The following is a 92,384-nucleotide window of genomic DNA, read 5'->3' as shown; positions in this document are numbered from 1 at the left end:
GCATCCGCGTCGGCATCAGCGTCAGCATCGGCATCCGCGTCAGCGTCAGCATCCGCGTCGGCATCCGCGTCGGCATCGGCGTCGGCATCCGTATCCTCCATAGATGGCAACGCCGTAAACGCTGAATTACTAGCCAACAAATCGATATCCAATAGACTATCCCCAACACGAGCATAGAAATCTAAATCATTATCACCTATACCCCCTGGTAACTGAGTTAATCCCAAAGCAGCTAAGTCAATCGTCAATGTAAATGTTGTTGTCCCAAGAATAGATAAGCGTAAAAGTTGTGAAACATCCGCACCAATCGCTTTTTTCGCAGTATCAACTTTCAGAGCACTTCCAGTAATGAACCCTTCATCATACTTCGTTTGCAAACCAGAGAGATACGGAATCTTATAACTAAGAGTCGTATTCGCTTTTAAGGCTGGATTTGTTAAAAGATAAGTTAGCTCATCTGGTAATTTAAAATATGGATAGTAATGATTGATAACACTAAGATTCGCTAACTGCTTCCCTGTGAGTGTTAGCACCAGTTTCCCATTTACATAACTAGCATTTAATTGCGTTGAACCTAGTAAGCTAACAGAAGCCGCATCTACACGTGATCCACCAATTTCAAATCCCCGCTCAGCATTACTATACTGAATTGTCACTGGTGAAGCCACAATCGTTGCCGCTGCAAAAAGCGTTGTTATAACCTTCGCCTTTTGATTATATTTCCAATTCATTCTACGCTTATAATCCACCTGTTGTTTTCCCATTATTATTTTCCCCCTCAAGCATCGGTTAGACCGAGCTGAAATTAATATCCAACAAGTTTACCCTTCCTTTTCAATTGACGACTAACGATACATCCCTTCAAAATTCCAAATATTCTTAAATTCTGTTTTTTACATCACCTTCCTTCATAAAAAAAGAATATAATGACAATTATACACCTAAACAAAAACTTTTTTCTATATCATTAAATAAAATACGATATAGCAATTAGTCGTAAGTATACCTAAAATATACGTCATTAGGCGCACGAATCTACTATACCCAATACCGCAATCAATTATCCAAAAAAGATAAAAGCAAATACATTTGAATATAATTCCAAGAAAAATTGATAAAATAGCTAAAATAGGCCTAAAAAGGTTCATTTAATGACATAACATCAACATATAGATGCCATGTTATTATTTTATGTATATAAATCACAGCTTATATCAACGACTTTCTTGTTTATTAATTTACAAACCTCTTTTTTATAAAAAGGTAATATATAACTAATTGAGAAAAAATACACAATAAAAACCGATAAAAAAGCATGGCACATACCACGCATTTTTATCGGTTTTATTTATATATTTTATTAGAATGGCAGTTTGAAATTACCAAATCCGCCACCACGTTTTTTCTTACCTTTTCCAGTTCCACCCATTCCAGACATTTGCTTCATCATTTTCTTCATTTCGTTAAACTGTTTTAATAAACGGTTTACTTCTTGAATAGGGCGTCCAGAGCCACGAGCAATACGCTTACGGCGATTGGCGTTAATAATATCAGGATGGTCTTTCTCAGCTTTGGTCATCGATTTGATGATAGCCTCGATATGCGTTAGCTGCTTCTCGTCAACTTGCATGCTGTCTAATCCCTTCATTTTGTTAGCGCCAGGCATCATTTTAAGCAGTTCATCAAGTGGTCCCATTTGGCGAACTTGTTGTAGTTGCTCTAGGAAATCATCCAGCGTCATCGACATATCTTTTACTTTTTGTTCTAGCTCGCGCGCTTTGTCTTCATCAACGGTCACTTGTGCTTTCTCGATAAGTGATAATACATCGCCCATTCCAAGAATACGAGAAGCCATGCGATCTGGGTGGAAGCTTTCTAGCGCCTCCATTTTCTCTCCCATACCGACGAACTTAATTGGTTTTTCCGTAACGGAACGGATGGAAAGTGCTGCACCACCACGTGTATCGCCATCTAATTTCGTTAGGACAACACCCGTAATATCGAGTTGATTATTGAAGCTTTCTGCCACATTGACAGCATCTTGCCCCGTCATCGAATCGACAACGAGCAGAATTTCAGATGGACTAGAGATTTCTTTCACAGCAACCAATTCGTCCATTAGCTCTGTATCAATATGCAAACGGCCTGCTGTATCAATTAAAACATAGTCCAGATGGTCTTCCCTTGCTTTTGCGATTGCTTGTTTGGCAATTTCCACTGGGCTTACTTGATCTCCCAATGAAAAAACTGGCATGTCCAGTTGCTTACCTAGTGTTTCTAACTGCTTGATTGCGGCAGGACGATAAATATCCGCAGCAACAAGAAGTGGTTTACGATTGTACTTCTTGCGTAGTAAATTGGCTAGTTTTCCGGTTGTGGTTGTTTTACCAGCACCTTGGAGACCTACCATCATGACAACAGTTGGTGGTTTGTCGGCTACAGCGATCTTACTTTCTTCGCCACCCATCAATGTTGTTAGTTCTTCTTGCACGATTTTAATGACTTGTTGACCTGGTGTTAGGCTCTTCATAACCTCACTGCCAACCGCACGCTCGCTCACCGTTTTAATAAATTGTTTGACTACTTTAAAGTTAACATCGGCTTCTAATAATGCAAGCCGTACTTCACGCATCATTTCTTTAACATCGGCTTCATTGACTTTCCCTTTACCACGAATCTTGTTCATCGTTTCTTGTAAGCGGCCGGCTAATCCTTCAAATGCCATATGCGTCGCCTCCTAATCCATATTTTTAAGTTGTTGAAGTAGTGCTGCTACTCCATCATCTAATTGTTTATGTTGCGTTAAATGCTGTTCGATTTGTTCAATCAATTGCTCGCGTTCTTGGTATTTCTGCAAAACACCCAGCTTCGTCTCGTAATTCTCTAAGACTGCTTCTGTGCGCTTAATGTTGTCATATACCGCCTGTCTGCTCACTTCGAACTCCTCGGCAATCTCGCCAAGCGACAAATCCTCCAAATAATAAAGCGAAACATAGGACTTCTGTTTCTCTGTTAAGAGCGATTCATAAATATCAATCAAAAAATTCATCCGCGTCGTCTTCTCAAACACCGCACATCACCCTTTCCTACAAGTTCGCTGTTACCTTCAAGGATACGCATATTAACAAGGCTTGTCAAGCGCTTTAAGACTGAAAAATCATGTGTAAAAGGAAGGCCAAACACTCCGGCTCAGCCTTCCCATTCGCTATTTAAGCTTTCGCCTCATCAATCACATCAGCGAACAGCCCGTAAACATATTCATTCGCGTCAAACGCCTGCAAATCATCCATTTTCTCACCTAGACCGACAAATTTAACCGGAATATGCAGTTCATTACGAATCGCAATCACAATACCGCCTTTTGCCGTTCCATCTAGTTTTGTTAAGACAATACCACTCACATCTGTTGCTTCTTTGAATTGTTTTGCTTGAACAAAAGCATTCTGCCCTGTTGTAGCGTCTAAAACAAGCAATACTTCGTGCGGTGCATTTGGAACTTCGCGGGTAATAACACGTTTTACTTTTTCTAACTCATTCATGAGGTTGACTTTATTTTGTAAACGTCCAGCTGTATCGCACAGCAGTACATCGACACCGCGGGCCTTCGCAGCTTGAACCGCATCAAACATCACTGCAGCAGGATCACTTCCTTCTGCTTGTTTAATTACGTCCACGCCAACACGCTCACCCCACACGTCTAATTGGTCGATAGCACCTGCTCGAAACGTATCACCTGCAGCAAGTAAAACACTCTTGCCTTCTGATTTAAGATGATGTGCTAATTTACCAATGGTTGTTGTTTTCCCAACACCGTTAACACCAACGAACAAAATAACAGTTAGGCCTTCTGATTGCATATTTAACTCTGGAAGTTCCTCGTCTTCGCCTTGATAAATCGCTACCAGTTTCTCGACAATGACTTCTTGCACTTCTTTCGGGTCTTGGATATTGCGCAATTTCACTTCCTCACGAAGCTGCTCAACAAGTTCCATCACCGTTTCAAAACCAACATCCGCTTGAATCAGAATCTCTTCCAACTCTTCAAAAAACTCTTCGTCGACCTTGCGATAACGCGCCACAAGCTCATTCATTTTCCCTGAAAAATTGTCACGCGTTTTGGATAAGCCGTCTTTGAATTTCTCTGTCACAGCATCCGTTTGTTGGGTTAACTTATCTTTAATCTTTTTAAAAAATGTCATCGGATTTGCACTCCTTATTTGATTAGTTCTGCAGTTTCTTCTAAACGCACGGAAACGAGTTTGGAAACACCTGATTCCTGCATGGTTACACCGTATAAGACGTCTGCTTCTTCCATCGTGCCTTTCCGGTGAGTAATAACGATAAATTGAATATTGGTTTCAAACTTTTTCAAATAACGACTAAAGCGTGTCACGTTGGCTTCATCAAGCGCTGCCTCCACTTCGTCCAAAATACAAAACGGCATCGGGCGAACACGAATAATCGCAAATAGCAAGGCGATGGCTGTTAGCGCCCGTTCTCCGCCGGAAAGTAAACTTAAGTTTTGCAGTTTCTTGCCTGGTGGTTGTGCTTCAATATCAACACCGGTCGTTAAAACTTCTTCGGGATTATGAAGGATAAGTCGCGCTTGTCCACCGCCAAATAGTTCTGGGAACACAATCGCGAACTCCGTTTGAATTGCCGTGAAAGATTCCTCAAACCGTTTCTTCATTTCCTCGTCCATTTCATCCATGACTTGGAATAAGGTGGACTTAGCCTCTAATAAGTCCTCTTGTTGGCCGTTTAAGAATTCGAAACGTTCTTTAATCCGCTCAAATTCGTCGATGGCACCGAGGTTAACAACACCCAGTTCATCGATAGAGCGTTTTAGTAGGCGAACTTTAGAGCGTGCCTGGTCGATATCCATTTCATTGATGGCACGTTCTTTAGCCGCTTCAAAAGTTAAAACGTACGCTTCTGATAAGCGGTCCAAACGATTTTCCACATCTGCGCCTAGGCGACTCATGCTGACTTCTGCCGCAGTTTTTTGCTCCATATAAAAGCTTGCTTGGTTATGTTTTTGTTGTAAAACTTCTTCTTGAACAGTTAAGCTTTCTTGTAATTCCACACGTTTTTCGCGAAGTTGATCGCGGTTTGTCGTCGTTGTTTCTTTTTCTTCGCGAGCATTGTTGATGGTTGTCGCCAGTTCTTCCGTGCTAGAATGTACCGTCTCGATGTTAGTTTTTAGCATGGAGAGCTTCGATGTGATGGCTTCTTTTTCGACATAGTATTCGCTAATATCGGCTTCGACGCTTGCCAGTGCTTGTTCTGCGGTTTGCAGTTGTTCACGACTGACAGCCACGCGTGATTTCAGTGTCGAGTAGCTTTCTTGATCGCTTGCTCGGTTATTTTCTTGTTCTTTGCTTTGCTCCGTCATTTGCTGAATAAGTGCGTCTTTATCGGTAATTTCAATGGCCAGTGTCGCTAGTTCTTGTTGCAACTTCGCTTTTCGTTCTGTTAAAAGTTCGACTTCGGACTTGCCTTCTTCTTTTTCCATATCGTAAATTTGCAACTGCTTGTTTGCTGTCGTTAAACGTTCTTCTGCGCGTTCTTTTTTACCAAGTAGTTCTGTTTCTTGAAGGCGCAATGTTTCACCAACAGAACGTGCTTCTTCTAGCTGCTCGCGTTTTTGCTGCACTTCTGCTTTTAATTTAGCAAATTGTTTCTCTGTTTGCTCTACGTCTCGTGTCATCTGGACAATCGTTTTGCTTAAGTTCTCTAGTTCATGTTTTCGCGTCATTATGGACGACTTGCCTTGCGCTGTTGCCCCACCGGTCATCGAACCGCCAGCATTTACAACATCACCTTCTAATGTCACAACACGGTAGCGAAAATTGACAAGTTTCGCCAGCATATTCGCGCCCTTTAAATCTTTTGCCAGAATCGTCGTACCTAACGCGTTTAAAATAACGTTCTCCACTTGGGCATCATACGATAGCACATCACTCGCTAGTGCCACGAAGGCCGGCTGTTGTTCCAATGCGTTTTTAGTTGCAACTGGAATTTGACGAGGTTGAATCGTCGACAATGGCAAAAATGTCGCCCGTCCCGCTCTTGTTTGTTTCAAATAACTAATCGCATCGCGCGCCGCTTGGTCATCACGTACGACAATGTGCTGCGCATTCGCACCGAGCGCTATCTCAAGCGCCTTCTGATAATGTTCTGGAATGTCCACCAGCTCAACAAACGCGCCTAGAATCCCGTTTAGCTTCTTCTTCGCCTTTAGGACCTCACGCACACCTTGGAAAAATCCAGCGTAATCGTCCGCCAGTTCCGCGAGCGTTTCCTTCCGTGACTTCGCTTGCTGAATCGCTTCATACTGCCGATACATATCCCGTTCCTGCTTCGTGAAAATCGCCTCATGTTTCGCCAATTCCTGCTGAATCGTCTGGTAATGCGCTACTTGCTCCGCCAACTTCTCCTGCATCTGCGTCGCGTGTTCCGTCAAATACTCCACCATCGCAATAATCTCATTGCGCTCCGAAATATGTTGCTGATTCTCATGATCCAACTTATCCGAGCGTCCCTGCATCTGCGCCAACTGCCGCTCCAAATACCCAATATCATTACGCATCGTCGTCTGCGTGTGGCGTAGCTCAATATAATCGCTCTTCATGCTCTCGATTTTTTCTTCCGAAAGATTATCATACTCGGCTAGTTTCGCCTCGAGAGCTTTCTTTTCCTTCATGAAAACTTCAAGCGCTGTCTCTTTTTCTAGCTTTTCTTGAAGCAATGTCTGTTTCTGCGCTTCTAGTGTTTCCATTCGCAATTCGATCTGCTGTAGGTTTTCAAGTAAGGCTTGCTCGTTCTCATTGCTGTGCTTCTTGCGTTCTAGCGCCACATTGCGTTGCCCTTCCAGTTGCTCTAAGCGTTCCGTGACTTCAAGCAAAGCGGCCTGCGTAACTTCCATTTCGTGGTCCATCGTTGCCAGCGCTTGTTTTTGCGTATAGATTTGCGTTTCTTCTTGCTTAATTTCTGCTTGCAATCCCGCCAAAATTTCTTCATTCTTCGCGAAATCGGCTTTTTGCACTGCCATTTTTTTCTTTTTGCGGCGTCAATTTCTGCGACAAGTAGCGATACTTCGAATTTCTCTAGCTCCTCTTGTTGAAACAAATAATCCTTCGCCACACTCGCTTGCATTTCTAATGGCTCTAGCTGGCCTTCTAGCTCATACAAAATATCCTGCACGCGGTTCAAGTTCTCCTCGGTTTCGAAAAGCTTGTTTTCCGCCTGCTTCTTGCGATGTTTATATTTCAACACGCCCGCCGCTTCTTCAAAAATCGACCGCCGTTCTTCAGGTTTACTATTTAGAATTTCATCAATTTTTCCTTGCTAATAATCGAAAATGATTCGCGCCCAAGTCCTGAATCCATAAACAAATCCACAATGTCTTTCAGTCGACACGATTGTTTATTAATTAAAAACTCACTATCCCCATTTCGAAAAATCCGCCGCGTTACCGACACTTCACTATAATCTAGCGGCAAAAACCGATCTTCATTCTCAAAAATCAAGGAAACTTCCGCAAAATTAATCGGTTTTCGCGTATCACTTCCCGCAAAAATAACATCACCCATCCGACCGCCTCGCAGGCTTTTCGCTGATTGTTCACCAAGTACCCAGCGAATCGCCTCGGTAATATTACTTTTTCCACTTCCATTTGGCCCTACAATCGCAGTAGTGCCCGGCACAAAATCAATTACCATCTTATCAGCAAATGATTTAAAGCCATTCATTTCTAGCTTCTTTAATAACATGTCCGGACTCCTTTACCGCTTAGTTTTTACGAATTGCTTGGATAGCATTTTTTGCTGCATTTTGTTCTGCTTGCTTCTTCGTTTTGCCACTTCCAGCACCACGTTTCTCGTTATTGATTGCCACGACTGCTTCGAACGCTTTGCTGTGCGCTGGCCCTTTTTCATCGAGAATCGTATACGTAATAACAACATCGCGATCTTTTTGCACAATTTCTTGCAATTGTGTTTTGTAGTCCACGGTTTGCTCAAAATACCCGGCATCAATTTTTGGAAAAACGATGCGCTCTAGGAAACGCACCACTTTGTCTATTCCTTGATCAAGAAACAATGCGCCAATGAAAGATTCGAATACATCAGCAAGTAGTGCTGGACGAGTTCTTCCGCCTGCTCGCTCTTCACCACGACCAAGTCGGACATAGCGCGAAAAATTAACTACCTCAGCAAATTCGACAAGCGAAGGTTCGCATACGATAGCTGCCCGCATTTTTGTCATCTGCCCTTCTGCCATATTAGGAAATTTATTGAATAAATAATGTGAAACTGTTACTTCTAGCACTGCGTCCCCCAGAAACTCCAGACGTTCATTGTCCTCAATCTTTTCTTTGCGATGCTCATTGACATACGACGAGTGTGTAAAAGCTGTTTTTAATAGCGTAATGTCCGAAAAAGTAAAGCCGACACTCTCTTGTAATTCTTCCCAAAGATTCATAACGTAAAGCCTCCATTTCTTTTTAGAAACACACCATAGCTTTATTTTCTAAACACCTAAAAAAGACTGCTTAGAAAATAAACTTTAATGTGGAAAAAGAGGATGCCTAGGAGGGCGCAGAATTTTTAACCGGATAACCCGTCTAAAACAGTCTGTGCTACCTAGACACCCTCGTTCATTTGATTAAAACAAGTCGGATTTATGCGTTACTTTCTATGTACTTCACTGCATCCCCAACTGTTCCGATGTGTTCTGCATCTTCATCAGAAATTTCTACACCAAACTCGTCTTCAAGTTCCATAACCAATTCAACAACATCTAGTGAATCTGCACCTAGATCGTCTTTGAAGGAAGCTTCTAAAGTAACCTTAGATTCTTCAACGCCTAAACGGTCAACGATAATCTTAGTCACTTTCTCTAATACTTCTGCCATTGTTTACTTCACCTCCCTCCAAGTATTATATAGGATTTCTTCGCATTCGTAAACTATTAATTAAAAAAACCTAAGAAACCCAACCCCACCAACAAAAATCCAAGCACAAAAATCATGTTTTAACGTAGCTCCAGTTCCGTGTCACCATACCAGCGCGAGTGAGAACAGCTTAGATCCTAGGCAAAGCCGAGCACCGGAGCGCAGGCTTTAACGACGAAGATGAGTTGTTCTCGCTCGCGCTACCTACATTGTCATGCCGCCGTCAACCGCAACAGTCTGCCCTGTCATATACGACGAAACATCGCTAGCCAAGAATAACACAGCGTTTGCCACGTCTTCCACGCTACCGTATTTGCCTAGCGGGATTTGTGCTAGCATCGCTTCTTTTGTTGCTTCATCTAGTTCGTCAGTCATTTCCGTTGCGATAAAACCTGGAGCAACGGCATTAACATTGATGCCACGCGTTGCTAATTCACGAGCAGTTGTTTTTGTTAATCCAATCACACCAGCTTTACTTGCGACATAGTTAGCTTGCCCTGCATTTCCAGTAATCCCAACTACCGATGTAATATTGATAATTTTCCCGTAGCGTTGTTTCATCATCGTGCGTGAAACAGCTTTTGTGCATAGGAAAACGCCTTTTAAGTTCGTGTCAATTACAGCATCCCATTCGTCAACTTTCATGCGCATTAAAAGATTGTCGCGCGTGATTCCAGCATTGTTTACCAAAATATCAATACGACCGTATTTGTCTACTGCCTCTTTAAATAGTGCTTGTACGTCCTCTTCTACAGCTACATTTGCCTTCATTGCGGAAGCTTCCCCGCCAGCTGCTACAATCTCACTTACGATTGCTTCAGCGGCTTCTTGAGAACCATTGTAGTTAAAAAATACTTTGGCGCCTTGTTTGGCAAGTGTCATAACGATTTCGCGCCCGATACCGCGTGATCCACCTGTGACAACGGCTACTCTATCTGTTAACGTCATTATTTTGCCTCCTTTAATTGTTCGGCTACTTCTTGAACAGAAGCAACGTCACCTGCCGCTAGAATTGTTACGTCACGATTAATTTTTTTAATAAGCCCGGAAAGCACTTTGCCTGATCCGATTTCTACAAATGTGTCTACCCCTTGTTCGATAAGGTTGGAAACAATGTCCTCCCATAGAACCGGCGAATAGATTTGTTGTACTAGTTTTTCTGGAATCGCTGTTTTATCTGTTGTTGCTTGGGCATCGACGTTTTGTACGACTGGAATCGCGCCGTCTTGGAATGTGACTTGTGCTAGCTCTGCACGAAAATCTTCGGCTGCTGGAACCATTAGTTTGGAGTGGAATGGACCGCTGACTGCAAGAGGCATGACACGTTTTGCGCCTGTTTCTTTTGCTTGTTCGCCAGCTTTTTCAACGCCTGCTACTGTTCCTGAAATAACGATTTGACCTGGACAGTTTAGGTTAGCAAGTTGCACGTCATCACCTGCTGCTGTAACGCTTTCTGTGATGGCGCCTAATACTTCGCGGTCCAGTCCTAAAACGGCTGCCATGGCACCTTGGCCATTTGGTACGGCAGCTTCCATTAGCTTACCGCGACGATGCACTAAATGAATAGCGTCTTCGGCCGTCAAGTAGCCACCTGCAACTAACGCACTATATTCGCCTAAGCTATGCCCTGCGACAAAATCTGCTTTGACACCAAATGTTTCTAAAGCGCGCAAAATAGCGACACTCGTAGATACAAGTGCGGGTTGCGCGTTTTCGGATTTCGTTAATAATTCGATGGGACCATCCTTAATAATGTCTGTGATGGCATAACCTAATTTAGCGTCTGCTGCTGTGTAAACGGCTTGCGCTTCTTTGTATTCTGCTGCTACATCTTGCCCCATGCCTACTTTTTGCGAACCTTGACCTGGGAAAACGAATGCAATTTTACTCATTGTTTGTTCCTCCTTGATTTGCTTCTTCTGCTTCTGCGCGTAAATGACCGCTTGCCACTTCGCTCTTAATTGTTTCTACGACTTGTTTTTCAACCATGTCACGTGCTTGGCGAATTGTTGTAAAAATACCGTTGGCGTTGGATGAGCCATGGGCTTTGATGACTGGGGCTTGGACGCCGAAAAGACAAGCTCCGCCGTATTCGCTATAATCCATTTTCGCTTTTAGTTCCATCAAGTCTTTTTTTAGGAAGGAGGCAGCGATTTTATTTTTGAAGCCGTTTAAAAGACTCATTTTCATGAGACTAAAGAAAGCTCCCGCTGTTCCTTCGATAGATTTGAGTACCATATTTCCGGTGAAACCGTCTGTAACAATGACATCTGCTACGTCCATCATTAAGTCGCGTGCTTCGACATTACCGACAAAATGATATGCTTTCTGATTTTTCATTAGTTCAAAAGCACGTTTTGTCAGGTCGTTTCCTTTGGCTTCTTCGGTTCCAATGTTTAGTAGGGCTACGCGGGGTTTCTCGATTTTACGCACGTTTTCTGCATAAACCGAACCCATCAAGCCAAATTGGAGTAGATGCTCCGGCTTTGCATCCGAATTAGCGCCTAAATCAAGCATAACAAAGCCTTTTCCTGTTACGGTTGGTAGTGTTGGCGCTAGGGCTGGGCGGTCAATACCTTTGATACGACCAACAACGAAAAGTCCTGTAGCCATTAGTGCCCCTGTATTCCCAGCTGAAATACATGCGTCTGCTTCGCCATCTTTGACGGCTTGTGCTGCCAAAACCATGGATGCTCTTTTTTTGCGTTTTACGGCACGTACTGGCTCATCGTCACTTTCGATTTTTTCGTCAGTATGTACGACTGTGATACGGGTTTTGTCAGCCAAGTATTCATTGATTTTTACTTGATCGCCAAAAAGCAGGAATTCTACATCTTTGTATTGTGCTGCAGCTTTCATGACACCTAATACGATTTCTTTTGGTGCGTTGTCGCCGCCCATTGCATCTATTGCAATTTTCATTTCACTTCAGTCCTTTTACTTTTTTCCGTCGTGTGGTACATTTCGAACTTACCTTTTAATACCACTTCATCGCCGACGTAGCTGTTTACATCTACTATGGTAATCGATCTACTATCTCGCTGATCGCGCACTTTGGCTTTGGCAATGACACGTTCGCCTTCTTTAACAGAATGAATGAATCGTACGGTAGCTTGTGTAGTCAGTGCCAAATCGTTTGGAATAATCGCGGTGGCCAGTGAGTTCGCTTGGGCAAACAAATGATGTCCACGGGCAATTTTATTCCGTTGAAAAACGTGTTCTGGTCCAACTTCAAAAATCGAAATTGCGCCTTTGTTTAATTCAATATCAATGATTTCTCCGATAACTTCTTCGATTGGAAGAGAGCGAACTGCATCGGCATAGTTTTCAGAGGCAACGTGTTTGATTCGTTCACGTAGTTCGGGAATTGCTAATGCAACGCGGTCTAGTCGCACCGTTTGGACACTAACTTGAAACTTTTCAGCCAATTGTTCGTCGGTTATAAACGGGTTCTCTTCAATCGCTTGAACTAATCGTGCCTGCCTTTCTTTTTTAGGGTACTTCTTCATCCGAATTCCTCTCGCTTCCATTCTTTGTTTTAATACCAGATACTAAGAGTAATATATAAAAAATGCTCGCAATATGCAAGTTATACGGCTGTGGCTAGTCTAATTTCTGTTCGTCAAAAACGCCATTCGCCTCTAAAAAAGCGCGTAATGAAGCGTATTCCTCTGTATCTAGGAAGCCATCGTGGTATATGATATCGACAGCGTCTTGCCTTGCGATTTCTAGCACGCGGTAATCGTGCACCATGTCGGCCACTTTGAATTCCGGGATACCGCTTTGTTTTTTACCAAAGAAGTCCCCTGGACCACGCAATTCTAAATCGCGCTCGCTAACAACGAAGCCGTCATTGGTTTCGGTCATGATAGTCATGCGTTCTTTGCCGACTTCTGTTTTCGGGTCGGCAATGAGGATGCAGTAAGATTGTTCCGCGCCACGCCCGACACGACCGCGCAGTTGATGCAGTTGTGCCAAACCGAATCGATCTGCGTCGTAGATAACCATCATAGTAGCATTTGGTACATTAACGCCGACTTCTACGACGGTCGTAGAGACAAGACAATCAATTTTGTGGTCATTGAAATCCCGCATAATTTGATCTTTATCCGCGGGTAGCAATTTACCGTGCATGAGGCCAGCGGAGTGTTTACCATTCCATTTATTGTTTAGAATATTGTAGACATCGATCGCATTTTGGACATCTAGTTTTTCTGATTCTTCGATGAGTGGACAAATAACATAGGCTTGGCGTCCTTTTAGGATTTCTTGTTCAATGAAACCGATAACCCGGTCCAGCATTTGGTGTTTCACCCAGTACGTCTCGATTTGTTTACGCCCAGCTGGCAATTCGTCAATGATAGACACGTCCATTTCGCCAAAAGCAGTAATGGCAAGAGTCCGTGGGATGGGCGTGGCAGTCATGAAAAGAACGTCCGGATAGGTGCCCTTTTCTCGTAAAACGCGACGTTGTTGAACGCCAAATCGGTGTTGTTCGTCAGTGATGACGAGCCCCAGATTTTGAAACGTGACTTCTTCTTGGATGAGGGCGTGTGTGCCGACGAGAACATCGATTTGTCCTTCTGCAAGAAGGGCTAGCATTTCACGACGGCGTTTTCCTTTGACACTACTGGTGAGTAATCCGACGGTGACATCGAATGATTGGAGTAAGTCGACAAGCGAGTTGGCGTGTTGCTCGGCTAGAATTTCAGTCGGGACCATTAAAGCGCCTTGGAAGCCACTTTTGGCTGCTGCGTAAAGTGCGATGGATGCCACGACGGTTTTTCCTGATCCAACGTCACCTTGTAGCAGCCGATTCATATGGAAATGCGATTTCATGTCACCACATATTTCGTTGACTACGCGTTTTTGTGCATCGGTTAGTGGAAATGGCAAGCTTTCGATGTAATGACGCAAATCGTTCACGTCGTAGTCGATGGAGATGCCTCCTGAGCGCTCGCGTTCAATTTTTCGGAATAGCTGCATCTTGAGTTGGAATAACAGGAACTCTTCGTACACCATGCGACGCCGTGCTTGTTTCAGGTCTTCTGGGCTTTTTGGAAAATGTAAAAACTGGACGGCTTCTTTGCGCGAAATCAGTTGGTATTTTTGCAACCATTTTTCTGGCAAAATTTCAACGATGTCATCGCCGTATGTATCGAATGCCGCGACGGTGAATTTAAGAAGTGTTTTATTGCGGATGGTGCCTTTGAGACGGTATACTCCTTCTAGTGCTTCTTCTGCGGTCTGATGGCCTTTTTTGTATTTGCTAGCTGTAATTTGGGCGCGGCCTTTATCCCATTTTCCAGAAATAGTTACTTCGTCGCCAACCTCCAATTTTCCTTTTATGTATGGTTGGTTAAAAAAATCGACTTTGACGACTTGATGACCGGAGGCAACGCGAAAAGACAGCTTGGATTTCTTTCTTCCGTAATAGGCTAAAGTGGGCTCGGTCAGGACTTCTCCTTGCACCGTCACCCGTTCTTCATGCGCTACTTCGGACAAATCCCGCAAGCGATAATCTTCATATCGATACGGGAAATTAAAAAGTAAATCGGCAACTGTCTCTATATCTAATTCTTTTAATGCTTTCGCGGTTTCCGCACCGACGCCTTTGACATCAGTGACTGGAATTTCATTCAGATTCTTCACGTTCTTCTTGCGGCGACAAACCAAAGATCTTTCTTTGTACTGCCCTACCAGTAGGTGTTGCCGCTAGACCTCCTTCACCTGTTTCACGCAATGAACTGGGCATTTGTAACCCAACGCGGTACATCGCCTCTATTACTTCATCACATGGAATTCTACTTTTTATGCCTGCTAATGCCATATCTGCTGAAATCATCGCCTGTGAAGCTCCTAGCGCGTTACGTTTGACGCAAGGGACTTCTACGAGACCAGCAACTGGATCGCAAACAAGACCTAACATATTTTTCATCGTCATCGCCATCGCTTCGGCTGATTGTTCTGGTGTGCCTCCCGCAGCTTCTACAATGGCCGCCGATGCCATCGCACTAGCGGAACCAATTTCTGCTTGGCAACCACCTGCTGCGCCTGAAATAAACGCTTTATTAGCCACAACAAAACCGAATGCACCTGCCGTGAATAAGAAACGCAACATCGCTTCACGAGACATCTCTAGCCGATCTTTCACTGCATATAAAACACCAGGAACAACACCTGCACTACCAGCAGTAGGCGTCGCACAAATGACACCCATCGCTGCATTTACTTCGTTTGTAGCAATTGCTTTCGCTACAGCATCCAGAATCACTTCACCAGAAAGCATATTTCCTTTTGCGATATATTCACGCATTAAAACAGCATCCCCACCAGTAAGACCAGTCGTTGATTCTACGCCATCTTCTCCGCGACTAATCGCCGCCTCCATAACGGTTAAATTACGATCCATTACTTCCAAAATAGTTTCTCGCGAATTTCCTGTAACATGCATTTCGCGCTCAATCATGATTTCTGAAATCGGCTTATTTTTACGATTCGCGATATCTATTAATTCAGCAACTGTGTGGAACATTTTATTACCTCCTATTTCTCATTACGTACGAGAAAAATGGAGCATAATTGCACCACTTTTCTACAAAATAAAACTCGCCACTTGATAAATATCTGGCAACTGCTTAATTTCATCCAAAACCGATTGCTCGACACGCTGATCGACTTCAAGAACCATTAGAGCTTCGTCACCTTTTACTTTGCGAGACACTTTCATTTGACCAATGTTAATTTCATGCTTCGCAAAAATTCCAGATACAGAAGCAATCGCGCCAAATCGATCTTTATGCAAAACTAAAACAGCGGGTGACGTTCCGGTAAATTCTAATTCGAATTCATTAAGGCGCACAATTTCAATTTTACCGCCACCAATTGATGCGCCAACTAATGTGGTTTGTTGCATACCATTTTTTAGCACTAGCTTTACTGTATTGGGGTGAGGTGCTTCTTCCATTTCCTCGATGAAATTAATATGCATTCCCCATTTTTCAGCAAGCTTCATCGCATCTGGCATCCGCTCGTCGTCCGTTTCAAAACCAAGTAAGCCGCCTATTAAAGCAACATCTGTGCCATGACCTTTATACGTTTTTGCAAAAGAACCATACAAATGAATGTCCACTTGCATCGGCATTTCATTGAATACGCTACGCGCAACAGCTCCAATCCGACAAGCTCCAGCTGTATGCGAACTTGAAGGCCCAATCATCACTGGTCCAATAATATCAAATACACTATTAAATTTCATCATGCCTCGCCCCTTCATGATTTCATAAAATGCTATTTATTGCTATGTCTATAATAACTAAAAATTAAATTTACAGTGCAGTGGACATTATCTTACCGCACCGAAATGCATTATTCTACGGAAAAGATATACGGATAAACGGGTTGTCCACCAGAATGAATTTCGAATTCAATATCTGGGAATTGGTTGGATACTTCTTCGGCTATTTTTTCTGCATCAGCTTCTGTAACATCAGCTCCGTAAAGCAATGTAACGATTTCGCTGTAGTCATCTACCATTTTTGTTAGTGTGGCTATCGTTGCTGCTTCTAGGCTTGGATTACTAATTTTAATATCGCCTTCTACGATACCAATATAGTCGTCTTTATTAATTGTTACACCTTCAACAGTTGTATCACGTACGGCGGTTGTTACTTGACCACTTGATACGTCTTGGATAGCAGCAATCATTTCATTGGCATTATTTTCAAATGATTCTTCTGCTTGGAAAACAAGTAATGCCGCCAAACCTTGAGGAATCGTTTTTGTTGGAATGATTTTCACTTTGTCATCACCCAGAATTAGTGCCGCTTGATCCGCTGCCATTTGGATGTTTTTGTTGTTCGGTAAAACAAAAACTTGTTCGGCATTTGCGGACTCGATTGCCTTTACAATGTCTTCTGTACTTGGATTCATCGTTTGTCCACCTGAAAGTACTACTGTTGCGCCAACGCTTTCGAATAAACGTTTGATGCCATCTCCGACTGAAACCGTCACAATGCCATATGGCGCTTTTTTAGAGTCTTCTGCTGGTTTATCTTTGACGACTTCGCGATGTTGTTCGCGCATGTTTTCGATTTTTAGTTTAATCAGGCTCCCATATTGTTGGCCGTAGTTCAAGACATTTCCTGGATACTCGGTATGCACGTGTACTTTAGCTACTTCGTCATCAGCAACAACAAGTAAAGAGTCACCCATTTCGGCAAGGTCATCGCGGAACTGTTCTTCGTTAAATTTCTTTTGACCTGTTTTATTTTCGTCAATTTGCACCATGATTTCTGTACAATAGCCGTAAATAATGTCTTCTGTTGACATGAAATCTTGGACGTGGCGATGGTGTTCCGCGTTAATAAGTTCACCCATGGATGCTGTGTAGTTCGTCATGCCTTCTTCTTTTCCAGTTAACGCTGCGTAGAATCCTTCGTAAATAATGATTAAACCTTGCCCACCGCTATCGACAACGCCAACTTCTTTTAGGACTGGTAGCATTTCTTGCGTTTTTGCAAGGACAATTTTACCTTTTTCTAAAATTTGTTGCATCACAAACTCGATGTCTTCGGATTCATTTGCCGCGATAGCTCCTGCTTTGGCTGCTTCACGTGCAACGGTCAGAATGGTACCTTCGACTGGTTTCATAACCGCTTTATAAGCCGTTTCAACACCCGCTGTGAATGCTGCGGCGAATTCTTTAGTATTTAGTTCCGTTTTACCTTCAATGGCTTTTGAAAAACCGCGAAACAGTTGGGATAAAATAACGCCTGAGTTACCGCGTGCCCCCATAAGTAAGCCTTTAGCTAGACTTGCTCCAACCGTGCCGACCGTTGTTAAACTATTCCGTCCAACTTCTTGGGCACCGCTTGTCATTGATAAATTCATATTTGTTCCCGTATCGCCATCTGGCACCGGAAATACATTTAATGAATCAACAAAGTCAGCATTTTTTGCTAAGTTTTCTGCTCCTGCCGCGATCATTGCCGCTAATTTCTCTCCATTTAACTGATACATCCCCACGATTACGTATCCTCCTTATGCTTCGTTCGTCACACGGACACCCTGGACATAGATATTCACAGAATCTACTGTGATGCCCAACGTTTTTTCTAATGTATACTTCACGCGTTCTTGTACGTTATGCGCAACTTCTGATATTTTAGTTCCGAAACCGACGATTATATACATATCAATATTCAAACCATCGTCTTCTTGACGAACAATAACACCTTTCGTGTAGTTCTCGCGGCGCAAAATATCGGTCAAGCCATCGCGGATTTGATGCTGACTCGCCATACCTACAATACCGAAATTTTCCTCCGCAGCCCCGCCTGCGAGTGTGGCGATTACATCTGTCGTAATGTCAATTTTTCCAAGTTTTGTTTCCATTTCAATTGTCATCTTTCTAGTTCCTCCTTAATTAAGTAAGGTTGGTAAAAGTGCTTCGCGAAACACGAGCGCTTTAGTTAGCTATTAAAAATTATACTTACATTGCTGTACTTCTCTATTCTACTATATTAACGAGGGGTTGGGAAGGAGTTTGTTGTTGTGACTCTTTTGAAGCGTAGTTTGCTGAATTAGAGTCTCAATATGCATAGGAGCTAGAGCGAGTATGTAATCCTTTAGTTGGTAGGTGACGGTAAACTTAAACTAGCGGGAAATGGAATGGGTATTTTTTCTAACGTTTACGTTCGCTATGCCTGACTGAGTTAGAGCTGCAATATGCATGTGAGCGAAGTGAGGATGTAATCCTTTGGGTTGAGGTGACGGGTATTTTGGATAAATGGAGGATTGGACGGAGAGCTTTTTTAGCGGGGACGCATGCTTGTTTGCTGGGTTTGGATTTTCTGAAGACAAGGCTACCGTCATGTTTTTACTTGTGACTAGTTTTCCATCTTGGGTAGCCCGTCTGATTTGGTGTCTAGCCTCACGGGCTAGCTCCTCGAAAACTTCACAGCCTCCAATAAAAAGCAAGAGCGGCTTTTTACTGCGCCTGCTCCAGTTTTTGTCGGAGCTGGGTGAGCCCGTTCGGTTTTTCGGGCTTGTCCAGCCTCACATGCCAACTCCTCGAAAACTTCGCGCCCTCCGCAAAAATCAAAAGAGGATTTTTACTGCGGCCGCTCCAGTTTTTGTCGGAGCTAACGGGCGTGTTCGGCTTTTCGGGCTGTCAAGTAAAAATTCTTTGCAGGTTTTTCGCTTAAGAGGTTGCAATTGGGGTTTGTTTATGATAAATTATTGTAGTGTATGAAAAACAAAAAGCTATTTTTTATGCGATAGATGATAAGCAGCTTTTTTGAAGTAGCTCTGTAAGGAGGGAAATAACGATGGCAAAAGAATGTGTAATTACAGGCCGTAAGTCTCGTTCTGGTAACAAACGTTCCCATGCGATGAATGCGAGTAAACGTACTTGGAAAGCAAACTTGCAAAAGGTTCGTATTTTAGTAAATGGCAAACCTAAAAAAGTTTGGGTTTCTGCTCGTGCGCTTAAATCTGGTAAAGTTGAACGCGTTTAATAAGAAAATGGATGCAGTGTCTTCGGGCAACTGCATTTTTTCTTGCTACCATAAACAAGCAGGCAATCACATCTCCTCCGCAAAAAGGGATGTGATTGCCTGCTTATTTGTGTACATTGACCGGTTAACACTGTCAAATCTATAACCGCATAAATGTTGCTCCACGGTTGAAAATACGTATTTGGTCACCTGTTCCCTTGCCAATTTTATTGAATATTTCTTTTTCTGTTAGACCTGTACCTTTTGTTTTCCAAGGGTTTAGTGCGGTTAGCTTCCAGTTGCTGTCTATTTTTTGGAGGGTTAGTTCTAATTTTTCTGGCGTCTCTTTGTCGATAAATGTGAAAAGATAGTGAATCTTGTCTTTTTGATAGTAGGCGCCATACAGGTAGTCTTTTCCATCAATTATCTCTTGATAAGTGCTATGATATTTCGGTGGGCTAGCCCCTTTTAATGCAAGTTCTTTTTTTGGCAAAAATATCTTGGATGATGCTTGTTGCAAGTTCGTCAGCTTGTTTGTCTGGACTTTTACTTTTGTTGTCATTGAGGCCATTTGGTGCCGTCGAGCAGGCGCCTAACAGAAAAATAAGACACAGTGAAAAAGTGATAAGTATTTTCTTAGCCATTTAGCGTTCGCCCTTTTCAAGCTTATCTACATTAGAAGCAATGACACCGCCTACTAAAATGGCGATTCCAGGAAATGGATTAACAAAAATAGCACAGGCGATTCCGGTGATTGTCAGAGTCAACCCCGCTTTGTAGTAGCTTTTGCGAATAAGGTATATAAGGCCAATGATTGCGATTAGCATGAAAAAAATCCCGATATACGTCATACTCAGCATAGCGCCATGGATTGGGTTATCTACATTTTTTCCAAGATTAATGAATGTCTGGATTTGGACTAGGACACCTAAAGCAAGTCCGATGATGATGAGAATTAAAGCTATTTTGGATCGCTTTGTAATTAAAACACTGTTATCTTTCATTGGGATCTCCTTCTAGTCGTTACTTTGGATAAATAAAATTAAACCTGTTTGGAATGAAAAAGTGCCTGTTTCTGCGATGAATTCATTGCTCGAAAGGCTGCGCCAAATGGGTATTTTGCATTGGTTAAAGGATATTTGAATCCAGTTAAAGTTAAGCCTTCAACATTTGCCATCGTTGTGAATGCAACGTATTTCTTGTCTGGTAAACGTGAAACGGTGTATTTTCCTGGTGTGTACATTTTGATGTAGTTATAGCGATCAATGAGTTCAATTTTCGCGATATCTGATAAAAAACGAGGTTGCATAAGCATCATTAAATTGGCAAGCAGATGGTCCAGTCGTCCTCCCGTGGCGCCAAAAATGCGGATGGTTTCTGGGTTTTGTTTGAGCGCCCACTGAAGACCTATTTCCGTGTCGGTCTCGTTTTTTTCGGCTGGAAACTCGGTAACAGTTGTAATGGTTTTCAGGTGTTCGAGTTCCGTCCTAGATAACGAATCAAAGTCTCCCATCGCACTGATTGGTGTGATTCCGCGTTCGATGAGACGAATAGCACCGCGGTCTACGCCAATCCAAGGAATAGTTTTGTCATAGATTGTAATATTTGGAAGTTCAGATTCAGGCCCCCCGACCATGATATGTATCGTTTTCATTGGGTGGCTCCTTTCTTTGAGTGTGTGAATAAGCAGTTAGGCGTCTTAAAATCTACAACGACCACCCTTTGGGGCGCAAAGGGCTACTAGCCGTTCTAATTTTTCTTTCGACTAGTCTCCAACAACCTCTCTTAACTTATCCATCGCCTTCTCACGGTTTTTACTCCCATAAATATACGAACCTGCAACGAAAACATTGGCACCTGCTGCGACGCACAGTGGAGCTGTTTTATCGTCTACTCCGCCATCTACTTCAATCTCGATATGCAGATTTTTTTCATCAATTAAAGCTTTTGTCGCTTCGATTTTTGGCAGGACTTCTTTGATGAAGCTCTGGCCGCCAAATCCTGGGTTTACAGTCATAAATAAAATTAGGTCAACTTCTTCTAATACATGTTTAATCATTTCAATCGGAGTCGCTGGATTTAAAACAACGCCTGCTTTGACATCAAATGAACGAATAAGTTGTAATGTGCGATGCAAATGTGGACATGCTTCTACGTGTACAGAAATGTAGTCGGCACCTGCTTTTGCAAAGTCTGGAATATAGCGGTCTGGATTTTCAATCATTAGATGAACGTCCAATGGTAATTTCGTGACTGGCCGAATAGCTTTGACAACGCTCGGTCCGAATGTAATGTTCGGTACGAAATGGCCATCCATAACGTCTACATGAATGTAGTCCGCGCCGTAGCTTTCTACTTCTTTAATGTCTGCTGCAAGGTTTGCAAAATCTGCGCTAAGTATTGATGGAGCAATTTTTCCCATAATTAATACCTCTCTTTTTTGTTTTTTACTTCTGTTAATATTTGCAAGTAATGCTTATAGCGAAATGCGGCGATATCTCCTGCTTCGACAGCGTCTTTTACCGCGCATTTCGGTTCATTTTCATGACTGCAACCGCGGAATTTGCATTCGCCACGGCGACGGTCGATTTCTGGAAAGCAAAATTGAAGGTTTTCCGTTGTTAATTCGTCCATTTCAATGGAGCTAAAGCCTGGTGTATCTGCAATAAAGCCATCACCTATCGTCATTAATTCCACATGACGCGTTGTATGTTTGCCTCGTCCTAACACCATCGAAATCACGCCCGTTTCAATATCTAACTGCGGATTCAAAGCGTTTAACAATGTAGATTTACCAACGCCTGACTGACCTGCGATAACTGCAATTTTCCCAGCGATAACGTCAAAAATGGCATTTTTGTCGAGTTCCGTATTAGTCAATAACACGCGGTAACCAGCTTCTTCATAAATCGCCTTGTATTCTTGGATTTCTGCTTTTCTGGCTTCATCTGCCAAATCCATTTTGCTAATACAAATGACTGGTTCGACGTCCTCTAATTCGATTGCCACTAAAAATCGGTCTGCTAAATTCGTTGAAAAATCGGGTTCGACCGCAGAAAATACAAGCAACGCTAGGTCCACATTGGCAATTGGCGGGCGTACTAAAGCATTTTTACGGGGCAGAAGTTCTAGCACATAGCCTTCTTTTAAATTCTCCGCCTGAAATTCGACATGATCACCAACAAGCGGGGTCAATCCACGCTTCCTAAAATTTCCTCGCGCGCGGCATTGATAGGTTTTGCCATCTGAATATACGTAATAAAAACCGCTTAACGCCTTCATAATTTGTCCTTCCAGAAAAGTCACCTTCATTTCTTAAGAGTTTGGATAGTCAATGGTTTCTTCTAAAATTACTGTGTTATCGCGTACGACTTTATAACCGCCTTGGGTGCCTTCTTCAATATCAAAGCTTAGCGTTTCTGTCGTATCTTTTGTAATATCCATTTCTTTATATGCTGTTGTCATGCTATTATTCTTGTCTTGGATATAGATTTGAATGTGCTGAGGTACTAGTGGGTCTGCGTTTGGATCTTCTGGTTCATACGGGATGTTTACCGTCCGTTTCACCGTCTTCACTTCTTTTTCTTTCGGTCCCTTACTCATAACAACCTCTACCTTATCACCTTTGTTAAGCGAAGCACCCGCTTTTGGATTTTGCGAGATGACTTGACCTGCACCAACAGTATCTGAGTATTCTTCTTTGCTAACTGTAATATCAATACCATTTGAGCTAGCATAATCGTCTAATCCAACTTGATTGAAACCTGACAAATCTTTTAATGTCGTCGGTTGCGGACCTTTGCTTACTGTAAAGTTTATTTCAGTGTCAGCTGCGACTACTTCGCTTCCAGCTGTTGGATCTTGAGAAATAATTGTCCCTGAGTCCACGCTATCGCTGTATTCTTCCGTGTAGCCAACTTTTTTGTAGCCTTGCTGCCCTAATACTTGCTTTACGCTGTCGTAGGATTTTCCAGTATAGTCTTCTACCGTAATTTTCTTTGCGCCAATACTGATGTATAAATTGACCGTAGAACCTTTTTCTTCCGATGCACCAATTTCTGGATCGGTTTCAATGATGTTTCCTTCGTCAATCTTATCGCTATTTTTCTCGAATGTTTCTCCGATGACAAATCCTGCATCTTGTAATTTCTGAACGGCAGTTTCTTTCGTGTCATTCTCGACATTAGGAATCTTCACGGTTGCTGGTGGTCTGCCTATCAGCCATAATGCGACGATAATAATAGCAAAAAGGAAAATGACGGCTGAGATAATCCAAATTTTCTTCTTGTTACTCTTTTTTCTTTTTTGACAGTTTTTTCTTCAGTGTCCGAATTTTCTTCAATGACCTCTGCTACGACGGTTTCATCTAAATTCTGCATCGCATTTTTCGTTGCGATGATTGGAATAGTTTTTGTATCGCCATCTTCCATTGGAAAAATATATTTTGCTTCATTTTGCCGTTCAGGATTTAGCGCCGTCTTTATATCAGCTTCCATTTCTTCTGCGGTTTGATAGCGTAAAAATGGATCTTTAGCTGTCGCACGAATCACGATGTTTTCCAGACTTTGTGGAATCTGTGGGTTTTGATCGCGAATCGATGGAATAGTAGCTTGTAGATGCTTGATGGCAATAGAAACGGCAGATTCACCGTCATGTGGGACTTTTCCAGTGAGCAGTTCATAGAGGACAATACCGAGGGAATAGATGTCTGATTTTTGTGTAGCCATTCCGCCCCGTGCTTGTTCTGGTGATAAATAATGCACAGAGCCTAATAATGAGTTTGTTTGCGTAATAGATGTTTCGGAAAGTGCCATCGCGATACCAAAATCAGTAATTTTGACTACGCCATCATGATCAATTAAGATATTTTGCGGTTTTAAATCGCGATGAACGATATGTGCACTGTGTGCTACGGATACTGCTGATACAATTTGTAGCATGATAGCCACAGCTTTTTCGAATGGGATTGGGTGGTTTTCATTGATGTATTGTTTTAAATCCATTCCTTCTACGTATTCCATTACGATGTAGTGCAAGTCGTTTTCCTCGCCTACATCGTAAATGCTAACAATGTTCGGATGCACTAGGCTCGTTGCCGACTGTGCTTCGCGTTGAAAGCGACGTATCAAGTTGCTTTCGTCCGCTAAATCAATGCGCAAGACTTTTACCGCTACATTGCGATCAAGAATCATGTCATGTGCAAGAAAAACATTGGCCATTCCGCCGCCACCGATTGCGCTGACTACTTTGTAACGGTCATTTATTCGCTTGCCAATCATCATGATACATCCCTACCCTTCTCCCCTAAATTTCTCTCTAAGAGCAAGACCGTAATATTGTCTTCTCCGCCGTTCGCATTAGCTTTGGAGATGAAAATATCAGCCTTTTCTGCCAAGGTTCGCTTGCTTGTCAAAATAGCTTCGATTTCTTGTTCGGTTAGCATGTTGGAAAGCCCATCCGAACAAAGCAATAGTTGGTCTTTGGGATGAAATGGCAAAATAAAGACATCGGTTTCGACATTACCTTCAATGCCTAGCGCACGAAGCAAAATGTTTTTACGTGGATGATTTTGCGCGGCTTCTTTAGAAATTTCGCCTTTTCGGACAAGTTCGTTAACAAGCGAGTGATCTTCGGTTAACTGTTCTAATATACCATTTTTCATTAAATAACCCCGACTATCGCCAACGTTTGCAATGATGATTTGACTGTTTGAAAAAATGGCAGCAACAAGCGTAGTTCCCATTCCCTGTAATGTAGCGTCTTGTTTTGCGTGAGCTACGATTTCAGCATTAACTGTTTGAATTGCTTCGCGAAACCATGCTTCAATTTGAGCCGCTGTTTGCATTTCGGACACTGCTTGCCACATTTCACTAAGCAATCGCACAGCCATTTCACTTGCAACATCACCAGCGCGATGTCCTCCCATACCATCGGCAACAATAACAAGCGGATTTCCTAATTTATTTTCAAAAATACCACCGTTGTCTTCGTTATGATTTCTTATCTTTCCTCTGTCTGTTCTAAATTCTGCATGCATCTGCATTACACCTCACAAAATACCAGAATTGGCATGGAAATAGCCATTCTATAGCTTATTTAATTAGTTTTTTACGAAACGATGCGATGAAAAAGCCATCACTTCCAATATCGGTTGGCACTAGTTCCAGGTAATCTGCTTTCACATAAGCTTGCATTTTCTCTGGAAGTTGTACGCGTTCTAGCTGGAATTCAGGATGTGTTTGTAAGAAAGCTTCGACGACACCACGATTTTCCTGCTGATCAATCGTACACGTGCTATATACTAATATACCATTTTCTTTGAGCAAAGTGCTAACCTCGGCTAAAATTGCTTTTTGAATTTGTGCTAAATTAACGATATCTGCTTCAGTTTTGCTATATTTAATGTCCGGTTTACGGCGTAAAACACCAAAGCCTGTACATGGTGCATCTACTAAAATACGGTCAAAACTTGTAGCTTCGAATTGTTCGGTCGCTTTTCTTGCATCAAGCTCCTTGGTCGTGATATTTGTTAAGTCGAGACGTTTTGCAGCTTTATCCACGAGTTTCGTTTTGTGCGGATGAATATCTAGCGCGATAATTTCGCCAGTGTTATGCATTTTTTCACCGATATGCGTTGTTTTACCGCCAGGTGCAGAACATGCATCTAGCACGCGTAAGCCATCTTCGAGTTGCAAAGCGTGGGCAACAAGCATCGAACTTTCATCCTGAATCGTGCAACGCCCATTATGATACGCCTGAGTTTCAGTGATGGAGCCTTTTTCCATCATGAGTGCTTCTGGAATGTATGGATTTCGCTCAGTTTCAATACCTTGTGCGGAAAGTTCTGCTTGAAGCTCGGCGACGGTCACTTTGTTTTCGTTGACACGTAAGCTTTGTGATGGTGCTTCCATGAAAGAAAGCCCGATTTCGCGTGTTTTTTCAGAGCCAAATTGTGTAATCCAACGTTTGGTTAACCATGTTGGCAAACTCGTTTCGACAGCGATGCGTGTTGTTTCATCAGTAATATCCTCGATTTTTGGTACACCTTTGCGAATAACATTACGCAGAACACCGTTAACAAACTTAGTCACGCCTTCATGTCCGCGATTTCGCGCAATTTCTCCTGCTTCATGCAAAATGGCATGCTCTGGTACTTTATCTAAAAAGGTTAGTTGATACACGGAAAGGCGTAGTAAATTAAGCACCCAGTTTTCTGGTGTTTTTTTTTAAGAAAGGCGCTAAGTAGAAATCAAGCGTGATGCGGCGTTGTGTTGTGCCGTAAACAAGCTCGGTTAATAATGCGCGGTCCATTGGATTTAAGTCGCTTTTTTTCAAAGCATCATTGATTAGTAGATGACTAAATGATTGATTGTTCTCGATTTTTTCAATTAAGTCTAGCGCCATTTCGCGCACTGTTTCTGGTTTTTTCATACGTCACCGAACCTTGTTTCTGTATTTAACTGCTGCCCAGCTCCCGCCATATAGTCAGCTACAGCCATTTTTTGTTTTCCTGCTAGTTGAACGATTTCTGGAACAATCACGGTTTTATCACCTGTTGCAATAGCAAAATCGTGTTTTGTCGTCCGCGCCACTTGTCCTGCTGGTAAAACGGTATCCGTTTCTTCCAAATGCGCCTGCCAAATTTTAAAATTATTTCCGGCAAGCGTCGTATAAGCCACCGGCCATGGTGAAAGGCCACGAATATGGTTGAAAATCGCGCGTCCCTCCCGTGTCCAGTCGATTTTTTCTTGTTCACGTTTAATATTCGGCGCAAACGTCACGTTTTCTGGATTTTGCGGTTCCGGTGTAATTTTCCCAGCTAGAAGATCTGGCAATGTGTCCATCAAAAGCGACGCACCAACCTCGCTCAGCTTCTCAAACATCGTTCCCACATTGTCCTCATCTGTAATCGGAATGCAACGTCGCGCTAACATATCGCCTGCGTCCAGCTTCTCCACCATGTACATAATCGTCACGCCCGTCTCCGTTTTCCCGTCTAAAATCGCATAATGCACTGGTGCACCACCACGATATTCTGGCAAAAGCGATGCATGGACGTTAATACAGCCATGTTTGGGCGCTTCTAACAATACATTCGGCAAAATCTGTCCATAAGCCGCTGTCACAATCAAATCTGCGCCAAGGTCAATCAGTAATGCAAGCTCCTCTGAGTCCCGCAACTTCTCCGGTTGGTACACAGGAAGCCCTCGCGCTACAGCAGCTTCCTTCACTGGCGGTGGCGTCAACACACGCTTACGCCCCACCGCACGATCCGGCTGCGTCACAACCGCAATCACCTCATATTGATCCGCCACTGCCTCTAAAACAGGCACCGAAAAAGTCGGTGTTCCCATAAAAATTATTTTTGTCATGCTCATTTCTCCTTTACATCATCACAAACGGTTGCACATCCATCGTGATCGTCAGTCCTTTGACTTGCTCTTTTTGATAGTGTTGCAAAATATTTTTAAGTTCCACTTTTAGTTGCGGTTCGACTTTATACTTAATCATACATTGATAGCGATATTTATTCTTGATTCGCGCAATCGAACTCGGAACAGGACCTAAAATAATCGCATCAGGTCCCAACTTTCCTTGCAAAAATTGCGTGATTTCCTGAATCGTCCGCACGGCTTTCATCTCATTTTCGTCACTCACATTAATCAGCGTCAAATAATAAAACGGCGGATACGATCCCATTTTGCGAACACGCATTTCATGATGGTAAAACCCTAAATAATCATGCATTTTCGCGTATTGAATACTGTAATGTTCAGGATTATAACTCTGGACAACCACTTCCCCAGTCAACAGATGCCGTCCAGCGCGACCGCTTACTTGCGTCAACAACTGAAACGTTTTCTCCGAAGCTCGAAAATCTGGCAAATGTAGCATCGTGTCCGCATTTAACACACCAACCAGCGTAATATCTGGAAAATCAAGTCCTTTAGCAATCATTTGCGTCCCGAGTAGCACATCGGCTTCTTTATCACGAAACTGATTCAACAGTTTTTCATGCGAACCTTTTTTCGCCGTCGTATCTACATCCATCCGGATTACGCGTGCCTCTGGAATTAGTTTAGCGAGACTTTCTTGTACTTTTTGCGTCCCTGTTCCGAAATAGCGAATTTGCTCACTTTCGCAACTCGGACAATGGTGTGGCACCGCTTCTTGATAGCCACAATAATGGCATTTCATCTGATTGTGCGCTTGGTGATACGTCAGCGAAATACTGCAATTCGGACATTCCACCACGTAACCACAATCGCGACACATCACAAACGACGAGTACCCACGCCGATTCAGCAGTAATACAACTTGTTCTTTCTTCGCCAGACGATCCTTTATTTTCTCCAACAACAACGTGGAAAACTCCGTCCGATTCTCGTTTCGCAATTCCTCACTCATATTCACCACCGTGACTTCCGGAAGCGCAGAATCATTCACACGCGTCGGCAATTCCAGCAATGTGTACCGCTTTTTCCCAGCTCGCGCAAAAGATTCCAGAGATGGTGTCGCACTGCCAAGCACAACCGGGCAGCCATGTCGCTTTGCCCGCTCAATCGCCACATCACGCGCATGATACCGGGGATTATCTTCTTGTTTATAGCTTGTTTCATGCTCTTCATCAATAATAATAATACCTAAATTCAAAAACGGAGCAAACACCGCAGAACGCGCACCAACAACGACTTTGGCTTTTCCTTGCTCAATTTTGCGCCATTCATCGTACTTCTCGCCCGCCGAAAGCGCACTATGAAGGACTGCAACCTGTTTACCAAAACGGCTCTTAAATCGCTCCACCATCTGTGGCGTCAGCGAAATCTCAGGCACGAGCACAATTGCTTCTTTCCCTTCCGCCAAAACAGCTTCAATCGACTGCAAATAAATCTCTGTTTTCCCGCTTCCTGTCACACCGTACAAAAGAAACGTCTCTTGATTCCTCGTTTGCGTAGCATGCACAATCGCATCCCGAGCTGCCTGCTGATCCGGCAACAACGACAAAGGTTTACTCGCTTCAAAATTATGATTCTCGTAAGGATCTCGCGACACATGCTGATCAAAAATTTCAATCAAGCCAAGTGAAGCTACCTTCTGAATCGTGGCATCTGTTGTCTGTACACGTTCCCGCAATTCTTTCATCGTAATAAAATCCCCATCAAACACTTGGAAGAACTGCAAAATCTTAATCTGCGCTTTGGCCGATTTCGAAAGTCCCGCGATGGCATCCTCTAATTGTTGCACCGAACAAAGCGAGCGCACAGCGCGCATCGTCTTTTTCGTCACTTTCGTTTTCACTTGATACACAAGATCTACCGTGCCATTTTTGAGCCATTTTTGTAAAGTTGGTAAAGCGCCAAACTGTTCTGCTTTTTTCCAATCCATCGTTTCGTAGCCCTCAAAAAGCCGTTCTGCCTCATCGTTCGCCATATCCAACAAGACAAAATACTTCTCGTATTTTGCCCTCAACGCCGCAGGTAACATCGCCTGATACGCCGTAATGCGGTAAGCTAGCGTTTCTTCGGCAATCCAATCTCCAAGCGACAACAATTCCTCATTAATCACCGGCGCCAAATCCATCATTTCCCGAATCTCTTTTAATTTCGAGAACTCGCTCGAATCAGACGTCCCAACGACAAACCCTTGCAACACCCGATTTCCAAAAGGAACCGATACCCGCATACCAGGACAAACAATATCGCGCCAAGCTTCGGGAATCAAGTAATCAAATGGGCGGTCAACTTGCATCGCTGGCACATCCACAATAACTTGGGCTATTTTTTGCATATTACTTTTCCTCCAAAAAACGCGCAGCTTGTTCTATAATTTCGCGCGCTACCTCTTGTTTTGACAATAACGGGAAAACCGTTTCGGCATCATCATGTCCGTAAAAAGTTACCTGATTCGTATCCACACCAAAACCAGCACCTATTTGCGCCACATTATTCGCTACAATCATATCTGCGTTTTTGCTATGCAGTTTTTTCAGCGCATTCTCTTTTACATTTTGCGTTTCTGCAGCAAAGCCAATCACGACTTGCGTGTCACGCTTCTTCTGCCCGATTTCCGCCAAAATATCTTTCGTACGCACCATCTCAATCGCAAAATCGCCCGGTTGCTTCTTAATTTTGTGTTCATGGATTACTTTTGGCGTATAATCTGCCACTGCGGCACTCATCACAAAAATGTCCGCCGAATCTTGATGTTTCATCACCTCATCGTACATTTCCTGTGCCGTCTCGATATAGTGCACCGCGACACCGTGTGGCACCGGCAACTTCGTCGATGACGTCACCAATACGACCTCCGCACCATACCGGGCCGCTATTTCCGCAACCGCAAAGCCCATTTTGCCCGTCGAATGATTCGTAAAATAACGCACGGGATCAAGCTTCTCAATCGTCGCTCCCGCCGTAATAACGACCTTCCGTCCGGCAAGCGTCGTATTCTGCCCCGTAAAATAAGCCGTCAAATGCCCAACAATTCGTTCAGGCTCTTCCAAACGCCCACGTCCAATGTATCCGCAAGCCAAATAGCCTTCGCTTGGCTCAATAAAACGAACCCCGTCTGCGTACAGCTGATTAATATTCCGAACCACCGCCGGATGCGCTATCATATGTACATTCATCGCTGGCGCAATCCAAATCGGCGCTTCCGTTGCAAGCAGCGTCGTCGTCACCATATCATCCGCTATGCCGTTTGCCATTTTACCAATCACATTTGCCGTCGCTGGTGCCACAATCACTAAATCCGCCCAGTCCGCCAAATCGATGTGTGCCACAACACCCGAATCTTTCTCATCGAACGTATCCGTATACACATCATTTCGCGACAATACTTGAAACGACAGCGGTGGCACAAACTCCTGCGCACTTTTCGTCATCATCACTTTTACGTTCGCGCCAGCCTGCGTCAATTTACTCGTAAGTGCGACAGCTTTATAAACAGCGATTCCACCCGAAACCGCGAGTAAGATATTTTTTCCACTCAACATCTAGGTCACCTCTTTCACCTTCCCGTTAATTATACCGTTTTAATGCCTGAAAAAACAGTGTTGTGAGTTAGAAAGGTGAAGAAAAAGCTAGGAATCAGTTTTTTCTTCACCGATTCCTAGCTTTACTATATAATATCCACTACATTTATACCATAACCGCAGTCTGTATCATTTCAATATCATCCATTTCCCAAGACTTATCGAAATACTGCTCTGTTGGTCCGTACAAACGCAAATACGTAAACCAGTGGGCATTTCTGTTTGTTTGTACCCAATTGGATTCGTGACCCACAGGCGCTTCTGGCCCAAAATAAATATCGACAGAGCCATCTGCATTAACCTCAATCGCTTTACGTGATGAAATATCTGCATTCTTTTGTTCATTTTGTATTAAACAGCGCGTTGCAGAATCATATACCGTAATCGACCAGAAGTTAACTGCTGGAGGATTAGCTGGAATGCGCAATATATAGTTTTTGCTACCATCAAGCCAGTTCTCTTCACTATCCGTATACGCTCCCAAATACGCTTGACCAACATTTGGAGTTTTTGAAATCATCGCTTTGGAGTATGTTACTGCCTCATAAAAATAAGAAGTTCGCTCAAAGAAATAGTCAAAGTCCTCACCTCTTTGCGAAGATGCAGGGATAATCATGACATAATCCCAATGTTTGTCTTCCCAATGACGCGTTCCAGCAATGCGTTTTGCAAAAGAATTCGACTGTGCCATCAACTCACCCTTTTCTACAGCCGCTGTCAAAACATCCACTTGATGCGGTGTCGGATTAAAAGCATTTTTGCGAACTCCTAAGTTGTCCAACCATTGCGCAAAAATGCGATCGCGATCTTCTACAGATTCCCTTGCAATCATGCTTTGAAGCCGCTCCCAATATAATATTCCTTTTGGAGGACCAGCAAAATACTTCTTACCAGCTGGCGTTAAAATACGTGTCGGCGGGATTGCATCTTTTTTCGCGTACGGATATATTTTCACTTTTTCTACCAAAGCTTTGCAAACATTCGGATCAGGATCAAGTGTCCGTAAGCCAAAGAAAGCATTCATCATCTTACTATGAATTTGATGGTATCCTTGTGCAGCATACACCTCACTATCACCCATCCCTGGAGGAAGCAAGATATACTTACCGCCTTGTCCTTTATCAGGTCCCATTTCTCCGACTGCAGCAACTTCACGCTGCCAAAAATCAGAAAAACCGCCAGCAATATGTCCTTTTGGTATTTCAATTACCATTGGTCCCGTTTTTGCTAGATCAATAAATCCCATGGTGTAGGGTGTCGTTGCGTTCGCCGTAATAATTCCCGCCAAATCCTCATACCCAACATAAGTAACTAAGTCTCCACTCGTTGCCCCAAATTCTTCTTCATGGATTCGTTGCCATTCCGCAAATGTCACAAGTGGCAATCCCCACAAATAAAGCTGCGTTGCTTGATAAAAATCCATTTCCGCAAACAATGTGGCGATAGAATTCCTAGTTGGAAGTTCCCCAATTGTTTGAATGCCTTGTAATGTATCAAATTTTGACTGTTCCATCTTGTTTCCTCCTGTTGATTCATTTTTTGTTATTCACTTTTAAAAATGCTCATCAAGCCGCCGATAATTAATAAAATACCCGATACGACCCAAGCTGTACCGATAAAGAAAAACATCAAAACACCAATCGCTAAAAGAAGAAGTCCCCAAGCCATTGGGCGTTTTGGAATAGAAAGCCCAGCTACTAGCGCCAATGCTGAAAAACCTACGGTAATCCAACCTAACGCTTCCAATTGATTGCCTACTACCCCACTTAAATACGTAAATGTTTGGATATAATCATGCCAATTATCTCCTGAAACAACAAGCCAAATCCCCACAATCAAACCAATTATGGCTCCTGCACAACTAGTGATAACTGCTCCTTTTTTTGCCATATTACTCTCCCCTGACCTATTGAAAATGTTCTATACTTTCTTGATTGCTGGGAAGTGATATTCCCGAGCTATTACACTCTTATCTGGTTGGTACATTCGCATAACAGGACGGAAATCACCTGCTGGCGTCGGCAACCAATTCGCTCGTTTTTTTGGATCTTTGGGCTCTTCTACCGACATATAAATCGTTAATGAACCATCTTCTTCATATTGGATACCTGGTGTTCTATCACCAATAGAGTAACGTTGAATTGGGTTATCTACTAAATAGAAATCAGGTGCATCATACATCGTGATGGACCAAAAAGCATCAACTGGCGGCACTGGATTTAGTGTTAATGTGTAATCATTGGCACCATTTAATGTTTTTTCATCCGCATCCGTCCACGTAGCAACATACGCCGCTTCATATCCATGATTTCCCCATAAACCACCCATTGCAGCAATCGCTCGCTCTACAATGGCTACTTTACGATCAGCTATAATCCACTCAGGACTATTGATTGTTCCAACTTCGAAAAAATCTGCGTTGTAGTCAAAAGAATGGAATGTAAGCCGCCAACCGTTTTCACTGTCTGCAACACCCGATAATAATGTTTTCTTAATCGTCGCAAGTCCCATCACCTGGCCATTTTTCAATGCGTTATATACATCTTTTTCTAGGTGCAGTAACGGTGATTTCTCTCCTTCCGCAAGGCCTAGTGGTAAAAACGTATGCTGTAATTTAACATCTTGCTGTGAAGGTACTAAATCATGCATAGCGACACGTAATTTCTCATAAAATTGAATTTCTTCTGGAATAGTTTCGATAACTTCTGGGAACCCTAGTGGCGCTACATCCGCATTAACCACAGTCAACGTTGTCAAATCTTGAAGTGCAGAGACATTCGGAATATCCGCTTCACCATCGCATACCCAACGCCCAACAATCGATGCAAGGCGCGTTGGCACTTTGATTTGTTTCATATTCTCAGGCACCGTTCCACTCCAACCAGGAGGGGTGAGATAAAAGTCTCCCGCCTTTGTTCCAGTTCCTCTTTTTCCAACATAAGCAAAATTATTCGTCCATGCATCTACAAATTGTAAAACATAGTAACGATCACCGACATCAGGAACATGAAGCACAATCGGGCCCACACTTAAATCAAGTTGCGCCATTGAATAAATCGTATCATTATTAATCGTAACAAATGTATCATCCGGTGTGGCTAGCGTCTTAGCATGACTAAAATGATTAAAAGGTGCTGCTAAATTCGCGCCAATTCCTTCTTCTACATAACGTTTCATCTGTTCCAAATTAAATAGTAACGGAAAACCATAAATATAGGCATCAATGGCAAGTTTTTCAGTCGTGTTTAATTGTTTTTGTATCATAAGTAAAGCCTCCAGTTGTTTATAATGTATTTTGATAACTTTGAAGCGCATCCTGTATTGTTTTCTTCGTTTTACCATCCTCCATCAGAAAATCTAATTTATGCTTTTTTAAAATTGGCTTTCAAATTCCCAGTTACATTGGCAAAATAATATATCACTTTCTGACTGTCTAACCATTCGAGTACTTCTTTTAAGGTTGCAGAAGCAGTCATGTCAATCGTTACAATTGCGCTAGCATCAATAATAACCACTTTTGTATCGCTCTTAATGAATTGTTTAAGTTCACTTGTAAATACATCGATATTACCAAAGAAAAGCGATCCACTATATCTGTAAATGACAGTTTCAGGAATCCGGTGGACAGAAGCCCCTCGCTTCAAATCAAAGTAGCCATCACGCCCATCTATAACTCCTAGTTCCGCAGCTGGCGCCGCCATAGAGCGTAAAATCACATTTACAAAGGATAAGATAAGCCCAAGCAATACCCCCCAGATAACACCAAGGAAAAGCGTCGCAACAGCTGAAATAAGCCAAACGTAAGCTTCCCGGCGCGCACCACCAAACAAATGGCGCAAAATAGAAATATCTACAATACCAATCAGTGCAGCAAATACAATTCCCGAAAGTACTGGTTGTGGCATGTAGTAAAGCAATCCACTAAAAAATGCCACAACCAGCGCAATAATCGTTGCAGCTACAATAGACACAAGCTGCGTCTTCCCATGAAATTGTTCATTTGCTGCGGTCCGAGAAACACTGGCACTCGTAGGTGAACATCCAGATAAGGAAGCCACAAAATTCGACACACCGTACGCAAACAACTCACGATTTCCATTAATCTTATACTTATTTCGCATCGCAAAACTTTCACTCGGAAGTAACGAGCCTGCAAAACAAGCAATGGCTGAAACAAGTCCACCAATTATGCTAATCCCCCATGTCGTAGCAGAAAAGTCCGGTAAATGAAGCGATGGAAAGCCTGACGGAACACTTCCAACAATATCTACGTCATACTGATTCAGCGCCATGAAGTATGATAACATCGTTCCCAAAATAAGCACGATAAGCGCTGTAGGCCATTTAGGTAACGCTTTTTTCCCAAAGATGATGAGTATTATCGCTACAGTCCCAAGCACCAGTGAGACGAGATTGACGTTAGGTAGATGTGTCACAATGTTTGTCACGTCAGAAACGACACTATCGCCACTTGACTTAATACCAATTATTTTTGGAATTTGGCTAATCATAATAGAGACACTTAGACCCGAAATAAAGCCACTTAGCACAGGCTCCGAAATATATTTTGCGAACCTTCCAAGCTTAAGTACAGAAAACAATACTAGAAACAATGCACAGAAAAAAGCAAGAATCGGTGCCAAAGTTATTGCTTCTTTTGAACCAGCTGTTAGTCCGACCGTTCCAATAATAATCGAACCAGTAATCGCACTTGCTGTAGCATCGATACCATAAATCAATTGCGGGGAACTGGCAAAAATAACATAGGCAAGGACCGGTAAAAATGAGGCATACAATCCATAAATCGCTGGAAGACCGGCAACTTGCGCGTACCCCATCGCAACAGGTATGCTAAGTGCCGCCACACCAATGCCCGAGATAATATCATTTCGTAAATAGGATGCTTTATAACCTCCTAACGATAATAAAATATATTTGAACATATCCAATCCCCTTTTTTAGTAGTATTCTTTCGCTATGATTTTTTAGTCAATACAACTTTTTCACCGGTCACATGTTTCAAAATAAGCGCCACTGGGATACAAGCAATCATCATTACAATCGCATACGTCATCATCGCGGGTATAATATCGTAAGAAGCAAATGCTGCTGTTGCAACAGAAAGCGCTACGCCGAAATTTTTAGACATAGATAACAAGGACACTGTTTTTTTATCTTGAATCGTTCCCACCGTACAAAAATAGGTGATAAAGAAATTCGCTAAGACAATAATCCCAAAAATGGATAAAGCATAAAATCCTGTATCAAAAACGCTTTGTAAGTTGGGGAGCATGAAGCATACCAAAACTAAAATCATACTGATTGATGATATTTCGTTCACGCTTTTCAAAGCTTTTTTCGCGATATTTGGTTTCACAGAATTAAGTGTCAAACCGATACCGAGTGGAACAACCACTAAAATAATCAATGTCCAGACGATTTTAGCGACAGGAATTGTCACATTCCCTGGTAAAAACAATGGCGCTGTTAATGGTGTGAAAATAACAACAGCAATAGAAAGCAAGGTCAACATAGCTACCGCACTTGCTCCATCACCACCGCCTAGCTGTACGTTTTTCATACCAGCAGGCGCACCAGCAAACAAATTGATAAGCACCGCAGCAATTATAATCGTCGTTGCCTGTGACTTACTTCCAAAGGACGTCGCCAATCCATTCGTCACTAGCGAAGCAATTAATGGCGCCACAATAATATTAAAAAGAAGACACAAAATCAGCGGTAACGGCCGCTTAAAAGATATAATTAATTGTTTTATCGTAATTGTAAAGCCAATTGCAATCATTGTTGCATACACAAAAATCAACAGAACATAAGGTTGAACTGCCACTAAGATTTGATTTACTTGCTCCATTATCGCCCTCTTTTCTACATGTCAGTCATGTTCGTAAAATAATCCATAGACGGCCTATCTATTTTCGATTTTTTTAATTGTTGAGCTCTTCAAATTAATAAATGTTAGCAGAAACAATAACAAAGTAATATTAATCACTATTATAAAGTTGCAACTATTTAAAAAATATACTATCTAGTAAAAAACATCACATAAACAGCTATATACCAACACTCATAATAAATAAAACTCTGCGCACCAATTACTTTAAACTATATTATAAGCTTATTTTTTTGTCAAATGTAACTTTTAAAACGTTAATTTTTATAACTATGCAACTTTACTTGGAGAAACCATTTTTTATTCGATAGCTATTAAAAATATGCCGTGCATAGCGATTTTGTTTCATTAGTCTATTTGAAAGGATATAAAGAAATTTATTATTTTTAGTGATATATTTTACTTGCCTTTTTTTTATAATCACGCTTCATAAAATAAATTTACAAAAAACCATTTTTCGGAATTAATAGGTCCATTATGTTCATTAAATCCATATAAATAGCCTGATTCCCACCAATCTCGAGAACCAGACTATATCTGTTACCTATCTTTACTTCCAAAAAACCGTATCTTCCGTACTCAAGCGATACGAACCATATCCAGTATCTTTTGCTTTCCCAATCGATACAATCATCACTGGTACATAACGTTCTGTATCCATATCAAAAGCCTCTGCTACTTCTTTTCGCTCAAATCCACCGATTGGATTCGTGTCATAGCCGTATGCACGCGCCACTAGCATCAACTGCATGGCAACAAGGCTTCCGTCAATAATACTCACACGTTCCAATTCCTCGCGTGGTGAGTTCGCATAATACGGTGTTAAAGCCGCCATTTGCTTATCCTTAACGTCTTGTGGCATCAACCCTTGTTCCACTGCGCTACTGAAAATCTTCTCACCATTTTCAAAACTATTCGTATCCCCGAAAATCACAATCATCGCAGCAGACGTGTCATTTTGTTGGGTATTAAAACGAACTAGTGGACGCAATTTTTCTTTACCTTCTGGGCTTTCAACAACGACGAATCGCCATGGTTGCATGTTCACAGAAGACGGAGCGCGCATCGCGTCTGTTAAAATAGCTTCCATTTCTTCTTTGCTAATTTTTACGTCCGCATCATATGTACGAATGGAACGACGGTTTTTGATAATATCTTCAAAATCATTATTTTTAAACATGGTATTACTTCCCTTCTAATGTGCTTAATACTTGAATACGTGGCGCACTTGCGAGCATTGTTCTCACGCTTGCTTGAAAGTCTTGAAAATGCTTGCTTTTATTATGTGTGTCAATGGCTGCTAGGTCTTCCCATTCTTCTAACATGTAATATTCTGTCGTATTTTCTACTGAACAAGTAAGATTGTAACTTATATTGCCTGATTCTGCACGTGATGCTTCAATTAACGGCTGGACCGCTTCGAGAAACGCCGCGATTTGACCTTCTTGCACTTCTAATTTCGCCTGAATGACTAACATCTCGTTTGCCCTTCTTTCTCTTTTTACTAGTTCGATTTTTTTCGAACTACAACACTGTAACATAATCCATTTTGATAGGCAAATAATAATCCTTATGCTATGATATTTTTATGGAAAAAAAGAATCTAACAACCGACCAATTATTGTTATTATTTCAAGCACTTGGCGACCCGATTCGTCTCGATATTTTTCTTTGCTTATTGCAAAAAGGCGAGCGACGCGTCGTCTGTGATAGTTATGATATTTCTAAATCGACCATGTCCCACCATATTAAATTGTTACGCGAAGCTGATTTAATTACCGTCCGGAAAGAAGGTACATCGCATATTTATTCGGTGAATCATGTGTTGTTGGAGAAATATCCTGCGTTTTTTTCTGTTTTCAAAACGGAATAGCAAAAAGGAGCTGGCTATGTATACGCTGCTCCTTTTTTGTATAGCTTATCTCACCAATTCCCAAACAATCGAAGCATCCGGACGTTCGCCGCGAATCCACCATTTAGCTTGGTAGGTTTTTCCGTTATATATGACTTTATCGCCACCATTGTAGGCTTTTGTGCTGTTCCAGTCGGCAATGCCTCCGCCGATTTGTTCCCATGCGTCGCTTTCGCTTGGTTTGTTGCCAAGTGTCCACCATTTCGCGCGGTATTGTTTGTTATCGTAAGTCACCATATCGCCAGCCACATAAATATGTGTGGATGACCATGTGCCTGTTGGGATGACTTCTGCTGGTTTTGTTTTAGCTGTTAGTAAATTACTTGCGGCAGAGCGATTGCCGGATGTGTCTACAGCATAAACAAGATAGTTATATGTTGTATCGCTCTTTAGGCTGATATCTTGGAACATAACGCCTGTTTGTGTTTTGATTTTGACGCCATCTCGGTAAATTTCGTAATAGGCTACGCCGATATTATCCGATGCGGCTTGCCAGCAAAGGTCAATCGTATTAGATGATTGAGCGTGAGTCATTAGCATTTTTGGTGCGGTTGGCTTTTCTGTGTCTGTTGCTGGTTTGACTGCTGTTTTTGCTTGCACGCTGTTACTCCATTCCGAGCGGTTACCTGCAAAATCCTTGGCACGAACGGTATAGGTGTATGTTGTATTTTCTGCTAGGTTTGTGTCTTGGTAGGTCGGTGTTGTTGATTCGCCGATGAATTTGCCATCTCGGTAGATTTCGTAAGATGATACGCCTTTATTGTCTGTTGATGCTTGCCATTTAAGGGATATAGCATTAAATGTTTGTGCGGTTGTTACTAGTTGTGCTGGTTTTGTTGGTGCTTCTGTATCGGGAACGGAACTTCCGCCACTGATATTAGCATCGATTACTTGATAAAATGCGTTGCCTGTATCGGCAATTTCCCAAACACCTAAAATGACATGGTAGCCTGTGTGGTCAGCTGGAATGGTGATTTCTTGAGATGTTTTTGCAGCCGGTGCTGTTCCGTCTGCTTGAATTTTAGTAATAAGTTGCAGTTGATCACGTGTTAGTGGTTTATTAGGATTCCAACCGTTTTTCGTGATGTAGTAGCTCCAACTGCTTGTTTTATGTGGTGCTGTTAGTGTCCATTCGATAGTTGTTTTACCACTTTGAATGTCGACTTTTGACCAGCGATTTTGTGTTTGTTCGTCTAGTAGACTGTATTTACCTCCACCAGCGATTTGACCGTCAAGTGGTCCTTTTTCTGGGAAACCTTTTGGTGCTTCAATGCTTTGTGGTTCCCATTGTGCTGATCCTACGTTTGTGTTAATGCCTTGGCTTGCTAGATAGACACGGCTTGCTGGCTTTGAGATATAGCCGTGTGCGGATGCTTGACCTTGAAAAACAAGCATCGAAATGGCTACTGTTGACGCAAACCCTGCGACTTTGATCCAATTTTTCATATATGTTACCTCCATTATTTTTTCTCCCCATGGCTCTATTGTACTGGAAATTAGCCCATTTGAATAGCTGGATGATGAAGGAAAAACACGGAGAACAAGTCGTATCAAGGCTTTTTAACAACATATATTATTTTGTTCACAGAGTTGTATAGAAAAGCCTGAGTAAGCGTTATCATTTGCTGTTTAGGTGCAAAAAAAGAAGCTGCGCGAGGCAACTCCTTATTTATCTTTCCCCATTACTAAGTTACCAGCGTAGATCTCTTCTAAGGCTTTCCCAACTTCTTTATGTGATTGGAAGTCTTCTAGCGTGCCTGGATCGTGGTCTTTTTGCATTTGGCGAGCACGACGAGCGGCTACCGTTACTAATGAGTATTTTGAATCAATAACTAACAACAGATTATCAATAGATGGATATAACATTTATTCCAACTCCTCTAACATTTTTTCATACTTGTGAACAACGCGTTCGACTTTTAGGTGTTCTGTTTGGACGATTCCCTTAATTTTTTGAACGGCATTATCTACTATATCATTAACGACGGCATAATCATAGGAGTTCATCATTTCAATTTCTTTACGGGCCTCGGTCATACGCTCTTCGACAACGTCCATCGACTCCGTACCACGTCCAATAATGCGGTTTTTTAGCTCGCCTAAGTCTGGTGGGGTTAGGAAAATAAAGATTCCGTCTGGCATTGCTTGACGCACTTGCAACGCGCCTTGAACTTCAATCTCTAAGAAGACATCTTTTCCGTCGGCCAAAATTTCTTCGACGTAATCTAATGGGGTTCCGTAATAGTTACCGACATATTGTGCGTATTCTAGCATTTTCCCATCTTGAATCGCTTGCTCGAATTGTTCTTTCGTGCGGAAATAATAGTCCACACCGTCCACTTCGCCTTCGCGGGGCTTTCTTGTTGTCATCGAAATGGAATATTCAAAAGAAGTGGTCGGGTCGTCAAATACGGCTTTGCGCACGGTCCCCTTACCAACTCCAGAAGGACCAGATAAAACAATGAGAAGTCCTCGATCTGTCATGATAGCTTTCCTCTTTTCTAAATTAGCATACTGCTTGAAAAATCACTCTACGTTTTGAATTTGTTCGCGCAATTTTTTCAAGTGTCGTCTTTAATTCTACCACACGATTCGTAATTTCCAAATGGCTAGCCTTGGAACCAATCGTATTTACTTCGCGATTCATCTCTTGAATCAGAAAATCGAGCTTCCGACCAATTGGCTCACTTCGTAAAATAATGTGTGAAAACTGCTTTATGTGGCTTCCTAAACGTTCAATTTCTTCGTTAATATCGGATTTCTCTAACATAATCGCGATTTCTGATAACACAAGTGCCTTATCAAAGTCTTCGCCGACATAACTTAGTAAGCGGTTCTCCAGTTTATCGCGATAGGTACTCTCCATTTCTGGTATGTAGGTCTGGATGGCTTCTAACAGCTCAGCTACGGTGTCTAAATGATGTTTGAAGTGCAGGGCTAGTTCATTCCCCTCTGCTTCGCGCATTTCGTCCAGTCGCCTCGCTGCTGCGAATGTTGCTTCCAGTAGCAAATGTTCGAGCTCAGAATCTAGCTCGCTACTTTCTACAATTTCTAAGAAGCGTGGATCAAGGAGTAGTTCTTGGATATTTAACGCGTCTTCCATTTGGTAACGCTGTGTTGCTTGACGCATAAAGCGAATATATTCATCGGCTAAATCCCAATTGATAACAAGCTTTTCTTTCGTTGCTTTGTTGCCTTCAATTGTAATCGCACATTCGATACGTCCTCGTTTTATTTGTTCGGCAATGCTTTTTTTCAGTTTACTTTCTAAATACGCGAATACTCGCGGCATCCGGAAAAGTGTCTCCAAATAGCGGTGATTTACAGCCTTTAGTTCTACGGTTACTTTGAAATTCTCTGATTGCTTCCCTGCTCGCCCGAATCCAGTCATACTTTTTACCATCTCAACCAGCCTCTCGCATTACAATTTCACTTTTCCATTATATCAAAAAGTCGCAAAGAATACAGCTAAAATGAGGAATATAGCGCAAGTTTTATACTTCTTGTGGTACAATGAAAGAAAAAAGAGGAGAATTTAGTATATGAAGCGAAATGGAATGATTTTTGGGATCGCTTTTGTGGCTATTTTTGCGTTTGGCTTTCTTGTTGCGATTTGTCGTGTCAACGCCAACAGAGGACTTCATGATTTCGGTCGATAATTATAGCGGGGATAAGTCTTCGGAGATTACGGTGAGCAATGCTGGGACAACGCTTGCAACAATTCCTGCGATTGCAAATGGGGAGTCTAAAGAAATCAACAAAAAGCCAGTGAACTTGAAGCCTGGTGGATTAACCATCAGCTATGTGGATAAGAATGGAAAGAAACATGCGAGCAATGTGGATTTACCTGATATCGATTCTACGCTAAACAGCACGTTATATATTAGTTTTGAAAGTATTAAAAAAGATGGCACGATGAATATAGCTATTACGTATTCGCACGGCAATCTTTCTGTGAGTAGCCAAGAGTAAACTATTTTTTAAAGGACTGAAACAAGTAAATGGCATTTGATACAATGTTTTTAAGAGCAATGACAGAAGAATTAACAGAGCAATGTGAGACGGGACGGATTATGAAAATTCATCAGCCGTTTGCGCATGAATTAGTATTGCATGTTCGTAAAAATCGAGAGAATCAGCGGATTTTGATTTCGGCTCATCCGAGTTATGCGCGCATTCAGCTTACAAAAGAAACGATGGAAAATCCTGCGCAACCACCAATGTTTTGTATGTTATTACGTAAGTACATGGAAGGTGCGATTATTGAATCGATTCGCCAAGTCAAAAATGACCGGATTTTGATTTTTGGGATTCGCGGGAAAGACGAGATTGGTGAGACGCGTTTTTGTGATTTGTATGTGGAAATTATGGGACGGCACAGTAATGTCGTGTTGGTAGATCGTGAGAAAGAGACGATTGTGGATTGTATTAAGCACGTGTCGCCTGCTTTTAACAGTTACCGGACGCTGTTACCTGGTGCGCCTTATGTTGTACCGCCTTCTTCGGAGAAACTAGACCCGTGGACGGTAACAGAAGATGCGTTGCTAGCGAAATTAGATTTTAATGCTGGTAAGATGTCGAAGCAAGTCGTTGGCGCTGTGGCCGGTTTTAGCCCATTATTAGCGAATGAAGTGATGGCGCGAGCTGGTATGGTAAATCGCGACACATTACCAAAAGCGTTTTTTAGTGTGATGGCGGATTGTGCGAAACCTGCCGTACCGAACCTTTTTGTGAAAAATGCGAAGGAAGATTTCTATTTTATGCGATTGACAAATACGGAAATAACGACAGAGTTGCCTTCGCTTAGCGCTTTGCTTGACCGGTTTTATAGTGGAAAGGCGACGCGGGATCGTGTGCATCAGATTGCGCATGATTTGGAACGGTTGCTAGCCAATGAATTGGACCGAGATCGTTTGAAAATGGAGAAGTTGGAGCAGACGCTTGTCGATACGGAGCGCGCCGACGAGTTTCGCATTTTTGGCGAGCTGCTAACAGCGAATTTGCATCTCGTTTCGCGTGGTATGACGGAGATTGCGGTGCAGAATTTTTACGATGAGGATATGGGAATGGTAACGATTCCGCTTGATATTCGTAAGTCCCCTGCTCAGAACGCGCAGTTTTTGTTTAATAAATATCAGAAGTTGAAGAAAGCGGTTCGTTTTGTGGAAGAGCAAATGCGATTGACAAAAGAGGAAATGGGTTATTTGGAAACGGTGCAACAGCAATTGGAAGATGCCTCACCGGAGGATGTTGAGGAAATTCGTGTGGAGCTTGCCGAACAAGGATACATCAAGTATAAACAGAAAAAAGGAAGCCGAAAACCGAATCAAAATCCGACATTGGAGAAATATATATCAAGCACTGGATTGCCAATTCTAGTTGGTAAAAATAATAAGCAAAATGATTATTTGACGAATAAGTTCGCGCGAAATTCGGATCTTTGGTTCCATGTAAAAGACTTGCCTGGGTCGCATGTGGTGATTCAAGACGCGAATCCAGATGAGGCTTCGATTTTGGAGGCGGCGATGATTGCAGCGTTTTATTCGAAAGCGCGATTGTCTGGTTCGGTTCCAGTGGATGCGACGCTCATCAAGCATGTGAAAAAACCGAGCGGTTCCAAACCTGGTTATGTGACGTATGATAATCAGACGACGTATTTTGTGACGCCGGATGAAGCGACCGTAAAAAAATTAAGAAATTAGAAATACGCCACCAGAGCTGTAATGCTTTGATGGCGTTTTTTTAGTTTAGCTGGGCTAAAATATGTTCTTCTAATGCCTTTCGTTTTGCGATGGCTGCTGTATTTGTTTCGCCTATGCAACTAAAATAGATTTTGCATTTTGGTTCGGTGCCAGATGGACGGATGCAAAACCATGAGCCGTCTGCTAAGTAGAATTTTAAAACGTCTGATTTTGGTAAGACTAATTCGATGCCTTCTCCCGTTTTGTAGTCTTCTTTTCGCACAACTTCGGGATGAACACATTCTGCCAGTCGCATTTGTTGCATCATTTCTTGGATTCGCACCACGCCTTGTTCGCCTTTTGCGGTGATGGTGTGGAGTGATTCCGCGAAATAGCCGAATGTTTCGTAGATTTCTTGCAAGCCTTCGTATAGTGTCTTGCCCTGTTTTTTCAACGCTAGTGCTACTTCTGCTGTTAAAAGCGCGGCTTGAATCGCATCTTTATCGCGGACGAAAGGTTTGACAAGATATCCATAACTTTCTTCATAGCCAAATAAAAAATGGCCAGCTTGCATTTTTTCCAACTCTGCAATTTTTTCACCAATGAATTTGAAACCAGTCAATGTGTTGTAAGTTTTCACACCATATTTCGTGGCTATTTTCTCACCTAAATCGCTTGTTACGATTGTTTTTATGAGCGCACTATTTAGTGGAATTTCTGGTTGGGTCACTAAATAATGAAGTAGCAAGGCGCCTAATTGATTTCCTGTTAAAACTTGATATTCACCGTTTTCGTTTTTCACAGCGACACCAATTCGGTCTGCGTCAGGATCTGTTGCCATCAAAATATCCGCACCATTACTTGCTTTTATTGCCATTTCGAATGCTTCATGATCTTCGGGATTTGGCGAGGCTACCGTTGGAAAAGCACCGTCTGGAATAGCTTGCTCCGCCACAACATGTACATTTGTAAAACCTGCTTGCTTCAAACTTCCTAAAACAAGACGTTCACCCGTCCCGTGAAGTGGTGTGTAGACAATTTGCAGTTCGTCACCGTTTTGTTGCGTCAATGCCTTATTTTGCGTCACTGTTTGCACTTGTTCCAAATAGGCTGTATCCGCTTCTGTTCCAATGTATTCAAGTAAGCCGTTTTGGACTAGTGTCTGCTCCTCTCCAACTGGAATTGCAAATAAATCCGTCACCATTTCCAAGTAGTTCGTGATTTTGGCCGCAACATCTAGTGTTATTTGGCAACCGTCCGCACCGTATACTTTGAAACCATTATATTCCGCAGGGTTATGACTTGCTGTAATCACAATTCCCGTTGCCGCTTGCCATTTCCGTACGATAAACGATAGCTCTGGCGTTGGTCGCAGTGTATCTGATAAATAAACCTTAATCCCCGCAGCACCAAGTGTTTTCGCTGCTTCAAGCGCAAATTCCGCCGAAAAATGACGCGAATCATAGGCAATAGCTACGCCTTCTTTTTGACGCCCCTGTTCTAAAATATATGCTGCCACACCACTTGTCACCCAACGAATCATGTATTTATTCATCCGATTCGTCCCGCAACCTAGCTCACCACGCATACCCCCAGTCCCAAATTCCAAATAGCGATAAAAATTTTCGCGTCTTAATTCGTCGTTTGATAATTCCGTCATTTCCTCCCGAAGCGCCGTATCATCTGCCGACGCTACGCTCCATTTTTGCCAATTTTCCTGCCAAGTCATCGGCTTTCATCCTCTAATTGTTGCAAAATTTCCGTCATACTAAGCTCGCAACAAGCCATCGACGTATCCGCAACCCCGTAATACATTTTAATCACATCACCTTCCACGATTGTGCCACAACCAAATACAACATCACCGAAGAAGCCATTTTTCTCATAATCTGCCTCTGGTTCTAAAATCGGTGTTGCCGTTCTTGCCAGCACTTTCATTGGATCATTCAAATCTAGCAAAACCGCACCCATACAATAACGATGATCTTTCGTTGCGCCGTGGTATAACTCCAACCAACCTTTTTCTGTCTTAATTGGCACAGCACCACCACCAATACGCCCGCTATCCCAAGCACCTTCACGAATGCCTAGCAAATGGCGATGATCGCCCCAGCTATGTAAATCAGGCGAAGATGCAATCCAAATATCTAAGTTCCCAATACTTTTCAAGCTCGGACGGTGCAATGCATAATACTTCCCGTTCACCTTCTCTGGAAAAATCAAAACATCTTTATTCTCCGGTGCAAAAATATTTCCCTCATACTTATAGTTCACAAAATCCGTCGTCGAAATCATCGCATCAGTGACACCCATCTCAGAAACGGCACTAAAATTCACATAGTACACATCTCCAATTTGCGTCACGCGCGCGTCTTCAATTCCAAATGTCTGATACTCGTTAAACGGATACAAAAACGGCTTTTCATCCATTGTGAAATGATGTCCATCCTTGCTTCGCGCAATTCGAATATACGAAAGCGATGTCAAATAAGCGAATCCTTCCAATTTATCCTTTTTCCGAATCATTCTTGGATCTTCGAAATCATACATCGGATCATCCAAACGAAACTCTAAAATATCTAATTCTTTCGTCTCCATATTGAAAACAGGCGCTTTCACAATGTTCGGATCCTCACTGACTGGCTTTTCCGCCACACGCAAAAGTAGCAACGTCTCCTCTTTATATTTCGCCACGCCTGCATTAAAAGCACCTATCACCTCAAAATCTGGACGATGCGGTACCACATCAGCCGGTGTAATTAATGGATTTTCCTCATAACGATACACATTTAACATTTTCCTATCTCCCTATCCTTCAAATTTCATAAATGGATCGCGAATCACACGCTTTTGCGCATCCGCATCACTTATTCCTGCATACAAATCAGCTGTACCATTAGGTTTTCGAATTAGACCACCACTAAAAACGACATCCACTAAATCTGGTCGCTTTGCAGGACCTTCCAAAAAGTCCGCACGTTCCGAAATGATTGTCATCGGCACCACAATCTCACTTGTCGCAGGATCAATGACGCAAACCGCCGCATAATAATGCCGATTCCCAGTACTATCAAAATTAGCAATATGACCTAAGACGCCAAGCTGACCATTTTTTAATAGATGAATTTCATTAGCGCCACCCCACTCTTCGTCTGCAAAATGAGGTGCCAGAAGAGGTGCTTCCTCCACACACGCGACTGTTAGCTCTGCCAAATTTTTCACAAGACAAAAACCAATTTTGCCGCGTCCGCCTTTTTTACCTTGAGATCTTGTAAACACTGCGATTTCACCATTTGCTAACTGTTTTAAACGCAAGTCTTTCATCCCAACTGGCCCTCGAAAAACTAAAGTGAGGTCATTAAGCGACATTCCACGATATAAGCATGTTCGCCACGCCAATTTCGCTGGATTTTCTGCGCTGGGGAACACTTCCACGCCACCGATAATCCACGCATTGTCAATCTTTGTCACAAATGGATCTTGCAAGGCGAGTTCAGTCGTATTTTCCAACAGAACCCATGCATCATTCTGTTTTTCAAAAAAGCCAATGTGTGCCATTTCGCTATCTCGTGCTTCGATACGCCCTGCAATGACTTCCATTCCGTTCACATTAAACGGCGCCGTAATGTTATACACATCCAAATCAGAACATCCAATAAAACGCAGTCTTTCTACAGCCATAGCCTCATTTTTTTCCCTATATTCCTTCAATAACTTCACAATTTCTTTCATTATTTACCCACCTTAAAAATTACTGCCGCATTTTCCGGCAACTTCACTGTTTTGACATCGAAAACGATTGTCTGATTCGCCAAAATTTCCGTTAAGTCTCCCCAACGGTTCCTCATTTCATGGGTCTCCCCAAAGTTCAAGCACACCAAATAATCACCGCGAACATACGTCAAAAGCGTCCCGTCCACATCAAACGATTGATAACCGTGCTCACAAAAATCCGTAGTCTTCCTAAGCGCAATCAACGCTTGATAAAACGCAAACATCCGGCGCCCCCGTTCAAAATCAGGCGGTACCTCGCCAATCCAAGTAGCCCCTTGCGAAAATCCTTCCGGCCACCACATCGGCGCCCGCGCTTTGTCTCGAGTCTTATCCTGCGCAACCTTCAAAGCCTCGTCAGCTGTCCGTCCCGCTGCCAATTCTAAATCATATGCATAAATTCCTCGCACATCTCGCATCGCATCTACCGAATCCGGCACAAAATCCGCCATCCCCAGTTCCTCGCCGAAATACACAAACGGAACACCATGCGCCGTCAACATAAGCATCGCAAGCATCTGCGCCACCTCTTCGCGTCCGTCCGCCAAACGATTCCAAGACCGACTCATATCATGACTTCCAAAAAACAACGTCGGCATTCGGCCATCCGCATACACTTCCTGCATCCGCGAAAGCTCTGCCACAATCCCGTCCCGACTCGTGACACTACCAAAATTAAAGTTAAATGTCACATCAAGCCCATCGTTTCCTGCATATTTTTCAATGTCCGAAAGCTTATCCGAACTAATCTCACCAACCGTAAAATAATCACCTTGTTCGCGAATATAAGCGCCAATTTCCGCCATTTTCAAATCCATTCCCGGCTGATCCTTATCAAAAATATGCACTTGTTCCCCATTCACATCCACCGGATTATCTGGAAAATTCCGAGTCAGTGTCAGATTATTAATCACATCAAGCCGAAACCCGTCCAGTCCCTTATCCAGCCAAAAATCAAAGACATTCCAAATCTCGCGCACCACTTCCTCGTTACGCCAATTCAAATCGACCTGTTCCTTCGCAAAACTGTGGTAATAATACTGTTCCGTCAACGCATCCCACTCCCAAGCCGCGCCCCCAAAAAATGATTCCCAATTATTCGGCGTATCCTGCCAAACAAACCAATCACGTTTCGGACTATCCCGCGCGAGACGTGCTTCCTGAAACCACGCATGTTCTGTGGACACATGATTCACAACCATATCCGCAATGACTCGAATCCCGTACGCATTCGCCTCAGCAATAAAAGCCTCCAAGTCCGCCATCGTCCCAAAATCCGAATCTACCGCATAATAATCACTCACATCATACCCATTATCCACTTTTGGCGAAGGATAAAACGGCGTTAGCCAAACACCGCCTATCCCAAGCTCTGCTAAATACGGAATTTTCTCACGTAATCCTTTAAAATCACCGATTCCGTCGCCATTACCATCCTTAAATGACGGCATATAAATCTCATAAAAAACCGTCTCTTGCCACCATTTCCCCATCTTGCTAAACTCCTTACTTCAATGTAAACTGCATACCTTCTTGGAATTTTTTCGAGAAGAATAAGAACAAAATAATGAGCGGTAAAGTTAGAACCACCGACGCCGCATACATCGGACCAGGGAATGTCGCATAAGGTCCAAACATTTGCGATATCAGCACGTTCAGCGTCACCGTACTATCACTTTTTGATACAATTAAATCCCACAATAGATTTGTCCAGCGATCCGTAAATAAGAACAAGAAGATAACCGTACTAATCGATTTCGACATCGGCAACACAATGCGGAACAAAATCTTCATATCGCCCGCCCCATCCAATTTCGCCGCCTCAATAAGCGTATCTGGAATCGCTTTAAAAAAGTTCGTATACATGAAAATCGCCCACATACTAAGCATAGTTGGAATAATCATCCCCGCATACGTATCCAATAAGCCAACGTTCGTAATCATCAGAAACTGTGGTATCAGCAAAATAATCGCTGGGAAAAACATTTGGAACAAAATCGCATTATTAACAAACGCCTTACCTTTAAAATTAATTTTTGCTAATGCATATGCAACCATGATGGCAAATAACAGCATCAATCCCGTCGCAATCGTCGCCACAATAATCGTGTTTATAAACGCATGAATCCAAGGTGCCGGTGCCGCCGTTGTCGCATTACCGAACAACCAACTCCAAGACCGCAACGTAAAATGCGTCGGAATTACTTTTCGATCGACTTGATCCCAAGATGCGAATGAATTGAGCACGAGATAAATAAACGGATAAATCATTACTAATAAAAGCAATGTTGTCAACGTGTAACGTACCGCCATGCCCCACTTACTTTTACGACCAACCATTTCTCTCGCCCCATTTCTCTAGTCCTTTTTTAATAACGCCAATCGACGCGAATGTCACAACGGCCGCCATCAACGAAATCGCAGAAGCATAACCGGATTTCAAGTTCACAAACGCCTGATTATAAATTTCCATTTGCCACGTATTTGTCGCAAAGTTCGGTCCACCACCAGTTAATTGGTACACCTCGGTGAAAATACCAAAGCTAACTCCCACTGCTAAAACAATGACTGTAAATAGCGCAGGGTACATCATTGGCACCGTCACTTTCCAGAATGTTCGGAATCGTCCAGAGCCATCCATTGCCGCCGCTTCATAAATTTCTTCGTTAATGCTCGATAATCCGGAAATCAAGATCAGCGCATAATACCCTGACATTTTCCAAGCAATCATCAATGAAATGACGAATAGCGAAGTCATCGGCGTCCCTAACCAATCAATATTCCAGCCAAAATGATCTCGCAAGAAAATGTTCAGCGGACTATTGTAAGAAAGCAATCCTTTCACGATTAACGACGTAACAACACCAGAAGATAAGTATGGCAAGAAAAATGCAACTAAGTACAAGCCTTTAAATCTTGGCAATCCGTTTACTAAAATCGCCACAACCATAGATAAAATAAGCGCCAGTGGTACAAATACAATCAAGAATTTATATGTCACCCAAAACGATGCCTTCACCGCAGGGCTGGCAAATGCTTTTGTAAAATTTTCAAAGCCAACAAAGTTAATATCTGGGCTCATCATATTCCAATCCGTCACAGAAAGCCAGATTGCCCAAACGAGCGGGATTAGAAAGAAGATTAGTGTGAAGATAATATAGGGGCTGGTAAAAGACCAGCCCAATTTGTTGTTTAGCTTCTTCATTTCTGAAGCACCTCATCCTCCGCCTTCTTCATATCGTTCCAAGCTTTCGTAGGTTTCTTCTCACCACGAACAACTGGGTTCCATGCTTGTTCACCAATGATTTGCTGAATGTCATTGTAATCTGCGTTATCCATCGCTGGAATTGCATATGGTACGTTTTCTGCATAGATTTTTAGTGCAGGGTTCTTAGTGAAGAAGTCTGTGAATGTTGCGTTTTTCGTTGCATCATCACGTGCTGGAATTAAGTTTGTTAGTTCTAGGAATTTCAAATCGTTTTTGTCATTGCTGTATACGAAATCAAGGAATTTAACGGCTGCTTTTTTCTCAGCGTCTGTTGCTTGTGCATAGAAAACGATACCTTTTGCATCTGAATAAGTGTTGACATTGGCTTCGTCTTTTAACGCATCAGGAACTGGTGGTGTGCTGATTGTGAATGTTTCGCCGTATTTTAGTTCCGGGAATTTCTCCGCCCAGTTCGGGAATGACCACGGACCGTTGTCTGCCATAATGCTTGTTCCCGTTTCGAATGGATCTGTTGCTTGACCTGCTAATAATAAGTCATTTTTTTGTAGTTGCGACATGAATGTTAGGACTTGCTCGCCTGCTTTGTCTTCTGCTACTAGTTTGTTGTCTTTTACAAACGGATTTCCTTTTGATGCTGCGTTATATAGCGGGAAGAAGTCGAACCAACGCATCCAAGCTGTAGGATCAGCCAAATCTGCTTTTGCCCACATGACTTTATCTGGGTATTTCGCTTTTAATTTCTTACCAACTGCTAATACATCGCTATATGTTTTTGGTGCTTCTGCCACACCTAATTCTTTCAAAATATCCGTACGCCATGCAAAAAGAATCGGATTGGAGTACACTGGGAAAACGTATTGATTTCCGTCTGAGAACTTCCACGCGTCGAGGCTATCAACCATGTTACGTTTCTTTGCAACCTCTTTCATGCCATCAATGTCATTAATTGGAACAATCGCTTTGCTGTCCGCTAATTGTGCTGCAAAACTACGATTGATATTTTCAGAGATTGTTGGTGCTGTTTTGGAGGCAATTGCCGCCTGCACTGTCGCTTCTGAGGATGGACTTTCTTTCATTTGTGATACTTCTACTTTAATATCAGGATTTTCTTTCTCAAAATCTTTCGCCATGGCTGACCAGAACTTCACTTGCGTCGGGTTTGGAGCTGCCCAGAAAGTTACTTTTGTTTTGCCGTCTGCCGATGCATCATTTTTACTCCCCGAACCACACCCTGCCAGCAAACTTCCTACTAATGCTACGGATAAAACAGAAAACACCACTTTTTTTAATTTCATTTTTCATGTCCTCCTAGTTAGATCATACTTGTAATTTTGTAAGCGCTTGAATTACAATTACATTATTACATTACTTTTATGTAATGTCAACAATTACTTTTAAAATCATTGATATAAGTTGATTATCTTCATATTGAAAAGATTACTTAAACAAACATTACAAATAACATTACTTTTTAATTGCAATACATTCCCATTCCTTTTATAATAGAAACAAAGATAGTCCCATCTAGGAGGAGAAAGAATGAAAAAAGTCACAATGCAAGATATTGCGGATGCCTTACAGATTTCGAAAAATTCTGTATCACAAGCGCTGGGCAACAAAAACGGGGTTGGCGAGCAAACAAAACGGCTCGTCCTGCAAAAAGCAGATGAAATGGGATATAAATACAAAAAAGACGTGGTATACACGCCGACGGATAATCAGTTTGCTCTTGTTGCTACTGAATTTGCTTTATCACAAAAGAGTTTTTTTGGTGAAATTTGTTTGAGTTTGGAGCAAGAAATGACGGCGCGGGGATTTTATTTAACGACGCTTCCTGTCGCGGCGAATGACGTTTCACAGAACTGTTTGCCACGTGAATTAAAAGAGAAGAACTGGCGGGGCATTTTTATTTTGTCGCATATTAGTGATTTATTTGTGAAACAGATCTTGGATTTGGGTTTGCCAACTGTGATGATTGATCACCATGACCCGCATTTACGTACAGATACAATTCTATCGCAAAATAAAGATGGTGCGTTTGTCGCTGTGGAGCATTTGATTCAGCTTGGTCATACGCGAATTGGCTTTGTTGGGAATGTGAATTTTTCACCGAGTTATGAGGAACGGTGGGAAGGCTATTGTAAGGCAATGCGACATTATGAGTTACCTGTGAATGCGCATTATACGATTACGGGCATTAAAGAGGAACAAGCTGCGTTATATCAAGCATTGGAAAGCTTAGAAGAAATGCCAAGTGCTTGGTTTTGCGTGAATTCAGGGCTTGGGTTTATTTTGAATTCCTATTTTCAATCGAAAGGATTTGCAGTTCCAGAGCAAGTGTCAATTATTTGTTTTGATAATACAGAATTTACGATTTTGGCGCACCCTCCATTGACAACGATGTGCACAGACTTGCGATTTATGGGAAAACAGGCGGTAGAAACGATGGACTGGCGCTTGCGGAATCCCAGTGCACCGACTGTGAATGTTGCAATTGGAACGGAGCTGGTTTTGCGGGAATCGACTGGAAGATTGTGAAAGCACCGAGCGCTTATCATGCTAAATAACAAGAACCAAGTATCTATCAGTTTTAGAAACAAGTGATTACGAATAAGTCATCTAAATTAGCATTATATCAGCATTTAGATGACTTATTTTTTCTGGATTCTCACCTGCCGGAATGAGCGGCTACCGTTTGACAACAAGAACCGGGCAATCTGCTTGTTTTATTAGTTTATGGCTAACGCTTCCGAGCACTATTTCTTGTATAGTATTTAGGCCCCTACTCCCTAAAACCAACATATCAGCAGGGTGTTCAGAAATATATTGGCTAATTCTTTCAGCAGGATCACCTTGCAATATCTCTACTTGATGCGAAATATCAGCTTCTCTTAGTAGGCCTAATGTGTTCTCTATCTTTTTTAAATGCTTCAAACGCAACAAATCTTTATCTAATTTTAAGTCTAGTGCAGCCGACTTGATTTCGCTAGTATCAATAACTGTTATGACAGTAACTTGCATTTCAGAAAATCCAGCACCTAATTTTATAACTTCTTTCGTCGCATTAAGAGCGTTCGGTGAGCCATCAGAGGCAAGAAAAATCTGGTTCATTGGTCTCTCTCCTTTTTAATGAGAACTATTTTTTAAATATGATTTTAGTTGACGCATCATACGCCTACTTTCTTTATTTAACCCTATCATTCGTACTGTATTTCCTGCGCTTTCAAATTGCTGAATCACTTTATAAATCGCCTCAACCCCAGAATCATCCCATATATGCAGATTGCTTAAGTCTAAAAGCACTCGTTTATTACTAATGGTTACAGGCAACGCTTTTGTAAAGTTCTCTACAGAGGCAAAAAACAGTTGTCCTTTCGCTTTATAAATAATTTTTTTCCGGCTTGATTTCTGATTCTACATAGATTTTTGAAATTTTAACCATAAATAAAATAGCGCTAAGTATGACACCTGTTATAACACCTATTGCTAAGTTATGCGTGATAACAACGATAAGGACCGTTACAATCATAACCGCTGTATCTGTAAAATGCCCTTTTCGAATATATTCAAAACTATGCCAATCAAATGTCCCAATAGAAACCATAATCATAATAGCAACTAAGACCGCCATCGGAATTTGTACCACCCAATTCCCTAATACAATGATGAGGACCATTAGAAAAATGCCAGCTACTAATGTGGAGAACCGTTTGCGCCCACCAGCACTTACATTAATAACAGACTGCCCAATCATAGCACAGCCAGCCATACCACCAAAGAAACCTGTAACAATATTAGCAATGCCTTGTCCCTTTGCTTCCCTTGTTTTGTCGCTCTCCGTATTTGTCATATCATCGACAATTGATGCGGTCAATAACGATTCTAGCAATCCTACAATACTAAGACCTAAGGCTGTAGGCAAAATAATTTGCAATGTTTCCAAATTAAACGGAATAGACGGAATTAAAAAAACTGGTAACGTGCTAGATATATTCCCCATATCACCAACTGTCCTCAAATCAAGATGTAGTGAGATACTAATGATGGTCATTACAATAATCGCGATTAACGCTGCGGGTATGGCTTTAAAAAAATTTAGGTAATCCATACAAAATAAGTAAAGATACCCCAACCATTGCATACATCACCCAGTTTGCATTCTTGAATTGCGTTAACTGTGCCGTGAAGATTAAAATAGCAAGTGCATTTACAAAACCAATCATTACAGAACGCGGAATAAAGCGCATCAGTTTTGCAATTCCTAAATAACCAAATACCAGTTGAAATATACCTGTTACAATCGTAGTTGCTAGTAAATATTGTAAACCATGATCCTTCACTAAATCAACTACTAGAAGTGCCATCGCGCCTGTAGCAGCTGAAATCATGGCCGGTCTACCTCCGATAAAAGCAATCACGACCGCCATTGTAAAGGAAGCATAAAGACCAATCATTGGATCCACACCAGCAATGATAGAAAAGCCTATCGCTTCAGGAATGAGTGCAAAAGCAACAACAAGACCTGATAAAAAGTCGACACGTAAGTTACCAAACCACTCATTTTTTCGTAAACTAAATAACATATGTAAACCTCCAATTTGTTTGTTAGAAATAATGACTTGCTAAGCTTAGCATAAAATAGGATTAATTTAAAGAAGCTACCCTTTTGTCACCTATTTAGTAGGAGCAGCTACAGGATGTAATATCTACTTATTATATTGAGTGAAGTTACAGTATGTTGTAGTCTTGTAAACATAGCGCAAACAAAGCAATCCTGCAAATGAATGATTGCAGGATTGCTTTGTTTATATCGAACCTTTATTATTTATTCCACTTCTCCGGGTCCTTATTCCATTCTTTCAACGTCGCCATGTCGCCTTCTGTTACATAACCTTCGTCTAGTGCGACTTCGATGAGTGTTTCATAGTTTGTTAGGGCGGCTACTTCTACATTTGCTGCTCCTAACAAGGTTTTTCCTTTTTCCAATCCATATGTAAAGATGGCGGCAATTCCGAGTACGTCGCATCCAGCTTCGCGCAATGCTTCAACGGCTGTAATGGAGCTTCCTCCTGTTGAGATTAGGTCTTCAATCACGACTACTTTTTTGGCCTTTTGTAATGGGGCCTTCGATTTGGTTGCCTTTGCCGTGTTCTTTTGCTTTGGAGCGGACGTAAACCATTGGTAAATCTAGGATATCGCTTGCCCATGCGGCGTGCGGGATGCCTGCTGTTGCGGTTCCTGCTAATACTTCTACTTCTGGGAATGCGGTTTTGATTTTTTCTGCGAGTGCTTTCGCGATGAATTGGCGAGTTTTTGGAAAACCTAATGTTAGGCGATTGTCGCAGTAGATTGGTGATTTAATGCCTGATGCCCATGTGAACGGGTCGTTTGGTTGTAAGAATACTGCTTTGATTTTTAGTAGTTGTTCGGCTACTTGTTTTTCGGTTGTCATTTATTCCACTCCTTTAAAATGGTTTCGTATGCTTGATACGGGTCGTTTGCTTTGGTGATGGAACGGCCAACGACGATTGCGGTGGAGCCGATTTCGCGGGCTTGATGTGGTGTTACGACGCGCTTTTGATCGTCTTTTGCATCGGATTCTAAGCGAATGCCTGGTGTGACACGCAAAAATTCTGGGCGGGTGATGTCGCGGATTTTACCTGCTTCCAGCGCGGAACATACAACGCCATCAAGTCCGGCTTCGTTCGCCAAACCACTGTAATGCAAAACGGAATCCATCAGGCTGGCTTGGATGAGTTGATCAGACTGCATTTCGGCTTCGCTCGTGCTTGTCAGTTGGGTGACAGCGATAAGACGCGGGCGACGAGAGGAGCTAGAACCGATTTCGAGACCTTCGAGAGCAGCTTCCATCATTGCTCGACCTCCTGCGGCATGCACATTTACCATGTCTACACCCATACGTGCTAGGCCAATCATGGCACTTTTGACGGTGTTTGGGATGTCATGTAATTTTAAATCCAGAAAAATTTCGTGACCGTCGTGTTTGAGGCGCTCGACTAAGTGCGGGCCTTCGAGGTAAAAGAGTTCCATACCGACTTTGACGGAAAGCGTGTCTCCTTTTGGAAATCTTTTTTAAAAAGGCTTCGACTTGGGAGTAAGACGCGAAATCAAGAGCGATTATTGGTTTTGTCATACGTTTTCTCTCTCCTTTTTTAAATCGGCTAATGTGGTGATGCCTAGTTCGTCCATGCGGGCTGGCAAAGCATCAATCAAATTAGGACAGATGTGAGGCTCGGTGAAGTTTAGCGTGCCAACTGCCACAGCATCTGCGCCTGCAATGAGAAATTCAAGGACATCGTCGACGGTTTTGACGCCGCCCATACCGATGATTGGAATATTCGAAACGGCGCGCACCTGGTGAATAAGGCGGATGGCCACAGGCTTGATAGATGGTCCTGATAAACCACCCGTACCATTTGCCAAAATTGGTTTGCGCGTTTTTAAATCAATTCGCATGCCAAGTAATGTATTAATCATCGTTAAGCCGTCAGCGCCTGCTTCTTCAATAGCTTTGGCGATTGGGACGATATCGGTTACGTTTGGCGAAAGCTTCACGTAAATCGGCACGCTAGACACTGCTTTTACTGCTTTTGTGAGTTGGTAAGCGACTTCTGGATCCGTTCCAAAAGCGATACCACCATGTTTGACGTTCGGACAAGAAATGTTTAGTTCGATGGCTTTCACGTTTGGTGCATCACCAATTCGGCTACAAACTTTGACGTAATCTTCTTCGGAGGCCCCTGCTACATTCGCAATAATCGGTGTTTCAAACTGCTCCAGCCACGGCATTTCGTGCGCCATCACATGTTCTAATCCCGGATTTTGCAAACCAATCGCATTGAGCATGCCGGATGGTGTTTCTGCCACTCGCGGCGTTGCATTGCCATAGCGCGGTTCTGGCGTGACTGCTTTCGCCATAATAGCGCCAAGCTTGTTTAAATCGTAAAATTTACTGTACTCTTTCCCAAAACCAAAACATCCAGATGCCGGCATAATGGGGTTTTTCAATGATAATCCTGGAATTTCAACGGCTAATCGGTTCATATAACTACCTCCCCAGCGCGGAAAACCGGACCTTCATCGCACGCTTTTAAACTTTTCGTCGGATCATCCGTGCGCTGACAAACGCAGGCATAGCAAGCGCCAACGCCACACGCCATCCGTTCTTCTAAAGATAAGAAGGTGCGCGAATCAGCAAAACGTTCGGAAACAACACGTAGCATCGCGGTCGGACCACAACTGTACACCGTATCAGGTACAAAATCAAGCGCATCTGTAATCGTCGTTACAAAACCTTGCACACCACGCGTCCCGTCCACTGTCGCCACGAAGCAATCCCCTAGTTCTCCCATTTCTTTTTCATAAAATACATCTTTGGCTGAGCTAAAACCTAAGACAAACGTCACCGTCGAGCCTTGCGCCACTAATTCTTTGCCAAGCTGATAAAGCGGCGGAACACCGATGCCACCACCAATCAGTAAGGCGTGCTCGTCAGGCTTTGTTTCTTGCGGCGAAAAACCATTGCCAAGTGGTGCAATCACATCGATTGCGTCACCCGCCTCCAGTTTTGCAAAATCCGCTGTCCCATCACCGTCAACACGATACAATAACGTGCACTGCTCCAAGTCCTTATCAATCGCACAAATACTAATCGGCCGCCGCAAAAGCAAGTCCGCCCGTCGCGGTTTGAGTTGCATAAATTGCCCCGGATTCATCTCCAAAACAACATCCCCTTTTAAAACGAGCTCAAACACACGATCTGCGATTAATTTTTGGCTTACAACTTTCATTTCTGTTTGTCTCATGTTTCTCACCCCGTTCTCTATACTGTCTCGCTTACCCGTGCTGGTTGCATTGCTTCCATCTCGAATGACCGCGATTCTAATACACGCAAAATCGCTTCTGCTGTATCAAGCGATGTACAAACAGGAACGCCATTTTCAACTGACTCCCGACGAATTTGGAATCCGTCACGCTCTGGCTGCTTACCTGTTGTCAATGTGTTCACGACAAGCGTTACTTGGCCGTTACGAATATAATCAATTAATGTTTCATGATTCTCGCCAATTTTCTTCACTTTAGAAACCGGAATCCCATTTTCTTCTAATACTAGCGCCGTTCCAGAAGTCGCCATGATTGTAAAGCCAATATTTTTAAAACGTTCTGCAAGCGCTGTGGCCTCTACCTTATCACGATCCGCTACTGTTAGGAGCACCGTCCCGTAATCCAACATCTTCACGCCACTTGCGACAAACCCTTTGTACAATGCCTTTTCAAGCGTGCAATCTTTCCCCATTACTTCCCCAGTCGATTTCATTTCAGGTCCAAGCGATGTATCTACGCTACGCAATTTCGCAAATGAGAACACTGGCACCTTTACAAAAATCTCTTGTTTTTCTGGGGCCAAGCCTTCTTTGTAGCCAAGTTCTAGCAATGTTTTGCCGAGAATGACTTTTGTCGCAATGTTCGCCATCGGGATATCGGTGATTTTACTTAGAAATGGCGCAGTACGGCTTGATCTTGGGTTTACTTCGATAACAAAGACATCTTCATCTGCCACGACATATTGAATGTTGAGCATGCCGATAATATGAAGTCCTTTTGCAAGGCGTGTTGTGTAGTCTACAATCGTGTCTTTCACATACTGCGACAAGCTTTGCGCTGGATAAACGGCGATGGAGTCACCAGAATGGACACCAGCACGTTCGATATGTTCCATGATACCTGGAATAACAACGTTTGTGCCATCACTAATCGCATCGACTTCGACTTCTTGTCCTTGCACGTAACGGTCGACTAAGACAGGATGTTTCGGGTTCACTTTGACGGCATTGTTCATGTAATAACGGAGCGCTTCTTCTGATTCCACGATTTCCATTGCGCGTCCGCCGAGTACATAGGAAGGTCGTACCAATACCGGATAACCAATGTTTGTTGCTACGGCTACTGCTTCTTCGATGGAAGTCGCTGTTTTCCCAGCTGGTTGCGGAATGCCAAGTTCTACGAGCGCTTTTTCAAATTTGTCACGGTTTTCTGCGCGATCAATGTCTTCTAACGATGTTCCTAAAATTTTAACCCCGCGTTCTGCCAAACCGTCTGCTAAATTAATCGCTGTCTGACCACCAAATTGCACGACAACACCGAGCGGTTTTTCCAGTTCAATGACATGCATCACGTCTTCTAGCGTCAATGGCTCAAAGTATAGCTTGTCAGAAATACTGAAGTCCGTCGATACCGTTTCCGGGTTGTTATTGATAATAATCGCTTCATAGCCCGCTTGTTGAATGGCCCAAACCGAATGAACCGTCGCGTAATCAAACTCGACACCTTGTCCAATCCGAATTGGCCCAGAGCCAAGCACAATGACGCTTTCTTTTTCAGAGCGCACCGACTCATTTTCATCTTCGTAACTGCTATAGAAGTAAGGCGTCGTTGATTCGAACTCCGCGGCACACGTATCCACCATTTTATAAACCGGGATAATGCCTGTGTCTTTACGGAAATCATACACTTCGCGTTCCGGCATGTCCCATAATTTAGCAATCGCGCCGTCACTAAAGCCATTGCGTTTTGCCTCACGTAACACTTCCTCATCTTTCACATGTTCCGCAATCACTGCTTCTTGCCCGATAATTTTCGCGAGTTTATATAAAAAGAATAAATCAATTTTCGTTTTGTTATGCAAGTCTTCAATCGTCCAACCTTTGCGAAGCGCTGCGGCTAAGAAGAATAAGCGATCATCTTCCGGGAAACAAATTTTGCGTTCTAATTCTTCTAATGATGCGTTCTCTGCTTCTTCCAAGTACAAGTGCGTCGTGCCGATTTCAAGCGAACGAACCGCCTTCAAAAGCGACTCTTCCAAATTCCGTCCAATCGCCATGACTTCACCTGTCGCCTTCATTTGCGTACCTAAACGACGATCTGCTTTTTCAAATTTATCAAAAGGAAAGCGCGGGATTTTCGAGACAACATAGTCAAGCGTTGGTTCAAAATGTGCATACGTTGTTCCAGTTACGGGATTCTTCATTTCATCTAGCGTTAAACCTACAGCAATTTTCGCAGCAAGTTTCGCAATCGGATAGCCTGTTGCTTTTGATGCTAGCGCAGAAGAACGGCTCACACGTGGGTTTACCTCAATCACGTAATATTCGTAGCTATCTGGATCAATCGCCAACTGCACGTTACAGCCACCTTCAATTTCTAACGCGCGAATAATTTTCAGCGATACATCACGAAGCATTTGGTATTCCCGATCCGAAAGCGTTTGACTCGGTGCTACAACAATCGAATCGCCCGTATGAATGCCGACTGGATCGATATTTTCCATGTTACAAACGACCATCGCATTGTCATTCGCATCACGCATTACTTCATACTCCACTTCTTTAAAGCCCGCAATACTGCGCTCTAGCAAACATTGCGTCACAGGACTAAGCTTCAAGCCACTCGCCACAATTTCCGCCAAATCCGCATCATTATGACAAATTCCGCCGCCAGAACCACCAAGCGTATACGCCGGACGAACAATAACCGGATAACCAATTTTCGCAACAAAATTTTGCGCTTCTTGCAAGTTATGAATAATATCACTCTCTGGAACCGGCTCGCCAAGCTCATGCATCAAGTCACGAAACGCCTCACGATCCTCCGCCTTCTTAATCGCTACCAAATCTGTCCCCAAAACTTCCACACCACAAGCATCCAAAATGCCAGCTTCGGCAAGTTCCATCGCCATATTCAGCCCCGTTTGACCACCAAGCGTCGGCAAAATGGCATCCGGGCGCTCTTTTCTAATAATACGTGACACAAAATCCAGCGAAATCGGCTCAATATAAACTTGGTCCGCCATCTCCACATCCGTCATAATCGTTGCTGGATTGGAGTTCACAAGTACCACACGATACCCTTCCTCTTTCAAACTCAGGCACGCCTGCGTCCCCGCATAATCAAATTCCGCAGCTTGACCAATGACAATCGGTCCAGAACCAATCACTAAAATTGTTTCAATATCCTCACGTTTAGGCATTTTGTTCCGCACCTTCCTTTTCCATCATTGTTATAAACTGGTCAAATAAGTAGTTTACATCGCTTGGTCCTGGGTTTGCTTCTGGATGATATTGCACTGTATAAGCAGGAAACTCTTTATGCGCCAAACCTTCTACTGTTCCATCATTCAACTCAACATGCGTTACTTCAATGTCTTTTCCAACAAGCGAATCCGCATCCACCGCATAGCCATGATTTTGCGCCGTGAAATCCACACGACCTGTCGCAAGCTCCTTCACTGGGTGGTTTGCCCCACGATGTCCGAACTTCAATTTAAATGTATCCGCACCATTAGCCAGCGCAAACAATTGATGGCCTAAACAAATCCCGAACAACGGCACTTTCCCTTGTAATCCGCGAATCATCTCCACCGCCTCAGGAACATCTTTTGGGTCCCCAGGTCCATTCGATAACATCACACCATCCGGATGCATCGCCAAAATTTCTTCCGCCGTAGTGTTGTAAGGCACGACCGTAATATCACACTCACGCTTGTTTAACTCGCGCATAATGCTACTTTTAACACCATAATCTACAAGTACAACACGTTTACCCTCACCCGGATTCGTAAACGCCTTCGAACAAGAAACTTCACGCACTTGATCTACTGGCAGACGCACCGAACGCAAATGATGCAACAAATGTTCCTTGTCCGCCTTCTCAGGAGCTAAAATTCCTTTGAGTGTTCCTTCTTGGCGAATAATTTTTGTTAATTTTCGCGTATCAATCCCTGCAATTCCAGGAATATCTTTTTCTTTTAAAAACTGGTCTAGCGTTAGTTGATTGCGCCAATTCGAAGCAAATTCTGCTGCCTCACGCACAACCACGCCTTTGACAGCTGGGTGAATGGATTCAAAGTCGTCACGATTCACGCCATAATTCCCAACAAGCGGGTATGCAAACGTGATAATTTGCCCGTAATAAGACGGATCGGTAATCGTTTCCTGATATCCCGTCATTCCTGTATTAAAAACAACCTCACCGATTGTCTCGCGGTCACTGCCAATCGCCGTACCGATAAAATAATTTCCGTCTTCCAACATTAAAATCCGTTTCGCCATTATTTATTCCACCCCTTCTTGATACACAAGCATTCCTTCTGCAAACGTCGCCACTGGCCAACCAACACAATTCCAACCCGTAAATGGCGTATTTCTTCCTTTTGATGCAAAATTATCAGGATCAATCATCGCTTCTTTTTCCAAATCGATGACTGTAATATCCGCAATTCCACCAATCTCAAGTACACCGTATGGCAAGTTAAAAACTTCCGCTGGTTTCACTGTCATCCAGTCCATTAATTGTTTCAACGTCCATTCACCAGTTTTCACAAAATGCGTATAAAGTAATGGGAATGCCGTTTCAAGGCCTACAATACCAAACATCGCTTTTTCCATCGGCACATTCTTTTCCTCCGCAGCATGTGGCGCATGATCTGTCGCAATAAAATCAATCGTGCCATCAAGCAAACCTTCTAACAGTGCCTCGTGATCCTCTTTCGCACGCAATGGCGGATTCATTTTCCAATTCCCATCGTTCCCTGGAATATCCGTCTCATTTAAAATCAAATGGTGTGGCGAAACCTCCGCCGTTACACGAATCCCAGCACGTTTCGCATCACGCACTGCACGAACTGACTCCTTCGTCGAAATATGGCATACATGATAATGACAATTCGCCGCCTCCGCTAACAACACGTCCCGCGCAATTTGCACCGACTCCGCAATATTCGGAATCCCCGCCAATCCTTGCTCCTGCGCAAAAATCCCGTCATGCACAACCCCGCCATAAACTAGCGAATTATCCTCACAATGCGCGACAATCGCCATGTCCAACGCCGCCGCCTTCTTCATTGCCTCATACATCATGCCCGCCGTCTGCACACCAACACCGTCATCCGTAAACGCAAATGCTCCAGCAGCCTTCAGCGCCGCAAAGTCCACCAACTCGTCACCCTTCAAACTCGATGTAATCGACGCATAAGGTAGCACGCGCACATTCGCCGTTTCCTTAATCCGATCCACCACTTGCGTCATCACTTCCGCCGTATCTGGCACCGGCTTCGTATTTGGCATCGCACAAACCGTCGTATACCCACCGCGCGCAGCCGCCGCAGTCCCCGTTGCAATCGTCTCCTTATGCTCACCGCCCGGTTCCCGCAAATGCACATGCACATCCACAAGCCCTGGCGCAACAAGTTTCCCCGCCACATCGATTACCTGTGCCCCATCACGCTCCATCCCATCACCAATCGCCGTCACACGACCATCCTCAATCACAACATCCTTTACTTCTAAATCGCCATTTCCCATCAGCACTTTTCCATTTTTCAATACGTACATGTCTTCACCCTCGTTTCTTTATCTTGGCAAACTGCCTCTAAAATCGCCATGCGTATAAACACACCGTTCGTCATCTGCTCCACAATCCGCGACTTCTCACATTCCACAAGCGAATCCGCAATTTCCACGTCTCGATTCACCGGACTCGGATGCATAATAATTGCTTTGTCTTTCATTTTCGCCGCACGAGCTTCCGTCAAACCATACTTTTCATGATAATCTGACTTCGTAAAACTAAGTAATCCATCATGTCGCTCCTCCTGAACCCTCAACAACATAATCACATCCATTTGCTCCACTAAATCATCCATTTCCATATACGTGCCAAACGCATCACAGCCCTCACGCAACCACTCCGGAGGTCCAGCAAAAAACACCTCCGCGCCAAGTCGTTTTAACGCCTGCATGTTCGAATTCGCCACACGACTATGCACAATATCCCCCACAATCGCGACTTTTAACCCCTTAAAGCCACCGAATTCTTCTTTAATCGTGAACAAATCTAGCAAAGATTGACTCGGATGTTGCCCGCAGCCATCGCCACCATTGACAATCGCAATACCAAGCTCCCGAAGTGGCTCATAGTAATCCTCATCCGAATGCCTTATAACCGCAACATCCACACCAATCGCCTGCATCGTGAGCGCCGTATCATACAATGTTTCACCCTTTGTCACACTCGACTTTGACGGATCAAATGAGAGTACTTCAATGCCAAGCTTCTTCTGCGCCATCTCAAAACTATTATGCGTTCGCGTACTTGCTTCAAAAAACATATTGACCGCATATACTTGCTTTTTCGGAGTCCAGATTTCACCTTGTTTAAAACGCCCTGCCCGGTCAAGTAATTCTCCAATTTCAGCTACAGAAAGCTCTTCCATCGATACTACATCCTTCATTTAAAACGCCACCTTCTCTAAAAATTTACTTACTAACTTAAATGAAAACCCCTAAAAAATTGCGCTATCTTTAGAGGTTTTTCATGAGGTTTATTTAGTTGTTTTCTCTGGTATTACTAGGTTTAAAATGATACCAATCAAAGCTGCCATCGCCATTCCCGCAAGTTGAAATGAACCAATGTGAATCATCAAACCACCAATACCGACAACAAGGACAACTGATGCGATAATCATATTACGGTTTTGGCTTAAATCAACACGGCTTTCAATCATCATTCGCAAGCCACTCGTCGCAATAACCCCGAACAAAAGCAAGGAAATCCCGCCAAGCACAGCCGTTGGAACCGATGTAATAATCGCGTTGATATACCCGATGAAACCAAAAGCAATCGCGAACACCGCCGCACCACCGATAACAAACACACTGTAAACCTTCGTAATCGCTAGTACACCAATGTTTTCGCCATAAGTCGTCACTGGTGGCCCACCGATTAAAGAAGCAATAATCGAAGCAGTCCCATCCGCCGCAAGCGAACGATGCAAACCTGGATCTTTAAAGAAGTTCCGATTCGTAATTCGATTCAACAGCAGCTGATGTCCCATATGCTCCGCCATCGTCACAAATGCAAGCGGCGCCATCGAAAGCACCACCGTGAGCGTTACAACCGGATCCATATTCACAAACGGAATCGTAAAGTCTGGCACTTGGAACAAACTCGCCTCTTTAATTAGCGTATAATCCACCAACCCAAACATCATACTCACCAAGTATCCAATCACAAAGCCACACAAAATCGGAATCAATCCGAAAAATCCTTTGAAAAACATCATCGCGATAATCGTAGCTACTAGCGTAATTAAGGCGACTAGTAAAATTTTATAATCATATGCGCCACCATTATTCGTTCCCATCGCCATCGCCGCCGCACTTGGCGCAAGCGACAAACCAATAACCATAATCACAGGGCCAACAACAATTGGCGGTAACACTTTTTGAATCCATTCCACGCCGACATAATAGACAATCAAAGCCACAATTGCATATACAATTCCGACCGAGAATGTCCCGACCATTACCGCTCCAGGTCCGCCACCGGATTTCGCAGCAAGAAGCATCGTTATCGGCGCAATAAAGGCAAATGATGAACCTAAGTAAGCTGGAATCTTGCCTCGTGTGATAATCAGATAAGCAAGTGTTCCTAACCCACTTGAAATCAGCGCCACACTTGGATTTAAGTGCGTCACAGTTGGCACGAAAATCGTAGACCCGAACATCGTGAACAAATGTTGAATACTAAGTACAATCCATTTATTCCACGTTGGCCTTTCATGAATATCTAGCACTGGTTTTACATAATTAGATGTTGTCTCTTCTGTCATTTTTCTCCCTCTTTCCATAAAAAATACTCCCTGTCTAAAATTGCGACAAAGAGTAGTTATGTACTGAATTTAGGTATAGTTATACCGTAAAATCCAATCACCCTTTGTCAGCCTCTCTGGACTGCCTTTAAAAGTGGTATCCCAGCGTGTCGGCAAACGCGCTCATCTTCGTCGTTGAAGTCTCCGCTCCAGTGCTCGACTTCGCCTAGAATCTAAGCATTTGCCGACACGCTGGGGGCTTGCGGATATTCTTGAAGATTAGTTTTTCAAACAAGCTGAAATTTATTATTTAATTATTGTAACTGCATCCGCGACATGATCAATATCGGCTAAGTGGACTTCAATGCGTTCCTCGCTCGATGTCGGGATATTTTTTCCTACAAAATCGGCGCGAATCGGTAGTTCTCGGTGGCCTCGATCTGCTAAAACGGCTAGCTGAATTCCAGCTGGGCGCCCCACATCCATTAGCGCGTCCATTGCGGCACGCACTGTCCGGCCCGTGTATAATACATCGTCCACCAGCACAACTTTTTTTCCATTAATGTCAAACGGAACATTCGTGTTATTCAGTGACGGCTCTGCGGAATCGTTTTTAAAAGAAAGATCATCGCGATAAAGCGTAATATCTATGTCCCCAACTGGAACCTCGACATCTTCTATCTCCTTCATTCGTGCTTGCAAACGATTAGCAAGGAAGATTCCCCGTGTCTTAATTCCCACAAGCGCTAAATCCTTCGTTCCTTTATTCCGCTCGATGATTTCATAACTCACACGTGTCAGCGCCCGCTTAATCGCCGCTTCATCCATTACCACAACTTCTTCTGACATGCCTTCCCCTCCCTCGCAGTACAAAATAAAAACCCTCTGCCAGTATATAGAAGGCAAAGGGTAGACGTATAGATTCAAATTGGGTACAGAAATCCCCAAATCACGTTACCTTCTTAGCCTCTCTGGACTATGTTAAAGGACTGTTATTTCATTAGGTCTAGCTTATCGTAATCTATATGCTTTGTCAACTGATTTTGTTGCGGTTTGAGAAATTAATTGATTTTCTAGTAAGGGGTTAAAAATGCATAAAATTAATTACACTTCGATTCTTAGGAAATTTAAAGCGAAGCTAAGATTGGTAAAAGAAGTTAGGAGGTTTTTTTAGAAGTGAATGATACCAAGCGAATATTAATAAAAATAAGCGGAGCTGCTCTTGGGGAAAATGAACATCACTTTGATCAAAAAAAATTTACACAAATCGCTAATAAAATCGTGGATTTAGCAGACGCAGGTTTTCAAATATCTATCGTTGTTGGTGGAGGAAATTTGTTTCGTGGTAACTTAGCGGAAGACTGGAACATAGAGCGTGTGGAGGCAGATAACATAGGAACGTTAGGTACCATAATCAATAGCCTGATTCTTCGTGGTATTTTAAAATCTCTGACAAATAGAGAAGTTCGTGTTATGACATCTATACCTATTCATTCCGTAGCAGAGCCTTTTATTCGATTGCGAGCTATACAGCATTTAGAAAAAGGTGATATTGTTATCTTTGCTGGCGGTAACGGACAACCCTTCGTAACAACTGATTATCCGTCTGTTCAAAGAGCGGTGGAAACCAATTCAGACAGTATGATTGTGGCAAAAAATGGTGTCGATGGAGTGTATACAACAGATCCCAATCTGTTTAAAAGTGCAAAAAAATATAAAATACTTAATTATGATGATGTCATAAAGAATGATATCCGTGTAATGGACCAGTCCGCTTTATTACTTGCTAAGGAACATGATTTACCGATTCAAGTGATAGATTTTAACATGCTAGATCTCTCAAAGTTATTTTCCAATAATGACTCCTTGGGGACACTTATCACATCGCAAAAATCTTTACTAGATGATTAGATTATGTTTACTCAATTTTGATTAATACCCAATACATTAAAAGCTGGCCTGATATTAAAACTGTATTACAAAAGCCTATGATTTTCATTCTAAGTCTCTTTTTAGTTACCGTTGCACTTCAATTGTAAATTCAAGGCAAAAAAATAATCCCTCTAGGCCGCCAAACTTAGTGGATTATTTCTCATTATGAACCGGCAGTCCGCCTTAAAGCGAATTCCGTCTAGGTTGGTACAAAACTCAGTATAAAGCAAAATCGCCGAACCATTTACTTGAGGTAGGACGAAAATTCTGCTTTACACAAATCGCGCGAAAGCGTTTGTATTCAGGGGATTTGGAAAGGAATAACCGTCCACGTTGTTCACGCTTATATTGGGACTGTAACTCAGTACTTCGAACAGTCGGAGAGGATTAACCACTCTCTTTGTTCGTGCTTATATTGGGACTGTAACTCAGTACTTCGAACAGTCCCAACAAAGCGGAGCATACCCCCGTATGTGATGACTGAAAGCAGGGAGGGAGTCGTATCCCCGACCATGCGAGAAGTTAAGCGTAGCGTTAGTGTAGCAGAACCGCTTGGAACTCGCCGTCTGAATCCTGATGGAACGCCTACTCGTAAACTCGTAGGCATATTGAGGCTGTACCTCGGTTTCTTCGAACAGCCTCAACAATGCGAGCGCTTGTCGCCGATTTATTTTGGTTATGTCCCAGACTCGCTTTTTCATTACTCCATCTATACCACATTATCCTCCATACTGCATAATTCTCCCTCTTATTTTTCCAAGGTTTCTAATGCTTGTTGAAAAATGGGCGGTAGTGGTGCCTCGAAATGCATGCGTTCGCCAGTGGTTGGATGTGTAAATCCAAGTTCAGCTGCGTGAAGAAACTGCCCTTCGCCGGTTAATGTGTTCTTTACGCCATATTTTGGATCTCCAGCAAGTGGGTGTCCAATATATTTCAAGTGCACGCGGATTTGATGTGTTCGTCCAGTTTCTAAACGGCACTTAATCAGTGTGTAGCCTTTATATCTTTCCAACACTTCAAAATGCGTGCGTGATTCTTTTCCTTCGTTGATGACGCCCATTTTTTGACGATCTTCTTTCGAACGGCCAATTGGTGCGTCGATGGTTCCTTTTTGATGCTTGATGACGCCATGAACAAGCGCAATGTATTCGCGATCGCTGGTTTTGTCATATAATTGTCCCGCTAAAGATTCGTGGGCTTTGTCGTTTTTTGCGACCATTAGTAAGCCGGATGTATCTTTGTCGATGCGGTGCACGATGCCTGGGCGGATTTTGCCGTTGATGCCCGATAGGTCTTTACAATGAAATAGCAAGGCATTCACGAGTGTTCCTGTTGTGTGTCCTGCGGATGGATGTACCACCATGCCCTGCGGTTTATTTACCACTAAAACATCGGAATCTTCATAATAAATATCAAGCGGGATGTCTTCTGCTAAAACATCTATTTCTTCTGCTTCGCGAACAACGTACGTAATTTCATCGCCAGTTTGGCATTTATAGTTCGGTTTTGACGTTTCTCCGTTGACTAGGATTGCGTCGTCTTTGAGCAATGTTTGTACTGCTGAACGCGTGATGTCCAGTAGTTCTGCTAACGCCTTGTCCAAGCGCTCGCGGTTTAATTTTTCGGGAATAATAATGGTGTTTTGTGTCATTTTTTCGTTCCTTTCGTTTTGCGATCATCCAAGAAAACGTAGACGATAAGTAAAATAACACCTACTGTCAGGCTTGCATCCGCCACATTAAATATCGGGAAGTAATAATGTCCCCAAATCGTTTGTACAAAGTCCACTACTTCTTGGTGTAACAAGCGATCAATAAAGTTCCCAATTGCCCCACCTAGCACTAGCGCTAAACTAATGCCTAGAAGTTTACTATTTTTACCGTAGCGTTGTAGGAAATAAATCAAAACAACGATGACAAGTAACGTAATCAGATAGAAAAACCACATTCTTCCTTCCAAAACGCCCCAAGCCGCGCCTGAATTACGATGGGATGTAATATTTAGAAAGCCTGGAATGATTTCAATCACTTCTCTTAAATCTAAGTTCTGCACAATCAGCCACTTGGTGAATTGGTCAATCACGATAATCACTAATGCAATTAAATAATAATATAGCATAAAAATTCCTCATTTCTTTAAAAATATGTAAGGCGAGATGTGCCCGAATAAGACACACCCCGCGAATACATCATTGCAAAATAAATTGTAACAAAAATAGCGCTGCAATGATATACATGAGTATCGGTGTTCGCGTCCGATTTTTTGTAAATAGTTTCAAAATCGGGTAAGCGATGAACCCTGCTGCAATTCCGTCTGCGATACTATACGAGAATGGGATAATAATAACGATTAGTAATGCCGAAAAAGTGTCCGCAGCATTACTCAAGTCCATTTCCTTCATTTCCTGCAACATCGACATCCCAATAATAATTAAGATTGGGGCAATCGCACTGTTCGGAATAAATGAAATATATGGCATCAAAACAAGTGAGATTAAAAAGAAAATCGCAACCGTCACAGATGACAGCCCTGTTCTCGCACCACTTGCCGACATCGATCCACTTTCTAATGCTGAAATCGTCGGACTCGTTCCAAATAATCCTGACAAAAATGACGTGAAACTACTTGCCTGCAAGACTCGCGGCAATTTCTCTGTCTGTCCAAGTTGCTTCGTCTGGCCATATGTCAAACCAACCGTCTCAAACACAAGCACCATCGTCAGCGAAAATACACTCGTCCAAAAAGCGACTTGACCAACACCAGAAAAATCAGCTTGAAACAGCACATCTTTCCATGGCGCAAGGCTAAGCGCATCTTTAGAAACTTCTCCGTGCACACCAAACAGAACACTTACGAGCGTCCCCACCAAAATGCTCCATAAAAAAGCCCCTGGTACTTTGCGCACAAGCAGAATCATGGTGATAATAAGCGTGATTAATGTCGCCCAAACAAATGGATCATGAATATCGCCTATCGCCAAAATGGAATGTTTCCCGCGCGTAACGAGTTCTCCTTTTTCAAGACCTAGCAACACCAAGAAAAGTCCTAAACCGACTGTGATCCCTTGTTTTAGAATTAGCGGAATCGTGTCGTTCAGCTTTCTTGCAAGTGGTGTAAATGCTAAAATCATGAATAAAAAGCCACTGACAACGACAACCGCGAGTGCTTGCTGCCATGACAATCCGAGCGTTTGCACGAAATTGTAAGCGAACAAAGCATTGATACCCATACCAGGCATCAAAATAAGCGGTGCATTAGCCCAAAATCCCATCACCAAACAACCGACAACCGAAATAAATATCGTCGCTAGAATGGCGCCTTGATATGGAACGCCTGCTTCAGACAAAATTGAACTATTGACAACAATAATGTAGACAACGGTGAAAAAACCAATCATTCCTGCTAACAGTTCCGTACGAACCGAAGTACCGTGCGCCTTTAGCCGAAAAACCTTGTCCAATAATTTATGCATCATAATTCCTCTTTATTCAATTATCCCTCTCCCAACCCATAGAGTCTCGCCCCTACCACGAATCCTTATTATAACAGACACAGCGGGTTTCGCCTAGAGCTTTTACTTTTTTATTATGATATAATAGATTGCTTATGTGACTAAAAAGGGGGAGCATCATTTTGGAACAAACATTTACAAGTGGTGAAAAATGGCGGCAGTTTTTTGTTATTTTCACACCTGTCGTTGTGTCGCAGTTAATGCTTTTTTCGATGGCTTTAATTGATACGATGATGTCGGGCCATTATTCCAATGAAGCCTTAGCAGGAACCGCAATTGGGAACTCTTTGTGGGGGCCGTTTAATGCGAGTTTGTCTGGCTTATTGATGGCTGTAACGCCAATTATTTCGCAACTTATCGGTCGTGGCGAAGGACATGACATTAAACGAACGGTTAGCAATGGCTTATATATTGCGATTGGGCTTGCCGCTGTGCTTATTGCGCTCAATTTTTTTGTTCGTGCCTTCAATACTCCGAATGATGGGACTAGACCCTGCTGTAGCTTCTATTGCAAGGCATTTTTTAAACGGGATTTGTTTTGGGATTCCGGCGTTTTTCTTTTATTCGGTGTTGCGCGCTTTCATTGATTCGCTTGGACTTACGCGTGTGACGATGATGATTACGCTCATTACGGTGCCTGTGAATATTTTCTTGAACTACTTATTGATTTTCGGAAATTGGGGCTTCCCAGAGCTTGGCGGGGTTGGTAGCGGTTATGCGACCGGAATCACATACTGGATTGTTCTCCTCGTCACGATTATTCTGATTCAAAGTCAAAAACGATTGCGCGATTATCATATTTTCTCAGCTTTCCAACGGTTGAGCCTAGAAAAAATGAAAGAAATTATCAAACTCGGTGTTCCCAATGGATTAACGATTTTGTTTGAAGTGAGCATATTCTCGGCGGTAACCGTTTTTATGGGGCGATTTGGGACAGATACGATTGCAGCGCATCAGTCGGCGATTAGTGTCCCGACCTTGCTTTATGCGTTTCCGCTTAGTATCGCTGCTGCTTTGACCATTCTTATCGGCTTCGAAACTGGCGCTAAACGACTTTTGGACGCTAAACAATATCGCCACATTGGGATGATTTCTGCGATTGCCATTGGTGTTATAAACGGTGTTTTGCTACTTATATTCCGCGATCAAATCGCACTTTTATTTACGAATGATCCGAAACTTGCCGATTTGATTACGCATTTCCTTATTTACGCGGTATTGTTCCAATTTGCCGATGCCTTGCTCTCACCTGTTCTCGGGGCATTGCGCGGTTACAAAGACGTCACCGTTACTTCGATTGTCGCCTTTATTTCCTATTGGATTATTGGTTTGCCGCTTGGGCTGCTACTTTCCTACACAACACTTGGCCCATTTGGCTTCTGGATTGGCCTAAGCGCTGGTTTATTTATCGCCGCCTTTATCCTCTCCATCCGCGTTCGATTCACTGAAAAAAGACTAGCCTAAAAAAGTTGGAACTTAGCAGAACAAATACCTCGATTTGTCATGCTAAATTCCAACTTTTATTTTGCAAGGCCTTCGTGTATTTTATCTAAATTCCATTGCATCATTTCTAAATACGAATCGCCAGTCTTTCCTTGTTTTGCGGTCGAGTCCGTAAATAATTTTGCAAAAATTGGAACACTCGTCTCATTCGACACGCTCTCCATGCTCCGCGAATCAACGCTCGTTTCCACGAACAATGCTGGCACTTTATTCGTCCGGATTGTCTCGATGACCTGCTTCATCTGATCTGGCGTCCCTTGGTTCTCCGTATTGATTTCCCAAATATACGCAGCGTTCAGTCCGTACGCTGCCGCGAAATATTTAAACGCTCCTTCACTCGTCACCAGCGTCTTATTTTCCAAATCTGCAAACTTCGTCTTCGCTTCCCCATCTAATTTTGCAAGTTTTGCCGTGTAGGCTTTCGCGCGTTCCTTATAATATGCCGCATTATCCGGATCTGCCTTCACCAACGCATCACGCGCATTGGCAACGTACTTCATCCCGTTTTGCAAATCAAGCCACGCGTGCGGGTCCGTCTCACTTTCCTTCCCCTTCGCATGCAAGAATTTAGGCGCAACACCTTTGCTCAGCGCTACCGCCTCCTTTTGCCCCGAAGACGCCATCAAGCGATCAAACCAGCCATTTCCCGTCTCCAAATTCAAACCATTATAAAAGACAATGTCCGCATCCGCCATTTTCTGCACATCTTTTGGCAATGGATCATATTCATGTGGATCAACCCCGACAGGCACAATGCTGTACAGCTCGATTTTATCGCCACCAACCTGTTTCACCATATCATACAAAATCGAATAGGTCGTCACAACTTGTAATCTCCCCGAATCCGTGGCCTTCTCTTTCCCACCACACGAGGTTAAAATAACACCTAAAAGCACCATCATCAGCGCTAGAATCATTTTTTTCATTGGTTCACGCTCCGTTTTCCAAAAATAAGTCCTTGCTTCGGCGAAAATATGAATACAAGGATAAACAAAACCGTGGCCGCAAGAACGATTGAAGCACCCGATGCAAGATTATACATGTAGCTGAAATAAAGCCCAATCACCGCACTTAAAGCTCCGAATCCCCCGGCTAAAAACAACATGACTGATAAGCGATTCGTCAGTAAGTACGCTGTCGCAGCAGGTGTAATCAGCATCGCCACGACCAGAATGATCCCTACCGTTTGCAAAGAAGCGACCGTCACAAGCGTCAACAAGGTCATCAAGAAATAATGTAACACCCGCACCCTCAAACCATAACTTTCCGCCATCACTGGATCAAACGAACTCACAAGCAGTTCCTTATAAAACAGCCCGACCAAGAGCAATACAACAACTCCAATCACAAACGTAATCCACATATCACTATTCCGCACTGCCAACACATTCCCGAACAAAATATGATACAAATCCGTCGAACTTTGCGCAAGCGAAATCATAATAATCCCTAATGCAAAAAATGAACTGAACACAATGCCGATAGCCGTATCATTTTTAATCCGACTATTCTGATTCACAAATCCAATCCCAAGCGCAGCAATAACGCCAAAAGCCGCCGCTCCAAAAAAGAAGTTCACGCCCAGCATATAAGAAACCGCAACACCCGGTAACACCGCATGTGAAATTGCATCTCCCATCAACGACATCCCACGTAAAATAATAAAACTTCCTATCACGCCCGACACAACACCAACAATCACCGATGTCAACAATGCCTTTTGTAAAAATGCATATTCCATCAAACCCTCCAAAAACAGCATTAGCTAACACCTCCAAACCGAAAACCTTGACCATATGCCTTTAATATATTCTCTTCCGTAAAAGTCTTCGTCGTATCCCCATGTGCAACTAATACCTTATTCAGCAAAATGACCTCATCAAAATACCCTGCCACCTTATGGAAATCATGGTGGACAACAATCATTGTTTTGCCTTCATCTCTTAATTTTTGCAAAACACGCACAATCAAAGCTTCACTTGTCATATCAATGCCGACAAATGGTTCATCCAACAAGAAAATATCGGCCTGTTGCGCCAAAGCTCGCGCAATAAAAACCCGCTGCAACTGACCACCCGACAACTCACCAATCTGTCGTTTCGAAAAATCCAGCATATCCACTTGTGCCAAAGCATCTCGTGCGATTTGCCGTTCTTTCTTCCGTGGCCATTTCATCAATCCAAGTTGCGGATACGTCCCAATCAACACCGTGTCCAACACCGTAATTGGAAACGTCAAGTCTACACTATTGCGCTGCGGTACATATGCCATTCTTCCACGAATTCCTTGCATCGACTCACCTTCCCATGTAACCGTCCCAGACTCGGCTGGAATCAAGCCTATTAATCCTTTTAGAAACGTCGATTTCCCAGCACCATTTGGCCCGATAATTCCCGTCATTTTTCCAGGAGCTATTTGAAGTGAAACATTCTCCACGACTTGCTTTTGTCCATATGCAATTGATAAATTTTCTACTAACATCACCATCACCTTTTCCTATGCGACTATTTGTTACACGAAACTAACAATGTTTCTCTAAGGAAACTTTATAGATAGTATAGCCTATATAAATGGATTTGTAAAGAAATCTTCGTTTGGTAATAAGAAAGAACCCATGCTGTGTCCACACTTATAATGAGCCTGTAACTCATACCTTCGAAAAGCCCTAACAGCAAAAAACGCAAACCATCACGGTTTGCGTTTCCTGCAATCTATTCAGCTAACTTCTTCAGCAACATTTGGAACTGCTCGCGCTCTTCTTCTGTAAATACAGAAAAGCGACGAACAAGCATTGCTTTTTTCTTCTTCTCAATCGAATTTACAAATACTTCCGCTTCTTCCGTCAGTTCTAATACGATAATTCGACGATCTACTTCGGAACGATGTCTTGTAATGAATTGATTGGCAACTAACGCGTCGGTAATTGCTGTAATATGACTTGCCGACACATCTAACTTTTTCGATAAATCCGTGGTTCGGTTGATACCGCTAGCAATCAGGCTAAGTACCCGAAATTCTCCACCTGTCATTTTGCGCTCTAAAATACCATCCACTTCATGTCGAAAACTATTAAAAACGCGCTTTACAGCCGTCTCAATTTCCAGAAAATCATCCACGTCAAAGCCTCCTTACTTCAGTTGTTCTTTCACTAATTGAACTGCTTTTTGCTGTTGCGGGTCCGTGTCTTTTAAGTGCTTTTGAATGGCAGTGATTAGTGCATTGGTTGTGTCACCAGTCATAATACCATCTACTTTAAGCTTGCTAGCTGTTTGAAATTGCTTCACAGCTGCTGTTGTATCAGCATCATACAAGCCATCTACTTTACCGACTTTATAGTTCAGTGCCGCAAGCATCGATTCAATGGTTTTCACATCATCACCAAAGCTATTTTCTTTATATGTTTTTGATGCATCTGGAATCGCCATAGTCGCATAGGCTGGTAATGCTACTGCTACATCCGGTTTGATACCTTTTTCATGAATCCAGTCTCCGTCTGGTGTTAGCCATTTGGCAACCGTTAGTTTAAGTAATGAGCCATCGCTAAGTGGTGCCGCTGTTTGTACCGTTCCTTTACCAAACGATTTCGCACCAACAAGCTTAATGCCGCCAGATTGGCTAGCCGCTGCTGCTAAAATTTCTGATGCACTGGCGCTACCTTCATCAATCAACATCGTCACAGGTACTTTCACTTTATAGCCATTATGTGCGCTACTGTCCGATTTAATGACTTGCTTCGTGCCATCTTTAGCTTCCTCTTGCACAACAACTTTGCCATCAGGTAGGAAAAGACTCGCAATGTCAACCGCTTGATCGAGTAGACCGCCTGGGTTCCCTCGCAAATCAACCACTAGACCTTTCATACCTTTGCTGTCCATGTCTTTCAAGGCTTTTTCAAGCTCGCTATATGTGTTTTCTGAGAAAGTCGTAATTTGAATCGTTGCGATTTTGTCAGCATTTATGGTCGCATAAACTGTTTCAATCGGAATTTCATCTCGAACAAGTTTCACATCAAAAGGTTTATCCGTGCCAGGGCGCGAAATAGTCAATGTTACGCTCGTCCCTTTCTTGCCACGGATTTTCGTTGTTGCTTCCGTTGAAGAAACGCCTTTAATAGACTTCCCATCCACTTCCACAATTTTGTCATTCGGGCGTAAACCTGCAGCCGCTGCTGGAGAATTCTTGATTGGCGAAACAACTGTTATGTAGCCATCTTTCTCCTGTATTTCGACACCAACGCCAGAAAAACTAGAAGAAATTGTATCATCAAACTCTTCTGCTTCTTTTTTCGACATGAAAGAAGAATACGGATCGCCGAGTGAATCGACCATGCCAGTAATCGCACCTTCCATCAATTTATCCGTGTTAACATCCTTAAAATATTTATTCTGAATCTCATCGTATACATTGTAAAGCTTCGTAAACTCTTTCCGTTCTGGAATCGCCACTTTCACTTGCTTGTCCGCACCAAGAGACATAACTAACGCCGTCACTAACGCTGTTACGAACACACAGCCAAAGAGCAACAATACAAACGGGAAAGTTTTCATCCGAATAAAGCCTTTATTAGGAGTTTCTGGTTTCTTCTCCACATCGTTTGGTTCATTCGAATTTGTTGGTCCTTGTTCCATTCTTTTGCTCACCACTTTCTCACTAAAGCACCCTAGTAAATTTATATTTCTAACTTCTTATATATTCTATCAGCTTTTGCCTAGAAAGGACAGCTTTTGTTGCTCCCAAACTAGAAAAACAAGTAAAAGCAAAAGACAATTCTATGTCCTCCCGTTTTTACTTGCTTTACTAATCTATCTATAGCTTAAATGACAACTTCATAGCCTGCTTCATCTACGGCTTCTGCAATATTATCTTTTACTTCTTTGCCCTCATCATAAGTCACTTCTGCTGTGCCCACTTCAAGTGAGATTACAGCTTGCTGCACACCTTCCACAGATTCAATTGCTTCACGCACACGCTTTTCGCAATGCTCGCAACTCATACCTTCTACTTCTAGGACTAATTTCGCCATCATCCGTCACTCCTTATTATTTCTATACTTTTATTATACCCCTCCCACGTAATCATTGCACGGACAACACTTTCTTTTTCTCCGTATCCTGCCATTCCAATAACCCATAAACCGCATTGAACAAATAAATTGCGTACTGCGTTGCAATAATCGGGTTTTTCGTATAAATATTAAGCGAAATAACCAGTACATTCATGATAATCCACAAATACCAGTTAAAACTAAACCTAGCAATCATCAAAAACTGCGCCGTCACACCTAATGCAAAAATAAAATTATTCAACATCAGCTGATATGGATCATTGGCCACACCAAGAATCCCCGTTAAGTACATATTCACAAAAGATGCCACGATAATAAAAATAATCGCAATCCCAAAATGACGTTCGGTTAGTTGTCGTGGTTTTAAAGTCGCTTCCTCGTTTAAATGTTTCTTCCAGGTCACTAAGCCAAAAATATGCGTCACAAAATAATAAATGCTTGGTAGCGCGGCACCAACGTTTCGACCCAACAAGTTACCACTCATCTCACCAAAACCCGCCAGCATCCCAAAAACATTCCCACTGTTCTTGCCTTTCGCCAGTAAAATCACACAAATCAAACCACAGATTGCTCCTATAAATGATAGTAAGTAACGCCATTCAAAGTTAGAAAGTGGATTTGTCGCCAGAAAAGCAATTGTCACAAGTACTACAGAAACGTATGGATACGCCTTATTTCGACCAATTTTCATAATTAGAGTTTTCATTGTTTTGCTCCTTTTTGTCATTTAATAGCTGCTCTACTAAACGAATGCTCTCCAAGTAACGTTCCTCGTAATTCCCAGAAGTAATCGCCACATACGGAATGTTATTCTCATACATTAGTTGCTTTAATAACTCCTGAAAATCTTTACGTTTTTCCTTGGTACCTAGGTGTCGCAAGCCGTCATTCACCCAAGGCGTATTATTTTCGAGCAAAATAACCAAATCAAACGGCTGCGTCTCAATCATCGCCTGCACAAACGGATGCTTTTGTCCCTCATACGTCATACAAAAAGCTTGGGTCGTCACATAATCTGTATCAATAAATGCCACTTTATTCGCATACTTCACTGCAAAATCAATATATTGCGCCTGACCGAGCGAAATTTTATCATAATCGGAAAACTGCAATGCCTTCTCGTTCCCACCAAGGTGAGAAAACACGTAATCCCGCCCGTATTCCCAAGCACTAGTTGTGTTAAAGGTATTTGCAAGTTTATTCACCAATGTTGATTTCCCACTGGACTCCCCACCCAAAATAGCGACTTTACGAACGAAAAACGGCTTTACTTCTGTCGGAATGTAATCCCAATAATGAAACGGCTCCTGTCTAATTTGCGTCGCGCTGATATTCATAAACGACCGTTCCGCATCAATCACAATTGTGTCAACGCCTAACAACTCTTGATAACGAATCGCATCTTTCGGCTCACTGGAATAAATCGCATTAGCTTGAATATGATTATCCGCAAGCAACTTCTTCGCCCGAATAGCCCATTCATCCCAACCATCCGGATACGGCGGAATCCCATCTTCTGATAAATCATGAATTTTAATATTGTCTTGGTATTTAAACGTCTGCAACAACCAGCGCCAACGATCCTCCACAGTCGGCTGCTTCGTCATCGAACTTTTTTGAAAAAGATCGAAATCACGCGACGCATCATGACACAAAATCACATGCAATTCATCCACTTGGCTCGCAGCTCGCTGAATCAAATAAATATGTCCTGTGTGTAGTGGATAAAACTTTCCAAAGACAACACCGATATTTTTTTTCGCGTGGAGGGTATTCTAAATGTAGAACTTCATGTAACGCTTGCAACTTTTGTGCGCTCGGTTCTTTGATTTTATTATTAATTAATTGGCTCAGATAGCCTTTCGTGACGCCAATCCGATCGGCGGCTTGTTGCAGAGTAAGCCCGTTTTCTTTTAAAGCTAGTTTTTAAATATGTATATCGTTGCATCTGAATCACTCCCTTTTTGTATTTGTTTATTATATTAAACAAAAATACATGGAAAGTCAATAGTAAATCGAAAAAGCTAGAAATCATCGCGTGACTTCTAGCCGTTTTCATTATTTTAATTTTACTCGTTTTAACCGTAACGCGTTTGTTACGACAGATACGGAACTTCCGGCCATCGCTAAACCTGCCACCCAAGGAGCGAGTAAGCCTAGCGCTGCAATCGGAATACCCGCACAGTTGTACGCCAGTGCCCAGAAAAAGTTTTGACGAATGTTGCGCATGGTTGCTCGACTTAGTTGAATGGTTTGCGGAACAAGCGTTAATTGGTGCCCCACAAGGGTTACGTCGCCCGTTTCTATCGCGATGTCCGTCCCTGTTCCGATACTAATGCCTGTATCCGCGGTCGCAAGGGCTGGTGCATCATTGATTCCATCGCCGACAAATGCAACAACATGCCCTTGTTTTTGCAAATCAGCCACTAAATCGCTTTTATCATTCGGTAATTGTTCCGCATACACGTCATCAATGCCGAGTTCTGCTGCAATATTTTCCACGACGACCCGTTGATCGCCAGAAGCAATCGCTGTTTTCACACCAAGTTCACGCAACCACGAAATAGCTTCCTTCGCTTCCAAACGAGGCGTATCCAACAAACCAAAGGCTCCTGCAAAAGCGCCATCAATACTCATCGCCACAATCGTTTGTCCCGCTTTCATCCAAGCTTGCATCGCATCGTCTGCTTCTTTTGGAACCGTTACTTTTTTTGCGATAAAGCGATATGAGCCAAGCGATACTTTGCTACCGTCAAGCACGCCCGTCATTCCGTGACCCGCCTTCGCACGAATTCGTTCTGCTTGCGTCGCGTTCATTTTCTGCCCTTCAAAATGTGCCAACACGGCTTTAGCAATCGGGTGTTCTGACTGTTCTTCCATCGTCACGATAAAGCGAGCGAAGTCCTCATGCACGTCCAATACACTCGTTACTTGCAGCTTGCCTTCTGTTAACGTTCCTGTTTTATCAAAAATTACCGTATCGACTTTGGCTGTGCGTTCCAAATGTTCGCCGCCTTTGAAAAGAATGCCACTTTCCGCACCTCTCCCGGTTCCCGCCATGATCGCAGTCGGCGTTGCCAAACCAAGCGCACAAGGACAAGCAATCACAAGTACTGCAATCGCAACCTGCAAGGACTGATCCAGTACCCCACCAGTTACAATCATCCAAATTATAAAAGTGACCGCAGCAATCGCCAACACAATCGGTACAAAAATCCCCGAAATCCGGTCTGCCAATCGTTGAATCGGCGCCTTCACACCTTGCGCTTCCTCCACGAGTTGAATAATCGTCGACAACACCGTCTCGTCCATCCGTTTCGTCACTTTCGCCTCAAATGCTCCATCGAAATTCACCGTCGAGCCAATCACTGCGTCTCCAGCCTTTTTCTCTACAGGCACAGGTTCCCCCGAAATCATCGACTCATCAATACTCGTTTCGCCAGACAAAACCACCGCATCAATCGGCACTTTTGCACCCGGTTTTACTAAAATCACATCGCCAATCGACAACGCATCGACCGGCACTTTCCATTCCTTGCCTTCCCGCAACACAACCGCTTCTTTTGATTGCAGTTTCAACAATCCCGCAATGGACTGCGTTGTTTTAGACGTCGCATAACTCTCAAGCAATTTTCCAAGTAAAATCAAGGTTATTAAAATCGCACTCGTTTCAAAATAGTAATGCGCCTCTATCCCCGGATTCATCAGCTGCCGGACATATTCCGCTAAACTGTAGAAATACGCCGCCGAAGTCCCAAGCGCCACCAACACATCCATGTTCGCACTCTTACCACGAAGCGCCTTATACGCCCCGTCATAAAACCGCCAACCGATATAAAACTGAATCACCGTTGCTAAAATTAGTTGTATCGTCGGGTTGATAAGCGCATCAATCTGCATCGCAAACGCTGTATGATGCAAATAAGGAATATGCGTTACCATCGTCAAAAGGAGTGGCAAAGCTAAAATCGCCGATAAAATAAACCGGTGAACTTCTCGTTTAAACTGCTTTTCAAGTACAGCATCTTTCTCTTCTTTCGACATCTTTTCTGTCGCATCATAGCCTGCATGTTTTACAACACCTATTAGTTCCTCAGGACTTATTTGTTCCGGATCATAATACACCGCAGCGCTTTCCGTCACCAAATTCACGTTCGCCCGTTCCACCCCAGTTGTTTTATTTAAAGACTTCTCCACCCGCGTAGAACAAGCCGCACACGTCATCCCAAACACATTTAAATCTTGCCTTTTGGCTCCCATTTTCAAAAACACCTCCTGCCCTCACGTCTTCGAAAACTGACGTATTACTTTCAATAAATCATCCATGACTTCATCTGACTCGCCATTTTGCGCAGCATCTACCACACAATGTTTCGCGTGATGCTCAAGTACTTGCAAACCGACTTTCTTAAGCGCCGAGTTGGCCGCTGAAATCTGCACTAAAATATCCACACAATAGCGATCTTCCTCCACCATTTGCTGAATCCCTCGAACTTGCCCCTCCACACGTCTTAAGCGGTTCAAAATCTGTTTCGTATCCTCATTAGAGCGCGGTACAATTGGTTGATCATGCGTCATTATCATCCATCCCTTCCTTTATAAAGTTATAATACCTATAGGGGTATTCAAAGTCAACCAAAGCATCTCATAATTTCTCAGCAAACATAAAAAAGCTCCCTACAAAGCCGCGTCCCAGCCTCATAGAGAACTTATTTTTATTTTGCCGTATCATCATCAATTTTCTTTTGCAATGCTTGTACATGTTGGAAAAAGTCTTCCAGCGTCCAATTATTGTTATAAATAATCGTCGCCGCGTCCTTCCCAACATAGCGATAGTGCCAAGATTCGTATTGATATTTCGTCGTTGATTCCCGGCCTTTCATATAGCGCAAAATAAAACCATAATTATGCGCATTCTTCTGTAACCACTTGCCCTCAGGCGTCTCTCCAAAAGCTTCCGTTAGCTCATACCCTTGGTCTTTTGATGAAATGTCCATCGCGAGGCCTGTTTGGTGCTCACTTGTTCCAGGAACGGCAACCGCCTCTTTTGCTTTTGCTTCTCCATTGTTCGCCACTTCCGCACTAAAAACTTCTTGTTGTCGCTTGTACGAACGATACCCCGATACGGCATATAATGTTAAATTATCTTTTTTGGCCGCAGCAAACATCGCTTCTAGCTGCGCGGCGGCTTCCTTACGCATTTGTGCCTTTTCTACTTGGGCATCACCAAACGAAAACGTCACATTTGGTCTAACTAAGTCCGGTGGGGTATATGTTGATTGCAATAAATAATCTTTATTGGCAAGCACCATTATATTTTCTGGATTAGCAATATACTCCGTTCCATTTTTTTCTATCAATTTATTTTGTTGGTCAATATAAGGATAAAGCGGATCATTCTTGTAGTCTGAACTTCCTGACGTTTGCGGTGCATTATCCGCCGTTTGTGTTTGTGCTTCTGGATTAATATCACCTTTTACATAATCTGCTGCCGTATGATACCCCGACAAGCTAAGGGCAATCATGAATGAAATAAAATGCATCATCTCGTTTTGAAACCTTCTTTCGTTAGATTCTTCCCCGGTTGCAAAGCTTCCCTATTTTAAAGTCGACTCTAACGCTACAACAATCATGTCATTAAATGTTGTCTGACGTTCTTCTGCCGTTGTTTCTTCTCCAGTAAAAATGTGATCGCTCACTGTCAAAATAGCCAATGCTTTGCGACCAAATTTCTGTGCAATTGTATAAAGTGCCGCGGCTTCCATTTCAATGCCTAGTACCCCGTGGTCCGCCAATTGTTGTTTATCTAGTTGCTCATTGTAGAAACGATCAGATGAAAAAACATTTCCAACACGCATCGCTAAGCCTTTTTCAACACCAGCGTCATACGCGTTTTTCAATAAATCAAAATCCGCTACCGGCGCAAAATCAACACCAGCAAACGTATTGCGATTAATTTGTGAATCCGTTGAAGCCGCTTGGGCAATAACAACGTCGCGAACTTTCACATCTTTTTGAATCGCTCCCATCGTACCCACACGAATTAAATTTTTCACATCATAGCTTTGGATTAATTCATTGACATAAATCGAGATTGACGGAACCCCCATACCTGTTCCCATCACCGATACTCGCTTCCCTTTATAGTTCCCTGTGTATCCAAACATGTTACGCACTTTATTAAAACAAATCACATCTTCTAAAAAAGTCTCCGCAATATATTTCGCACGCAACGGATCTCCCGGTAAAAGAATCGTTTCTGCAATCTCGCCTTGTTTTGCCTCAATATGAATACTCATCTATTAACGCCTCCCATTTTTTTCTTCATCCAACAAATAATTGTTCCATAAATCATCAAACAACGTCATGCTTGGAATATACGACGCGTTTAGTTCCAGATACTCACATAGCTCGTAATAGTCCATCGACTGCTTCGGAAAACTATGGTCCTTAAACGCATCATTGGCAAATTTCGTTGCCGCATCACGCTTAATCGTATCACGATACGTCATTAAATAATGATAAAATGATCTTCCCAAGCTGTCCAACCCTCTCTTCTATCAATTCTCCACATATCGCAAAATTTGTTCACAAATCCGATGCGTCTCAAGCGCGGAACTTTTAGAAACAGGCTCTGCTTTCCCATCACGCACGGCATCTAAAAAGGCCGTAATAATCGATTCAAAGCCACGTTTGTAAAGCGTTGTTTCCCAATCACCAAACCGAAAAATTTCATGTCCCGTTCCTTCATAACGATGTAGTTCCGTCACATGCTCCACTTCCCATTTCGCATCCGATGTGAAAACAGTCAGACGTTCCTCACTCGTACCACTGTCCCGATTCATCATCGCAGTCGCCGTTTTTCCATTAGCCACAAACTGCACCGTAATCGCAGAAAGTAGCGAACCGTCCATCGTCGGAAACACCGTCATACGCTCCACTGGCGCATCCAATAAATGCAACACCGTGTCCACCACATGAATGAAATCATCAAAAATAAATGTCCGTGGCTCGCTAGCTTGTGCCTTCCGATGTTTTTGCATCAAGATCATATTGATATCATTACGTCCCGCCAGAGCCGCATAACGCGGTGCGAAACGCCGGTTAAAGCCGACCATGAGCAATGTTTTTTTAGCTTCTGCTAGTTCTATAAGCTCTTTCGTTACTTCATAATTGTCCGCCACCGGTTTATCCACGTACACAGGAATTTCTGCTTCCAGAAAAGCCCGTACAATCTCTGGATGACTAGCCGTTGACGTATGTATAAACGCCGCGTCCACATCAGAACGAATCACCGACTCCACAGAGCTATGCGTATTATGAAAACGATATTTCTCACTCAGCGACTTCAGCTTCTGTGCATCCCGCGTATACAAATGCACCTCAATATTATCTAAATGCGCAAACACCGGCAAATAAGCCTTCTGCGCAATGCCACCTAAACCAAGTACAGCGATTTTTAGCATTTCCATCCTCCTCATATTAAAACCCTTACTAAGTACTTATTTTATCATAACTCAGTAAGGGCCATCAATCATCGACTAATTAAACAGAGGCAAGTACTCCCCATAACCCGCTTCTTCTAGTGTATCTTTCGGAATAAAACGAAGCGCCGCCGAGTTAATACAATATCGCATTCCCCCAGCCTCACGAGGACCATCTGGGAATATATGTCCCAAATGTGAATCAGCATCTACAGATCGCACCTCTGTACGAATCATACCATGCGATAAATCACGCTTTTCTGCTACTTCCTGCGCATCAATTGGCTTCGTAAAACTTGGCCAACCGCACCCCGCATCATACTGATCATTCGAGGAAAATAACGGCTTACCAGAAACAATATCCACATAAATTCCTTGCTGATTATTATCCCAAAACTCATTATTAAAAGGACGCTCCGTTCCTTTTTCTTGCGTGACTTTATATTGCAACTCATCCAATTCTTTTAGACGTTTTTCCTTCTCTTCTTGATTCATGTGTGCTCATCCTTTCCAGTTATTATTGATAAACGAATCTCTCCCTGAATGACTACGATAGTTTTTATAATGGTTCGGATCTTTTTTTATAGAAATCTTGATGATACTCTTCCGCCTTGTAAAATGGACCGGCCTTCTCAATCTGCGTCACAATTGGATTTTTAAACCGACCACTTGCTTCTAAGTCTGCCTTAGATTTCTCCGCAATCATACGTTGCTCTTCCGATGTATAAAAAATCACTGGGCGGTATGAAGAACCGCGGTCAACAAATTGTCCACCTGCATCAGTTGGATCTGTCTGTTGCCAATATACATCTACCAGCTTGTCATAAGGAAATACTTCTGGATCAAATGTAATTTCAACCGCTTCGGTATGTCCCGTCTTTTCACTACAAACCTCTTCATAAGTTGGATTCTCCGTATGACCACCCGTATAACCTGCCACCACACTCTCAATTCCTGGCTGCGTATCGAACGGCTTAATCATACACCAAAAACATCCACCTGCAAAAATCGCTTTTTCACGCATTATTTATCCCTCCACTTCCTTATTCTGTAGGTACTAATAGTGTAAACGAAATATCGTCTTTCTTCAAATCAAGTGCATCAACACGGACTTTCATACCGCCTTTAAGTTTGAGTTTATTCACATCCAAATAAATCTTCGCGTTTCTCGGTGAGATTGTTACCCAATCCGGCAATTCAAACTGACTTTTCACGTACCTCATCACATATGAGACTGGTAGTGGTAGTGCGCCTACTTTCAAATCCACTTGCTGCAGTACAACCACACCATCTTTACGTAATGTCGGCGAGAAATTAATACTCAAATCAACTGGTTGGCCTAAGAACTTCGCCTCGGCCTTGAATACCACATCATCTGCCAAATACACATCATATGTTACATCTGCATCTTGGTCTTCTTGAAAGTCCTGCAAATAATGTGCAATCAACTTATTCAAATCCGCCTTATTCGTAGACGTTGAAAATTCCACCATATCCTTCGTACTTACCAACCGTCCAGCATCTTCCGGCACATTGGGTGAAAACCAGAAAATCGACATATATATCCACCCAAAGCAAAGTACTAGTATACCGATAAACGTTAGAAACGCCCATTTCCAATAATTTGTTTGCTTATCTTTTGACCTCAAAAGCCGTCACCTTCTTCATTTTATATTTCCATCTTCCATCGATTTAACTATTTTTTGGTATAATGCATTCGCCATTTTTTCATATCCCGAATGGTTAGGATGAAAAAAATCATCAGCAAGATTTGGATTCGCCTTCCCAACCTTCGTTGCACTACGTTCTTCTAGTTGCTCATTAATTGATATAAAATAGGCTTTTTTCTCCGCTTTTAGTGTCTTCTTTGTTGCTGCATTCCAATTCGAGATAATATCATCAAACACTTTCATCTCACTGAAATACGTCGTATACGGATTATAAATACCAAATAAATAAATTGGCGCATCTGCGTTTAAACGACGAATCTCATCCAGCAACTCTTTCAAGTTAGTATCAAATGCTTGACTCGCCTTCGTAAAATCTTTCTTTTGCGCATCTAGTAGTTTCTGCCGTACGACTTTCATAACGTCATTGCCACCGATAGAAATTGAAATTGCGTTGGCTTGCTTCACACTTTTCTGAAAATCTTTCTGTGTTTCCAGCCGCTTCATCAACTGGTCAATCCGATTGCCGCCAACGCCATAATTTTCCGTCATTACTTTGTTGACATCTTCACGCTTTTTTAGGTCGTTTTTGACGATGCCGACATAACCGCCGTCTTTTTTCTCATCACCAGAACCTTCTGTTAACGAATCGCCCATCGCCACTAAATGGATGTTTACGCGAGCCGCCTCTTGTTGCTGTTTTTGGATAACATAAAAGCCAAGAATGGCCGCAGAGATAATGATTATAATCCCTGCGAGCCAAAGTATTTTCTTATTCACATTTGTTCACCTAACCTACTCTGTATAATAAATCATTGCAAAAGCGCCATTTCCGGCATGTGTTGAAATAACCGAATCTGCATTTAGTAATTTCACTTCTGGTAAATGAAAAATTTCTTTGGCTTGCGCTCTAATTTCTTCTGCCATTTGCAAACCGTTGGCGTGTACGACATTGAACTCCTTCACTTTCTTCGTTTCGGCTTTCAATACATCGATTAGATAGTTCATCGTTTGTTTCTTGCTACGAATCTTTGCTTCTTCGACAAGCCCGCCGTCTTGTAGTTTGGCAATCAGTTTAATATTTAATAAACTCCCGATGATGCCTTGCATACGACCGACACGCCCGCCTTTAATGAGGTTTTCTAACGTCACGACACAGATATATAATTTTGTTTTGGCACGAATCGATGCGATTTTTGTTAAGATATCTGAAATTTTGTGACTTCCTTGTTCGGCCATTTTTGCGGCTTCAATGACTTGGAATGCCAAAGCGCGGGCGATATAATCCGAATCCACAACGGTTACTTGGCCATCTACCATGTCCGCTGCTTGTTGCGCAGTCAATACAGTACCGCTTAATTTCTCTGTTAAATGAATCGAGAGAACTTCGCTGCCATCTGCTGTTAGTTCCTCGTAAAGGTTTACAATTGTGCCAATAGCTGGTTGTGAGGATTTGGGAAGTTGCTTCGAGGCTGCCATTTTTGACATAAATACTTCTGGTTCAATCGCTGTTGCATCGTATGTTTCACCGTCGATTTCAACGGTTAACGGTAGAATATGAATGTTATATTGCGCCACTTCTTCCGGCGTTAATCCAGCTGTTGAATCTGTTACAATCTTTATCTTTGTCATTAATTCCACATCCAATTCTAGTGTCTTTCCTCTCATTATAACAAGAAAAGCCTAAATGTACTATTCTAATTGCGAAATATCAGGCAGAAGTCGTACTGTTTTCGCATATTCTTTACGTTATCTTAAACTTTATCTACCTCAAAACACTTTCTATTTCAGAAAAATAAGCGTATGATAAGAGAGGTATAGAAAAATTAATTTTTCAGAAAAGTTTGGTGATAAATATGCACGAAGCGTATAATTGGAAAGAAGAAGTAGCCAATGCCGTTACACACGGTATCGGGTTCTTACTCAGCATTCCAGCGCTCATTATGTTGATTATTTTTGCGGTACAACGAGATAACCCGGTGTATTTGATCAGTTTTTTGATTTATGGTATTTCGCTCGTATTGCTTTATTTCTGCTCGACGATGCTGCACAGTTTTAAGCCTGGAAAAGCAAAACAATTGTTTAATATCTTGGACCATGTGGCGATTTATGTGTTGATTGCAGGCTCTTATACGCCGCTTGTGTTGATTACACTGCAAGGTTCGCTCGGCTGGACATTGTTTGGTGTGATTTGGGGATTAGCTGCGGCAGGAATTGTGTATAAATGTTTCTTGCTTGGTAAGTGGAAAATCGTGTCGACATTGTTCTATCTATTGATGGGTTGGCTCGTCATGATTGCGATTAAACCACTTTATCAAACGCTTGACCCTGTTGGCTTTTGGATGTTGGTGACTGGCGGAATTATGTTTACCGTTGGCGCTGTGTTTTATAGCATTCCAAAAGTACCTTACATGCATGCAATCTGGCATTTGTTCGTGATTGCAGGAACTGGGTTTATGTATTTTTGTATTTTGTTTTATGTATGAGAAAATAGGAATTTCCGCTTCGTCAAGATTCGGAAATTCCTATTTTTTATTTGGAAGTAATCCAGCCGAAGATGAGGAAAAAAATGCATACTAACAATAAAACGATGGCTGGAGCTAGTACGACAAACCAAGCGATACCAAACAAAAGGAGCAGTAAGGCAAGGAAAAAGCCCAGATGCATCCACGCTAAGCGCTCTTCTGGGACGCGGTATAAATGAAATGTTGCTGAAAAAGCGAGAACATAGACCAAAATCGAGCCAAATAAGAATAAAATAACGAAATGATACGAGATATTTGGAAAAACAAGCATTTTTATAGCTGCTGCTGTGGTTGATAAGGATAAAAACAAGAATAAGTGGCCATAAATAATTAATTGCCCCGCCGTTTTCATTTCTTTGTCCAGCTTTTTCTCTAGGTTATCGAAGTATTGCCACCAGATGAGTAGTACAAGGATGATGGCCGAGGCTGCGTAACATATCAAAGACAGATTCACCACTTCTTCGGATAGTAATGAGATGACCGCGACAATAGATTCCCCGAGTAGTATAATCGTGAATAAGCCAAAACGTTCTAGCAGATGTTCGGTATGAATCGGGACTTGACGCAATTTTTTTCTGCCGATAATGGGCACTACGATGTCTAGTGCGATACCGAGGTAAAGGATGACGTATCGCCATTCAGAATCTAAAAATAATGAGACAGAAGAAACCAAAATGCCAATCCAAAAATATTTACCAAGAAACAGCGCTGCACCTCGCCGCTCAGCCTGTTCTTTTTTTGCAGCAAAAAGGTATTGTAGCGCGGTTATCATTCGCAAACCGATGTAGCCGATGAAAAATGTGATATAGGTTGCATCAAAATCAAGATTGAAGCTCGATATCATCAGCAAGACAAACATTATTTCCAAAGCAATCAGCAAACGCTGTGGTAGCAAGTCATTGCCGTAACGATTAATGAACAATGTCTGCCCTGTCCACGCCCCACCATAACGGCACAAACATCAAGACAAACTTCCAAAAAAATGCTCCATTCGAGTACGTGTTCGATATGTAACAGCACATGTGTCACCGAAGCAA

At 42.7% G+C, this 92,384-nt stretch carries 77 protein-coding genes and 12 pseudogenes; 8 read left to right on the top strand and 81 right to left on the bottom strand.

The features are described 5' to 3' along the window. The 16 genes and pseudogenes from PRIP_RS17090 to PRIP_RS03680 form a co-directional block, all read right to left on the bottom strand. Positions 1-764: Lmo1799 family Asp-Ala repeat surface protein (locus PRIP_RS17090; protein ID WP_036099584.1), on the bottom strand; the 764-nt coding region annotated here is incomplete at its 3' end. 596 nt (positions 765-1,360) lie between these two features. Further along, positions 1,361-2,725 (bottom strand): signal recognition particle protein, encoded by a 1,365-nt coding sequence (ffh, locus tag PRIP_RS03750; protein WP_036099583.1) that lies wholly within the window; start codon positions 2,723-2,725, stop codon positions 1,361-1,363. Positions 2,726-2,737: 12 nt separating this feature from the next. Next, entirely contained in the window at positions 2,738-3,070 is a 333-nt protein-coding gene (locus tag PRIP_RS03745; protein WP_036085696.1) for a putative DNA-binding protein, read from the bottom strand. Positions 3,071-3,209: 139 nt separating this feature from the next. After that, a complete protein-coding gene (gene ftsY / locus PRIP_RS03740; protein WP_036099582.1) occupies positions 3,210-4,199 on the bottom strand; it encodes a signal recognition particle-docking protein FtsY in 990 nt (329 codons plus the stop codon). A 14-nt stretch (positions 4,200-4,213) separates the two neighbouring features. Further along, a pseudogene (smc, locus tag PRIP_RS03735) lies at positions 4,214-7,775 on the bottom strand (chromosome segregation protein SMC). A gap of 19 nt (positions 7,776-7,794) precedes the next feature. Then, positions 7,795-8,484 (bottom strand): ribonuclease III, encoded by a 690-nt coding sequence (gene rnc / locus PRIP_RS03730; RefSeq protein ID WP_036099580.1) that lies wholly within the window; start codon positions 8,482-8,484, stop codon positions 7,795-7,797. A 199-nt stretch (positions 8,485-8,683) separates the two neighbouring features. Then, positions 8,684-8,917, bottom strand: a complete 234-nt coding sequence (locus tag PRIP_RS03725; protein WP_036085620.1) for an acyl carrier protein — start codon at positions 8,915-8,917, stop codon at positions 8,684-8,686. Positions 8,918-9,160: 243 nt separating this feature from the next. Then, positions 9,161-9,904 (bottom strand): 3-oxoacyl-[acyl-carrier-protein] reductase, encoded by a 744-nt coding sequence (gene fabG, locus PRIP_RS03720; RefSeq protein ID WP_036099578.1) that lies wholly within the window; start codon positions 9,902-9,904, stop codon positions 9,161-9,163. Further along, entirely contained in the window at positions 9,904-10,848 is a 945-nt protein-coding gene (gene fabD, locus PRIP_RS03715) for an ACP S-malonyltransferase (RefSeq protein ID WP_036099576.1), read from the bottom strand. Before fabD ends, fabG begins: the two co-directional genes overlap by 1 nt. Next, on the bottom strand, positions 10,841-11,878 hold the full coding sequence (gene plsX, locus PRIP_RS03710; RefSeq protein WP_036099575.1) for a phosphate acyltransferase PlsX: 1,038 nt from the start codon (positions 11,876-11,878) through the stop codon (positions 10,841-10,843). The genes fabD and plsX overlap by 8 nt, the downstream gene beginning before the upstream one ends. Continuing rightward, complete coding sequence (gene fapR, locus PRIP_RS03705; protein WP_036099574.1) at positions 11,875-12,465, bottom strand: transcription factor FapR; 591 nt, start codon at positions 12,463-12,465, stop codon at positions 11,875-11,877. Before fapR ends, plsX begins: the two co-directional genes overlap by 4 nt. Positions 12,466-12,559: 94 nt before the next feature. After that, complete coding sequence (gene recG / locus PRIP_RS03700; protein ID WP_036099573.1) at positions 12,560-14,608, bottom strand: ATP-dependent DNA helicase RecG; 2,049 nt, start codon at positions 14,606-14,608, stop codon at positions 12,560-12,562. Next, entirely contained in the window at positions 14,592-15,491 is a 900-nt protein-coding gene (sdaAA, locus tag PRIP_RS03695) for an L-serine ammonia-lyase, iron-sulfur-dependent, subunit alpha (RefSeq protein ID WP_036099572.1), read from the bottom strand. The genes recG and sdaAA overlap by 17 nt, the downstream gene beginning before the upstream one ends. Positions 15,492-15,551: 60 nt before the next feature. Beyond that, positions 15,552-16,214, bottom strand: a complete 663-nt coding sequence (gene sdaAB / locus PRIP_RS03690; RefSeq protein ID WP_036099589.1) for an L-serine ammonia-lyase, iron-sulfur-dependent subunit beta — start codon at positions 16,212-16,214, stop codon at positions 15,552-15,554. Positions 16,215-16,324: 110 nt separating this feature from the next. Then, positions 16,325-17,983, bottom strand: coding sequence for a DAK2 domain-containing protein (locus tag PRIP_RS03685; RefSeq protein ID WP_036099571.1), 1,659 nt, complete (start codon positions 17,981-17,983; stop codon positions 16,325-16,327). 15 nt (positions 17,984-17,998) lie between these two features. After that, positions 17,999-18,364 carry an Asp23/Gls24 family envelope stress response protein gene (locus PRIP_RS03680; protein ID WP_036069692.1) on the bottom strand — a complete coding sequence of 122 codons (366 nt, stop codon included), beginning with the start codon at positions 18,362-18,364 and terminating at the stop codon, positions 17,999-18,001. A gap of 923 nt (positions 18,365-19,287) precedes the next feature. Here PRIP_RS03680 and rpmB point away from each other — a divergent pair. Next, entirely contained in the window at positions 19,288-19,476 is a 189-nt protein-coding gene (gene rpmB / locus PRIP_RS03670; protein WP_036085631.1) for a 50S ribosomal protein L28, read from the top strand. A gap of 139 nt (positions 19,477-19,615) precedes the next feature. Here the strand turns inward: rpmB and PRIP_RS03665 are convergent, their stop codons facing one another. The 18 genes and pseudogenes from PRIP_RS03665 to PRIP_RS03580 form a co-directional block, all read right to left on the bottom strand. Beyond that, positions 19,616-20,026 carry a hypothetical protein gene (locus PRIP_RS03665; RefSeq protein ID WP_159101511.1) on the bottom strand — a complete coding sequence of 137 codons (411 nt, stop codon included), beginning with the start codon at positions 20,024-20,026 and terminating at the stop codon, positions 19,616-19,618. A gap of 73 nt (positions 20,027-20,099) precedes the next feature. Beyond that, positions 20,100-20,459 carry a hypothetical protein gene (locus PRIP_RS03660; protein ID WP_036099566.1) on the bottom strand — a complete coding sequence of 120 codons (360 nt, stop codon included), beginning with the start codon at positions 20,457-20,459 and terminating at the stop codon, positions 20,100-20,102. 12 nt (positions 20,460-20,471) lie between these two features. Further along, positions 20,472-21,109 (bottom strand): annotated as a pseudogene (locus PRIP_RS03655) (thiamine diphosphokinase). A gap of 111 nt (positions 21,110-21,220) precedes the next feature. Continuing rightward, entirely contained in the window at positions 21,221-21,877 is a 657-nt protein-coding gene (gene rpe, locus PRIP_RS03650; protein WP_036099564.1) for a ribulose-phosphate 3-epimerase, read from the bottom strand. Positions 21,878-21,879: 2 nt separating this feature from the next. Continuing rightward, a complete protein-coding gene (gene rsgA, locus PRIP_RS03645) occupies positions 21,880-22,767 on the bottom strand; it encodes a ribosome small subunit-dependent GTPase A (RefSeq protein WP_036099562.1) in 888 nt (295 codons plus the stop codon). Between the two features lie 3 nt (positions 22,768-22,770). After that, a pseudogene (gene pknB / locus PRIP_RS03640) lies at positions 22,771-24,737 on the bottom strand (Stk1 family PASTA domain-containing Ser/Thr kinase). After that, positions 24,734-25,492, bottom strand: coding sequence for a Stp1/IreP family PP2C-type Ser/Thr phosphatase (locus PRIP_RS03635; RefSeq protein ID WP_036099561.1), 759 nt, complete (start codon positions 25,490-25,492; stop codon positions 24,734-24,736). Before PRIP_RS03635 ends, pknB begins: the two are co-directional and overlap by 4 nt. Positions 25,493-25,547: 55 nt before the next feature. Continuing rightward, positions 25,548-26,886 (bottom strand): annotated as a pseudogene (gene rsmB, locus PRIP_RS03630) (16S rRNA (cytosine(967)-C(5))-methyltransferase RsmB). Continuing rightward, positions 26,883-27,827: a methionyl-tRNA formyltransferase gene (gene fmt, locus PRIP_RS03625; RefSeq protein ID WP_036099560.1), complete on the bottom strand. Its 945-nt coding sequence runs from the start codon at positions 27,825-27,827 to the stop codon at positions 26,883-26,885. Before fmt ends, rsmB begins: the two are co-directional and overlap by 4 nt. A gap of 13 nt (positions 27,828-27,840) precedes the next feature. Further along, positions 27,841-30,243: a primosomal protein N' gene (gene priA, locus PRIP_RS03620; RefSeq protein WP_036099559.1), complete on the bottom strand. Its 2,403-nt coding sequence runs from the start codon at positions 30,241-30,243 to the stop codon at positions 27,841-27,843. Position 30,244: 1 nt separating this feature from the next. Further along, entirely contained in the window at positions 30,245-31,447 is a 1,203-nt protein-coding gene (gene coaBC / locus PRIP_RS03615; RefSeq protein WP_077912892.1) for a bifunctional phosphopantothenoylcysteine decarboxylase/phosphopantothenate--cysteine ligase CoaBC, read from the bottom strand. A gap of 148 nt (positions 31,448-31,595) precedes the next feature. Beyond that, a complete protein-coding gene (locus tag PRIP_RS03610) occupies positions 31,596-33,002 on the bottom strand; it encodes a DUF1254 domain-containing protein (RefSeq protein WP_036099555.1) in 1,407 nt (468 codons plus the stop codon). 29 nt (positions 33,003-33,031) lie between these two features. Further along, complete coding sequence (locus PRIP_RS03605; RefSeq protein WP_036099553.1) at positions 33,032-33,379, bottom strand: membrane protein; 348 nt, start codon at positions 33,377-33,379, stop codon at positions 33,032-33,034. A gap of 30 nt (positions 33,380-33,409) precedes the next feature. Next, the gene (locus tag PRIP_RS03600) at positions 33,410-34,753 is read right to left on the bottom strand and encodes a DUF1254 domain-containing protein (protein WP_036099587.1); all 1,344 of its coding nucleotides are present in this window, start codon (positions 34,751-34,753) and stop codon (positions 33,410-33,412) included. 19 nt (positions 34,754-34,772) lie between these two features. Further along, positions 34,773-36,432 (bottom strand): annotated as a pseudogene (locus PRIP_RS03595) (SulP family inorganic anion transporter). A gap of 32 nt (positions 36,433-36,464) precedes the next feature. Continuing rightward, positions 36,465-37,361, bottom strand: a complete 897-nt coding sequence (locus PRIP_RS03590) for a bile acid:sodium symporter family protein (RefSeq protein WP_036099551.1) — start codon at positions 37,359-37,361, stop codon at positions 36,465-36,467. A 589-nt stretch (positions 37,362-37,950) separates the two neighbouring features. Beyond that, on the bottom strand, positions 37,951-38,580 hold the full coding sequence (locus PRIP_RS03585; RefSeq protein WP_036099550.1) for a nitroreductase family protein: 630 nt from the start codon (positions 38,578-38,580) through the stop codon (positions 37,951-37,953). 4 nt (positions 38,581-38,584) lie between these two features. Beyond that, positions 38,585-38,878 (bottom strand): putative quinol monooxygenase, encoded by a 294-nt coding sequence (locus PRIP_RS03580; RefSeq protein WP_036099548.1) that lies wholly within the window; start codon positions 38,876-38,878, stop codon positions 38,585-38,587. Between the two features lie 110 nt (positions 38,879-38,988). On the opposite strand from PRIP_RS03580, the gene PRIP_RS03575 reads away from it, so the two are divergent. Then, positions 38,989-39,273: an ArsR/SmtB family transcription factor gene (locus PRIP_RS03575; RefSeq protein ID WP_036099547.1), complete on the top strand. Its 285-nt coding sequence runs from the start codon at positions 38,989-38,991 to the stop codon at positions 39,271-39,273. Positions 39,274-39,318: 45 nt separating this feature from the next. On the opposite strand, the gene PRIP_RS03570 is transcribed toward PRIP_RS03575, so the two are convergent. The 4 genes and pseudogenes from PRIP_RS03570 to PRIP_RS03555 all read right to left on the bottom strand — a co-directional run bounded on the left by PRIP_RS03570 (position 39,319) and on the right by PRIP_RS03555 (position 42,715). Next, positions 39,319-40,758 carry a lytic polysaccharide monooxygenase gene (locus PRIP_RS03570; protein ID WP_052008703.1) on the bottom strand — a complete coding sequence of 480 codons (1,440 nt, stop codon included), beginning with the start codon at positions 40,756-40,758 and terminating at the stop codon, positions 39,319-39,321. A gap of 219 nt (positions 40,759-40,977) precedes the next feature. Continuing rightward, complete coding sequence (gene rpoZ, locus PRIP_RS03565) at positions 40,978-41,178, bottom strand: DNA-directed RNA polymerase subunit omega (RefSeq protein WP_036085708.1); 201 nt, start codon at positions 41,176-41,178, stop codon at positions 40,978-40,980. Beyond that, entirely contained in the window at positions 41,179-41,796 is a 618-nt protein-coding gene (gene gmk / locus PRIP_RS03560; RefSeq protein WP_036099545.1) for a guanylate kinase, read from the bottom strand. 42 nt (positions 41,797-41,838) lie between these two features. Continuing rightward, positions 41,839-42,715 (bottom strand): annotated as a pseudogene (locus PRIP_RS03555) (YicC/YloC family endoribonuclease). A gap of 239 nt (positions 42,716-42,954) precedes the next feature. Here PRIP_RS03555 and PRIP_RS03550 point away from each other — a divergent pair. Further along, on the top strand, positions 42,955-43,284 hold the full coding sequence (locus PRIP_RS03550; protein ID WP_159101510.1) for a hypothetical protein: 330 nt from the start codon (positions 42,955-42,957) through the stop codon (positions 43,282-43,284). Between the two features lie 29 nt (positions 43,285-43,313). Next, positions 43,314-45,014, top strand: a complete 1,701-nt coding sequence (locus tag PRIP_RS03545) for an Rqc2 family fibronectin-binding protein (protein ID WP_036099542.1) — start codon at positions 43,314-43,316, stop codon at positions 45,012-45,014. Positions 45,015-45,054: 40 nt separating this feature from the next. Here PRIP_RS03545 and PRIP_RS03540 read toward each other — a convergent pair whose 3' ends face one another. Genes PRIP_RS03540 through PRIP_RS03510 form a run of 7 tightly spaced genes read right to left on the bottom strand, consistent with a single transcriptional unit; the run spans position 45,055 to position 53,288 of the window. Continuing rightward, positions 45,055-46,722 carry a phospho-sugar mutase gene (locus PRIP_RS03540; protein ID WP_036099541.1) on the bottom strand — a complete coding sequence of 556 codons (1,668 nt, stop codon included), beginning with the start codon at positions 46,720-46,722 and terminating at the stop codon, positions 45,055-45,057. After that, positions 46,719-47,789, bottom strand: coding sequence for a BtaManbiosPhlase (locus PRIP_RS03535; RefSeq protein WP_036099540.1), 1,071 nt, complete (start codon positions 47,787-47,789; stop codon positions 46,719-46,721). The genes PRIP_RS03540 and PRIP_RS03535 overlap by 4 nt, the downstream gene beginning before the upstream one ends. Before the next feature lie 12 nt (positions 47,790-47,801). Beyond that, entirely contained in the window at positions 47,802-48,725 is a 924-nt protein-coding gene (locus PRIP_RS03530) for a DUF1861 family protein (protein WP_036099539.1), read from the bottom strand. Next, positions 48,725-50,257: an alpha-amylase family glycosyl hydrolase gene (locus PRIP_RS03525; RefSeq protein ID WP_149023748.1), complete on the bottom strand. Its 1,533-nt coding sequence runs from the start codon at positions 50,255-50,257 to the stop codon at positions 48,725-48,727. The genes PRIP_RS03530 and PRIP_RS03525 overlap by 1 nt, the downstream gene beginning before the upstream one ends. 13 nt (positions 50,258-50,270) lie before the next feature. Further along, a complete protein-coding gene (locus PRIP_RS03520) occupies positions 50,271-51,104 on the bottom strand; it encodes a carbohydrate ABC transporter permease (protein ID WP_036099538.1) in 834 nt (277 codons plus the stop codon). Beyond that, the gene (locus PRIP_RS03515) at positions 51,091-51,969 is read right to left on the bottom strand and encodes a carbohydrate ABC transporter permease (protein WP_036099537.1); all 879 of its coding nucleotides are present in this window, start codon (positions 51,967-51,969) and stop codon (positions 51,091-51,093) included. Before PRIP_RS03515 ends, PRIP_RS03520 begins: the two co-directional genes overlap by 14 nt. After that, entirely contained in the window at positions 51,966-53,288 is a 1,323-nt protein-coding gene (locus PRIP_RS03510) for an ABC transporter substrate-binding protein (RefSeq protein WP_036099535.1), read from the bottom strand. The genes PRIP_RS03515 and PRIP_RS03510 overlap by 4 nt, the downstream gene beginning before the upstream one ends. A gap of 244 nt (positions 53,289-53,532) precedes the next feature. On the opposite strand from PRIP_RS03510, the gene PRIP_RS03505 reads away from it, so the two are divergent. Next, the gene (locus tag PRIP_RS03505; RefSeq protein WP_036099533.1) at positions 53,533-54,531 is read left to right on the top strand and encodes a LacI family DNA-binding transcriptional regulator; all 999 of its coding nucleotides are present in this window, start codon (positions 53,533-53,535) and stop codon (positions 54,529-54,531) included. Between the two features lie 150 nt (positions 54,532-54,681). On the opposite strand, the gene PRIP_RS03500 is transcribed toward PRIP_RS03505, so the two are convergent. The 12 genes and pseudogenes from PRIP_RS03500 to pyrR all read right to left on the bottom strand — a co-directional run bounded on the left by PRIP_RS03500 (position 54,682) and on the right by pyrR (position 68,509). Then, complete coding sequence (locus PRIP_RS03500) at positions 54,682-55,104, bottom strand: universal stress protein (protein ID WP_036099532.1); 423 nt, start codon at positions 55,102-55,104, stop codon at positions 54,682-54,684. A gap of 15 nt (positions 55,105-55,119) precedes the next feature. Further along, positions 55,120-56,576, bottom strand: a pseudogene (locus tag PRIP_RS03495) (SulP family inorganic anion transporter). Between the two features lie 238 nt (positions 56,577-56,814). Beyond that, positions 56,815-57,445, bottom strand: a pseudogene (gene pyrE / locus PRIP_RS03490) (orotate phosphoribosyltransferase). Further along, a pseudogene (gene pyrF, locus PRIP_RS03485) lies at positions 57,442-58,147 on the bottom strand (orotidine-5'-phosphate decarboxylase). Before pyrF ends, pyrE begins: the two co-directional pseudogenes overlap by 4 nt. Then, a complete protein-coding gene (locus PRIP_RS03480; RefSeq protein WP_036099530.1) occupies positions 58,144-59,058 on the bottom strand; it encodes a dihydroorotate dehydrogenase in 915 nt (304 codons plus the stop codon). The pseudogene pyrF and the gene PRIP_RS03480 overlap by 4 nt, the downstream one beginning before the upstream one ends. Then, entirely contained in the window at positions 59,055-59,819 is a 765-nt protein-coding gene (locus PRIP_RS03475; RefSeq protein ID WP_036099529.1) for a dihydroorotate dehydrogenase electron transfer subunit, read from the bottom strand. The genes PRIP_RS03480 and PRIP_RS03475 overlap by 4 nt, the downstream gene beginning before the upstream one ends. Positions 59,820-59,836: 17 nt before the next feature. Beyond that, positions 59,837-63,040, bottom strand: a complete 3,204-nt coding sequence (gene carB, locus PRIP_RS03470; protein WP_036099526.1) for a carbamoyl-phosphate synthase large subunit — start codon at positions 63,038-63,040, stop codon at positions 59,837-59,839. Continuing rightward, positions 63,033-64,121, bottom strand: a complete 1,089-nt coding sequence (locus PRIP_RS03465; RefSeq protein WP_036099525.1) for a carbamoyl phosphate synthase small subunit — start codon at positions 64,119-64,121, stop codon at positions 63,033-63,035. Before PRIP_RS03465 ends, carB begins: the two co-directional genes overlap by 8 nt. A 3-nt stretch (positions 64,122-64,124) precedes the next feature. Further along, a complete protein-coding gene (locus tag PRIP_RS03460) occupies positions 64,125-65,402 on the bottom strand; it encodes a dihydroorotase (protein WP_036099523.1) in 1,278 nt (425 codons plus the stop codon). Further along, positions 65,390-66,301, bottom strand: coding sequence for an aspartate carbamoyltransferase catalytic subunit (locus PRIP_RS03455; RefSeq protein WP_036099522.1), 912 nt, complete (start codon positions 66,299-66,301; stop codon positions 65,390-65,392). The genes PRIP_RS03460 and PRIP_RS03455 overlap by 13 nt, the downstream gene beginning before the upstream one ends. A 90-nt stretch (positions 66,302-66,391) precedes the next feature. Continuing rightward, positions 66,392-67,681, bottom strand: coding sequence for a solute carrier family 23 protein (locus PRIP_RS03450; protein WP_036099520.1), 1,290 nt, complete (start codon positions 67,679-67,681; stop codon positions 66,392-66,394). Between the two features lie 285 nt (positions 67,682-67,966). Beyond that, complete coding sequence (pyrR, locus tag PRIP_RS03445) at positions 67,967-68,509, bottom strand: bifunctional pyr operon transcriptional regulator/uracil phosphoribosyltransferase PyrR (protein ID WP_036099518.1); 543 nt, start codon at positions 68,507-68,509, stop codon at positions 67,967-67,969. 327 nt (positions 68,510-68,836) lie between these two features. Between pyrR and pyrH the strand changes: the two genes are divergently transcribed. After that, entirely contained in the window at positions 68,837-69,571 is a 735-nt protein-coding gene (gene pyrH, locus PRIP_RS03440; protein WP_036099516.1) for a UMP kinase, read from the top strand. 769 nt (positions 69,572-70,340) lie between these two features. On the opposite strand, the gene PRIP_RS03435 is transcribed toward pyrH, so the two are convergent. The 3 genes from PRIP_RS03435 to PRIP_RS03425 form a co-directional block, all read right to left on the bottom strand. Then, a complete protein-coding gene (locus PRIP_RS03435) occupies positions 70,341-71,243 on the bottom strand; it encodes an RluA family pseudouridine synthase (protein ID WP_036099515.1) in 903 nt (300 codons plus the stop codon). After that, complete coding sequence (lspA, locus tag PRIP_RS03430; RefSeq protein ID WP_036099513.1) at positions 71,240-71,710, bottom strand: signal peptidase II; 471 nt, start codon at positions 71,708-71,710, stop codon at positions 71,240-71,242. The genes PRIP_RS03435 and lspA overlap by 4 nt, the downstream gene beginning before the upstream one ends. A 70-nt stretch (positions 71,711-71,780) precedes the next feature. Continuing rightward, positions 71,781-73,064, bottom strand: coding sequence for an NCS2 family permease (locus PRIP_RS03425; RefSeq protein ID WP_036099511.1), 1,284 nt, complete (start codon positions 73,062-73,064; stop codon positions 71,781-71,783). A 161-nt stretch (positions 73,065-73,225) separates the two neighbouring features. On the opposite strand from PRIP_RS03425, the pseudogene PRIP_RS03420 reads away from it, so the two are divergent. Further along, positions 73,226-74,567: pseudogene (locus tag PRIP_RS03420) on the top strand (MATE family efflux transporter). A 56-nt stretch (positions 74,568-74,623) separates the two neighbouring features. On the opposite strand, the gene PRIP_RS03415 reads toward PRIP_RS03420, so the two are convergent. The 20 genes and pseudogenes from PRIP_RS03415 to PRIP_RS03325 form a co-directional block, all read right to left on the bottom strand. After that, positions 74,624-75,532 (bottom strand): metal ABC transporter substrate-binding protein, encoded by a 909-nt coding sequence (locus tag PRIP_RS03415; RefSeq protein ID WP_036099509.1) that lies wholly within the window; start codon positions 75,530-75,532, stop codon positions 74,624-74,626. After that, positions 75,529-76,368 carry a metal ABC transporter permease gene (locus tag PRIP_RS03410; protein ID WP_036099506.1) on the bottom strand — a complete coding sequence of 280 codons (840 nt, stop codon included), beginning with the start codon at positions 76,366-76,368 and terminating at the stop codon, positions 75,529-75,531. The genes PRIP_RS03415 and PRIP_RS03410 overlap by 4 nt, the downstream gene beginning before the upstream one ends. Next, positions 76,368-77,087, bottom strand: coding sequence for a metal ABC transporter ATP-binding protein (locus tag PRIP_RS03405; protein WP_036099505.1), 720 nt, complete (start codon positions 77,085-77,087; stop codon positions 76,368-76,370). The genes PRIP_RS03410 and PRIP_RS03405 overlap by 1 nt, the downstream gene beginning before the upstream one ends. 230 nt (positions 77,088-77,317) lie before the next feature. Further along, positions 77,318-77,722 carry a MarR family winged helix-turn-helix transcriptional regulator gene (locus PRIP_RS03400; RefSeq protein ID WP_036099503.1) on the bottom strand — a complete coding sequence of 135 codons (405 nt, stop codon included), beginning with the start codon at positions 77,720-77,722 and terminating at the stop codon, positions 77,318-77,320. Positions 77,723-77,734: 12 nt separating this feature from the next. Continuing rightward, positions 77,735-79,234 (bottom strand): lmo1851 family serine protease, encoded by a 1,500-nt coding sequence (locus PRIP_RS03395; protein ID WP_036099502.1) that lies wholly within the window; start codon positions 79,232-79,234, stop codon positions 77,735-77,737. Positions 79,235-79,419: 185 nt separating this feature from the next. Continuing rightward, on the bottom strand, positions 79,420-79,632 hold the full coding sequence (locus PRIP_RS03390) for a heavy-metal-associated domain-containing protein (protein WP_241434074.1): 213 nt from the start codon (positions 79,630-79,632) through the stop codon (positions 79,420-79,422). A gap of 49 nt (positions 79,633-79,681) precedes the next feature. Continuing rightward, a complete protein-coding gene (pnuC, locus tag PRIP_RS03385) occupies positions 79,682-80,377 on the bottom strand; it encodes a nicotinamide riboside transporter PnuC (RefSeq protein ID WP_052008702.1) in 696 nt (231 codons plus the stop codon). Continuing rightward, on the bottom strand, positions 80,343-81,422 hold the full coding sequence (gene nadR / locus PRIP_RS03380) for a multifunctional transcriptional regulator/nicotinamide-nucleotide adenylyltransferase/ribosylnicotinamide kinase NadR (protein ID WP_206538182.1): 1,080 nt from the start codon (positions 81,420-81,422) through the stop codon (positions 80,343-80,345). Before nadR ends, pnuC begins: the two co-directional genes overlap by 35 nt. Further along, positions 81,340-81,582, bottom strand: a pseudogene (locus tag PRIP_RS18175) (helix-turn-helix domain-containing protein); the annotation flags it as partial. The pseudogene PRIP_RS18175 and the gene nadR, both read right to left, overlap by 83 nt. Positions 81,583-81,729: 147 nt before the next feature. Beyond that, positions 81,730-83,931 (bottom strand): heavy metal translocating P-type ATPase, encoded by a 2,202-nt coding sequence (locus tag PRIP_RS03375; RefSeq protein WP_036099499.1) that lies wholly within the window; start codon positions 83,929-83,931, stop codon positions 81,730-81,732. 21 nt (positions 83,932-83,952) lie between these two features. Beyond that, positions 83,953-84,249 (bottom strand): metal-sensing transcriptional repressor, encoded by a 297-nt coding sequence (locus PRIP_RS03370; RefSeq protein WP_036086174.1) that lies wholly within the window; start codon positions 84,247-84,249, stop codon positions 83,953-83,955. 137 nt (positions 84,250-84,386) lie between these two features. Then, the gene (locus PRIP_RS03365) at positions 84,387-85,217 is read right to left on the bottom strand and encodes a M15 family metallopeptidase (protein ID WP_036099498.1); all 831 of its coding nucleotides are present in this window, start codon (positions 85,215-85,217) and stop codon (positions 84,387-84,389) included. 51 nt (positions 85,218-85,268) lie between these two features. Further along, on the bottom strand, positions 85,269-85,970 hold the full coding sequence (deoD, locus tag PRIP_RS03360) for a purine-nucleoside phosphorylase (RefSeq protein WP_036099497.1): 702 nt from the start codon (positions 85,968-85,970) through the stop codon (positions 85,269-85,271). Between the two features lie 3 nt (positions 85,971-85,973). After that, positions 85,974-86,210 (bottom strand): YozE family protein, encoded by a 237-nt coding sequence (locus tag PRIP_RS03355; protein WP_036085762.1) that lies wholly within the window; start codon positions 86,208-86,210, stop codon positions 85,974-85,976. A 21-nt stretch (positions 86,211-86,231) separates the two neighbouring features. Further along, complete coding sequence (locus PRIP_RS03350) at positions 86,232-87,137, bottom strand: Gfo/Idh/MocA family protein (RefSeq protein WP_036099496.1); 906 nt, start codon at positions 87,135-87,137, stop codon at positions 86,232-86,234. Between the two features lie 75 nt (positions 87,138-87,212). After that, the gene (msrB, locus tag PRIP_RS03345) at positions 87,213-87,650 is read right to left on the bottom strand and encodes a peptide-methionine (R)-S-oxide reductase MsrB (protein ID WP_036099494.1); all 438 of its coding nucleotides are present in this window, start codon (positions 87,648-87,650) and stop codon (positions 87,213-87,215) included. A gap of 6 nt (positions 87,651-87,656) precedes the next feature. Further along, a pseudogene (gene msrA / locus PRIP_RS03340) lies at positions 87,657-88,179 on the bottom strand (peptide-methionine (S)-S-oxide reductase MsrA). Positions 88,180-88,198: 19 nt separating this feature from the next. Then, on the bottom strand, positions 88,199-88,804 hold the full coding sequence (locus PRIP_RS03335) for a YpmS family protein (RefSeq protein WP_036099493.1): 606 nt from the start codon (positions 88,802-88,804) through the stop codon (positions 88,199-88,201). A gap of 15 nt (positions 88,805-88,819) precedes the next feature. Next, positions 88,820-89,602 carry an SGNH/GDSL hydrolase family protein gene (locus tag PRIP_RS03330; RefSeq protein ID WP_036099492.1) on the bottom strand — a complete coding sequence of 261 codons (783 nt, stop codon included), beginning with the start codon at positions 89,600-89,602 and terminating at the stop codon, positions 88,820-88,822. A gap of 15 nt (positions 89,603-89,617) precedes the next feature. Continuing rightward, a complete protein-coding gene (locus PRIP_RS03325; protein WP_036099491.1) occupies positions 89,618-90,454 on the bottom strand; it encodes a DegV family protein in 837 nt (278 codons plus the stop codon). Positions 90,455-90,678: 224 nt separating this feature from the next. Between PRIP_RS03325 and trhA the strand changes: the two genes are divergently transcribed. Next, positions 90,679-91,308, top strand: coding sequence for a PAQR family membrane homeostasis protein TrhA (gene trhA, locus PRIP_RS03320; RefSeq protein WP_036099490.1), 630 nt, complete (start codon positions 90,679-90,681; stop codon positions 91,306-91,308). Between the two features lie 46 nt (positions 91,309-91,354). On the opposite strand, the gene PRIP_RS03315 is transcribed toward trhA, so the two are convergent. Beyond that, positions 91,355-92,305: a low temperature requirement protein A gene (locus PRIP_RS03315; RefSeq protein ID WP_052008701.1), complete on the bottom strand. Its 951-nt coding sequence runs from the start codon at positions 92,303-92,305 to the stop codon at positions 91,355-91,357. Positions 92,306-92,384: the final 79 nt, after the last annotated feature.

The organism is Paenilisteria riparia FSL S10-1204 (assembly GCF_000525995.1).
Classification (GTDB): domain Bacteria; phylum Bacillota; class Bacilli; order Lactobacillales; family Listeriaceae; genus Listeria_A; species Listeria_A riparia.
This window is presented reverse-complemented; position numbering and strand designations above follow the sequence as displayed.

Excerpts from the sequence above, each read along its gene's own strand:
- ffh (WP_036099583.1), bottom strand. The coding sequence starts at position 2,725 with ATGGCATTTGAAGGATTAGCCGGCCGCTTACAAGAAACGATGAACAAG.
- ftsY (WP_036099582.1), bottom strand. The coding sequence starts at position 4,199 with ATGACATTTTTTAAAAAGATTAAAGATAAGTTAACCCAACAAACGGAT.
- rnc (WP_036099580.1), bottom strand. The coding sequence starts at position 8,484 with ATGAATCTTTGGGAAGAATTACAAGAGAGTGTCGGCTTTACTTTTTCG.
- PRIP_RS03725 (WP_036085620.1), bottom strand. The coding sequence starts at position 8,917 with ATGGCAGAAGTATTAGAGAAAGTGACTAAGATTATCGTTGACCGTTTA.
- fabG (WP_036099578.1), bottom strand. The coding sequence starts at position 9,904 with ATGACGTTAACAGATAGAGTAGCCGTTGTCACAGGTGGATCACGCGGT.
- fabD (WP_036099576.1), bottom strand. The coding sequence starts at position 10,848 with ATGAGTAAAATTGCATTCGTTTTCCCAGGTCAAGGTTCGCAAAAAGTA.
- plsX (WP_036099575.1), bottom strand. The coding sequence starts at position 11,878 with ATGAAAATTGCAATAGATGCAATGGGCGGCGACAACGCACCAAAAGAA.
- fapR (WP_036099574.1), bottom strand. The coding sequence starts at position 12,465 with ATGAAGAAGTACCCTAAAAAAGAAAGGCAGGCACGATTAGTTCAAGCG.
- sdaAA (WP_036099572.1), bottom strand. The coding sequence starts at position 15,491 with ATGTTCCACACAGTTGCTGAATTAATAGATATCGCGAATCGTAAAAAT.
- sdaAB (WP_036099589.1), bottom strand. The coding sequence starts at position 16,214 with ATGAAATTTAATAGTGTATTTGATATTATTGGACCAGTGATGATTGGG.
- PRIP_RS03680 (WP_036069692.1), bottom strand. The coding sequence starts at position 18,364 with ATGACAATTGAAATGGAAACAAAACTTGGAAAAATTGACATTACGACA.
- rpmB (WP_036085631.1), top strand. The coding sequence starts at position 19,288 with ATGGCAAAAGAATGTGTAATTACAGGCCGTAAGTCTCGTTCTGGTAAC.
- PRIP_RS03665 (WP_159101511.1), bottom strand. The coding sequence starts at position 20,026 with ATGGCCTCAATGACAACAAAAGTAAAAGTCCAGACAAACAAGCTGACG.
- PRIP_RS03660 (WP_036099566.1), bottom strand. The coding sequence starts at position 20,459 with ATGAAAGATAACAGTGTTTTAATTACAAAGCGATCCAAAATAGCTTTA.
- rpe (WP_036099564.1), bottom strand. The coding sequence starts at position 21,877 with ATGGGAAAAATTGCTCCATCAATACTTAGCGCAGATTTTGCAAACCTT.
- rsgA (WP_036099562.1), bottom strand. The coding sequence starts at position 22,767 with ATGAAGGTGACTTTTCTGGAAGGACAAATTATGAAGGCGTTAAGCGGT.
- PRIP_RS03635 (WP_036099561.1), bottom strand. The coding sequence starts at position 25,492 with ATGCATGCAGAATTTAGAACAGACAGAGGAAAGATAAGAAATCATAAC.
- fmt (WP_036099560.1), bottom strand. The coding sequence starts at position 27,827 with ATGACAAAAATAATTTTTATGGGAACACCGACTTTTTCGGTGCCTGTT.
- priA (WP_036099559.1), bottom strand. The coding sequence starts at position 30,243 with ATGCAAAAAATAGCCCAAGTTATTGTGGATGTGCCAGCGATGCAAGTT.
- PRIP_RS03610 (WP_036099555.1), bottom strand. The coding sequence starts at position 33,002 with ATGGAACAGTCAAAATTTGATACATTACAAGGCATTCAAACAATTGGG.
- PRIP_RS03605 (WP_036099553.1), bottom strand. The coding sequence starts at position 33,379 with ATGGCAAAAAAAGGAGCAGTTATCACTAGTTGTGCAGGAGCCATAATT.
- PRIP_RS03600 (WP_036099587.1), bottom strand. The coding sequence starts at position 34,753 with ATGATACAAAAACAATTAAACACGACTGAAAAACTTGCCATTGATGCC.
- PRIP_RS03590 (WP_036099551.1), bottom strand. The coding sequence starts at position 37,361 with ATGGAGCAAGTAAATCAAATCTTAGTGGCAGTTCAACCTTATGTTCTG.
- PRIP_RS03585 (WP_036099550.1), bottom strand. The coding sequence starts at position 38,580 with ATGTTTAAAAATAATGATTTTGAAGATATTATCAAAAACCGTCGTTCC.
- PRIP_RS03580 (WP_036099548.1), bottom strand. The coding sequence starts at position 38,878 with ATGTTAGTCATTCAGGCGAAATTAGAAGTGCAAGAAGGTCAAATCGCG.
- PRIP_RS03575 (WP_036099547.1), top strand. The coding sequence starts at position 38,989 with ATGGAAAAAAAGAATCTAACAACCGACCAATTATTGTTATTATTTCAA.
- PRIP_RS03570 (WP_052008703.1), bottom strand. The coding sequence starts at position 40,758 with ATGAAAAATTGGATCAAAGTCGCAGGGTTTGCGTCAACAGTAGCCATT.
- rpoZ (WP_036085708.1), bottom strand. The coding sequence starts at position 41,178 with ATGTTATATCCATCTATTGATAATCTGTTGTTAGTTATTGATTCAAAA.
- gmk (WP_036099545.1), bottom strand. The coding sequence starts at position 41,796 with ATGACAGATCGAGGACTTCTCATTGTTTTATCTGGTCCTTCTGGAGTT.
- PRIP_RS03550 (WP_159101510.1), top strand. The coding sequence starts at position 42,955 with ATGATTTCGGTCGATAATTATAGCGGGGATAAGTCTTCGGAGATTACG.
- PRIP_RS03545 (WP_036099542.1), top strand. The coding sequence starts at position 43,314 with ATGGCATTTGATACAATGTTTTTAAGAGCAATGACAGAAGAATTAACA.
- PRIP_RS03540 (WP_036099541.1), bottom strand. The coding sequence starts at position 46,722 with ATGACTTGGCAGGAAAATTGGCAAAAATGGAGCGTAGCGTCGGCAGAT.
- PRIP_RS03535 (WP_036099540.1), bottom strand. The coding sequence starts at position 47,789 with ATGTTAAATGTGTATCGTTATGAGGAAAATCCATTAATTACACCGGCT.
- PRIP_RS03530 (WP_036099539.1), bottom strand. The coding sequence starts at position 48,725 with ATGAAAGAAATTGTGAAGTTATTGAAGGAATATAGGGAAAAAAATGAG.
- PRIP_RS03525 (WP_149023748.1), bottom strand. The coding sequence starts at position 50,257 with ATGGGGAAATGGTGGCAAGAGACGGTTTTTTATGAGATTTATATGCCG.
- PRIP_RS03520 (WP_036099538.1), bottom strand. The coding sequence starts at position 51,104 with ATGGTTGGTCGTAAAAGTAAGTGGGGCATGGCGGTACGTTACACGTTG.
- PRIP_RS03515 (WP_036099537.1), bottom strand. The coding sequence starts at position 51,969 with ATGAAGAAGCTAAACAACAAATTGGGCTGGTCTTTTACCAGCCCCTAT.
- PRIP_RS03510 (WP_036099535.1), bottom strand. The coding sequence starts at position 53,288 with ATGAAATTAAAAAAAGTGGTGTTTTCTGTTTTATCCGTAGCATTAGTA.
- PRIP_RS03505 (WP_036099533.1), top strand. The coding sequence starts at position 53,533 with ATGAAAAAAGTCACAATGCAAGATATTGCGGATGCCTTACAGATTTCG.
- PRIP_RS03500 (WP_036099532.1), bottom strand. The coding sequence starts at position 55,104 with ATGAACCAGATTTTTCTTGCCTCTGATGGCTCACCGAACGCTCTTAAT.
- PRIP_RS03480 (WP_036099530.1), bottom strand. The coding sequence starts at position 59,058 with ATGAACCGATTAGCCGTTGAAATTCCAGGATTATCATTGAAAAACCCC.
- PRIP_RS03475 (WP_036099529.1), bottom strand. The coding sequence starts at position 59,819 with ATGAGACAAACAGAAATGAAAGTTGTAAGCCAAAAATTAATCGCAGAT.
- carB (WP_036099526.1), bottom strand. The coding sequence starts at position 63,040 with ATGCCTAAACGTGAGGATATTGAAACAATTTTAGTGATTGGTTCTGGA.
- PRIP_RS03465 (WP_036099525.1), bottom strand. The coding sequence starts at position 64,121 with ATGGCGAAACGGATTTTAATGTTGGAAGACGGAAATTATTTTATCGGT.
- PRIP_RS03460 (WP_036099523.1), bottom strand. The coding sequence starts at position 65,402 with ATGTACGTATTGAAAAATGGAAAAGTGCTGATGGGAAATGGCGATTTA.
- PRIP_RS03455 (WP_036099522.1), bottom strand. The coding sequence starts at position 66,301 with ATGAAGGATGTAGTATCGATGGAAGAGCTTTCTGTAGCTGAAATTGGA.
- PRIP_RS03450 (WP_036099520.1), bottom strand. The coding sequence starts at position 67,681 with ATGACAGAAGAGACAACATCTAATTATGTAAAACCAGTGCTAGATATT.
- pyrR (WP_036099518.1), bottom strand. The coding sequence starts at position 68,509 with ATGTCAGAAGAAGTTGTGGTAATGGATGAAGCGGCGATTAAGCGGGCG.
- PRIP_RS03435 (WP_036099515.1), bottom strand. The coding sequence starts at position 71,243 with ATGACACAAAACACCATTATTATTCCCGAAAAATTAAACCGCGAGCGC.
- lspA (WP_036099513.1), bottom strand. The coding sequence starts at position 71,710 with ATGCTATATTATTATTTAATTGCATTAGTGATTATCGTGATTGACCAA.
- PRIP_RS03425 (WP_036099511.1), bottom strand. The coding sequence starts at position 73,064 with ATGCATAAATTATTGGACAAGGTTTTTCGGCTAAAGGCGCACGGTACT.
- PRIP_RS03415 (WP_036099509.1), bottom strand. The coding sequence starts at position 75,532 with ATGAAAAAAATGATTCTAGCGCTGATGATGGTGCTTTTAGGTGTTATT.
- PRIP_RS03410 (WP_036099506.1), bottom strand. The coding sequence starts at position 76,368 with ATGCTGTTTTTGGAGGGTTTGATGGAATATGCATTTTTACAAAAGGCA.
- PRIP_RS03405 (WP_036099505.1), bottom strand. The coding sequence starts at position 77,087 with ATGTTAGTAGAAAATTTATCAATTGCATATGGACAAAAGCAAGTCGTG.
- PRIP_RS03395 (WP_036099502.1), bottom strand. The coding sequence starts at position 79,234 with ATGGAACAAGGACCAACAAATTCGAATGAACCAAACGATGTGGAGAAG.
- PRIP_RS03390 (WP_241434074.1), bottom strand. The coding sequence starts at position 79,632 with ATGATGGCGAAATTAGTCCTAGAAGTAGAAGGTATGAGTTGCGAGCAT.
- pnuC (WP_052008702.1), bottom strand. The coding sequence starts at position 80,377 with ATGAAAACTCTAATTATGAAAATTGGTCGAAATAAGGCGTATCCATAC.
- PRIP_RS03375 (WP_036099499.1), bottom strand. The coding sequence starts at position 83,931 with ATGGGAGCCAAAAGGCAAGATTTAAATGTGTTTGGGATGACGTGTGCG.
- PRIP_RS03370 (WP_036086174.1), bottom strand. The coding sequence starts at position 84,249 with ATGACGCATGATCAACCAATTGTACCGCGCTCTAATGAGGATACGAAA.
- PRIP_RS03365 (WP_036099498.1), bottom strand. The coding sequence starts at position 85,217 with ATGATGCATTTTATTTCATTCATGATTGCCCTTAGCTTGTCGGGGTAT.
- deoD (WP_036099497.1), bottom strand. The coding sequence starts at position 85,970 with ATGAGTATTCATATTGAGGCAAAACAAGGCGAGATTGCAGAAACGATT.
- PRIP_RS03350 (WP_036099496.1), bottom strand. The coding sequence starts at position 87,137 with ATGCTAAAAATCGCTGTACTTGGTTTAGGTGGCATTGCGCAGAAGGCT.
- msrB (WP_036099494.1), bottom strand. The coding sequence starts at position 87,650 with ATGAATCAAGAAGAGAAGGAAAAACGTCTAAAAGAATTGGATGAGTTG.
- PRIP_RS03325 (WP_036099491.1), bottom strand. The coding sequence starts at position 90,454 with ATGACAAAGATAAAGATTGTAACAGATTCAACAGCTGGATTAACGCCG.
- trhA (WP_036099490.1), top strand. The coding sequence starts at position 90,679 with ATGCACGAAGCGTATAATTGGAAAGAAGAAGTAGCCAATGCCGTTACA.